Genomic DNA, 114,773 nt, shown 5'->3' with positions numbered 1-114,773 from the left:
TCCGGGATGCTGTCCGGCCTGCGCAGCGCCCACATGCGGGGCGGCATCAGCGTGGAGAAGGAACGCAAGGAACAGCAGCAGAAGCAGCAGGCCGAGGGGCAGGGCGACAAGTGACCACCGTCGACACGCGAGGCGACTCGCAGACCTTCAACTGGCTCATCGCCAACTTCGTCCGCAACACGGACGGGGTGCGCGACGCCGTCGCCGTCTCCTCCGACGGACTGCTCATCGCCGTGTCGGACGGCCTCGGGCGGACCGAGGCCGACCATCTGTCCGCGATCGTGTCCGGCCTGTCCAGCCTCGCGCGCAGCGCGTCGAAGCGGTACAGCTTCGACGGAGTGAAGCTCATCATGATCGAGATGGGGCGCGGCTTCCTGCTCGTCTCGGCGATCCGCGACGGCAGCTGCCTGGGGGTGCTCGCCGACAGCAGCGGTGAACTCGGGCTCGTGGGCTACGAGATGGCCGTACTCGCCGAGCGCGCCGGCGATCTGCTCACACCGGCGCTCATCGCCGATCTGCGACAGGCGCTGCCGCGATGAGTGGGGCCGCGTCGCAGGAGGGGAACGTCTCGGACGGTCAGTTCGTACGGCCCTTCATCATCACCGGGGGGCGGGCGCTGCCCGCACAGGCCGATCTGCGCCTGGAGACCCTTGTCGTCGCGGTCGGCGGAGACGCGGGCGGCCCGGCGCCGGCCTTCGAACACCAGCGGATCGTCGCGCTGTGCCAGGAACCCCTCACCGTCGCGCAGGTCGCCGAGGGGATCGGGGTGCCGCTCGGGGTCGCCAAGGTGCTCGTCGCCGACCTCGTCGTCGGTGGCCTGCTGTCGTGTTCGCAACCCGCGGAGCTGCCGCTCCACACGCTCGAAAGGATCAGGGACCATGTCAGGGCGCTCTGAACGCATCGCCCCGCTGGCCGTGAAGATCGTGGTCAGCGGAGGGCTCGGCGTCGGCAAGACGACGTTCATCGGAGCGATCTCGGAGATCGAGCCGCTCGACACGGAGGCGGCGATCACCCAGGTGTCGGTGGGGGTCGACTCGCTGGACGGGGTGGAGGGCAAGACGACCACGACCGTCGCGCTCGACTTCGGGCGGATCACGCTCGACCCGACGCTCGCGCTGTACCTGTTCGGCACGCCCGGACAGGACCGGTTCTCGTTCCTCTGGGACGACCTCGTGGAGGGCGCCATCGGAACGGTCGTGCTCGTCGACACGCGGCGCATCGAGGAGTGCTTTCCCGCGCTCGACTACTTCGAGGCGCAGGGTGCGGCCTTCGTCCTCGCCGTGAACCGGTTCGAGGGCGCCGAGCGGTTCGAAGTCGCCGAGATCCGGGAGGCGCTGGGGATCGGGGACGGGGTGCCGGTCATCGAGTGCGACGCGCGGGCACGCGGCTCGGTGCGCGATGTCCTCGGCGCCCTGATGGACCAGGTCATCGGGGTGCGGATGGGGGCGGGGCGGGGGGCGGGGCGGACCCCGGCGCTCTCCCGCTGACCCGGGGTGCCCTCGACCCCGCCTCCTCCTCCGGGCGGGGTCGAGGGAGATCCTCCTAGGGGCTGTCTTCAAAGTAGCGGCGCGGGATGATGGGTCTTGTGAGTCGCCGCTATGAACTGACCGATGGGGAATGGGAGTTGTTACGCCCGTTCCTACCGGCGGCATCGTTCGGTCGCCCGCGGGCGGACGACCGGACGATGTTGAACGGGATCGTATGGAAGATCCGTGCGGGCGCCGCCTGGCGGGATGTGCCAGCCCGGTACGGGCCGTGGCAGTCGTTGTACACACGTTTCCGCAGGTGGGCCCTGGACGGCACGTTCACCCGCATGCTTGCCGCGGTCCAGGCCGACCGCGACGCGAACGCGGACGTGGACTGGCTGGTGGCCGTCGACTCCACTGTGGTCCGTGCCCATCAACACGCGGCCGGCGCGAAAAGGGGGGCCGGTCGAGGGACGAACCGGCAGATCACGCCCTCGGCCGATCCCGAGGTGGACTGACCACCAAGATCCATCTTGCCTGTGACGGCCGCGGCCGCCCGCTCTCGTTCACTCTCACTGGCGGTAACCGCAATGACTGCACCCAGTTCGAACAGGTCATGGCGGGTATTCGCGTCGCTCGACTCGGCCCCGGTCGCCCCCGCACTCGCCCCGACCGGGTGGTCGCGGACAAGGGCTACTCGTCCCGGGCCATCCGCACCCATCTGCGCCGACGCGGCATCAAGGCCACCATTCCCGAACGGGTCGACCAACTCGCCGGGCGAGCACGACGCCGTGAACGGCGATGCGGCTTCGACAAGGCTGCCTACCGGCGCCGCAACGTCGTCGAGCGCTGCTTCAACCGCCTCAAGCAATGGCGCGGCATCGCCACCCGATACGACAAGACCGCGACCTCCTTCGAAGCCGCGGTCACCCTCGCATCAACGCTCCTCTGGCTCCGCCCACTTTGAAGACACGCCCTAGGTGTATTGATCACGAGCGTTGTTGACACTGGCGGGTCTTGATCATGGCGAAGACCTCCGGTGTGGTGGAGCTGTCTAGGACTGCACCACACGGAGGTCTTCGTGTCCCACCGTAATGCCCGGCTGACCGTGCACGGCAGGCGCCTGCTGGTCGAACGTGTCGCGTCCGGCCGTCCCGTCGCCCATGTCGCCGCCGAGATGGGCATCTCGCGGGCGACCGCCCATAAATGGCTCCGGCGGTGGCGAGCCGAGGGCGGGGCGGGCCTGGCCGACCGCTCCAGCAGGCCTTTGACGACACCGCATCGGACCCCGGCGAGTATCGAGGCCGACGTCTGCCGGCTGCGGACCGACCGCAAGCTCGGGCCGGCCCGGATCGGCCCGATCCTGGGACTGCCCGCCTCGACCGTGCACCGCGTTCTGACCCGCCACCGGCTGAACCGGCTGTCCTGGATCGACCGGCCGACCGGCACCGTGATCCGCCGTTACGAACGCGACCGGCCCGGCGAACTGATCCACATCGACGTGAAGAAACTCGGCCGGATTCCCGACGGCGGCGGCCACAAGGCCCTGGGCCGCCAGGCCGGCCGCGTCACCCGCAACAACATGGGTTACGACTACATCCACTCGGCCGTCGACGACCACTCCCGCCTCGCCTACAGCGAGATCCACCCGGACGAGAAGGCCGCGACCTGCGCGGCCTTCCTCACCCGCGCGGCCGCGTTCTTCGCCGAGATGGGCATCACCCGCATCGAACGCGTGCTGACGGACAACGCCTGGGCCTACCGCAAGGGCCTGGCCTGGAAGAACGTCCTGGCCGAACTCGGCGCGAGTGGCAAGCTCACCCGCGCCTACCGGCCCCAGACCAACGGCAAGGTCGAACGCTTCAACCGCACCCTGCTCGAGGAATGGGCCTACCTGCGGCTCTACACCTCAAACGACGAACGCACCGCGGCCCTGGCAGACTTCCTGCACACCTACAACCACCACCGCAGCCACACCGCACTCGGCGGCCAGCCACCCATCACCCGCGTCAACAACCCTGCGGGTCAATACACCTAGGGCCTGTCTGACAATTCCCCTCTGCCCCGCGACACCTGGCACGCGCTCTCGCCGCACCGTGCACCAGGCCAAGTACGTCCAGTACGAGGCCGTGCACCCGGCACGCCGAGAGCACGCACCAGACGCCGCGAGGCCGCCCTTCGGGCGACGACGGGAGTTGTCAGACAGGCCTTAGTCCTTGATCTCCGGCGGGGAGATCTCCGAGCGGTCGATCGCCGAAGCGCCCGTGCCCCACTTGGCCAGGATCTTGGCGTACGTGCCGTCGGCGATCAGCTTGTTCACCGCCGACCGGAACGCGGGAGCGTAGGGCGTGCCCTTCTTGAAGGCGAAGCCGACGTCCAGGCGGTGGAACTCGTTGAGGAACTTCAGGCCCTCCTGGTGCGCGACGGCGTACCGGAGGCCGTTGATCGTGCTCATCACCACGTCGGAGCGGCCCTGCTGCAAGGACGACCAGATCGCGCTCGGCTCGGCGTACGTCTTCACGTCGTAGGCCTTCTCGCCCGCCTGTGCGCAGACCTTCTTGTTCTCCTCCAGCGTCGCCTCGAACGTGGTGCCCGCGCCCGTCGCCACGTTCAGGCCGCACAGCTGCTTCAGGTCCGTGACCTTCTTCAGGTCGCTGTCCTTGCGGACGGCGAAGCCCTGGCCGTCGTTGATGTACGTGACGAAGTCGATCGTCCTGCGGCGCTCGTCCGTGACACCGAAATTGCCCGTGCCCAGGTCGTACTTGCCGCTGTCCAGCGCCGGCAGGATCGCCTCGAAGCTCGCGACCTCCTGGTCCAGTTCGAGACCGAGCACCTTGGCGACCGCGTTCGCGAAGTCGATGTCCTGGCCGACGACCGTCTTCCCGTCCGGCAGGTACACGGAGCCCGGCGGATTGCCGCCGACGCTCACGGCGATCTTGAGGGTGCCGCTCTTGCGGACGTCGGCGGGCAGCAGCTTCACCGAGGCGGGGTCCTCGGTGACGGCCGACACCACGTCCTTCGTGGGGATCTTGTCGTTGCGAGCGGCGGCGGGTGCCGCGTCGTTCGTCGCGGCGTCACCGGAGCCGCACGCGGTCAGGCCCAGCGTGGCGACGGTGATCAGCGCGAACGTGGACGTCAGGGTGGTGGGGCGCATGGCGTGGAGTTCTGCCCTTCAGGGAACACATGCATGGCTACGCGAGGGGAGGGGAGGTGGAGCGGCGCGGCAGGGTGAAGGCGCGGGCGGGTACACGCCGACGACAGGCGCGTACACGGATCGCGAGGAAAGAGGGATCGCCGAAAGAGGCGAAGAAAAAAAGCAGAGGAGAAAAAGAGAGTGACGCGCTCAGAGGCGTCGGAAGGGCATCAACAAGACGCGGACCACACTCGACCGAAGTCGATGTGGGAGCGTGTGACCAGCCACTGCTGCGGATGCATGGGCACAAGTGGAACAGGCATCCGGTTCTCCGTCAACTCGCCTGAGACGCACGGCTCATAGTGTGGACAGCCTTGACAGCAGGCGTGAGGAGCCCCTTACTCTCGGTGCGGCACCGCTGCTGAGGGGCTCGGTGCCAAGACGCAGGTGTGAAGGCAAGACCGTGCTGGATGTCCAGCACCACGGAGCCTTCCCATGTCCTCAGCATCCTCGGTGTCCTCCGCGGCCTCGACAGCCTCGGCGACCTCTGTGTCGTCGGCGTCGTCGGTGTCCTCGGAGGCGCTCACCAAGATTCCGCCCGCCGCCGACGCGGCCGGCCTGCCCCGGATCGTCCCGCGCCGCCGCGTCGGCCAGTGGATCACCGCCGGTGTCCTGCTGGTCCTGCTCGGTCTCGTCGTCGACTCCGTCCTGCGCAACGACGCGTTCCAGTGGGACGTCGTCGCGGAGTACTTCACGACGACGTCCGTGCTGCGCGGGCTCGGCCTCACCCTGTGGCTGACCGCGCTCGTCATGGCCCTCGGCTTCGCCCTCGGCACCCTGCTCGCCGTCATGCGGCTGTCCGCCAACCCTGTACTCCGCTCGGTGAGTTGGGGGTACGTGTGGCTGTTCCGCTCGATGCCGATCCTGGTGCAGCTGCTGTTCTGGTTCAACATCGGCGCCCTCTACCCGCAGCTGTTCGGCGTGAAGACCGTCGACCTGTTCGGGCCCGTCACCGTCGCCATCATCGGACTGACCCTGCACGAGGCCGCGTACGCCGCCGAGGTCGTGCGCGGCGGCATCCTCTCCGTCGACCGCGGCCAGATCGAGGCCGCTCAGGCGCTCGGCCTCAGCCGCTACCGGCGCTGGCGCAGGATCGTGCTGCCGCAGGCCATGCGCTCCATCGTGCCGCCGGCCGGGAACATGCTCATCGGCACCCTCAAGGGCACCTCCATCGTCAGCGTCATCGCCGTGCAGGACCTGCTGTACTCCGTGCAGCTCGTCTACCACCGCACGTACCAGGTCATCCCGCTGCTGCTCGTCGCCACGCTCTGGTACGTCGTCGTCACCTCGCTGCTCAGCGTCGGACAGCACTACATCGAGCGGCACTACGCGCGCGGGACGCAGCGATGAGCACCGAACTGCCCGCGCGGCAGTCACTCGTCATCGTCGGAGCCGGGCCGCGGGGGACCGGCATCCTGGAACGCATCGCCGCCAACTCCCGGGACACCGAGGAGACGTTGGCGCTCGACGTGCATCTCGTCGACCCGTACGCGCCCGGCGGCGGACGCATCTGGCGGCAGGAGCAGTCGCCGCTGCTGTGGATGAACTCCGAGGCCCAGGACGTCACCATGTTCACCGACGACACCGTGCAGGTGTCCGGGCCCGTCCTGCCGGGACCCGCGCTGCACGAGTGGGCCGGGATCGGCGGACGCGTCTTCGCCGACCGGCGCCGCCAGGGCGGATATCTGCGCTGGGTGTACGAGAAGGCCGTCGCGGACCTGCCCGCCGGGGTCGTCGTGCACCACCACGCGCGGCGCGCGGTCCGGGTGAGCGGACCGCGCGGCGGCATCCAGCAGGTGTGGCTGGAGGGCAGGGCGCGACCGCTGAACGCCGATGCCGTCGTCCTCACCCAGGGCCACCTCGACGCCGAACTCGACGACGAACAGCGCGAGTTGAGCGCGTACGCCGCCCGGCACCGGCTTGTGCACCTGCCGCCGGACTTCACCGCGGACTCCGACCTGTCCGCCCTCGCGCCCGGCCAGGACGTCCTCGTCCGCGGCTTCGGGCTCGCCTTCGTCGACCTGATGGTGCTGCTCACGGAAGGACGCGGGGGCCGCTACGAAGGCGACCGGTACATCCCGTCGGGGCGCGAGCCCGTCCTGTACGTGGGGTCGCGGCGCGGCGTGCCGTACCACTCCAAGCTCGGCTACGACTGGGACGCCGACGCGGGGGAGCGACCCCCGCTGCCCCGCTTCCTGGGACCGGCCGAGATCGACGAGCTCCTCGCCCGGGACGGCGGCTTCGACTTCCGGCGCGACGTGTGGCCGCTCATCGACAAGGAGCTGGGCTACGCGCACTACCACCGCCTGTTCACCGCGCACCCCGAGCGCACCGCCGTCGCCTGGGGGGACTTCGAGGAGAAGTACGCCGCCGCCGCGCCGCTCAGCGCGGAGCTCCAGGCGCTCGTCGCCTCCGCCGTGCCCGATCCGGCCGACCGGCTCGACCTCGCCGCCCTCGACCACCCGCTCGACGGCGTACGGCTCTCCTCGTCCGAGGAGTTGCAGGACGCGCTGCGCGGCTACGTCACCGCCGACCTCGAACGCCGTCACGACCCGGAGCACAGCCCCGACCTGGCCGTCTTCCTCGGCCTGCTCTCCGTGTACGGGCAGCTCGTACGGCTCGGCGACGTCGGCACCTGGTGGCACGGCTTCTTCAGCTACCTGGCCTCCGGGCCGCCCGGACCCCGGCTGCGCCAACTGCTCGCGCTCTCCCGCGCCGGAGTGGTCCGCTTCGTCGGCGCCGACATGCGGGTCCGCGCCGAGGGCGGCGTGTTCCGCGCGACCAGCGCCACCGTGCCCGGCACGGTGATCGAGGCCCGCGCACTCGTCGAGGCCCGGCTGCCGCAGCCCACGCTCGCCCGCACCCGGGACCGGCTCCTTCGCACCCTCCACGCGGAGGGCGCCGTCTCCACTCCCGCCGGACTGCTGGCCGTCGACCCCGACGACGGACGGGTCCTGTACCGCGACGGCGGCGCCCATCCGCGCCGGTTCGCCCTCGGACCGCACACCAACGCGCGGGGCGCCGGCGCGTTCACCCGGCCCCGCACGAACAGCCCGTCGTTCCGGCAGAACGACGCCACCGCGCGCGCCGTCCTCGGGCTCCTGCGCGACCTGTCCTGTCGCGCCACCGCCGCCTGAACGCGCGCACCTCTCCTCTCTTTTCCGCCGCCCTTCCCCTTTCTGCTCTCCTCCTGAGGACCGCCATGTCTCTGACCGCCGACCCACCCCTCGGCAAGACCGCCGAGTCGCCGCCCGCCGAGGACTACGCACGGCTGAAGGTCGTCCCCGTACGCCACCCCTGGCGCTGGGTCGCCATCGCCGCGACCGCCGTCCTGCTCGCCCAGTTCGCCCACGGCCTCGTCACCAACCCGGGCTGGGAATGGCAGGTGTTCGGCGAGTTCTTCACCGCCGACGTCATCCTCAAGGCCGTCTGGACCACCCTCCAACTCACCTTCTACGGAACGGCGCTGGGCTTCGCCCTCGGCATCGTCCTCGCCTTCATGCGGCTGTCGCGGAGCCGGTTCCTCACGACGGTGGCGTTCGGCTACATCTGGGCGTTCCGGTCCATCCCGCTGATCGTGCAGCTGCTGTTCTGGTTCAACCTGGCCTACCTGTACAAGGAGTTGCAGTTCGGCATCCCCTTCGGGCCCGGCTTCTTCTCCTTCGACACGATGGGGCTCGTCGGCGCGATGAGCGCGGCCGTCCTCGGACTCGCCCTGCACCAGGCCGCGTACGCCGCCGAGATCGTGCGCGGCGGTGTACTCGCCGTCGACAGCGGCCAGTTGGAGGCCGCGGCCGCCCTCGGCATCCCGCGCCTGCGGCAGATCCGGCGGATCGTGCTGCCCCAGGCGATGCGCTCGATCCTGCCGAACGCCGCCAACGAGGTCATCTCCCTCTTCAAGGGCACCTCGATCGTCTCCGTCATGGCGATCGGCGAACTCTTCTACCAGGTGCAGGTCATCTACGGCCGCAACGGCCGCGTGGTGCCCCTGCTCATGGTCGCCACCGCCTGGTACGTCCTGCTGACCAGCGCACTCTCCGTGGTCCAGTACTACGTGGAGCGCCACTTCTCGAAAGGTGCCACCCGATGAGCGCCCCCGCTCCCACCCCCGCACCCGCCCCGGCCATGGTCGACATCAGGTCCGTGCACAAGAGCTTCGGCGCGGTCGAGGTGCTGCGCGGCATCGACCTCGAAGTACGCACCGGCGAGGTGACCGTCGTACTCGGCCCGTCCGGCTCCGGCAAGTCCACCCTGCTGCGCACCATCAACCACCTGGAGAAGGTCGACAGCGGCTGGATCAGCGTCGACGGATCGCTCGTCGGCTACCGGCGCTCCGGGGACAAGCTGTACGAGCTGCGCGAGCGCGAGGTACTGAAACAGCGCACCCACATCGGCTTCGTCTTCCAGAACTTCAACCTGTTCCCGCACCTCACGGTCCTGGAGAACATCATCGAGGCGCCGCTGTCCGCGCTCAAGCGGCCGCGTGCGCAGGCCGTCGAGACCGCGCGCGCACTCCTCGACCGGGTCGGGCTCGGCGACCGCGCCGACGCCTACCCCAAGCAGCTGTCGGGCGGCCAGCAGCAGCGCGTCGCCATCGCCCGCGCGCTCGCCCTGGAACCCAAGCTGCTCCTGTTCGACGAGCCGACGTCCGCGCTCGACCCGGAACTCGTCGGTGAGGTCCTCGACGTCATCAAGGACCTCGCCCACCAGGGCACCACGATGATCGTCGTCACGCACGAGATCGGCTTCGCCCGTGAGGTCGCCGACACCGTCGTCTTCATGGACGAGGGCCGCATCGTCGAGCAGGGCGCCCCCGGCGACGTACTCGACGCCCCGCGCGAGGAACGCACGAAGGCCTTCCTGTCGAAGGTCCTCTGACCCCGTAGCCCGCATTTTTCTCTGCCCACGCACCGAGCCATTCAGGAGTACGCCCATGCTGTCCCGCCGCACCCTCACCGCCTCCGTCGCCGCCCTCGCCCTGGCTCCGCTGCTCACCGCCTGCGGAGGTGACAGCGACGCGGCCACCACCACGACCCGGACCAAGAAGGTCGGCAACATCAACATCGGGCCCGACCAGAACCGCGTCCGCGGCAAGAAGGTCGACGAGATCGCCGCGCTGCTGCCGGCGGCCGTCCGTGAGCGCGGCACGCTGCGCCTCGGCGGCAGCGCCGACGCCTCGCCACCGCTCGGCTTCTTCGCCACCGACGACAAGACCCGGATCGGCTCCGAGATCGACATCGCGACCCTCGTCGCCGACACCCTCGGCCTCAAGATCCAGCAGGAGCTGGTGAGTTGGGAGAACCTGTTCGTCGGCCTGGACAGCGGGAAGTTCGACGCCGTCTTCTCCAACGTGACGGTGACCGAGGAGCGCAAGGAGAAGTACGACTTCGCGACGTACCGGCTCGACAACATCGCCTTCGAGGCGAAGAAGGGGTCGAGCTGGCAGGTCAAGGGGCCCAAGGACGTCGCGGGCAAGACCGTCGCCGTCTCCTCCGGCACCAACCAGGAGAAGATCCTCGTCGACTGGAGCAAGCAGGCCGAGAAGGCCGGCCTGAAGCCCGTCACCATCAAGTACTTCCAGAAGGACACGGACTACTACCTCGCCCTCCAGTCGGGGCGCATCGACGGCTACCTGGGCCCGAGTCCCGCCGTCGCCTACCACGTGGCGTCCGCCGGGCAGTCGCGGATCGCCGGCACCATCTCCGGCGGCGGCGACCTGGTCCAGGGCAAGATCGCGGCCACCACGAAGAAGGGCAGCGGGCTCGTCGACGCGTACGCCGCCGCGCTGAACCACGTGATCGAGGACGGGTCGTACGCGAAGGTCCTCAAGCGGTGGGGCCTGTCCGGCGAGGCCGTGCCGAAGTCCGAGATCAACCCCAAGGGCCTGCCCAAGCCGTAAGGGGCCGTCCGCGCATCCTCCGGGGGTTCAACTCCCCGTGCCCACCGAAAGGTTCACCACCATGACCAGCCATTCCGGCCGGGGTCTGCTGCATCTGGCCGCGGCCGTCGACCTCGCCGGCACCCACACCGCCGAGCCCTATCTGCGGCTCGTCCGGCTCGCCGAGCACGGCGCCCTGGACTTCGTCACGCTGCACGACACGTTCGGCGCGGCCGGGCTCGACAGCCTCGCCGTGTTCTCCCGGCTCGCCCCGCGGACGTCCCGGATCGGGCTCGTGCCGACCGTCACCACCACCCACACGGAGCCCTTCCACGTCCAGGCCGCCGTCGCCACTCTCGACTGGGTCAGCCGCGGGCGGGCGGGCTGGCGCCCCGACGTCTCCCTCACCGACGAGGAGTCGGCGCTCGTCGGGCGCAGGCAGCAGGTGCCCCCGCCCGCCGACCTGTGGCGCGAGGCCGGTGAAGTCGCCGATGTCGCGCGGAAGCTGTGGGACAGCTGGGAGGACGACGCCGAGATCAGGGACGTCGCCACCGGCCGGTTCATCGACCGCGAGAAGCTGCACTACGTCGACTTCGAGGGCCGCGACTTCTCCGTGCGCGGGCCCTCCATCGTGCCGCGCCCGCCGCAGGGCAACCCCGTCACCGTCGTCGACGCCACCCGCCCGTACGCGTACGACGTCGCCGCCCGGTACGCCGACGTCGCGCTCGTCGGCGTCAGCGATCCCGATCAACTGGCGGCGGTCCGCACCGGGTTGCGGCGGCGCGCCGCCGAGCACGGTCGCGACCCCGACGCCCTGCGCGTCCTCGCCGCCCTGCGGATCGACCTCCGCGACGGCGAGAGCGCCGCCCGGCCCGGACACGGCGGCGGCCCGCTGCCCACCGAGGAAGGACCGCTGTACCGCGGCGGGCCCGTCGACCTCGCCGACCTCGTCACCGACTGGTACCGCTCCGGTGCCGTCGACGGCTTCCACCTGACGCCCGTCGACCCGCGCCACGACCTGGAGCGTCTGGTCAACGGCACGGTGCCGCTGCTCCAGCACCGCGCCCTGTTCCGCACGTTCTATCCGGGCAGCACCCTCAGGGAGCACCTGGGGCTCGCCCGGCCCGTCAGCCAGTACGCGACCGCGGGGGACCCCCGATGACCTCAACAGGCCATGCAGGCAAGCAGATTCATCTCGCCGCCCATTTCCCGGGCGTCAACAACACCACCGTGTGGGCCGACCCCCGCTCGAAGTCGCAGATCGACTTCTCCTCCTTCGAGCACCTCGCCCGCACCGCCGAGCGCGGCCTCTTCGACTTCTTCTTCCTCGCCGAGGGGCTGCGCCTGCGCGAGCACAAGGGGCGCGTGCACGACCTCGACGTCGTCGGCAGGCCCGAGTCGATTACCGTCCTGAACGCGCTCGCGGCCGTCACGGACCGGCTCGGGCTCGCCGCCACCGTCAACGCGACGTTCAACGAGCCGTACGAGATCGCCCGCCGCTTCGCCTCCCTCGACCATCTCAGCGGCGGTCGCGCCGCGTGGAACGTGGTGACGTCCTCCGACGCGTTCACCGGCGAGAACTTCCGGCGCGGCGGCTATCTCGACCGCGCCGACCGCTACACCCGCGCCGCCGAGTTCGTCGCGACGGCACGCGAGGTGTGGGACGCGGGGAGCGAGCGTCCCTTCAGCCACCACGGCCGGCACTTCTCGATCGAGGGCGACGCCGGGGTGCCGCGCCCGCCGCAGGGCCACCCCGTCGTCATCCAGGCCGGCGACTCCGCCGAGGGCCGCGAGTTCGCCGCGTCCGCCGCCGACGTCATCTTCACCCGGCACGGCACCCTGGAGGCCGGACGCGAGTTCTACGCCGATGTGAAGGCGCGGCTCGCGGCGTACGGCCGTACACCCGACGACCTCAAGATCATGCCGGGTGTGACGTTCGTGCTCGGCGACTCCGCCGCCGAGGCGCAGGAGAAGGCCGCCGAGATCCGCCGTCAGCAGGTCTCGCCGCAGAACGCGCTGCTCACCCTGGAGCAGGTGTGGGGCGTCGACCTGTCCTCGTACGACCCGGACGGGCCGCTGCCCGACATCGACCCGGTGGTCGGATCCGGCCTGTCCCAGGGGCGCACGCACCGCGGTGACGTGCTCGAAGTCGCCGAGAAATGGCGGGAGTTGTCCCGCGCCAAGGGTCTGTCCATCCGGCAGACCGTCATCGAGACGACCAGCAGGCAGTCGTTCATCGGGACGCCGGAGACGGTGGCGGCCGAGCTCGACGCGTTCGTTCAGGGCGGCGCCGCCGACGGGTTCATCCTCGTACCGCATCTGACGCCCGGCGGCCTCGACGAGTTCGTCGACCGGGTCGTGCCGCTGCTCCAGGAGCGCGGCGTGTTCCGCACGGAATACACGGGCACCACCTTGCGCTCCCATCTGGGACTGCGGACCCCCGCACCCGCGCACTTCGAAGGGACCCTCACCGCATGAGCGACGCCGCCGATCTCTGGAAGCAGTGGCACGAGGAGCGGACCGCGGCCGTCGCCGCCCCGCACGGCGTGCTCTCGCTCGTGGGCACCCACTGGCTCGACGACTATCCGGACGGACAACTTCCGGCCATCCCCGGGACCTGGACGGTGGCCGCCGACGGTGACGCGGTCGTGCACACCCTGGACGGGCGGGAGACGCGGCTCGGCGCCGACGCCACCCTGCCGCTCCAGGAGCGCCGTCTCGTCGTCATCGTGCGCGAAGGGCTGTGGGCCGTACGGGACTTCGACCCGTCCGCACCCGCGCGCACGGCCTTCGCGGGCATCGACGCCACCCCGTACGACCCGCGCTGGTCCGTCGAGGGCCGCTTCACGCCGTACGACACCGGGCGCGAGATCCGCGTCGAGAACGCCGACGGCAAGGAGCGCGGACTCGGCCTCGCCGGAGAGCTGACCTTTCCCCTCGACGGGCAGGAGCACACGCTCCAGGTGGCCCGGCTCGGCGACGGCCGGCTCTGGGCCGTCTTCGCCGACGCCACCAGCGGCGCGGGCAGCTACCGGTTCCGCTTCCTGTACCCCGAGGCACCCGACGCCGACGGCCGCACCACCGTCGACCTCAACCGCGCGGTCCTGCCGAACTGCGCCTTCGCCGACCACTTCATCTGCCCCTTCCCGCCCGCGGGCAACACCCTTTCCGCGCACGTCGAGGCGGGGGAGCGGAACCTGACGGTGCCCCCGTCCGTCTGACGGACAGAGCCCAGCCCCGACGGCCGGGAGACGCGTACGAGACGTACGGGTGACGCCGTCGGGGCATGCCGTCGTGGATGCGGAGATACGGCGGAAGTCTGAAAGGCGCCCTTGTGCCGGGTAGTTGAGAGCCCGAATACTCCCGAGCAGCGCTTGTCAGGAGCACGGCGTGTCCGGAATCCGGAACACCGCTGTCGTCCTGGCTGCGCCTCACGGGCCCCGACCCCACGCGGGCCCCCGACTTCCCTACGGGAGGAACGACCAGTGAGGATCAAGCGCACCACCCCCCGCAGCGGTATAGCGAGACGGACCCGGCTGATCGCCGCGGGTTCCGGTTTCCTTGCCGCGGCAGCGTTCGCCGTACCCACCGCCCACGCCGCCGACGCGCCCCAGACGTTCAGCGCCGCCGAACTCACGCAGACCAGTGACGCGGTGCGCGGCGCCGACATCGCCGGTACCGCGTGGACCGTCGACGCGAAGACCAAGCAGGTCGTCGTCACCGTCGACAGCACGGTCTCGCAGGCCGAGATCAACCAGATCAGGAAGGAAGCCGGCGACAACGCGGGCGCCCTCAAGATCGAGCGCACGGCGGGCACCTTCAAGAAGCTGATCTCCGGCGGCGACGCCATCTATGCGAGTAGCTGGCGCTGCTCGCTCGGCTTCAACGTCCAGGACAACAGCGGGAACTACTACTTCCTGACCGCTGGTCACTGCACCGACGGCGCGGGCACCTGGTGGTCGAACTCGGCGCACTCGACGACGCTCGGCTCCACCGCGGGCTCCAGCTTCCCGGGCAACGACTACGGCCTGGTCCGCTACACGAACAGTTCCGTGACCAAGTCCGGCACCGTCGGCAGCCAGGACATCACCAGCGCGGCCACGCCTTCCGTGGGCACGACCGTGTACCGGCGCGGCTCCACCACCGGCACGCACAGCGGCCGGGTCACGGCCCTCAACGCCACGGTCAACTACGGGGGCGGCGACATCGTCTCCGGTCTCATCCAGACCACCGTGTGCGCGGAGCCCGGCGACTCGGGCGGTCCGCTGTACGGCGGCACGAAGGCGTACGGTCTCACCTCCGGCGGCAGCGGCAACTGCTCCTCCGGCGGCACGACCTTCTTCCAGCCGGTGACCGAGGCGCTCAGCGCGTACGGGGTGCACGTCTACTGACCCCCGGTCCGTCCGTCGTGGTACGTCGGTGAAACGCAGCCAGCAGTAGGGGCCCCCGTCCGGTGAACGCACCGGGCGGGGGCCCTCCCCTTGAGGGAGGGGCGGGGTTACCGTCGAAGCGCACGCCTGATGCGCCCACTTCGGACCCTGGGGGGCCGTGAGATGGTCGAGGAACTGGTGACGGCGGGAGTGGCCGTCGTGTGTGCCGGTGCGGTGTACGGGATGGCGGCGGCACGGGTCGTCAAACAGTACGAGCGCGGGGTGGTGTTCCGGCTCGGCCGGCTCAAATCGTCGGTGCGCGGGCCCGGGTTCACCATGATCGTGCCGTTCGTGGACCGGCTCCGTAAGGTCAACATGCAGATCGTGACGATGCCGGTGCCCGCGCAGGACGGCATCACGCGGGACAACGTCACGGTCCGGGTGGACGCCGTCATCTACTTCAAGGTGGTCGACGCGGCCGAGGCCGTGGTGCAGGTGGAGGACTACCGGTTCGCCGTCTCGCAGATGGCGCAGACCTCGCTGCGCTCGATCATCGGCAAGAGCGAGCTCGACGACCTGCTGTCGAACCGCGAGAAGCTCAACCAGGGCCTGGAGCTGATGATCGACAGCCCGGCCGTCGGGTGGGGCGTGCAGATCGACCGGGTCGAGATCAAGGACGTGTCGCTGCCGGAGACCATGAAGCGGTCGATGGCCCGGCAGGCCGAGGCCTACCGGGAGCGGCGGGCCCGGGTCATCAACGCCGACGCGGAGCTCCAGGCCTCGAAGAAGCTCGCGGAGGCGGCGCAGCAGATGGAGGACACCCCGGCCGCGCTGCAACTCCGCCTCCTCCAGACCGTGGTGGCGGTCGCCGCCGAGAAGAACTCGACGCTGGTCCTGCCGTTCCCGGTGGAACTGCTGCGGTTCCTGGAACGGGCCACTCCGGGCGAGGCGGGGCGTGCCCCGCAGGCCGCCGCCCCTGAGCTGTCGGAGCGGGACAAGGAGAGCGGAACCGCGCCATAGGGCATCGGTTTCAGGACAGGACTAGTCCTCACCCCCCGCTGTCCGGCCTGTGCACTGGGTGTTTGCAAAGGGGATCGACGTGCGGTGCGAGGGGCGCGCGCAGCGGGTCTGAGGCGTACGGGAGTTGGCGTACGCGCGTCCTGAAGTCGACCTTGTGTGCCCCCTGTGACGGTCGGGATAGTGGGCGCGTCAGCCTCACGGAACCGGCCCACCCCCACATCGGGTCCGTTCCTCACCCCCCACAGGAGGACGTGAGTTGAAGCACCGACGCATACCCAAGCGGCGCGCCGCCGCGGCCGGAGCGGGAATCGCCGCTCTGATCGCCGCGGGTATCACCTTCCAGACTGCGAACGCCAGCACCGACACCCCGGACGTGGAGCTGAGGACGCTCTCCGCGGCCACGGCCGGAAACCTCGCCTCGACGCTGCACAAGGACCTCGGCGCGGACGCGGCGGGCAGCTATTACGACGCCTCGGCGAAGCACCTCGTCGTCAACGTGCTGAACGAGGACGCGGCACAGGCCGTCGAGGCGGCCGGCGCCAAGGCCAGAGTCGTCCAGAACTCCCTCGCCGCGCTCAAGAGCGCCCGGACGACGCTGAAGAGCGACGCCACCATCCCCGGTACGTCCTGGGCCACCGACCCCGCCACCAACAAGGTGGTCGTCACCGCCGACCGCACGGTCGAGGGCGCCGCCTGGGCCAAGCTGAACCGGGTCGTCGACGGGCTCGGCGGGAAGGCCGAACTCAAGCGCAGCCAGGGCGAGTTCAAGCCTCTGGTCGCGGGCGGCGACGCCATCACCGGGGGCGGCGGCCGCTGTTCCCTCGGCTTCAACGTGGTCAAGGACGGCCAGCCGTACTTCATCACGGCGGGCCACTGCACCGAGGCGATCTCCACCTGGTCCGACTCCAGCGGCCAGGAGATCGGCACCAACGAGCAGTCCAGCTTCCCGGACAACGACTTCGGGCTCGTGAAGTACACCGCGGAGGTCGACCACCCGAGCGAGGTCAACCTCTACAACGGCTCCGCGCAGGCGATCACCCAGGCCGGTGACGCGACCGTCGGGATGAAGGTCACGCGCTCCGGCTCCACGACCCAGGTCCACGACGGCACGGTGACCGGACTGGACGCCACCGTGAACTACGGCAACGGCGACATCGTCAACGGCCTCATCCAGACCGACGTGTGCGCCGAGCCCGGTGACAGCGGCGGTTCGCTCTTCTCCGGCGACACGGCGATCGGTCTCACCTCGGGCGGCAGCGGCGACTGCACGTCCGGCGGGGAGACGTTCTTCCAGCCGGTGACGGAAGCACTGTCGGCCACAGGGGCGCAGATCGGCTGATCCGCACCTTTATGTCCCGCCCCGGAATAGTGGGGCGGGACATGTGCGCGAAATTCTTGTGAAAAGTTTCACAAGCGCGCAAGGGGCTAAGGGCCTTCCCTGTTCTCGCAGGTGAGAGGTTGTCTCTAGGTCTTCCCTTGAGCTCCTTAGGGACCTTCGGCCCTCGGGCCGGGGTCTTTCTCCGCCCCCTGGTTGGAGCGTAAAGGTGTGGAATTGAGGCATCACGAAATGGCCGTAGAAAAGGGAGCCTGCCATGGATGCCGAGGGCACGGTCGAGGGACTGGTCGCGGGGGCGCTGACGGCGCTTTCCGCATTCGAGACGTACGACCAGGAGCAGGTCGACCACATCGTCAAGAAGGCCTCGCTCGCGGCCCTCAGCCACCACGGTGACCTGGCGAAGGCCGCCGTCGAGGAGACCGGGCGCGGTCTCTTCGAGGACAAGGCGGTCAAGAACCTCTTCGCGTCCGAGCACGTCGTGAACTCGATGCGCGGCCTGAAGACGGCCGGCGTCATCTCCCGCGACGAGATCAACGGCATCACCGAGATCGCCGAGCCGGTCGGTGTCATCTGCGCGATGACCCCCGTCACCAACCCCACCTCGACGACCGTCTTCAAGGCGCTGATCGCCCTGAAGACCCGTAACCCGATCGTCTTCGCCTTCCACCCCAGCGCCCAGAAGTGCTCCGCCGAGGCCGCCCGTATCGTGCGCGACGCCGCGATCGAGGCCGGTGCCCCGGAGAACTGCGTGCAGTGGATCGAGGAGCCGTCCATGGAGGCGACCGGCCTCCTCATGAACCACCCCGGCGTCTCCACCATCCTCGCCACCGGCGGCAACGCCATGGTCAAGGCCGCCTACTCGTGCGGCAAGCCCGCCCTCGGCGTCGGCGCGGGAAACGTCCCCGCGTACGTCGCGAAGGACGCCAAGCTGGGCCGCGCCGTCCACGACATCGTCCTGTCCAAGGCCTTCGACAACGGCATGATCTGCGCCTCCGAGCAGGCCGTCATCTTCGACCAGGAGGTCTACGAGGACGGGATCGCCGAGATGCAGCGGCTCGGCGCGCACGTCGTGACCGCCGCCGAGAAGACCAAGCTGGAGGAGTTCGTCTTCGGGACCACGGCGTACGGCAAGGACTGCGCGGGCGCGAAGCTGAACGCGTCCGTCGTCGGCAAGCCGGCCACCTGGATCGCCGAGCAGGCCGGGTTCGAGGTTCCGGCCGACACCTCGATCCTCGTCGCCGAGTGCGCCGAGGTGGGCCCCGGCGAGCCGCTCACCCGCGAGAAGCTGTCGCCGGTCCTCGCCGCCCTCACGGCGCGCGACACCGAGCACGGGCTCGAACTCGCCGCGCGGATGGTCGAGTTCAACGGCCTCGGGCACTCCGCCGCCATCCACACCGAGTCGGAGGAGCTGGCCGAGGAGTTCGGGCGCCGGGTCAAGGCGGTCCGCGTCATCGTGAACTCGCCCTCCACCTTCGGCGGCATCGGCGACGTCTACAACTCCTTCCTGCCCTCGCTGACCCTGGGCTGCGGCAGCTACGGCCACAACTCCGTCTCCAACAACGTCTCGGCCGTCAACCTCGTCAACGTCAAGCGGATCGGGCGGCGCAACACCAACATGCAGTGGTACAAGATCCCGCCGAAGATCTACTTCGAGCGCAACGCCGTCAAGTACCTGGGCGAGATGGACGGCGTCGGCCGCGTCACCCTCGTGACCGACCGGACGATGAGCGACATCGGCTTCGTCCAGCGGATCACCGACATCCTCCACGCGCGGCCCGAGCCGGTCACCGTGCAGGTCATCGACAACGTCGAGCCGAACCCGGAGCTGGCCACCGTGCAGGCGGGCGCCGCGGCGATGCGCGACTTCCGGCCCGACACGATCGTCGCGCTCGGCGGCGGCTCGCCGATGGACGCCGCGAAGATCATGTGGCTGATGTACGAGCACCCGGAGATCGAGTTCGCGGACACGAAGGAGAAGTTCTTCGACATCCGCAAGCGCGCGTACAAGTTCCCGCAGCTGGGGGAGAAGGCGAAGCTCGTCGCGATCCCGACCACGTCCGGTACGGGCTCGGAGGTCACCCCCTTCGCGGTCATCTCGGACCCGGCCGCCGCCCAGAAGTACCCCCTCGCCGACTACGCGCTCACCCCGAACGTCGCGATCATCGACCCGATGCTGCCGATGAACCTGCCGCCGACCGTGACGGCGGACTCCGGCTTCGACGCGCTGACCCACGCCACCGAGGCGTACGTCTCCGTCTACGCGAACGACTTCACCGACGGCCAGTGCCTCCAGGCCATCAAGCTCATCTTCGAGAACCTGGAAGCCTGTGTGACGGAGGGCGCCAAGGCCCCCGAGGCGCGCGAGAAGATGCACAACGCGTCGACGATCGCGGGCATGGCCTTCGCCAACGCCTTCCTGGGCCTCGTCCACGCGATGGCGCACACCCTCGGCAACACCTTCCACGTCGCCCACGGCCGCACGAACGCCCTGCTCCTGCCGCACGTCATCCGGCACAACGGCACCGTCTCGTACAAGGCGACCCCGTGGCCGAAGGCCGAGACGTACCGCGCGCCGGAGCGGCTCCAGGAGATCGCGAAGATGCTCGGGCTGCCCGCCGCGACCCCGGAGGAGGGCGTGGAGTCGTACGCCAGGGCCGTGGAGGAGCTGCGCGACCGCTGCGGGATCCCGGCCTCGTTCCAGGCGGAGGGCGTCGATGAGGCGGCCTTCATGGAGGCCCTGCCGCAGCAGGCCATGAACGCCTACGCCGACCAGTGCGCGCCCGCCAACCCGCGGATGCCGATGATCGACGACATGAAGCGGCTGATGCGGCAGGCGTACTACGGCGACCGCGCCGCCTGAGTCCGCCCGGCAGACCCCCGCGCCCCGTCACCCCTGTCCCGCCGGACAGGGGTGACGGGGCGCGGGCGACTGGGCGTGATCAGGTCTCCGACGGCTCCGGCGGGGCCAGGAAGCGGCCCATCGGGAGGACCGTGCGGCCCCAGGTCGACGCCATCACCTGGCCGGCGAGCAGATACAGGGCGCCGGCCGTCGCGCCGAGGCCGAACCAGCCCGCGACCCGGTTCCAGCCGACCACGCCCGTGAACCCGTGGCACGTCATCGCGACGAACACGACGAGGACGCAGCTGAAGGTGAGCAGCAGGACCAGGTGGATGCGCCAGCTGGCCAGCCACAGGACGAAGACCACGAACACCCAGGGCAGCGTGAACAGGCCCATCGCGTCGCCGCGGACCGACGGGTCGAGGCCGGGGAGCACCCACTGGAGCATCAGCGCCTTCGCCATCCAGAACAGACCGAAGCCGCCGAAGACCGTGGCGTGCCAGGTGTCGCCGCGCTGCGTCTGGAAGAGGCCCGCGAGGAGCTGGGCGAGGCCACCGATGAGGAAGCCGACCGTGGGGACGTCGGCGGCCGCCAGTTTCTCCGGGAAGACGCCCGCGTCGATACCGGTGGCGATCATGGTGACGACGATGAAGCCGGTCAGTCCCAGCGGCCCGAGCTGGGCCTGGGCGGTCGGTTCCATGCGCTTGACGGAGACGGCCTGCGCGGCCGGGCCCGACCGGTGCGGGAGGTTCATGCCGCGGCGCTCCGCTTCTTCTCCCGTACCCCGGAGACCAGCAGGGTCACCACGACACCGACCACCGCCCACGCGGAGAGGACGAGCAGGGACCGCGTCATGTCGTTGCCCTGGAAGTAGGCGATGGAGCGGGCCGCCCAGGTGCCGGCGCCCGGCGGCAGCCAGGGGCCGATCGCCTGCCAGAACGGGGGCAGCATCGGGAGCGGGAACGCGCCGCCCGCGCTCGGGTTGCCCGCGACGACGATCAGCAGGACCGCGATGCCGATGCCGACGATGCCGGTGAGCTCCTCCAGGGCCAGCGTGATCGCGCCGACCGCGAACGTGACCAGCGCGCCGAGCCCCGCGAGGCCCCAGAACGAACCGGGCAGCGCGCCCAGGATGGAGTCGCCGATGATGAGCGAGCCGCCGATGCCGCCCGCGATCGAGACCAGCGCCATCGTGCCGAGCCGGATCGCCGCGCGCTGCGGGCTCGCGGGCTTGGACCCGGCGCTGATCGACATGATCGAGGCGCACAGATAGCCGCCGACGCACCAGCCGACGACCAGGTAGAAGGACGAGAGGCCGTCGAAGTCCTGGGGCGAGGCCGGGGCCACGTCGACGGTTTTCACCGTGCGCTGCTGCGCCCCGTCGACCTCGGTGGCCAGGGTGTGCAGCGCCTCCGCGAGGACGGTGCCGCCGCCGGAGGCGACGAGCAGGGTGTCCGAGGTGCCCCGCGGGTCGAGGACCAGGGCGCCGTCGATCTTCCGGTCCAGGATCTGCTGCCGCGCCGTCCTCTCGTCGGCGACCGTCCTCGGGTCCACCGGCGAGCCCGGCAGCTTCTCCAGTTGTTGCACCGTCTGCTGCGCCACGGCGGCCGCCGGCGCGACGACACCGAACGGCACGTCCTTCGGTTTCGGGTTGTGCAGCGCGCCCACGTACGAGGCGATGAAGAGCAACTGGAGGGCGAGGACGCCGATGACCAGCAGCGCGGCTCTCGGAGTGACGGCATTCCTGAACTCATCGGCGAACTTCATGTCCCCACGGTCCGGCGGAGCCCCTGTTCGTGCAGGTGGGGTGGCCCGAACGGGTGCCCTTCGCACGGTGTCGTACATGCGTTCGAAACTTGGTCTATGGTGGTGGTGGGGGAGGTGAGATCCGATTGGCTCGAGGTGTGCTGGAGGTGCGTGTGCCGGGCTTCACGCATCTGCACACCGTGTCCGGGTTCTCCGTGCGCTACGGCGCCACCCACCCGGAGCGGCTGGCCGAGCGCGCCGCCGTGCGGGGCATGGACGCCCTCGCGCTCACCGACCGGGACACCGTCGCCGGTGCCGTGCGGTTCGCCAAGGCGTGCGCCAGGCACGGGGTGCGGCCGCTGTTCGGCACCGAGCTCGCGGTCGGGACCCCGTCCGGGGCGACCGGCGACGGCCGCCCGTGCGCGGCGGCGCCTTCATCGACGAGTCGACACCCCGGGTGACCTTCCTCGCCCGGGACGGCGCCCGCGGCTGGGCCGAGCTGTGCCGCATGATCACCGCCGCGCACGCCGGCGGGGCGCAGGACGTACGGCTGCCGTGGGAGGAGAACCACGGCGAAGGGCTGACCGTGCTGCTCGGACCCGCCTCCGACGTGGGCCGCGCGCTCGCGGCCGGACGCCCCGACAAGGCCGCCAAGCTGCTCGCGCCCTGGCGCGAGATCTACGGCGACGCCCTGCGCCTCGAAGCCGTCCACCACGGGCGCACGGGCACGGGACACGGCTCGCTGCGGCTCGCCGCCCGTACCGTCGGCTTCGCCGCCGAGCAGGGCGTGCGTCCCGTCCTGAGCAACGACGTCCGGTACGCCGACGGGGGCGCGGGCCCCGTCGCCGACGTCCTGGACGCCGCGCGCCGCCTCGTGCCCGTCGACCCGACCAAGGAACTCGACAGCGGGGAGCGGTGGTTGAAGGACGCCGCCACCATGCTGCGCGAGGCCGAGAAGGTCGTGGAGGCCGCCGGGTTCCGCCGCGAGACCGCGTACCGGCTGCTGGAGCAGACGCAGGCGACCGCCGCCGAGTGCCTCGTCGACCCCGAGGACGACCTCGGCATCGGCTCCGTGCGCTTCCCCGAACCCCGTCTCGTCGGCGCCGACCGCCGCACCGCGCAGCGCGTCCTCGCCTCCCGCGCGGCGGCCGGCATGGTCCGCCGCGGCCACGGCGGTGAGCGCGCGTACTGGGAGCGGCTCCACCGCGAACTGGACATCATCGGCCACTACGACTTCGCCTCCTACTTCCTGACGGTCGCTCAGGTCGTCGACGACGTGAAGGGGATGGGCATCCGCGTCGCCGCCCGCGGCTCGGGTGCGGGATCACTCGTCAACTACCTGCTCGGCATCGCGGCCGCCGACCCCGTCGAGCACGGCCTGCTCATGGAGCGCTTCCTGTCCAAGCGCCGCTCCGTCCTGCCCGACATCGACATCGACGTCGAGTCCGCGCGCCGGCTGGAGGTCTACCGCGCGATCCTCGACCGCTTCGGCGCCGAACGCGTCGCCACCGTCGCGATGCCGGAGACGTACCGGGTGCGCCATGCGATACGGGACGTCGGCGCGGCCCTGTCCATGGACCCCGCCGACATCGACCGCATCGCCAAGGCGTTCCCGCACATCCGCGCCCGTGACGCCCGCTCGGCGATGGAGGAACTGCCCGAACTGCGCGCCATCGCCCAGGAGTTCGCGGACAAGAGCCGGCTGTGGGAGCTCGTCGAGGCGCTCGACGCGCTGCCCCGCGGGGTCGCCATGCACCCGTGCGGCGTGCTGCTCTCCGACGCCTCGCTGCTCGCCCGCACCCCCGTCGTCCCGACCAGCGGCGAGGGCTTTCCCATGTCCCAGTTCGACAAGGAGGACGTGGAGGACCTCGGGCTGCTCAAGCTGGACGTGCTCGGAGTGCGGATGCAGTCGGCGATGGCGCACGCGGTCACCGAGATCGCGCGGACGACCGGCGCGTCCCTCGACCTCGACGACCCGGCCCAGGTGCCGCAGGGCGACCCGGCGACGTACCGGCTCATCAAGTCCGCCGAGACGCTGGGCTGCTTCCAGATCGAGTCGCCGGGCCAGCGCGACCTGGTCGGGCGGCTGCAACCCGCGACCTTCCACGACCTGGTCGTCGACATCTCGCTGTTCCGGCCGGGGCCGGTCGCCGCCGACATGGTCCGGCCGTTCATCGAGGCGCGGCACGGCCGCGCGCCGATCCGCTACCCGCACCCCGACCTCGCGGACGCGCTCAAGGAGACGTACGGCGTCGTCGTCTTCCACGAGCAGATCATCAAGATCGTCGACATCATGACGGGCTGCGGGCGCGACGAGGCCGACCGGGTGCGCCGAGGCCTGTCCGACCCCCAGGAGCAGGGCCGTATCCGGTTCTGGTTCGCCCAGCACGCGGCCGCGCGCGGCTACGACGCCGACACCATCGGACGGACCTGGGAGATCGTCGAGGCGTTCGGCAGCTACGGCTTCTGCAAGGCGCACGCCGTGGCCTTCGCCGTGCCCACCTACCAGTCGGCCTGGCTGAAGGCGCACCATCCGGCGGCGTTCTACGCGGGGCTGCTCACGCACGACCCCGGGATGTACCCGAAGCGGCTGCTCCTGGCGGACGCGCGGCGGCGGGGGGTGCCGGTGCTCCCACTGGACGTGAACCGGTCCGCGGTCGCCCATCGGATCGAACTGGTGTCCGATGCGACTGGTGCGGGCCCGGCCGTGTGGGGTGTGCGGCTCGCGCTCTCCGACGTGTACGGGATCAGCGAGGCGGAGGCCGCGCGGATCGAGGCCGGACAGCCGTACGCCTCCCTGCTCGACTTCTGGCAGCGGGCCCGGCCCAGCCGCCCGCTCGCGACCCGGCTCGCGCAGGTCGGCGGGCTCGACGCGTTCGGCGCCAACCGGCGTGATCTGCAACTGCACCTGACGGAGCTTCAGCGGTCGGGGCGCGGGACGGGGGCTCCGGCGGCGAGCAACTGCCGCTGGCCGGCGGGCGGAGCACGGCCCCGGCCGGGCTGCCCGACCTCGGCGACGCGGAGCGGCTCAGCGCCGAACTCGGCGTGCTCGGCATGGACGCCTCCCGCCATCTCATGGGCGACCACGAGGAGTTCCTGCGCGAGCTCGGCGTCGTCTCCGCACGACGGCTGCGGGACGCCGAGCACGGGCGGACGGTCCTGGTGGCCGGGGCGAAGGCGGCCACGCAGACCCCGCCGATCCGGTCGGGCAAGCGGGTCGTCTTCACGACCCTGGACGACGGTACGGGCCTCGTGGACCTCGCGTTCTTCGACGAGGCGCACGCGGCGTGCGCGCACACCGTCTTCCACTCGTGGCTGCTGCTCGTCCGGGGCGAGGTCCAGCGGCGCGGACCGCGCAGCCTCAGCGTCGTGGGCAAGGCCGCCTGGAACCTGGCCGAGCTGGTGGAGGTCCACCGGGAGCAGGGGCTCGACGAAGTGGCACGGCGACTGGCCGAGCCCGCACCGGAGGACTCCGGCGCGAGCACGGACAACGGGCGCCGGATCACGCTGCCCACCGGGTACGAGATGAACCCGTGGGCCGACCTCAGGCCCGCCGGCGACGGAGTGCCGGGCGGGCGAAGGAAATTGTGGCACCAGAGTCCAGGAAGTGCGGGGTGAGCGCGATGGAACCGGACATCACGAGGGACACGAGGGGAGCGGACGTGTTGTGCGTACGCTTTCTGCTGGAGCCCGCCCGGGAGGCCGAGCTGCCCCGGCTCCTGGAACTGCTCGGCGAGTTCAGCCCCGTCGTCGAGGCGCTGCCGCCCGACACCGCCCTGGTCGAACTGCGCGGCGCCGTACGGTACTTCGGATGGGACGCGCGCAAGATCGCCTCGGTCGTCCGGGTGCGGGCCGTCGCCCTGTACGGGGTCGAGTGCGTCATCGGCGCCGGGCCCGGACCGATGATCGCGCGGATGGCAGCGCGCCGCGCCCGGACCGGGGTGACCGAAGTGGTCGACGACGTACGGGAGTTCCTCGACGGTCAGCCCGTCGCCGCCCTGCCCGGGGTGGGCGCCGCGACCGCCCGCACCCTGTGCGAGTACGGGCTCGACACGGTCGGCCGGGTGGCCGCCGCGCCCCTGTCCACCCTGCAACGGCTGACCACGGCACGGGCCGGGAGGGAGCTGCACGAGAAGGCCCGCGGCGTGGACCGCGCACGGGTCGTGCCGAACGGCGCCGCGCGGTCCGTCGCCGCCGAACGCGCCTTCGTGCGCGATGAGTTGGATCCCTACCGGCATCGGCGCGCCCTGCTCGCCGTGGCCGACGAACTGGGCGCCCGGATGCGGGACGAAGGGCAGGTGTGCCGCTCGCTGAGCCTCACCGTGCGCTACGCCGACCGGTCGTCGACCGTACGCAGCCGGGTGCTCGCGGAGCCCACCGCGCACTCCGCCGCGCTGGCTTCGGCGGTGTACCGGATGTACGAGGCGCTGGGGTTGCAGCGGGCCCGTGTGCGGGGGGTCTCGCTGCGGGCGGAAGGGCTCGGAACCGCCGAAGCGGCGGCTCGGCAGCTGACCTTCGACCCGGTGGACGAGCGGGGGCGGGTGCTGGAGGCCGTGGCCGACCGGGCCCGCGCGCGGTTCGGGGCCGGAGCGATCGTGCCGGGGGCGCTGGCGGCGTAGCGGCCGCGCGCCGCCACCGGTCGGGAGGGCTCAGGCGTTCGCCCACGGCGGGGTGATGCGGGTGCCGTCCGCCAGTTCGGCCTGGAGGCCCACCGACGTCGTGACCCACATCGTCGCCCGCTCGGCTGTCGGGTTCTCGACCGAGAGGGTCGAGCCCGCGTTCACGATCGCCGTGTCACCCGCCGTGAGGGTGTGCGTCTCGCCGTCGAGCGTGAGGCGCAGCGAGCCGGTCAGCAGGTGGAGTATCTCCTCGCGGGTCACCGTGTGGGCCGGGGCCCGGGTGCCGGCCGGCACCTCGCCCCGCCAGGCCGCCAGTTCCTTGCTGCCGGTGCGGGGAGCGGCGTACGAGACGAAGCGGGTGCCGTGCAGGTCGTGGACGAGTGCTTCGGATGCGCGGACTACGGGCATGGGAGCTCCTTCGAGGCCGGAGAATCGCGAATATGGTCAAGCGGCTTGTCTATATGGTCAGGCTGCTTGACCACCTCGTCAAGGGTGTTTCAATGTCCGCGTGCAGAACTCCGATGCCATGGCCCTGTCCGCCGCCCTGCTCGCCGCCGCCGGCGAGCTGACGCAACGCATCCACGAAGGCGTGCTGGCCAGGGGGTTCGAGGGGGTGCGGCCCGCTCACGGCTTCGCCTTCTCGCGGATCTCCTTCGGTGGCGCCACCGCGACGGATCTCGCCGCGCACCTCGGCGTGACCAAGCAGGCCGCGAGTCAGCTCGTCGACGAGCTGGTGCGCAAGGGGTACGTCGAGCGGCAGCCGCATCCGAGCGACGCGCGGGCCCGGCTCGTCGTGCTGACCGAGCGCGGATGGGCCTGCACCCGGGCCGCCGAGGAGGCCGCGGCGGACGCCGTGCGGCCCTGGGTCGAGCGGATCGGGGAGCGCGAGGCCCGCGAACTGGGCGAGCGACTGCTGGCCCTCGCGCCCAACGGGCCGCTGCGGCCCACCTGGTGACATCCCGTCAGTCCGGCCCGGCGCAACCGCGCCCGGAAATTTTTACTGACGCGTAACTTCACGTCTCTACTACTCGCGCGTAACTTCTCCTGGGCACAGCACGTCACGGCACACTCCTGCAACTCCCTTGAGCCGCAAGGAGATACACGATGCTGCCCAGAAACAAGCCGTCCGGAAGCAGAGGGCCGTCCGGAAGCAGATGGCAGCGGGGGCTGCGCGCCGCGGCCGTCGCCGCCACGCTCCTCACCGCCACCGCACTGCCGGCCACCACCGCCCACGCGCAGACCGCGGCCACCAGCAGCGGCTGGAACGACTACTCCTGCAAGCCGTCCGCCGCCCACCCGCGGCCCGTCGTCCTGGTCCACGGCACCTTCGGCAACTCCGTCGACAACTGGCTCGTCCTCGCGCCCTACCTGGTGAAGCGCGGCTACTGCGTCTTCTCGCTGGACTACGGGCAACTGCCCGGCGTCCCCCTCTTCAACGGGCTCGGACCCATCGCACGCTCCGCCGAACAGCTCGACGCCTTCGTCGGCAAGGTGCGGGGCGCCACCGGCGCCGCCAAGGTCGACCTCGTCGGACACTCGCAGGGCGGCATGATGCCGCGCTACTACCTCAAGTTCCTCGGCGGCGCCGCCGAGGTGAACGCCCTCGTCGGCATCGCACCCGACAACCACGGCACCACCCTGAGCGGGCTCACCAAACTGCTGCCCTACTTCCCGGGCGTCGGCGACCTGCTCACCCTCGCCACACCGTCGCTCGCCGACCAGGTCGCCGGGTCCGACTTCATCACCAAGCTGAACGCCGGCGGGGACACCGTGCCGGGCGTCCACTACACCGTCATCGCCACCAAGTACGACGAGGTCGTCACCCCGTACCGCACCCAGTTCCTCGACGGACCCGACGTGCGCAACGTCGTGGTGCAGGACCTGTGCCCCGTCGACCTCTCGGAGCACGTGACGGTCGGGACCGTGGACCTCGTCGCCTACCACGAGGTGGCGAACGCCCTCGATCCCGCGCACGCCACCCGGACCGACTGCTTCAACTGATCCGCACGCGACGGGCGGGCCGGGTCAGCGGCCGCGCCGCCCGCCCGTCATCGCACGGCGGCGCACCGAGGCGAACAGACCCGCCGCGCCGATCGCCAGGGCGGCCGCGCCGCCGACCGCGATGTACGGGGTCGTGGAGTCGCCGCCGGTCTCCGCGAGATTCTCCGAACCACCCTGCGCGGCGGGGGAGTTGTCGTCCTCCGCGACCGGACTCGGGTCGGCGCTCGCGTCGGCCCCCGCGGTCTCGTCGCCGCTCATGTCCATACCGCTGTGGTCGACCGTCGACTTGTCGGCGTCCTCGGCGATCTGCTCGTCGGACGGCGCCGACGGGGACGCGGCCGCCGTGGACCCGGCAGACGCCGCGCTGTCGCCGTACGTCACGTCCGAGCAGGAGTAGAACGCCTCCGTGCTGTCCGAGCGCTGCCAGATCCCGTAGATCAACTGGCGGCCCGTGCGGTCCGGGAGCGTGCCGGAGAACGTGTAGTAGCCGCCCTCCGCCACCGGGTCCGTCTTCGTCGCGACGGGGTGCTTCAGGTCGAGGTCGGACCAGGCCAGGGGCTTCGACGGGTCGTAGCCCTGCTTCGTCAGGTAGAGGTTGAAGGTGCCCTTGTGCGGGGCGGTCACCTTGTACGAGAACGTGTACGAGCCCGCCGAGACCTTCGTCGCGGGCCAGTCGTCGCGGGCCAGGTCCATGCCCTTGAACTCGTCGGAGTTCGCCGAGCAGAGCTTGCCGTCGGGGATGTTCTCCTGGTGCTTGCCTGCCGCCTCGCCGTCGCGGATGCCGTTCCAGTCGTACAGGGCCTGTGAGCCGCCCGCGGCGACCGCCGCCTTGCACGCCGCCGACGTGGGGTTCTCGGCGCCCTCGGCGTAGCAGGCGGCGACCCGGCTGACCGGGTCGCCGAGCGTGCCGTGCGCCGCGGCGGGCGTCGCGGACAGGGCGGTCAGGGCGAGCGGGGCGACGCCGGTCGCGGCGAGGGCGGCGAGCTTGCGGCTGCGGCGTGCGGGCATGGAAGTACTCCTTGATCGAGGGCACAGGGGTGGGGGGAAGCCTGCGTCCGCAGCGGCGAACGGGCCCCGGTGACAAGGAAGTTAGCCCGCGAGAACGCCCGGCACGGCCCCCGCGGGCGCCCTGAGTCGATCTTTATGGCGCACTTAAGGCCGGGCTCAGACTCTGATCAGAGAGCCCCTCCCGCACCCCTCGGCGGCGACTGTCCGCCGTGAAGTGCCGCTGGTACGTCAGCCCGCCGTCGGTGTCGAGCGACGGACCGACCACGACAAGCGGGTCACGGGAGCGACCGCTGCCGGGAACGCCCGCAGGCGCGTCCTCGGGTGCGTCCGGGGTCGGGTGCGCGGGCCGGTGGTGCGGGGGGAGGGGGAGTGTCGTAGAAAGGCGGCATGAACAGCGAGTCAGTGGGGGACGAGGTCCGCCTGGCGGTCGCCGGCGACGTGCCGGCCGTCAAGGCCGTCACCGATGCGGCGTACCGGCACTACATCGACCGCATAGGGGTCGTGCCACAACCCATGGAGGCCGACCACGCCGCGAACGTGGCGGCGGGTCTGGTGTACGTCACCGAAGACGGGGGGCACGGGGGGCACGGGGAGCACGCGGAGGACGAGGGGCGCGAGGGTGGGGCGGCGGTGGTCGGCCTGGTCGTCGTCGAGGCGCGGCCCGACCATCTCTTCCTCGACAGCATCGCGGTGCGTCCCGACGCCCATGGGCGAGGGGTGGGCCGCCGCCTGCTCGGCTTCGTCGACGAGCACGCGCGCGCCCTGGGGCTGCCGGAGGTCCGGCTCTACACCAACGCGTTGATGTGGGAGAACCAGAAGATCTATCCGCGGTACGGATACGAGGTCGTGGAACGCCGGGTCGACGGGCCCTACGACCGCGTCCACTACCGCAAGCGACTGGGTCTGGACAGCATGTGAGCGGCCCTCCTACTCGTCCGGCCACCACGTCTTGCGCACGTCCTTGCGCACTTCGGGACGTTCGCGCCCGCGCTCGGCCGCTTCGTCCTGCAAGTCCCGCAGCCGCCGCGTGATGGCGCTCGCTCCGGTCCGCTTGTGCGTGGTCACTCGGCGCATGGTGCCTCCTGTACCTACACGGGTTCCAACGTGGTGCCGTTGTAGACCTGTTCCCGGAGCGTCGCTCATCGAAGCGCAATTGTCAGTGGCGGTTGTCACGATGGGGGAATGAGGCACGAGGAAGGAGCACGAGACGAGGCCGGAAACAGAGCGGCCGACCGGGGCGCGGCGGCCGCGGCACCTGCGGCATATGACGCGCCGTTCCTTCTCGACGACGCCGCGTCACCGCCGTCGCCGTGCGGAAAGTCGCTGAGCGCGCCTACAGCGTGAGCAGCGCCGCGAACCCGCCCCGGCGCGCCAGGAGTTCGAGCTCGTCCAGGGCCCGCGTCGCCGCCAGCGCGGCGGCCGGGTCGCGGTCGGCGAGCCCGCTCTCGGCGAACTCGTCCTCGTCCAGGCGGATCACCCGCGATCCGTCCGCGGACACCCACAGATCGAGATCGAGGTCCTCGGAGCGGAGGTGACCGTCGGTGTCGCGGACCACCGGGCGCGTGATGTCGCAGTACCAGCCCTTCAGCGTGCCGTCGCCCGCCCGCACCTCCTTGATCGCGTACCAGCGGTCGCGCCAGTAGTGCTCGGTGAACACGTCACCGGGCTCGAAGCGGACGAAGCCGAAGTCGCGTACGCCCGCGCCCGCCCACTCGGCGCGCACCGCGACGTGCGTGCCGTCGTCGTGCAGCGGCCGCGCCGGGTAACCGATCTTCGTGCGGCCCGCCTTGACCAGGCGGACCTGTACGAGGTCAGGAGTCGAGGGTGCGGACATGGCGGACCTCCGTCGCGTCGAGCGTGTAACCGAACCATTCGTTGATCGCGAGCATCGGCGCGTTGTCCGCGTCGTTGCCCGTGTACGCCACCGAGACACCGGCCGCGCGGGCCCGGTGCAGCGAGTCGTTCTTGGCGAGCTTGGCCAGGCCACGGCCCCGGAAGGCGCGCGCCGTCCCGGTCATGCCCGACCAGTAGCGGCCGTCGCCGTCCGTCTGCGCGAGGGAGAACGCGGCGGGGACGCCGTCGACCACCGCGACCGACGTCAGGCCCTGGTCGAGGAGCGGGTTCCGCCAGGTGTCCGTCAACCACTGCTCGTAGTCCCGGAGTTCGGCGACGATGTCGCTCGGCTCGTCCGCCACCGTCTGCGCGAACACGGCGAACAGCGGGCGCGGATCGGCCGCGAAGTCCGCCGCCGTGCGCAACGCGACACCGGACGGCGGGGCGGGCATCGGAGGCAGCGCGTCCGCCGTCAGCTCCAGGCGCAGGAAGTGGGCGCTGCGGCTGCGCCGGTAGCCGCGGGCCGCCGCCCACGCCAGGTTCCGCGGGCCGTCCAGGGCCCAGCAGAACACCTCCGTCGCACCGTGCTGGGCGAGGTGCGCCTCGGCGGTGCGGAGCAGGAGCGTGCCGCCGCCCCGGCCGACGTGGTCCGGGTGCACGTACACGTTCGCGTAGCCCTGGCCGGGCCGCGGGCTGTCGTACGCGATACCGACCTGCGCCGTGCCGATGACGGTGCCCGCGTCGTCCACGGCCACCAACGGGCGGTAGTGGGCGTCGGGATGGGCCCGCGCCGCGTCGTACGCGACGGACGCCGGCGTCGCGAGCATCGCCGGGAGGCAGGCGCGGCGCACCCGGGCGAATCCTTCGGCGTCCGCCGGGTCGGTGGGGCTCAGGGTGCGGACGATCACGGTCATGTCGCCGCACGCTACGCGCCGTCCGCGCCCGGGTGCCTCTCATTTTCCGGTGCTGCGGGACAATCGTCCGCGTGACCTTGAAGATCCGCATTGCAGACAGTGCCGACAGTGCCGCGCCGTACGAGCAGGTGCGGGCGCAGATCTCCGAGCAGGCCCGCTCGGGGGCGCTCCCGGTCGGCTACAAGTTGCCCACGGTGCGCGGCCTCGCGGAGCAGCTGGGGCTGGCCGCGAACACGGTGGCCAAGGCGTACCGGGCGCTGGAGGCGGACGGGGTGATCGAGACGCGGGGGCGCAACGGCACGCTCATCGCGTCCGCTCGGGACGCGGCGTCCCGGGAGGCGTCCGCGGCGGCTCAGGCGTTCGCCGAGCGGGTGCGACGGCTCGGGCTGTCGGAGGAGGCGGCGATGGACGCGGTCCGCGACGCGGTGCGGGCCGCGTACGCGTAGACCTCACGCCGCCGCGGGTGCGGGTCCGGTCGTGGCCGGTCGCGTGGTTCCCCGCCCCTTCGAGGCAGGCCGCGCGCGGCGCATGCCTCCAGAGGCGCGGGGAGCAGCGTGACCGGCCCCCACCGGACCCGCACCCGCCCCCGATGCCGACAGCCCGCTACAGATACAACCCCGCGTCCGCCGACCCCCGCTGATCCGGCACCGCCGTCGGAGACACCCCGCGGCGCAGGGCGTACAGCTCCGCCAGCGTCGCTCCCTCGCGGCTCACGGCCTCCTCGCGGCCGGCGACCTCCTCGCCGAGCCAGTCCACCGACTCGCGGTGCGTCAGCGGGCCCACCTCGATCCGGGCGAGGCAGCGGCCGGGGCGGACCACGGCCGGGTGGAGGCGTTCCAGGTCCTCGTTGGTCGTCACGCCCACCAGAACGTTCCGGCCCTGGCCGAGCAGACCGTCGGTCAGATTGAGCAGCCGCGAGAGCGCCTGACCCGCCGTGTGCTTGGCCTCCCCGCGGATCAGCTCGTCGCAGTCCTCCAGGAGCAGCAGTCGCCAGCGGCCCTTGGCCGAGCCGTCGTCCTCGCCGATCGCGATGTCCATCAGGTAGCCGACGTCGGAGAAGAGGCGCTCCGGGTCGAGGACGCAGTCGACCTGGCACCAGTCCCGCCACGAGCGGGCCAGCGTGCGCAGCGCGGAGGTCTTTCCGGTGCCGGGCGGGCCGTGCAGCAGCAGGAGGCGGCCCGCGATGTCGTCGGGCCGCGTCTTCATCAGGTGGTCCATGGCGTCGGCCACCGGCGCCGTGTAGTTGGGCCGCACCTCCTCCCACGTACCGGCCGAGATCTGCCGGGTCGTCCGGTGCGGGCCGCGCCGCGGCGACACGTACCAGAAGCCCATCGTCACGTTGTCCGGCTGGGGTTCCGGCTCGTCGGTCGCGCCGTCCGTCGCCGACGTGAGGATCCGCTCGGCCAGCTCGGCCGTGGTCGCCGTGACCGTGACGTCCGCGCCCCGGTTCCAGCGGGAGATCAGCACCGTCCACCCCTCGCCCTCGGCGAGCGTCGCGCTGCGGTCGTCGTCGCGCGCGGAGCGCAGGATGCGGGCGTCCGGCGGCAGCAGGGTGGCGGCGGAGCGGACCCGGTCGATGGTGACGGCGTGCGAGTGCGGCTGCTCGCCCGTGGCGAAGCGGCCGAGGAACAGCGCGTCGACGACATCGGAGGGCGAGTCGCTGTCGTCGACGCCCAGCCGGATCGGCAGCGCGTCGAATGGGTTCGCAGACATGCCGCCATGATCCGGCACGACGCCCCCGCCCGCACGGGATTTCCGGAGCGCGTCACGCCCGTATCACGCGACGCGTCAGGTCACGCGGCTCGTTACGAGCCTGTGGCAACGGAGCCTGTCCCTCCGCCAACTGGCCTGGTTAACCTTGTCCTTGATGGGACGTCATGGGTGGGATTCGGGGGCACGGCGATGGCGGCTCATCGCCCTGCTCGGCGTGGGGATGGCCGTACTGGCCCTGGTGCTGACCGTGATCAGCACGCTTCCGAACGACAAGGCGAGAACCGCCGGTACGACGCCGGACGGCGACAAGGTGCACGGCACACCCGCCGAGCCCCCCAAGAAGCTGGGGCCGCAGGTGGGTTGGGGGTTCACGCACACCCAGTACTCCGCCGACGAGGGCGCGTCCGCCGCCGTCGAGCGCGCGGAACAGCTCATCGGCAAGCGGCCGATGCCGCAGATCCAGCACGTCATGGGCTGGGGGTCGAGCAACCCCGAACCGGTCAAGGGGCGTTACCAGTTCGACGAGATGGACCGCCGGATCGACTTCATCCGCAAGTCGGGCGGCACCCCGGTCGTCACGCTGTGCTGCGCGCCCGACTGGATGAAGGGCGGCAAGGCCGGCGTCGGCAACACGGACTGGAGTCAGCCGAGCCTGGAGAAGGCCCCGGACCCCGAGCACTTCCAGGACTACGCGAACCTCGCCGCGACGGTCGCCAAGCGGTACCCGTACGTACGGCACTTCATCGTCTGGAACGAGTTCAAGGGGTTCTGGAACGACGCCGAGGGCCGCTGGGACTACGAGGGCTACACGCGGCTCTACAACCTCGTCTACAAGGCCCTGAAGAAGGTCGACAAGGACATCATGGTCGGCGGCCCCTACCTGGTGATGGACAGCCTCGACCCGAAGCAGACCGACGGCACGTCCGACACGGTCAAGGGCCCGTGGGGGCGCATGGACCAGCGGATCCTCGACGCCTTCACCTACTGGAACAAGAACAAGGCGGGCGCCGACTTCGTCGTCGTGGACGGCTCCAGCTACACGAACGACGACGAGATGCTGCCGGACGAGTTCAAGGCGACCGACAAGTTCACGGCCGTCGGCAGGTGGATCGAGCGGCAGACCGGCGATCTGCCCCTGTGGTGGTCCGAGTACTACGTCGAGCCCGCCGACAGCGACGACGAGCGCGACGGCTGGAGCGAGCCGCACCGCGTCGCCGTCCAGGCCTCCGGGATGATCGCGATGGCGAAGGGCGGCGCCACGTCCGGGTTCTACTGGAACCCCGAGGACGAGAAGGGCACCTCGTGCGCCGGGTGCCTGTGGCGGCCCACGGACGCCGCGTCGGGCGGCGGGGCGCTGCCGATGTACGACCTGGTGTCGCGGTTCAACGAGGAGTTCGGGCCCGGCACGCAGTTCGAGACGGTCGCCGTGGCGACGGACGACGTGCCGAACGTCCGGGTGATCGCCGACGACAAGGCCGTCCTCGTGGTCAACACGCTCAACCGGCCCATCAGCGCGAAGATCGACGGCAAGCGGTTCCAGATGCAGGGCTACGAGGTGAAGTGGCTCAAGCGGTGACGGGGCGCCCCCGACCGGGGGCGCCCCACGGGGCCGCACCGATTCCGCCGCCGCCCCGCGCCCGCTGCTGAGCGCCCATCGTGATGAACCGCTACTGCAGACCCATCGTGATGAACCGCTGGATGAGCGACGCGAGGACCACCGCGAGCAGCGGCAGCGAGAACCAGAACGTGCTCTGCAACCAGCGCAGTTGGCGCACGCTGGGCCGCGTCGCCACCCGCACCACCTCGCGGGCCGTGAGCAGCACGATCAGCGCGAGCGCGGCGAGCGCGCCCACCACCGACCACGGCGTCCAGGTGACCTGCGGACCGATCGGGCCCGGGTCCGCCTGCGCCACCTTGCCGGACGGCTCCTTGCGCAGCTGGTACATGGTCACGTCCTCGTTGACGTAGACCTTCTTCAGCTCCTGGCGCGCGTCGAGGTTCTGGACGAGCCGCGTCTCCCACGTCCTGGAGTAGCCGACGTCCATCTCCAGATAGACGACCTGACTCTTGTTGATCATCAGGTACGAGTTCGGGCCCGCGTCCTTGAGCGCCTTGACGAGGCTGCCGACCAGGACCGGGTCGGCCGGCGCGAGCGTCGGCACGTACTGGACCTTCTCCATGTCGCGGGCGCCCCACGGCATCGCCGGCGTCACGTTGTCGACCGTGTCGTTGCTCATCCACAGCAGGCGCACCGTCGGCTTGTCGTGGGCGTACACGTACTCCATCGCGGCGACCTCGCCGGGCCGGATCCGCTCGAACGGCTCGTTGCCCCAGCGGGCCACCAGGAAGCCGCCCATGAGCAGCAGCCCCGCCATGAGCGCGGCCAGCGGGGCCAGGCTGATGCGGTCCTTGTCGCGCTCCTTCGCGGTGACACCGGTCCGCGGGAACAGCGCGAGCCCGGCCAGCAGGGCGGCGCCCGGCAGGGCGAACATGAAGACCCGCAGCGCCATCTCGCCGCCGTACGACTGCATGCCGAAGCCGAGGAACGGGACGAAGGTCAGGACGATCAGGGACCGCTCGCGGTACTTCCAGTCGCGGCGGCGCCACCAGCCCCAGCAGGCGAACGCCATCACACCGCCGGCCAGCAGCACGCGGACGTAGAGGACGAGCTTGTGGGTCGAACTGCCGTCCTGGATACGGCCGGAGACCGACGACGAGACGTTGCCGCCGACACCGCCGACACCGCCGAACAGATCGTTGAAATGGCCCGACCAGTACGGCTCGGCGAGGAAGCCCAGCCAGACGGCGACGAGGACACCGAACAGGAGCGGCAGGCCGCGCAGTTCGGAGCGGCCGACCAGGACGAGGACGGCGAGGACGCCCAGCATCACGAACGGGGTCAGCTGGTGCGCCGGGACCGTCGCCGCGAACAGGGCGATCAGGACCACGAGGAGCACCGCGCGCTGCCGGCGGTCCGTCGGCTCGACCTCCGCCTCGCCGGGGCGCCGCGTGGTCCACAGCACGCGCGGCGCCCGGAACCAGACCAGCAGGATCGCCACGAAGACGAGATAGAGCAGGTACGTGAAGCCCTGCGGCGAGAAGTAGTCCTGACCCACCCAGCCGCTGAGGACGAAGATCCACAGCCCGGTCCACTTGGCCTTCCAGCTCGCCCGCACCGAGCGCAGCAGCAGGAACATCGGTGCCAGGTAGAGGAGTTGGATGGCCAGCGGCCACCAGCGGATGACCTCGCGGAGGTCGCTGACCCCGCAGGCCTTCGCGAGGAACGTGGCCGCCGCGAAGAAGCCCGGCCAGCTCCAGCGGGCGTCCAGGTCGGGGACCGCGGAGCCCGTACGGTCGATGTAGTCCATGAAGCCCAGGTGCTGCCAGGCCGTGGCGAACCGGGGCTCCGTCTCGATGACGGCGGGCAGCGCGTGCAGCGACACGACCGTGGCGAGCAGGGTGAGCAACAGCAGCCGTTTGTGCGGGCGTTCGAGCCACAGCAGGGACGCGAAGACGCCGATCAGCAGGGCCGCGCCGAACAGGGTCATCGGCGGCAGGACCGAGATCAGGCCGAGGCCCCCCATGTCCTCCAGATCGGTGTCGCTCATCCCGAGGACGGGTCCCCAGTACAGGCCGAGGGCCGCGACGAGCAGCAGGGCGAGGACGACGACGGTCGGGGTCAGACGGCCCCGCTCCCGCGGTGCGGACGCGAGGTCCGCGTCGCTCAGGGGGAGCGGTGGTTCGTGCTCGCGCACCGCGGCGGCGGCGCGCCAGGCGACCCCGGACGGGTGCGGCTCGTGCTCCTGGTCCGGCTCAGGGTCCGGTTCGAGCTCCGGCTCCGGTTCGAGCTCCGGCTCCGGTTCGAGCTCCGGCTCCGGTACGGGCGTCTCGACGGCGGAGTCGGATTCCTCCGCGGCGGCGGCCGGGCCCGGCGACAGATCGACCGTGTCGCGCGCGCCGGGCACTCCGGAGCCGCCCTCCGCGTGCCCGTCGCTCGACGCCTGCGAGGCCGAGGCGGACGCGGACGCGGCGGCGTCCGGGGCATCGGGATCCGGCTCGGGCGGCGCCGAGCGCTGTCCCGGCAGCGGCGATTTCAGCGCCCACGTCGGCAGGTGCTCACCGCGCGGCGGCGTCACAGGACCGAGCCGCATGTCGGGCCTCCGCTCCTGGTGGTCCAGATTGAGCTGCACCGCGAGATGCAGCGTGTCGGAATCCATCGCGTCGCGCAGCGCCCACTTCGGGCCCTGCTTCTCCCGCGCACCCGCCGACACCTTCGGCGTGCCCAGATCGGCCAGGTCGCCGTCGGGGGCGGCGCCGTCCACGGCCGGCGACGGGGGAGAGGTGCGCACCACGCGCCACAGCTTCGGCGCGGCGATCGCCACGATCACCGCGAGGGAGGAGATCTCGGCGACGCCCGCGCCCGTCAGCCCCATCCGGGGCAGCAGGAGCAGCGTCAGACCGAGCACCAGGACGCACAACAGGCCCTGGAGCCAAGCGAGTCCGGACGTCCGGCTCTGCGCGCGCAGCACCGCGAAGTACGTCTCCATGACCACGCGCAGCGCCGCCCCGACCGCGAACCAGCGCAGCAGCGGCGTCGCCGCGTCCGCGTAGTCCTGCCCGAAGACGTGCAGCACGTACGGCGCGAGGAGGAAGAGGAGGCCACAGATCGGGATCATGATGCGGGCCATCCGGCGCAGCGCCGCACGGGTGTTGGCCGCGAGCTGTGCCGGGTCGTGCGAGCCCTCGACGGTCAGGGAGGCGCCCATGTTGATCGCCAGCAGATTGACCGTGCCGCCGATCGTGGTGGTGATGTAGAAGTACGCGTTGTCGGAGGAACTGACCTGCGAGGCGATGATCACCGGCACGAGGTAGACGACGGCCAGCGAGAACAGCGAGCCCGTGTAGTCGCCCGCCAGGAAGCGGCCCATCTCGCGCAGCGTCGGCGGATCCGCCTTGCCGTCCGTGGTCGCGATGTGCCGCGGCACGAGGCGGCGGAACACGAGCCAGCCCAGCGGCAGCACCGAGAACGCGATCGCCACGACCCACGACACGAACACGCCGGTCGTCGCGAGCGCCGTCGCGAAGGCGACCAGGAGCCCCAGCTTGACCAGCGAGAACACGGTGTTGCCGACCGGCACCCACAGCGCGCTGCGCAGCCCGGTCAGGACACCGTCCTGGAGCGTGAGCAGCGACCAGGCCACGACGGCCGCGATGAACCCGAGCCCGTTCAGCGGCCCGTGCAGGAACCGGTACGAGGGCCCCCACACGTCGAGCGTGAGGAGGAAGACCAGCGCGGCGCACGCGACCGCGACCGAACTCCCCGCGTAGGTGCGGAAGATGAAGCGCCCGGTGGCGCGCCCGGCGATCGGGATGAAGCGGGCCAGGGCCCCGGTGAGCGTCACGGCGGTGAGTCCCGCGAGGAACTTCATCGCCGCGATCGCCGCCGAGCCCTGCCCGACCGCGTCCGCCGTGTAGTAGTGCGCGGCGGCCAGCCAGAAGCCGACGCCGAGGACACCGGAGATGCCGGTGTTCAGCATCAGCGCGTAGGCGTTACGGAACAGCTGATTCCGACCCCCGGACCCCATGCCGTCTTCGCTGCCCTTCCTGCCGCGGCCCATGCCGGGCAGCCTGAGTCTGCGGCGGGGCGGCGCTGTCGCCTGCCCGGTCGCGGCGTCGGTCGGTGCGGCCTGGGGAGTGGTGGTCGTGTCAGACACGGGTACGGATTGCCTTCCGGCGGGCCTGTCGGGCTCTGCGGACCACGGCGTACCCCTTGGTCAGGGCACGTTCCCTGGCGAAATGACGGCCGATCGCGCGGCCCTCGACCAGCCGCTCGAACTCGGCGATGCCGGTCGAGCGGCGCACGGTGACGCGCCGCAGGGCGTACGGGCCCTGGCGGCGGCGGGCGAGGTCGTTGCCGACGGCGAGCGACTGGGCGAACCCGGCCGCGCGCACCGCCCGCCGCACCCGCCGGTCGGAGTGACCGTACGGGTAGGCGAAGGAGACGGGCTGCCCGCCCAGCTCCGCGGCGACGATCTCCCGGCAGTGCAACAGCTCGAACTCCAGCTCCTTGTCGCCGAGTTGGTCGAGCTGCGGATGCGTGTGCGTGTGACCCCCGATCTCGACGCCGTGCGCGGCGAGCGCCCGCACCTGCGTCCAGTCGAGCATCGTGTCGAGCCCGCCCCCGGTGTCGTACGGGCCGCGCAGCCACCCCGTCGAGACGAACACGGTGGCGGGGAAGCCCTGCGCGGTGAGGGCCGGCAGGGCGTACCGGTGCACGCCCTCGTAGCCGTCGTCGAAGGTGATCAGGACGGGCCGGTCGGGCAGCACCCGGCCGCCGCCGCGCCAGATCCCGGCGAGGTCGGCGGTGGTCAGCGGGGTGTACCCCCGTGCGCCGAGCAGCTCCATCTGCTCGGCGAACTGCCCCGGGGCCACGGACAGCCGGCGGGTCGCCTCGCTCGGCTCGTGGGCGACCGAGTGGTACATCAGGATGGGGACCGGCACCCCGTCGGACGTCCCCTGCCGCGCGCTCATGCCGCCGCCCCCGTCTCCCCCTCGCTCCGGTCGATCTCCACCACGGAGAACGTCGCGGAGCCCCCGCTCCGCGCCCGGAAACTCCCGAGAACGTACCCACCCGCCGCCGCCGTCACTCCGGCCACGATGGCCCCGGCCCGTCCCGCGCCGCCCGGCCTGCCGCGCACGAAGTCCCGCAGGCCCCGCGCCACACCGGCGGGCAGGACCCGGCTGGTGTAGGCGCGCTCGCTCTCAAGTCCCTTGTCCGCACCGACACTGCGGGCGACCAGCGCCTTGGAGAGCCCTTCCGCGTACGTCCGCGTACGGAAGTAGGCGAACCGCTCGCGTCCGGCCGGCACCCGGTGGTGGATGACCGCCCGGTCGTCGATGAGCAGCACCGCGTCCGGTCTGGCGCGGCTCAGGCGGATGCACAGCTCCGTCTCCTCGCAGCCCAGCGGGCGCTTGTCGCCGTCCCGGCCGATCCCGGTCGCGAAGCCGCCCGCGGCGTCGAAGGCGGTCCGCCGGAACGAGGCGTTGCCCCCGAGGACGTTGCGCACCTTCACCTTGCCGGGCGGCAGTCCCTTGTACGTGCAGCCCACCACCCAGTCGAACTCCTCGGGGAACCAGACGGGCCGGCGCCCCGACGCCCAGATCGGCTCGGTGCGCCCGCCGACCGCCATCACCTGGGGGTCGGCGTAGGCGGCGGCGAAATGCCGCAGCCAGTCCCGCTCCGCGACAGCGTCGTCGTCGAGGAACGCGATCACCTCGCCGCGCGAGGCCGCGATCCCCGTGTTCCGCCCGGCGGACAGCCCGCGCGGCCCGGCGTTGGCGAGCACCAGGACGTCCGACGCCTCCGTGAACTCCGCGGAGAGCCGCCCGAGGAGCACCGGGTTGTGGTCGACGACGAGCAGTGTCTCCAGGGCCGGGTACGACTGCGCGCGTACGGAGGAGACGGCGTCGAGGATGTCCTGCCACCGGTCCTCGGTGTACACGCAGATGACGACGGAGACACCCACCTCGGAGCCCGCCCCCGCGAGCCCTTCGGGCGATCGGGGAGCGGGGCCCGGAGCGGCGCCCCGGAACCCCTGCCCATGACGATCCGTCAAGACTTGTCCCCCCGCACCAGGTTGAGCCGGGCCGGAGCGGAGCGGCGGCGCGCGCGCCGGTTCGAGCGCTCGGCGAGGATCACCCTGAGCACCCGCAGCCCGTCCCGCACGGCGCGCAGATTGCTCGCCCCGTGGATGCGCAGGTACTCGTGGCTCGGGATCTCCTGGACCTTCAGGCCCGCCTTGACGACCCGGATGTTCATCAGGGTCTCCACCTCGAACCCGGTGCAGTCGAGGTCGATCTCGTCGAGGCAGTGCCGCCAGAACGCGTTGTACCCGTAGCACAGGTCCGTGTAGCGGGCGCCGAACTTGGCGTTGACGACCGAGCACAGCGCCCAGTTGCCGAGTTTGCGGATCGGGGTCATGTCGTCCGTTCCGCCGCCGTTCGCGAAGCGCGAGCCCTTGGCGAAATCGGCCCCGGAGACGAGCGCCGACACATAACTGACGATCTCCTGGCCGTCGGCCGAACCGTCCGCGTCGACCATCACGATGATGTCGCCCGAGCACGCCTCGAATCCGGTGATCAGGGCATCCCCCTTGCCCTTTCCGTGCTGCGGCACGACCACCACTTCGGGCCACAGTTCGCGGGCCACTTCGACGGTGTCGTCGGTGGAATTCCCGTCGACGAGAACGACTTCGTGGATCCATTCCGGCAGCGTCTTGAAGACGTACGGAAGATTCTCCGCCTCGTTCATGGCGGGAATGACCACGCTCACCCGTGGCGCAATGGCGAGGTGCGTGGAGATCGCCCGGTACTGGCCGGGTATTCGCGCCGGCGTCGTCCCGTCATCGGGAAACACCGGGCGCACAACGGAGCTGCTCATGAGTCTGGTCCCTCTCGTCCGGTGGACCGCCCGCCCCCGGGCGGTCCGGCTGGATATCCGGTTCGAAAGGGGGGTTCTCACTTACGGACATGACGGAATGGATCTCCGTACAGGCCGGGTGAGCTGGCAATACACACCGGTTGGTTGGACCGGCCGCGCGGAACGCGACTCGGCGACCCATGACAAAGAAATGAGCGGCTCACCGAGCACGGCACCCCCCTACCGCGCCCCGCCTCGATCCGTCGCGATCTTGAGCCCTCCCCTAGATCGCATTGCGTGATGGACCGATGCGGGTGGATGTACGACGGTATTGATGATTGTGACTGTATGGCAAGACCTGGAACGAGGCCTCACGTTTTTGTTGTTTTGGGCTTTACCTGAACTGGTGCCCCTCTAGCGGATTTTGCCCATCCGTTTACCGAATCGGATCGCCCACTGAAGAAGGAAGGCGAGGGCGCTGAGCGCCCCCACGGCGATGACCCCGCCGTTCACCGACCAGCGGTGGGTGGCGAGCATGCCCTGGGCCACCAGCATCACCACGGCGACCGCGCCGGCGGCCGAGGTGAGGAGGCGGGCCCATGGGTCGAGGCCGCGCAGGGCCGCGGCGAACGCGGCACCGGGCGCGGCGAGCAGGAAGAAGAGCGCGAGTGGTCCGCGCAGCGGAGAGCCGGCACCCGAGAGCGCGAGGGCGAGACCCGCCGCCCCCGCGACGACGCCCGCCCCCGCGAGCAGGTACCACACGTCTCTGCCGGACGGTGCGTCCGCCGGGCCGTCTCCCGGACCGCCGGATGACGACGGCTTGATGCCTATGGTCTGCATTGGCGACTTTGCCCCCCGACGCGCCGGATGCCGGGCTTCAATGTCGCGCAGTGGCGGGGGCGGCGTCAAGATGCGGCGGGTATGGGCGGGGATCTGTGGTAACTGCCGTTCGCTCCAGCTGAGTTGATGGATGATCAGCTTCCGCCTCAATGTCCCCTCGCGACATCGGCCGTACCTCCGCGCCGCGCTCTCTACGGGCGTAGATCACAAGAGATGAGGGTATGTCAGTTCTGACATGCACCTGCAATGAACCTCGGGCGAATGTCGGGCTCCGGTACTTCCCGGTAACTCTGTGGCGTGCTACCACAGTTGTGGCAGAGATCCTGCTAAGGGAGGTTCCATGAGACGTTTCCGACTTGCGGCATACGTGACCTCGTTCCTCTTCGCGGCGACAGCGGCCCTCACCGGGGCAGGCGCCGCGCAGGCAGCGGACAACACCCCCTCGACCTTGGCGGCCACCGGCTATGTGGCCCTCGGCGACTCGTACTCCTCCGGGGTCGGCGCCGGTAGCTACGACAGCGCCAGCGGCGACTGCAAGCGCTCCACGAAGGCGTACCCGGCCTTGTGGGCGGCGGCCCACTCACCCTCAAGCTTCCATTTCACCGCGTGCTCGGGTGCTCGTACGGGTGATGTCCTCTCCGGTCAGCTCGGCCCGCTCGGCGCGGGAACCGGGCTGGTGTCCCTCAGCGTCGGAGGCAATGACGCGGGCTTCGCCGACGTCATGACGACCTGTGTCCTCTACTCCGAGTCCACGTGCGTGTCCCGCGTCAACGAGGCTCGCGCGTACGTCACTTCGACCCTGCCCGGCAAGCTCGACCAGGTGTACTCGGCGATCAGCGCGAAGGCTCCGGCCGCCCATGTGGTGGTCCTCGGCTACCCCCGCTTCTACAAGATCGGCGGGTCCTGCATCGCGGGACTCTCCGACACCGAGCGCTCCGCCATCAACAGCGCCGCGGACCTGCTCAACTCCACCACCGCCAAGCGCGCCGCCGACCACGGCTTCACCTTCGGCGACGTGACGACCACGTTCACCGGCCACGAGATCTGCTCCGGCTCGTCCTGGCTGCACAGCGTCAACTGGACCAACATCGGCGAGTCGTACCACCCGACCGCCGCCGGACAGTCGGGCGGCTACCTGCCCGTCTTCACGTCCGCCGCCTGATCAGCGCCTCAGTACGTCGGTGAACCGGTGGTGGCCCCCGTCGTCGGGGTCACCACCTCGCACGTGACCGCATAGGCCACGTAGTTCGAGGTGACGGCGACCGGGCTGCGGACCTCGACCGCGATCTCGTTGTGCAGCGTCCCGCCCTCGTCGTACGCCGTCTGCGTGGTGTTGACCGTACGGCTCTTCGCGTCACCCGAGCCGAAGCTCAGCGTCTTCCACCCCGGGTCCGACGGCTCCCCGCTCCGCGTCACCCACCGGTACTCGACCTTGACCGGAGTGCGCCCCACGGTGATCGTCGCCGCGAACGCGGGGGCCTCGGCCGCGGGCGGCGGACACGCCCCCGAGTAACTGCCGCGCACCGCCCGCACGCTCACCCGCACGGACTGGGCGGGCGTGGTGGTGTGCCCGCCGCTGTTGCCGCCGTTCCCGTTCCCGTTCCCGTTGCCGGAACCGCCGCTCCCGCTGGTGCCGTTCCCGTCGGTGCCGCCCGTGCTGTTCCCGCCGTCACCGGATCCCGAGCCGCCGCCCGACGAACCCGCTCCGCCCCCGTTGTTCGCACTGCCGCCGCTGGAGCCGCCGTTGCCGCCACCGGAGGAGCCACCGCCGTCGTCCCGGTTGAGCAGCGCGTACGTGAGACCGCCGATGGCCAGGAGCAGGGCGACGATCCCCGCCATCAGCGCGAGCGAGGCGCGGCGGGCCTGACGCTCGCCGGTGTCGGCGGGGACGGTCGTCGCGGTCGACGCGGGACCGGCGCCGAACGCCGCGCCGGACAGCGGCGGCGTGGGCGTGGCCGGCTGCTGCGACGTCATCGTCGGCAGCGCGGCGAGCGGGGCGCCCCGCACCGGCTCCCCGCGCAACGTGCCGCCCGCGCCCACGATCCGCAGATCGCGCTCGGCGTCCGCCGCGGACGTGCGCTCGGCCGGATCCTTGCGCAGCAGCCCCTCGATGATCGGGGTCAGCGGGCCCGCCCGGCGCGGCGGCGGCAACTCCTCGTCCACGACCGCGCGCAGCGTGCTCAGCGGGGTGTCCTGCCGGAACGGCGAGTGCCCCTCCACGGCCGCGTACAGCAGCACCCCGAGCGACCACAGGTCCGACTCGGGGCCGGGCCTGCGTCCCAACGCCCGCTCCGGGGCGAGGAATTCGGGCGATCCGATGACCTCGCCGGTCATCGTGAGCGCCTGCGTGCCCTCCACCATCGCGATGCCGAAGTCGGTCAGGACGACCCGGCCCTCGTTCGACAGGAGGACGTTCCCCGGCTTCACGTCGCGGTGCAGCACTCCTGCCTCGTGCGCCGCACGCAGCGCCGCGAGGACCTCGGCGCCGATGTGCGCGGCACGCTGCGGCGACAGGGGTCCCTCGGCGTCGAGCTGGTCCGCGAGCGAGATGCCGCGGATCAACTCCATGACCACCCAGGGGCGTTGTTCGTCGGTGGCCACGTCGTACAGCGTGATCACGTTCCGGTGCGCGATACGGGCCGCGGCCCACGCCTCGCGTTCGAGCCGCGCGTACATCCGCTCCACATCGGCCGTCATGAGCCCGGCCGGGGCCCGAACCTCCTTCACGGCGACCTCGCGGCCGAGCACCTCGTCGCGCGCCCGCCACACGGTGCCCATGCCGCCCTCGCCGAGCGGATCGAGCAGCCGGTACCGGCCCGCGACCAACCGCTCACTGCCCGGCCCTGTGCTCACGGTGCCCCCAAGCCCCGATGTCCTACGAGACAAGTCAGAACAAAAGACAAGTCAGAACAAAAGTAGCTCAACCGAGCGCCGTTGCGGCCCCCTTGACCACCAATCCGCACCCCAGGGCGAGGACGACACAGGCCGAACCGAACGGCACCGTGCGGCTCACGCCCCGGCGCAGCAGCGCCCCGAACCGGCCCCCCTCCCGCCGCGGGCGTTCGGCGAGCGCCCGCGCGATCCGTCCGCCGACCCGCACCACGGCGAGCCCGACGGCGGTGAGGGTGAGGGCGAGCCCGGCCCCGTAGCCCACGACGAGCAGCAGTCCGAACCACGCCTTGCCGAGCGCGGCGGCGCCGACGAGCACGACGACGGCGGAAGGGCTCGGGACGAGCCCGCCGGCGAATCCCAGGAAGAGGGTGCCGCGCAGGCTCGTGAGGGGTGGGTGGTGAGGGTGACGGCCCCCGTGGGAGTGTCCGTGCTCGTGCTCGTGTCCGTGACTGTGCTCGTGTCCGTGACTGCGCTCGCGCCCGTGGTCGTGCGTGTGTGCGTGGTGGCGGCGCTGCCACGCCTTGCGTACGAGCACCACGCCGGCGCCCGTCACCAGGACGCCGCTGGCCACGCCGAGCCAGGCCACCACCGACGGCGCCGCCGCCGACCCCGCGACGACCAGGGCGCCGAGGGCGATCACGCCCAGGGTGTGCGTCACCGTCACCGACGCGGCCAGCGGCATGACGTCCCGCATCCGGGCCCCGCCGCGCGCGGCCGCCGTCGCCGCCATCAGCGTCTTCCCATGGCCGGGGGCCAGGGCGTGCAGGGCGCCGAGCAGCAAGGACGTGGCCAGGGCGAGCGCGGCGAACCCCGGCGTGAGGTGGTGCCGCCCCACGAGCCCGGTCAGCGCGCCGGTCCACCGGTCGGCGCCGCGCGGCAGGATCCCGGCGGCGGGCGACGGCGTGCGTTCCGTGGCGCCGAGCGCCGGTCCGCCGGGGGCGACGCGCAGGGAGGCGGTCGTCGTGTCCGGCGGTGAGCCGAGGAGAGGGCGCGGGTAACGGGTGAGCCGCTCGGAGACGGAGGCGCGGGGCACGTCGCTGCGGGTCAGCGTGGTGCGATCGCCCTGCGCGGTGACCTCGTGCCAGCCGGGCCCCTGCCGGGCGGGGCTGTGGAACGCCACGGCGGTCACGTCGGCGCCCCGGGGAGCGGGACGCCGAACGCGCACTCCAGGCGCAGCGTGTGCAGCCCCGCCTGGCCCGGCCGCCGCTCCGCGTGGCTGCGGCCGGGGGTGACGCCGACGCGGGTCCCGTCGACGTCGACCTGTGTCCCACGAGCCGCGGCACGACACCGCTCCGCGGCCCACCGCGCCGCCCCCGCACGCGCGACGGCCGGTTCGGCCTGCGTCGCGGGGATCTCGGCGAGGTCCTCGACGTGCGTGATCCGCAGCCGCCCCGGACCGGCGACGAGACCGTCGTACGTGTTGGTGGTGAAGTTGCCGAGGGGTGCGCGGACGCGGCACCGGTGGGCAGGGCGAGCGCGGCCGCGACGCCGAGCAGCAGCACGACGCCCCGGCGCGCGAGACGGGCCGGGTACCTCATGACGCCTCCCGCAGCAGCGCACGCGCCGCGGCCGCCCCCGTGGGCGAGAACCCCGGGTTCAGGCGGAGCGCGCGGCCCAGCCACTCCCGCCGCTCCGCGCCCCGCGCGACGACCCCCGGTGGTAGAAGAAGGACGCGTCGGGGAACCCCGTGCGCGTCGCGAACCGCGCGTAGCGCAGCGCCTGGGCGTCGCGGCCGTTCACGTGCAGCGCCCACGCCAGCGCGTCCGCCGTGTGCACGGTGTGCCGCCGCCCCCACTCGGCCCGCGCCGCCCGCAGCGCCGCCGCCCGGTCCCCGTGGTCCGCCGCGGCCAGCGCGGTGTCGAGGTCCACGTCGACCCCGTTGGCGCGGGCCAGCCGGGTCCACGCCGCGACCAGGCCGTACTGCTCACGGGCCGCCTTCGACTCGCCCCGGGCGTCGTACAGTTCGCCGAGCGCGACCAGCGGACCCGGCAGCGGATACCGCGCCACCACGTCCCGCAGATCCCGGACGGCTCCCGCCAGATCGCCCTTCCCGGCCCGCGCCCGCCCCCGGCACTCCAGGGCCGCCACGGACCCCGCGTCCGCGCGCAGCGCCCGCCCGCACCACTTCATCGCGCCCTTGACGTCGCCCTGGCGCCACGCCAGTTGACCGAGTGCCGTCGTCACGTACGCGACGTCGCCGGACGCCGACGATCCCGCCAGCGCCTGTTCGAGGACGCGGCGGGCGCCCGTGACGTCGCCGCGCAGTTCACGTACGTACGAGAACCGCGTGAAGACCGGTACGCCGGGGCGCCGGGCGTCCGCCTCGTCGGCGGCGCGGGCGGCGTCGGCGTACCGGCCGAGCTCGACGAGCGCGTCGATCCGTACGGCGAGGGCGCGCTCGCCGTACGGGTTCACGGCGAGCGCGCGGCGGGCGTCACGCAGCGCACCCCGGAAGTCGTGCCGTGCGGCGGCGAGCGCGGCGCGTCCGGCGAGAGCCGCGTCGTTGCCGTCGGGGCGCAGCTTCAACGAGCGGTCGAGGGCCCGCTGCGCCTCGGCGTACCGGGACGGGTCGCCGAGCGTGCGGGCCTGTTCCACGTACGCGGTGCCGAGCGTCGCCCAGGCCGTGAAGTCCTTCGGCTGGGAGCGGAGACGGGACTGGAGGGCGCGCACGCCCCGGTCGAGGCCGGCGCTGCCCAGCCCTGGCCCCGGCGGCGGTGCGGCGGGCGCGACGGCGGCCGGCGCGGGATCGGGGCCACCGCCCCCGCTCCCGCCGGTCACGACCGCACCCCCGGTGAGGGCGAGCGCCAGCGCGCAGGCGGCGACGGCGGTCCGTCCTGAGAAGCGCGGAGCCATGAGCGGTGCCTTTCTGTGAGCGGAACGTGGTGCGCGGAACGGGGAGGGTGAAGGCGCGGTCCGCCGGGGACCTCAAGCGGACCGCGCCGTCCGAGGGAGGGGTCAGCCGACCCCGCGACGGGTCACAGGACCCCACGGCGCCGGCCGCGCGACCGCCACCACGCCAGGCCGAGCCCGACGAGCAGCACTCCGGCGAAACCGGCCGATGCCGACGCGACCAGCACCGTGTCGGTCGCGTCACCGGACCCGGTCGCGTCCGAACTGCCGCTCAGCGCACCTCCGTTGAGCGCGCTCCGCGCCGCGCTGTCGCCGCCGCCCTGCTTCTTGGCGAGCGGGCCGCGCGAGCCCGCCGTGGGCAGCGCCACGTACGGGAAGGTGTCGCCGAACTTCTGGTCGTTCGCGTTCACCGCGTCACCCAGGTCGTTCTTGTTGCCCAGGAGTTCACCCTCGACGGCCTGCAACTCGATGTCGACGACGTCGTCCGTGAGCCGGCGCCCGTTGGGGAACCCGGCGTTGTCCCCGTCGAGGACACCCAGCCGCTTCGGTGAACTCGTCGGCTTGACCGACGTGTTGAGACGCAGCATCTCCGCGGGCCGTACGTTCGGCGGCTTCGTCAGACCCTTCACACCGGTCAGGAACACCGACACCAGGTCGCCCCGGGGCTCCTTCGGCGCGGGCAGTTTGTAGATCGCCTCCAGGAGCTTCGGCAGCTCCGGCTCGGTGACGTACGGCAGGAAGTCCGCGTCGTTCCACGGGTGCGAGGCGTTGAACCTGTCCTTGTCCTTCCGCGGCACCACCACCTCGTTGACCAGCGGTGAACCCAGCCGCGATACCTGTGTCCAGCCGCCCTTGGCGTTCTTGCGCTGGGTCGTGGACCAGATGCCGACGATCGGCTGCTCCGCCGACTGCCGGATCGTCGACGTCGGCACCTGGAGCGCCAGGGTGTTCACGTTGTAACCGGCCAGCGTGTCCCGGCCGACCTCCGACAGATCGCCGCCGTAGAGCAGGTCGAAGACGCGCAGATCGAGGAAGAACGGATCGTCGGCCTGACCGGCGAACGCCGTCCCCCCGCCCGCCAGGGGATGTATCGCCTGGTCGCGCAGCTTCTTGTAGTCGGGCATCGACGCCTTGCCCACGTTCGACGGCGCGACCGGAACCTGGTGCGCGATCTTCGTGGTGGACACCACCTTCTGGTGGTCCAGCTTCAGCAGGTCGATGTCGTAGGTCTGCGTCACGTTCAGGTCCGGGTCGTCGAGGCTGCTCACCGGGCCCGTGTTGTAGAGGAACGTGTCGCCGTTCTTGGTGTGCGTGTCGAAGGTCCAGCGGTACAGCAGGTCGCCCTGCCCGTCGCCGTCGCTGTCGATGTGCACGTCGTGCTGCGAGTCCTCGGCGAACGGGAAGAAGTTCGGCCCGCCCGCCGGCTCCTCGAACGGGATCCAGTTCGCGACGATCGTCGTCGTGTCCGGCTTGTCGGGGCTGACGAACGCGTACACGTCCGTGTTGTCGTGCTGCGGATCCCCCGAGATGAGCGGCGCCTCCCGGTGGCTGGAGGCCCGGGCCTGCCCGGGTTGCAGCGCGGTCGCTCCGGCGGCTGCGAGCCCCCCTGCGGCCAGCGCGCCACTGATGAGCGCGGCCAGGGAGCGAACTCCCCGGCGGTTCCTGGCAGTTGCTGTCATCGCGTCCGTCCCTCTGTCCGTCGGTGCCCGCACCGCGCGAGCCTCTTGCCCCTGCTTTCGGGGCACGGGGCCCGGCGGATTGGTCCGGGATTCCGGGACATCCGCGCGCGACCCATCCGCGCGCACCCCTGTCTCCGAATGACCTCCCGCAGCACAATGAGCGGGCCGAGAACGGGAGACCGGATGGAAGTCGTGGACAGCGCCGACGTACTGCTCACCCGGGTGGGGCGCGGTGACCAGCGGGCCTTCGAGGAGCTGTACGGGCAGGTGTCGGGCCCGGTGTACGGGCTGGTGCGCCGCGTGCTGCGGGACCCCGCGCAGTCCGAGGAGGTGACCCAGGAGGTGCTTCTCGAACTGTGGCGCACCGCGGCTCGCTACGACCCGGCCCGCGGCGGCGCCCTCTCCTGGGTCCTCACGCTCGCCCACCGCAGGGCCGTCGACCGGGTGCGCAGCGTGCGGGCCGCGGGGAGCGGGAACAGCGCGCCGCCCGGCGGGCCGACCCGCCGGCCTTCGACCAGGTCGCCGAGGAGGTCGAGAGCGGGCTCGAACGGGACTGGGTGCGCCGCTGCCTGGGCCGCCTCACCGACCTCCAGCGCCAGGCCGTCACCCTCGCCTACTACGACGGCTACACCTACCGCGAGGTCGCCCGCCGCCTGTCCGTGCCGCTCGGCACCGTCAAGACCCGGATGCGCGACGGCCTGCTGCGGCTGCGGTCCTGTCTGGACGGGGCCTCCGCGTGAGCCGCTTCCCGTGGTCGGCGGGCACCGTCCACTCGCTCGCGGTCGCGTACGCCCTCGACGCCCTCGGGCCGCGCGAACACGCACGATTCGAACGGCACTTGGCCCGCTGCGAACGCTGTGCCGCCGAGGTCCGCGCCCACTCCGTCGACACCCTGCGGCTCGCCCGCGCGGCCTCGGTGCCCGCGCCGCCCGGCCTGCGCGAGCGCGTTCTGAGCGCCGTCCGCACGCTGGAACAGGAGCCGAACGCGCCGCTCCGCGAACCGCCGCGGCCCGCGCCCGCGCGCCGCCGCCCCCTGCTCGTGCCGCTCGCCGCGGGCGCCGCCGTGCTCGCGCTCGTCGCCGCCGCCCTGCTCGGCGTGGAGCTGACCCGCACTCAGGACCGGCTGGCCGCACAGAAGTCCGAGGCACGTGAGATCGCCCACGTTCTCGCCGCCCCGGACGCGCGCGTGACGCATGACGAGGGCATGTCCGTCGTCGCCTCGCCCACGCTGCGCAGCGCCGTGATCACCGTCAAGGATCTTTCCGCCCCGCCGCGCGGAAGCGACCATCAACTCTGGGTGATCTCCGAGGCGAGGCCGCCGCGCTCGCTCGGCGTGCTGCCCGATGGGGGGCCCGACACGCCGATCCTGGCCTCCGGCTTGACGTCCCACGTTTCTTCACTCGCTGTGACGACCGAACCTGACGGCGGCTCGAAGCGGCCCACAACTGCCCCAGTTGTCCAACTCGCCCTGGAATCAGTCGGATTCGGAGAGTAACCGTCGAGACGGCGTCAACCTCCTTATGAGGGAGGTGAATCCTGTGACCGGGATACACGAGTGTCACGCGGGGGCGATAGGGTTAACCTGCCCGGGCCGGGTGCCCTCGTATGGGTGGGGAGTGACATGGAACAGATAACAGTGCGCAGCAGGCCTCGAGTGCCTGCGATCACCTGCGGGAGCAGCGCGACAAGCTCGCGCCTCGACCGCCATCTCTCGGTGCTCGGCGGTCCTGCCGTCCCGCAGCGCGAGGTGGCCGAGGCGACGACGCTGATGCGTGAGCTCACCGCGCGTGACACCGCGCACGAGCGCGGCGGAAGCCGTGCACGGATGCGACGGGTCTCGCTCTTCGCACCACTGCGGCGCCTGCGCCGCTCGTTGTTCGGCGGCCACTAACCCGGCCGCCCGTCCAGCAGGGCCGAGGCCCGTATCCGATCTCCGCGCCGTCCGGCGTACCGCTGCGCATTTCCGCGACCGTCATCCCCACGGCATGCGGCGGACGTCACGGCAGGAGAGTCGGGTGCGGGCCTTTGTCATGCCCGCACACCGCGCCCGCGCCCGCGCCCGTAACAGCCTTGTCATGCACGGATGTTGACGGAGCAACCTTCAGGGGCCACTGTGCAATTGATCTCCCCCACCCTCGAACCAGGCTTCGCCAGGCTCGGGCGGGAGGTGCCCCTATGGCCGATACAGCTACACCAACCTCACCCCCGGAGGTGCGCGTGTGTGACCTGCACGACCAGCACGAGCACAACGAAGCCCTGATCGCCTCGGGCCCCCGGCTCAGCAGACGCCGGATCATGCAACTGCTCGGCGCGGCCGGCGTGACCGCGGCCGCCATGACGGCGGAGGCCGACCCGGCGATGGCCGCGGCCGACGACGCCGTGGACACCGACCCCGCCGCCTACCGAGCCCCCGAGGGCCTCGCGGAGGACAGCCCCGCCAAGTCCTCGGCCCTCGACTGGATCGGCTCCAACGCCTCCCGGATCACCGGCCTGAACGCCGAGATCTGGGAGCACGCCGAACTGTCCCTGCGCGAGTGGAACTCCTCGCTCGCCGAGGCCGGCTTCCTCGAACGGGCCGGATTCGACGTCCAGTTCGGCACGGCCGGCTTCCCGACCGCGTTCACCGCGACCTTCACGTACGGCAAGGGCGGCCCGGTCCTCGGCTTCAGCGGCGAGTACGACGCCCTGCCCGGCCTGTCGCAGAGCAAGGGCGTCGGACACCACGATCCGCGCGAGTACGTCCACGACCCGTTCGCCCCGAGCTACGGGCCGGGCCACGGCTGCGGTCACAGCGCACTCGGCACCGCCGCGGCGGCAGCGGCCGCCGCCGTCGCCCAGGCAGCCAAGAAGCACAAGCTCCCCGTCACCGTGAAGTTCTTCGGCTCGACCGCCGAGGAGACCCTGATCGGCAAGACGTACGCGGTCAGCAAGGGCGTGTACGAGGGCCTGGACGCCTTCCTCGACTGGCACCCCTCCACGGCCAACGCCACCGGCTGGGGCACGACCACGGCCATGACCGCCGTGACCTTCACCTTCCTCGGCGTCGCGGGCCACGGCGGCACCCCGCTCGGCAACAAGTCGGCGCTCGACGCCGCCGTGATGATGGCGACCATGTCGGAGTTCCTGCGCGAGGAGAACCTCGCGCCGTCCGGCCGCCTGCACTGGGTCATCAACAACGGCGGCGACATACCGAATGTCACTCCGGAGATCGCGGAGATCAGTTACTACGTACGCGAAGGCAGCCCGGCCCGCGTCCAGGTCCTGCTCGACAAGGTGATCGCCGTCTCCGAGGCCGCCGCCAAGGCCTCGCAGACCAAGGTGCAGCACCGGATCACCTCCGCCTGCTGGAACCAGCTGCCCTCCAAGTCCTTCGCGGAGCTGCTCCACGAGAACATGCGGCAGATCGGCCCGCCGCGGTTCAGTGACGAGGCGCACACCCTGGCGAAGCAGCTCCAGGAGTCGCTCGGCCTGCCGCAGCAGGGCATGCACGCCAAGGTCGCCGACCTCACCCCGCCCAACCCGGCCTTCCTGGGCGGCGGTTCGACCGATGTCGCCGACATCAGCTGGAACGTGCCGACCGTGTCGATGGGCGCGGCGCTCGCCCCGATCGGCACCAAGATGCACACCTGGTCCACCGCCTCCTGCGCGGCGGCCGCACCCGGCCAGGCGGCGGTCGTGGCCGCCGCGAAGTACCTGGCGGCGACGGCGGTCGACCTGATCACGCAGCCCGCTCGCCTGAAGGCGGTCAAGGACGAGTTCAAGGAGCGCACGAAGGGCGTGCGGTGGAAGACGGCCCTGCCGGACGGCTATGAGCCGCCGATGTACGAGCCGCCGGCCTGGTTCCTGAAGAAGACCGGCCAGAAGTGGCCGCCGAGCAACATCACCTGGCCACCGAAGAGGGTCGTCTCCCAGGAGAAGTTCTCGTCCCTGGGCCCGGAGCTGTCCCCGCAGGTCTAGGCAGGTCCAGGCAGGTCCAGGCAGGTCGAGCCGTCGGCGTCCCGCTCGCCGTCAGCCGCGCGTGCAGCGGCGGACGGCGAGCGGGACACACACCGCGAGCAGCACCGCGCACCAGGTCAGCGAACCGGCCACCGGGTGCGTCACCGGCCAGGCGGAGCCGTGCGGCACCGCCGCGTTGCCGCACAGGTCGCGCAGGGCCGTGCTCACGGCGCTGATCGGGTTCCACTCGGCCAGGGTGCGGGCCACGGCGGGCATGCCGTCGGTCGGGATGTACGCGTTCGACAGGAGCGGCAACATGAAGGTGACGCCCGCCAGTTGACTGGCCGCCTCCTCGCTGCGCGACAGCAGCCCGAGCAGGATCCCGACCCACGTCGCCGTGAACCGGAAGAGCAGCAGCAGCCCGAACGCGGCCACGGCCCCCGCCGCCCCGCCCTCGATCCGCCACCCCATCGCGAGCCCGACGAGCACCAGCGGCACCATGCCCACCGTCGTCGTCACGAGATCGGCGACGGCCTGCCCGAGCGGGACCGCCGACCGGCTCATCGGCAGCGTACGGAAGCGGTCCATCACACCGCGGTGCGCGTCCTGCGCGGCGGTGAACATGCCCGTCATGATGCCGTTGGCCGCGGTCGCCACCAGCATCCCGGGCACCAGGAACGCCCGGTACTCGGCTCCCGGCATCGCGAGCGCGCCGCCGAAGACGTAGCCGAAGAACAGCAGGAAGACGATCGGCATCGTCTGCGTCATGATCAGGATCGCCGGGGCGTGCCGCAGCCGCTGGAGGTGACGGCCGAGGACGGCGCCGCCGTCGTACAGGATCGCGCTCACGCGGCGACCTCCTTCGTGGTCCGGGCCGCGGTCAGCCGCAGGAACACCTCGTCGAGGGTCGGCGGGCGCAGACTCGCGTCCATCAACGGGACGCCGCACGCGTCGAGTTCGCGGACGACACGGGGGAGCGTGACGGCCGGATCGAGGACGACCGCGCCGACCGTGCGCCGCTCGGGGGACAGCACCGGCCGTGAGCCGGTGAGTTGGTCGAGGACGACGGCGGCGGCGTGCAGCCCCGGCTCGCCCGCCTCCTCGGTGACGACGACCTCCGCGTAGCTGCCGAGCCGGCCCTTGAGTTCGGCGGGGGTGCCCGCGTGGGCGGCGCGGCCGCCGTCGATCAGCACGATCTCGTCGGCCAGCCGGTCGGCCTCGTCGAGGTACTGCGTGGTCAGGAGCACCGTGGTGCCCTCGTGGGCCAGCTCGCGCACCGCGTCCCAGATCTCGTTCCTGCTGTGCGGGTCGAGGCCGGTCGTCGGCTCGTCGAGGAAGAGCACGGCGGGCCGGGTGAGCAGGCTCGCGGCGAGGTCGAGGCGGCGCCGCATGCCGCCGGAGTAGGTGCGCGCGGTGCGGTCGGCGGCCTCGACCAGGCCGAACCGCTCCAGGAGTTCCTCGGCCCTGCCGCGCGGCGCCCGCAGCAGCCGCCCGAACAGACGCAGGTTCTCGCGGCCGGTGAGGTCGCCGTCGACCGAGGCGTACTGACCGGTGACGCCGATGCGGCGGCGCACGCCGCCGGGGTCCCGCGCGAGGTCGTGCCCCGCCACCCGCGCCGTCCCGGCGTCCGGGCGCAGCAGCGTTGTCAGCACCCGTACGGCCGTCGTCTTGCCCGCTCCGTTCGGCCCGAGCAGGCCGCACACCGAGCCCTCCCGTACGGCCAGATCGAGGCCGCGCAGCGCGTGCACGGCGTTGGCACCCGAACCGAATCGCTTCTCCAGACCTTCACTAAGTACAGCGTACGTAGAAGTCATGGCGACACCGTAGCGCACTACGTACGGTGTACGTAACTAGGATGGTGCGCGAGGTGATGATCCATGGCGGGCCGAGCGGCCGAACCCGAAGTGATCTGGGCGCGCCCCGAGCGCGCCGGGAGGGGCCCCAGGCCGGCCCACAGCCGGGCCGACATCGCGGCGGCGGCCGTCCGCGTGGCCGACGCCGAGGGCATCGAGGCGGTGTCCATGCGCAAGATGGCGGCCGAGCTCGGCATGGGCACGATGTCGCTCTACAACTACGTCCCGCGCAAGGAGGACCTGTACGAGCTGATGGTCGACGCCGTCAGCGGCGAGTACGTCTACCGGGACCCGAGCGGCGACTGGCGCGCGGACGTCCTGGGACTCGCCCGGCAGGCACGGGCGTTGATGCACCGGCACCCGTGGCTGCCCCGCCTCATGTCACCGGTCTACGGCTTCAGCCCCAACGCGCTGCGGTACCTGGAGCACTGCATGGCCTGCCTGGACCCGCTGGAACTCCCGTACGGCACCAAGATGGAGCTGATCGCGGCCGTGACCAGTGTGGTGACCACGTACGTCGCCAACGAGATCGCCACCGCCGAACGCACCCGGTCCCTGCCGTGGAGCGCCGAGCAGGAGCAGGCCGCGCGGATCGCCTACCTGGGCGCGCAGGTGGCGTCGGGCCGGTACCCGCGGCTCGCCGCGGCGTTCATGGAGGACTCGGGGCCGATCGACCTGGAGGCGGTCTTCGAGCGGGCCCTGCGACGGACCCTGGAAGGCTTCGCCGCCGGATGACGCCCGGCGGCCGCGCGGGTCAGAGGATCGCGAACTGCCCGCCCGGACCCTCCTCCTGGTGGTCGAGCACGGAGGCGGGCCGGCGCGCGCCGGCCGGTACGGGCAGGATGCGCGCGCGCCGCAGCGCGTCCTGCGTGAGCCGATCGCCGAGGGCGTCCCGCAGCCCGTCCAGGAGCGGCCGCAGTTCGGCGAGGAGCGCGAGCACCGTCACGATCTCCAGGAGCTCCGACGTCCACGGCTGCGGCCAGGCGGACGGACGCACCGCCGCCAGGGTGCCCGGCTCGGCGGGAGCGGTCCTGCGCGCGAACCACTGCTCGAGGACGCGCACCCCGCTGACCTGGAAGTCCCAGGCCGCCTCCGGGACCGGCGAGATGCGGCCGTCGCCGAGGAACAGGGCCTCCTCCTTGCGGTCGTAGAGCAGCTCGGTGGGGCGGGGCGGCAGCGGGGCGCGCACGTACGGGCGGCGCCCGCCGGGCAGCTTCGGCCGCTCGCTGCCGGGGGCGCGCCGCTGCAACCACACGGCGCGGCGGCCCAGTTCGACCCCGCGCGCCCAGACGTCCGCGTCGTCGGGCAGCGGCACGCGGACGTCCTTGCCGTCGCGCACGGCCAGGGCCGTCACCCAGGCGAACAGGTCGTCGGCGGTGACCTCGTGGTCGTAGAGGCCGGACAGGTGGGTGAGCAGTCCCGGCGCCACGTTCGGCTCGACGCCGTGCGGGCGGCGGTACAGCGGGCGGATCCGGCCGGGCCGGCCCGCGGGGAGCGGCCCTCGGGCAGGACGGCGCTGGCCAGGACCACGGGGCCGCCGGCGTCCGGCACGTGGCCCTGCTCCACCAGGTACGACTGCCGCTCGTCGGCGACCCGCCACAGTTCGGGCCGGGCCGCGTCGAGCAGCCGCTGGTCCGGGATGAGCCACTGTTCGTCGAAGGGGCCGTGCAGCACGCGCACCGGCTCCGGACACGGTCCGTCGGCGTGCGCCAGCGGTTCCGTACCCGCGCGCTGACCGGGGAGTTGGGCCGCGGCGGCGTACAGCGTGCGGGTGCGCGAGGGTTCGAGCAGGGCCTCGCGCTCGCCCGTCTCCGCGCGGACGAACGCGGCCCAACGGGCCTTGAGCGAGGCGGGATCGGGTGCCACGGGCCAGCCGCGGCCGAGCCGCAGCGGGGCGACGGACCACGGCATGAGGTCCGCGAGCAGCGGAGCGTCGGTGTCGGGCGTCACCAGGGCATCGTACTCAGTGCGCTTCCAGCGTCACCGTGAACGAGAAGCGGTCGCCGCGGTAGTGGATCACCGCCACGTCGAGGACCTGGCCGTCCTCGTCGTACGTGATCCCCGTGTAGTGCAGGATCGGGCTGAGCAGCGGCACGTTCAGGAGCCGGGCCGTCTCCGGGTCGGCCAGCCGCGCCTCCACCGAGTCCGTGATCCGGCTGATCCGCACCCCGACCACGTCGCGCAGCACCTTCGTCATGGGCCAGCGCGCGAGGTCGGCGACGTCGACCCGCTCACCGAGGTCGGGCCGCAGGTAGTTGCGGGCGTGGTTGGTCGGCTCGCCGGTCTTCTCGTCGCTGCGCAGCCGGTGGTACGTGGGGGCGGTCGTCGTCCCCGGGAACAGGTCGGCGTAGGCCGCGGGCAGCGGGGCGGGCCCGTGCGCGAGGACCTCGGTCGTCATGCCGGACTGCTGCGCGACGATGGCGTCCACGGAGCCGAGCAGCCGCACGGGCGTCCCGCGCCGGGCGTCCGGTTCGATGAACGTGCCGCGACGGCGGTGCCGCGTGATGAGCCCCTCGTCCTCCAGCTCCTTCAGCGCCTGCCGCATCGTGAGCACGGAGACCCCGTAGTGGGCCGCGAGCCGCTCCTCGGTGGGCAGCCGCAGCGGGTCCTGCGGGGAGCGCCCCAGTATGGAGGCGCGCAGAGACTGCGACACCTGATACCAGAGCGGCAGTTTGCGGTTCAGGACGATCGAGTCCGGGGCGAATGACGTCACGGGGCTATCCGTATCGGTCGCGGGGCGGGGATGCAATGCGGCGGGTGCGGCGCGGACGGGACGACCGCGCCGCGGCCCGCGGGACGGGCCGGACAGCCCCTAGCTCCGGAAATGCCGCTCAAGGCCCCGCCACACCTCGTCGTAGCCGCGCTGCAGGTGCTCCGCCGCCGCGGCCTGCGGAGCGAGCGTCACCGGCCAGCGCGTCTCGAACATGAAGGCGAGGCCGTCGTCCACCCGCTGCGGCTTCAGCTCCGCCGCGCTGGCCCGGTCGAACGTCTCCCGGTCGGGCCCGTGCGCCGACATCATGTTGTGCAGCGAGCCGCCGCCCGGCACGAAGCCCCCCTTTCCGGCGGTCTTCGCGTCGTACGCGCCCTCGACGAGGCCCATGTACTCGCTCATCACGTTCCGGTGGAAGTACGGCGGCCGGAACGTGTCCTCGCCCACCAGCCAGCGCGGCGCGAACACCACGAAGTCGACCCCGGCCAGGCCCGGGGTGTCGGACGGCGACGTGAGGACCGTGAAGATCGACGGGTCGGGGTGGTCGTACGAGATCGTCCCGATGACGTTGAAACGCCGCAGGTCGTACACGTACGGGACGTGGTTGCCGTGCCAGGCGACGACGTCGAGCGGCGAGTGGTCGTAGGTCGCGGTCCAGAGGTTGCCGCAGAACTTGTTGACGACCTCGACCGGGCGGTCGTCGTCCTCGTAGGAGGCGACGGGAGCCCTGAAGTCCCGTGCGTTCGCCAGGCCGTTCGCGCCGATCGGACCGAGGTCGGGCAGCTGGAACGGGGCGCCGTAGTTCTCGCACACGTACCCGCGGGCGCTCTCGTCGAGGAGCTCCACCCGGAAGCGGACGCCGCGCGGGATCAGCGCGACTTCGCCGGGGCCCGCCGCGAGCAGCCCGAACTCGGTGCGCAGCAGCAGGCCGCCGTGCTCGGGGACGATCAGCAGTTCGCCGTCGGCGTCGCTGAACACCCGGTCCCTCATGGGGGAGTTGGCGTGGTACAGGTGCACGGCCATGCCGGAGCGCTGTGTCGCGTCCCCGTTCCCCCCGAGGGTCCACAGGCCCGCCAGCCAGTCCGTGCCGGGCGCCGGATCCGGCAGCGGGTCCCAGCGCAACCGGTTGGGGTCGGGGACCGACTCGGTGAAGGGGGCCGTGCGGATCGCGCCGTTGTCGACGCGCGTGAACCGCGGGTGCGCGGCCGACGGGCGGATCCGGTACAGCCACGAGCGGCGGTTGTGCGCGCGGGGCTCGGTGAACGCCGAGCCGCTGAGCTGTTCCGCGTAGAGGCCGAGCGGGGCGCGCTGCGGCGAGTTGCGCCCCTCGGGCAGGGCGCCGGGCACCGCCTCCGAGGCGTGCTCGTTCCCGAACCCCGACAGATAGGCGAGCCCCTCCGCCGTCTTGTGTGCGTCCCCGCTCATCGTCGCTCCCTCGTCCATGATTCCTATGGACAACCGTAGGATTCGACCGGACCCCGCGCAAGAGGGCCGGGGAACCCCGAGGGGCTCCCTCCTGAGTCCTCCTCCCCGAGGCGGATCCGGGAACGTGAGCGTTCCTCTACTGTCGCGTCCATGTCGAGGTCGCCACGGGTCCGAACAGCCGCCGCCCTTCTGGCGGGCCTCGTCGGGTGCGGTGACGACGACGGCGGTCCGCGCCGGGTCGGCACCGTCCTCGACCGCACCGACGACGAGGGCCGGCACTTCCGGCAGGTCCCGGAGAAGGACGCCCCGGAGGCCGGCATCGTCGTCCAGCCCGACGCCGACCCGAGCGCCGGCTGGGACATCCGGATCCGCCTGCGCCACTTCCGCCTCAGCCCGCCCGGCACCGGGTCCCGCGCCGTCCACGGCCGCGGCTACGCCCAGCTCTACCTCGACGGCCGCCGCCTGGCCCTGCTGCGCACCCTCGACCACCGGCTGCCCGGCTCCCGCGTCGGCCGCGGCACCCACCACGTCACCGTGCGCCTGTACGCCGACGACCACACCGTCTGGGCGGTCGACGGCGAACCCGTCGAGGCGACCGCCGACCTCACCGCCTCGGGGGCCGAGACCGCCTCACCCGCCCCCGACATGGACGCGCCGTAGGGTGACCCGCATGCCGCACCCGACGTCCCTGCGCCGCGCCCCCGTCCAGCAGCGCAGCGCCGAGCGCCTGACCCGGATCCTCGACGCCTGCGCCGGGCTCCTCGACGAGAGCGGCTACGACGAGCTGAGCACCCGCGCCGTGGCGAGCCGCGCCGACGTCCCCATCGGCTCCGTCTACCGCTTCTTCGGCAACAAGCGCGCCATGGTCGACGCCCTCGCCCAGCGCAACCTGGAGCGCTACGCGGAACGCGTCACCGCACGCCTCGCCGCGATCGGGGCGGACGACTGGCGCGCCGCGATGGACGCCGTCCTCGACGAGTACCTCGCCATGAAGCGCACCGCACCCGGCTTCTCCCTCGTCGACTTCGGCACCCAGATCCCCGTCGGCGACCCGGACGCCGACCCCAACCGCCGCGTCGCCGACACCCTCACGGACCTCCTCGCCCCGCACCTCGGCCGCACCCCCGACGCCGCCCTGCGCCGCACGTTCCTCGTCGCCGTCGAAGCGGCGGACACCCTGGTCCGGCTCGCGTTCCGGCTCGACGCGGCGGGGGACGCGGCGATCATCGGGGAGACCCGGGAGCTGTTGCGGGCCTATCTGGCGCGCGTGTTGGACTGAAACGGCATGAACGGCGCCCGGACGGACGGCCGTTGATACATTGGCCACGCCGGGCCACGGCCCGTCACAACCTGTGAACCGGACGGCGGGGGACGTCATGGTGCGAGCGGTGGGCGTGCACGGGATCGGCCAACAGTACGCGGGCGAGCGGCAGTTGCACGCGACGTGGTACCCGGCGCTCGCCGACGGCCTGACCCGCGCGGGCGCCCCGGACCTCGCCGAGGGCGACCTCCACTGCGCCTTCTACGGCGACCTGTTCCGCGCCCCGGGCCGCACCCTCGCCGTACAGGACCCGCCGCTCGACGCCTCGGACGTCGCCGAGGGACTGGAGAGCGACCTGCTGCTCGCGCTGTGGGCGGAGGCGGCCCGCACCGACGACGCGGTCCTCGCGCCCGACGCCCGCACCCTCGCCCGCACCCCGCGCACCGTCCAGCGCGCCCTCAACGCCCTCAGCCGCTCCCGGTTCTTCGCCGGTGTCGCCCTGCGCGCCCTCGTCGCCGACCTCAAACAGGTCCGCGCCTACCTCACCGACCCCGCCGTCCACGCCGCCGTGCAGCAGCGCCTCGCCGACCGGATCACGCCCGACACCCGGATCCTCGTCGCCCACTCCCTGGGCACGGTCGTCGCCTACGAAGCGCTGTGCGCCCACCCCGAATGGCCGGTGCGCACCCTCGTCACCCTCGGCTCCCCGCTCGGCATCCACGGCCTCGTCTTCGAGCGGCTGCGCGTCCCCGGCGGCAGACCGGGGGACTGGCCGGGCTCCGTCGAGCGGTGGACCAACATCGCCGACGAAGGTGACGTCGTAGCGCTGACCAAGGACCTGCGCCCCCTGTTCGGCGACCGCGTCGAGAGCCGACTCGTACGCAACGGGGCGCGGGCGCACGACGCCACCAGATACCTGAACACGCCCCAGGCGGGGCGGGCGGTGGACGATGGACGGCAGAGCGGCTGACGGCCGCAGGTACGTGCTGAGCGCGGCCGTCACCCAGGTGGCGGCCCACCCCGACGCGGCCCGCCCCGAACTCGCCGAGGACGTCCGCCGCATCGAGCGGCTCTTCCTCGGCGAACTGGACCACACCCGCGGCGCCGACCTCGGCCTCGACCCCAGCCGCGAGCAACTCACCAAAGCGCTGCGGGCGTTCGCCACCGCGCCCGAGCGACGCCCCGACGACCACGTCGTCCTCTACCTCGCCGCGCACGGCGTCACCGCCGAGGACAGCGGGCGGCACTACCTCCTGCTCTCCGACAGCGACGCCCGCGACCCGCACGGCACCGCCCTGCCCACCGAGGAACTCGTCGCGCTCCTGTGGGAGGGCACCTCCATCGAGCGGCTCCTCGTCCTCGTCGACTGCTGCTACGCCGAGGCGGGCACCGACACCGCCCTGCGCTCCGCGCTGAAAGCACGGCAGTTCAGAGAACCCGTCACCGAGCACGGCCCCACCGGCCTCGTCCTCGTCGCCTCCTCGCGGCGCAAGGAGGAGTCGTACGTCGGTGCCCTGTCCGCCGCGTTCGACCGGGCCGTGCGCCGCCAGGCCACCGCCGGGCACGCGCCCGCCCACATCAGCGTCGAACACGTCATGGCCGCCATCGCCGCCGACCCCGAGGTGCCGCCCGCCCAGCGCCCCGTCTGGTCCCTCTCGCACGCCACCGGCGGCATCCCCGCGTTCCTGCCGAACCCGCGCCACGTTCCCGAGGCCACCGGCCGCAAGCTCGACGAGATCGACCGGATCATCGCCCTCGGCTGCCGCGAACGCCTCGCCCGCGAAAGAGAGTTGACCGACTTCTTCCTGCCCAGGGCGCGCGGCACCGATGTCCCCACCGACGAGGTGTGGGACTTCACCGGACGCCACACCGCGCTCACCGACCTCACCGGCTGGCTCGCTCCCGCCCGCGCCGCGGACCGGCTCTGCGTCGTCACCGGTGACCCGGGCTCGGGCAAGTCCTCACTGCTCGGCATGGTCGCCGTGCTCACCGACCCGGACCGCGGTGCCGCCGTCCCGCGCGCCGGACTGCCGTCCGTGCTGCCCGGCCCCGGCACCGTGCACGTCGCGGTCAACGCGAGCCACAAGTCGACCCGGCAGCTCCTCGACGCGTTCGCCGCCGCCGCGGGCAGCGCCGCCGAGTCGCTCGGCGCGCTCACCGCGCACCTCCAGACCCGCACCTCGCCCCTCGTCGTCCTCGTCGACGGCCTCGACGAGACCCTCGCCCCGCACGAGGTCGTCGACGAACTGATCACCCCGCTCACCGACCCCGAACGCCAGCTCCCGCTCAGGCTGCTGGTGGGCGCACGGCCGCACATCGCCCGCCGACTGTCCGCCGACGCCACCGTGATGGACCTCGACGACGAGCGGTACGGCGACCCGCCCGCGGTCCGCGCCTACGCCCGCACCCTCCTGACCGCGCCCGGCTCCCCGCTCCTGACCGCACCACCCGCCGTCGTCGACGCCGTGGCCGAGGCCATCGCCGCCGCGGCCGGGCGCTCCTTCCTCGTCGCCCGCATCACCGCCCGCACCACCGCCCGCGAACCCCGGCTGCCGCACCCCGGCGACCCCGGCTGGCACACCTGGTGCGAGCGGCTGCCGCGACTGCCCGGTGAGGCCATGGAGCGCGACCTCGACCAGCGCCTCGGCCCGCTCGCCGACCGGGCCCGCGACCTGCTGCGCCCCCTCGCCTACGCACAGGGCGCCGGACTGCCGTGGGCCGGTGTGTGGCCCCGGCTGGCGACGGCGATCAGCGGCCGCCGCTACGGCGACGAGGACATCGTCTGGCTGCGCCAGGCCGCGGGCTCGTACGTCGTCGAAGGCGTCGAGGACGGCGGCTCCGTGTACCGGATCTACCACCGGGCCCTCATCGAGTACCTCCGCGAGAGCCGGGACGCCGAGCGGGTGCAGCGCACGGTGACCGAGGCCCTGCGCGACCTCGACCACCCGTACGTACGGCACTACCTGGCGCTGCACGCGGGCGAGGGCGGGGTGCTCGACCCGCTGGTGCGGGACGCCGCGTTCGTGCTCGCCGCCGACGCCGGCCAACTCCTCGCTGCCCTGCCGCGGTTGCGTACCGCCGAAGGCCGCAGAGCCGGGCGTGCCGTCAGGGACGTCGAGGCGGTGCTGCGCGGCAGGACGCCGGGCCCCGGCGACCAGGACGTCCGCGCCCGGCTGCGGCTCGCCGCGGTCTGCCGCACCGCGACCCGGCTCGCCGACTCCTGCGACACGGCGGGCGAGGAGCCCCTGCCGTGGCGGGCCCGGTGGGCGGCGTGGACCCCTACGGGGGCTCGCGCGGCTACGGGGGCTTGGGGTCCGGGGCCCAGGAGGGGGTCGTGGTGCCCGGTACGCGCGGCCAGGCCTGGTTCCTGGAGAAGCGGCCGTGGCGCGGGACGGCCGCCGCCTGGGACCTGGACACGGGGGAGCGCGTCGAACTCCCCGCACAGCGCGGGGCGCTGGACCGGGACACCTGGTCGACCGAGCCCGAACTGCCGGGCTGGGCCGCCGCGCTGTCGCACTACTCGCGCTACTGGTACCGCGGCGGCCGGGACATCCGGATGAACTGGCGGGTGCTGCACGCCTGGCACATCCCCACCGGCCGGTACCTGTGCTGGAAACTGCCGCTGCACGAGGAGGCCGACGCGGGACACGACCGCACCGGAATGCGCTGGCCGGACCAGGTCGTGGTGCGGGGGGACGCCGCCATGCTGGACGCCGCCACCTTGCGCTTCGCCGACGGCACGCTGCTCGGCTACTCCCTGGGGAACGGGAACACGGCTCCCCGGCTGTCCCGGCGGTCCCGGCGCGCCCTGGACGACTACGACCGGGACATCCAGCGGGAACTCGACACCCAGCGTTCGTCGGAGTGCGTGATGTGGCAGCGCGGGGACCGCGACGCGCCACGCGTCACCGTGATCGCCGCCGCGCCCGCGTTCGGGACGGTGTGCGGCTTCGCCGACGGGGGCCTGGGACGCGCGGAGCCGGACCAGCCGACCGGCCATGCCACCCGCGTCGGCCTCCTCGGCCTCGTCACCGGACACGCCTCCGGCCGTCTCGCCGTCACCGCGAGCCTCGGCGACGACACCGTACGGCTCACCTCCCTCTCCACCGGGAAGCCGGTCCGCACCCTCCTCGCCGGTGAGGCCCCCGTCTCCCTCGCCGTGCACCGCGCCGGCCGGCAGTGGATCGTCGCCGTCGCCACCGCAGAGGGCCGACTGCACCGGATCGACCTCGACAGCGGCCGGCCCATCGGGCTGCCTCTGCGCATCGACCGCAGCCCGGGTGTGCGCGTCGCGGCCTTCGATCTCGGCACGCTGCCCTGCGTCTCGGTGCAGGGCGACCTGTACGGGCTCCAGCTGTACGACCTCGTCACCGGCGACCGGGTCGGCGGCCAGAGCAGGTACCACGAGGCGGCGGCCGTCTGCACGGTCGACGGCACCGTGTGCGTCGGCGGCAGCGACGGCATCGTACGGATCTGGCCCACTCCGCGCGCCGCCGACTCCACGCAGGTCACCGGGCACCAGGGCGCCCGGATCCTGGCGGTGGGCCCGGTGCGACGTCCCGACGGGCGCCGGGCCCTGGTCAGCGTCGGCGAGGACCACGCGGTGCGCTGCTGGGACGCGGCGGACTCGCGGGAGATCTGGCGGCGCGACGTCCCCCGCCCCTGGCCCTGGCAGGTGCCGCTGCTGTCCTGCGCCGCGGTGGGGCGACTGACCGGGCAACGCGACGCGGTCGTGACCGGCGAGCACGGCGGCCGGGTCCGCGTCCTCGTCCTGGACCGCGGACTGCCCGTCGCGGAACAGGAGTTCACCGTCACCGGCATCGTCACGGCCGTCACCACCGGTCGGGTCAGGGGCCGTGACGTCGTGGCCGTCGCGACCGCCACCGGCCGGATCGCCTGCTGGGACGTGACCCATGGGCGGATGTACGCGCTGGGTCCCGCACCCGCAGACCCCGCCTGGGCGACGGCGCTCGGTCTCGGACCGGACACCGGGCAGCTCTTCGTCGGCTTCGACGACGGCCGCGTACAGGAGTGGACGCTGCCCACGTTCCGGCCCGTCGGAGCACCCCGGCCCGTGCATCACGGTGCGGTCCAGGCCGTCCGCTTCCTCGCCGGGCAGGCCGTCAGCGGCGGCAACGACCACCGGCTCGTCGCCCTGGACGGCAGCTGGGAGCGCCGGCTGCCCGAGGCCGTGGCCTCGTTGGGCGACGCCGACGACGGGCTGCTGTGCGGCACCGGGGCGGGTGAGGTGTGGCGGCTGACCCGTACCGGCGCGGAGCTGGAACTCACCGAGGCCCTCGACACGGTGTCGTCGGTGACGACCGCCGCCTGGTCCGTACGGGACTTCGGCGCGGACGTCGTCGTCGGCGCCACGAACGGGCTCGTCCAGGTGCGCGCGGGAGCCGACGGCGCACTGCGGCACCGGCTGCGGCCCCTGACGGACGGCCCCGTCGACTCGGTGGTCGCCCTCGACTGGCCGGTGCCGGGCAGACGACCGCGCCCACTCGTCCTGGCCCGGTGCGGCTCCGGTGTCCTGGAGTACTGGGACCTGGCGGAGCGGCCCGCACCGCGCGAGAGCGGCCGACCGCTGCGCACGCCGGTGCCGCACTGCGGCCGCGAGGGCGAACCCGTCTGGCTGCGGACGCTGCCCGAACAGGAGCCGGGCGCCGGGCAGTCGGCGCACTCGCTCACCGTGTGGAACGCGCGGGGCCGCGCACGGCTCGCGGTGCACGACGTGGCACGCGGCCCCGTCTTCGACGAGCCCTGCTTCGACCCGGGCACCGACCCCGACTTCTACCCGGCGGACATCCTGCGGTGCGGGGACCGCACCCTCTACGCGGTGCCGACCCGGCGACGCGGCCTCTTCGTGCTCGACGGAGCGACCGGGGCCAGGGTGCGGGTGCTGACGGGCGGGGTGCGGGCGGTGGCCGCCGTGCCGGGCGCCGCGGGGGCCGAACTCCTGCTCGTCGGCGTCGAGGAGACCCTCCTCCTGCCGCTCGCCCCGCTGGTCGAGGCCCTCGACCGGTCGGCCGCGGGGGGCGTCCGGCCGTGGAAACGGGCGGCGAGCGAGGAACCACAGCCCGTCCACCGGCACCGCGCCGTGCTCCCCGGGGTCCGGCACGCGACGGTCCTGGCCGGCGCGGACCGGTACGCCGTCGCCCTCGGACGCACCCTCGTCGTGGCCGGGAGCAGGGACGGCCGGGTCCGCACGACCGTCGACCTGCCCTCCGTCTGCACCGCCCTCGCCGCGGGCCCCACCGGTGAGCTCGCCGTGGGCACCCGTAACGGTGTCGTGCTCTTCGACCGCCTGTGACCTGGAGTTTTGCTCTTATTGCTCACGTGTCAACATCTTGTTAACGCGATCCGACGGGCCCTAACGTCTCGCTGACCGCCACCCCCGGGCGGCAGTTCGATGGCGAACGAACGTTAGGGACCCCCTCCATGTTGACCCTCCTCGGTTTCACCATGATCGCGACCTTCCTGGTCCTGATCATGATGAAGAAGGTGTCGCCCATCGCGGCGCTCGTGCTCATCCCCGCACTGTTCTGCGTCCTGGTGGGCAAGGGCGCCCACCTCGGTGACTACGTCATCGCGGGCATCGGCGACCTCGCGCCCACCGCCGCGATGCTGATGTTCGCGATCGTCTACTTCGGCGTGATGATCGACGTCGGCCTGTTCGACCCGATCGTGCGCGGCATCCTGAAGTTCGCGAAGGCCGACCCGGTCCGCATCGTCGTCGGCACCGCCGTGCTTGCCGCGATCGTCTCCCTGGACGGCGACGGCTCCACCACCTTCATGATCACCGTCTCGGCGATGTACCCGCTGTACAAGCGCCTGAAGATGAGCCTCGTCGTCATGACCGGGGTCGCCGCGACCGCCAACGGCGTCATGAACACGCTGCCCTGGGGCGGCCCCACCGCCCGCGCGGCCACCGCGCTCAAGCTCGACGCCAGTGACATCTTCGTGCCGATGATCCCGGCCCTCGCGGTCGGACTCGTCTTCGTCTTCGCGCTCGCCTACGTCCTCGGCCGCCGCGAGCGCACCCGCCTCGGCCACCTGTCGATCGACGAGGTCACCGAGGAGGCCACCGAGACGGCCGACGAGAAGGTCCTGGTCGGCGCCGGCAACGGCGCGCGCAAGGGCACCGGCGGCGGCGACCACGCAGGCTCCGCGAACGCCGCCGCGAGCGCACCCTCGTACGAGAACGAGGACGGCGAGACCTTCACCGGACTCGACCCGCGCCGCGCCACCCTGCGCCCCAAGCTGTACTGGTTCAACGCACTGCTCACCGTCGTGCTCCTGACCGCCATGATCATGGAGCTGCTGCCGATCCCGGTCCTCTTCATGCTCGGCGCCGCGCTCGCCCTCACCGTCAACTTCCCGCACATGCCCGACCAGCGGGCCCGGATCGGCGCGCACGCCGAGAACGTCCTCAACGTCGCGGGCATGGTCTTCGCCGCCGCCGTCTTCACCGGCGTCCTCCAGGGCACCGGCATGGTCGACCACATGGCGAAGTGGGTGGTGGGCGGCATCCCCGACTGGATGGGCCCGCACATGGCCCTGGTCACCGGCGTCCTGTCCATCCCGTTCACGTACTTCATGTCCAACGACGGCTTCTACTTCGGCATCCTGCCGGTCCTCTCCGAGGCGGGCGCCGCGCACGGCGTCTCCTCCCTGGAGATCGCCCGCGCCTCCCTCGTCGGCCAGCCGCTGCACATGTCGAGCCCGCTCGTCCCGGCCGTGTACGTCCTCGTCGGCATGGCCAAGGTCGAGTTCGGCGACCACACCCGGTTCACCGTGAAATGGGCGGCGCTGACCGCGCTGGTCGTGCTCGGTGCGGGCCTGCTGTTCGGAATCGTGTGACCGACCGAATGAGCCGCACCTGGCTTCTGCGCCTCGTCATCGCCTTCAGCTTCGCGCAGGGGGCGGTGTCGATGGCGCGGCCCGCCGTCTCGTACCGGGCGCTCGCGCTCGGCGCGGACGAGCGGGCCGTCGGTGTGATCGCGGGCGTCTACGCGCTGCTGCCACTGTTCGCCGCGGTTCCGCTGGGGCGGCGGACCGATCACGGGCGATGCGCGCCCCTGCTGCCGCTCGGGGTCGTGCTCATCTCCGGCGGCTGCGCCCTGAGCGGCCTCGCCGACTCCCTCGTGTGGATGGCCGCGTGGAGCGGCGTGATGGGCCTCGGCCACCTCTGCTTCGTCATCGGCGCCCAGTCGATCGTGGCCCGGCAGTCCGCGCCCGACGAACAGGACCGCAACTTCGGCCACTTCACGATCGGTGCCTCGCTCGGCCAGCTCGTCGGCCCCATCGCCGCGGGTGCGGTGATCGGCGGCCCCGACATGGCGGGCACCAGCGCCCTCGCGCTGCTCGTCTCGGCGGCCGTGTCCGCGGTCTCCCTCACCTCGCTCTGGCGCATCGAGTCCCGCTCCACGGCGGCGGGTCCGCGCGCGGCGGCGCCGTCGGCACGGGTCCCCGTCCACCGCATCCTGCGCACCCGCGGCGTCCCCGGCGGCATCTTCATCAGCCTCGCCGTGCTGTCCGCCACGGACATCCTCACGGCGTACCTGCCGGTCGTCGGCGAACACCGCGGCATCGCCCCGTCCGTCGTCGGCATCCTGCTGAGCCTGCGCGCGGGCGCCACGATCGCCTGCCGCCTCGTGATGACCCCGCTCATCAACTGGCTCGGCCGCGCCCTCCTGATCACGACGACCTGCCTGCTGGCGGCGGTGCTCTGCGCGGGCATCGCGCTGCCCGTACCCGTCTGGGCGTTGGGCGTGATGCTGGTGCTGCTCGGCTTCTGCCTGGGGGTGGGCCAGCCGCTGTCGATGACGACGGTCGTGCAGGCGGCGCCGCCGGACGCCCGCTCCACGGCCCTGGCCCTGCGCCTCACCGGCAACCGCCTCGGCCAGGTGGCGGCGCCCGCGTCGGCGGGTCTGATCGCGGGCGTGGCGGGGACGGCGGCGCCGTTCGTGATGCTGGGCGGTCTGCTCCTGGCGGCAGCGGGCCTCGGCGCCCGAGCCGGCCGCACGCCCCGGCCGGTCGAACGCGAGGGGCACAAGAGGCACGAGAGGTCTACGGGGCATGAGAGGCCAACGGGGCACGAGAGGTCTCAGGGGCATGGGGAGCCTGTGAGGCCGGAGTGATCAGAGTGATCTAGGGGATCTGGGGGATCTGAGGGTCTTGACGGACCTGACGGTCCCGATGGACCTGACGGTCCCGGCGGACCTGACGGTCCCGGCGGACCTGATGGACCCGGCGGACCTGACGGTCCCGGCGGACCTGACGGTCCCGGCGGACCTGACGGTCCCGGCGGACCCGGCGGTCCCGGCGGACCCGACGGTCTCGGTGGGGCCGATGGACCTGATGGTCCCGACAGTCTCGGAGTCTCGGTGGGGCCGACGGCCCCGACGGCCCCGACGGTCTCGACGGCCCCGAGGGTCTCGACGGTCGAGACGGCCCCGATCGACCCGACGGTCTAGACGGCCCCCATGGCCCCGCCCGAGTCCTCCGGGATCAGCCCCCGCGCAGCCCCCGCCGCAACTCCGCGACCCGCCGCAGCCCCGCAGGATAGGGCAGCGCGGTCGCCACCCGTTCCGCCTCCGCGAGCGCGGCCTCCGCCTCGGGCCCCTCCGAAGCCGCCGCCAGGACGACCCGCGCCTCCACTTCCGCGAGCCGCTCACCCGTACCCCGCGTCCGTGCCACCTCCGCGGCGGCGCCCCGCAGGGCCGCCTCGCGGTCGCCGGCCAGCAGGTCCGCCCAGGCCTGGAGCGTGGGCGCCACCGCGTCGCCGAGCGCGTCCCGCACCTCCGCGGGGCGGCCCGCGTGCAGGGCGAGTTCGGCGCGGGCCGTGCGGACCTCGAAGCGGGCCTGCCGGTCGTCGTGCGCGGCGGCGGCCCGCTCCGCGCGGTCGAGCAGGGAGGTCAGGTCCGCCGCGGGGCCGTCCCGCAGCAGGACCCGCGCCAGCGCGGCCAGCGCGTACGGCAGGCACCACGCGCTGTCCGGCTCGGAGCCCGCCACCGCCGCCTCGGCGAACTCCCGCGCCTGCTCGAACTCCTCCAGGAGCAGATGGAGTTCGGCCAGGTTGGCCCGCTCGAACGCGGCGGCCGTGGGGTCACCGGACTGTTCGGCGAGGGCCAGGGCGCGCCGCCCGGAGCCGACGGCCTCGCGCAGCCGGCCGCCGCGCCGCGCGTTCTCCCGCAGCGTCGACAGGACGCCGCCGAGCAGCGTCGGGTCCCCGTACGCCTCGGCCGGGGCGAGGGCTCGGTCGGCCGCTTCCCTGGCCTCGCCGAACCGGCCCGCGAGCCCGAGGTTGCCCGCCTGCTGGGCGTACGCGCGCGCCACCAGGCCGTGCCCCGCCGCACCGGCGACCCGCCGCGCCGCGTCGAGCGCGGCGCGGGCGGCCGCGCTGCCCGCGTCGTACCGGCCGCGCACGAAGTCGGTGACCGCGCGGGCGAGATGGTGGGTGGCGGTCGGCTCGGGCGCGGTCCGCGCGGTGGGCGGGTGGTCGCGCAGCACGGCGAGGGCGGCTTCCGGGGAGCGCGTCTTGACGAGCGTCTCGGCGAGCTGCGCCGCCGCGAGCACGGTGTCGTCGTGATCGCCGCGCCGCTGGAACTCGGCCAGCGCCGCGCGGAGCGCCTGCGCCGCCTGCCCGAAGTGGCCCATCCGGCGCAGGACCTGGGCGTGCGCGAGCCGGGCGCGCGCCGCGTCCACGTCGAGCCGGGCGACCAGGTCGCGGTAGTAGCGGTCGGCGGTGTCGTTGGCGTAGAGGGCGGCGGCGCGTTCGGCGGCCCGGCGCAGATACTCGGCGGCCCGCGGGTCGTCGGCGCGCGCGAAGTGCGAGGCGAGCGCGTCCACGGCGTCGGGGCGGCGGCGCAGCACGGCCTGCGCGAACGCGGCGTGCAGCTGCCTGCGGCGTACGGCGGTGAGCTGGTCGTAGCAGGTGAGGCGGACCAGCGGATGCCGGAAGGCGAGCCCGGACTCGGGGCGTCCGTCGACGACGACCTGCCGTTCCTCCACGAGTGAGGCGCCGATGGCCCGTTCCAGGGCGTCGGCGGCCGAGGCTCCGTCGAGGGCGGGCCGCAGCCCGTGCGCGGCGACGTCGAGCAGCTCGGACAGGGCGGCCTCGCTGCCGGCGGCGGACAGCGCCTCGACGACCCGCCGCGTGTCCGGATCGAGCCGCCCGAGCCGCTCGGCCACCAACTCCCGTACGCCGTCGGGGGCGTCGCCCTCGGCCGGGGTGCGGGCCAGCTCCACGGCGAACAGCGGATTGCCGAGGGACAGCTCCCACACCCGGTCCCCGGCGCCGCCGACGTCCCGGGCGACGGCGAGGCACGCCTCCCGGTCCAGCCGCGCCAACTCCTCCCGCACGGCGAGCCGGTGCCGGACCAGTGAGGTCAGGCCCGCGCGGCGCGGATCGCCGTCGGGGAGTTCCTCCTCGCGCCATGTCACGAGGAACCGCAGCGGGGCCCCCGTGGCCGCGGTCCGTCGCGCCAGATGGCTGAGCAGTTGGAAGGAGCCCGTGTCGGCCGCGTGCAGATCGTCCAGGACCACCAGCACGGGCTGGACGGACGCCAGTTCGCCGAGCAGCGCGGCCGTGGCGCGGAACAGCCGGTCCCGCTCCTCCTCCGGGCTGCGCCCGCCGCCTCCGCCGGAGCGCCCCAACGACGGCAGGAACGCGGCCAGTTCGGGATGCTCGGCACCGACCCTGGCCCGCTCGCCCGCGTCCCGTTCGGCCAGCCAGCCGTCGAGGGCCTCCGCGAACGCCCCGTACGGTGTGTGTCCCTCGGCGTCGTGCCCGCCGCCCCACAGCACGGCCGCCCCTGACCCGGCCGCCTGCCGCGCGGCCTCGCCGACCAGGCGCGTCTTGCCGATGCCCGCCTCGCCCGCGAGCAGCCTGACCGGGGGCCCGTCCGTCGCGAGCAGCCGGCGCAGAACGTTGTCACGGCCACGGAGCGGGGACGCCACGGGGGCCCGCAGCGGTGCGGGAAGCGAGGGCGCCGAGGGGAGCGGAGCGGGTTCCGCCGCGAGCGCCGCCCGGTGCAGTTCCTCCGTGTCGGGACTCGGCCGCACGCCCAGCTCGGCGTCCAGCGCCTCCCGGCACACGTGGTACTGCCGCACCGCGCGCCGCCGCAGCCCCTGGCGTATGTACGCGTCGATGAGGATCTGGTGGGCGGCCTCCTCGGCGGGGCTGGCCGTCAGGATCTGCTCGGCCACGGCCACGGCCTCCTGCGCCGCGCCACGCTCCAGGTGGGCGACGGCGAGCCCGAGCAGCAGTTCCTCACGCAGCCCGGCGAGCCGGTCGCGGCGCGGCTGCGCCCAGGTCGCGTACCGGTCCTCGGGGAGCAGTTCCCCGGCGAACTCGTTCAGGGCGGCGGCGAGGCGGTCCGGGTCACCGGAGGCCAGCGCGTCGGTCGCCGCGGCCTCCGCCTGGTCGGCGTCGATCCACACCGTCGCCGGATCGAGCCGCAGCATCGCCCCGTCGGATATCAGGTAGGACGACGCGGCGCGCGGCGCGAGTTCGGGTTCCAGGGCGCGGCGCGCGGCGTGCAGGGCGACGCGCAGCGAGCCGGTCGCCGACTGCTGGTCGGCGTCCGGCCAGCAGATGTCCATGGCCTGCTCGCGGTGGAGCTGGTGGTCCGGCACCACGGCGAGCAGCTTCACCAGGGTCCGGGCGCTCGGCCGTGTCCAACGTCCGGCGGGCGCGGGCCCATTGTCACGTGTCGCCGCGAAACCGCCGAAAAGGTGCAGGCGCAGCAGGGGAGTGGCTGAAATCGTGCGGTGTGGCTGCTGCTCGTTCATGAGGGCGCAACTCTAACCGAGCATGCTGAGAACCCCCTGGGCCAGGCCCAGGGGGTTCTCAGGTTCTCCAGTTCTCGGGTGACCTACCGCAGGGGCGGAGTCAGGAGAGCTTGTACGTCGACATCTGGTGGATGCCGTCGTCGACGGAGAGAAGGCCGCCGCCCAGCTGCTCGGCCATCCGGTGGATGCCGAAGTGGTCGTAGGCGAGCGAGATCATCTCGTCGGTGCCGTCGCCGTCGAGGTCGGCGGCGATGTAGTTGTGGCCGCCCATGAGCGAGGCGCTGCCGATGGAGGACTGGAACACGTTGCCATTGTTCAGCTGCGAGATGTCGTACGCGGCCAGGCCGGCCTCGGTGCTGCCGGCGAACAGTTTGCGGCCGCCCGGGCCGTTGACGATCTCGGCGTTGCGCAGCGGCGCGATCACCGAGGCGTACGTGTCCTCCTTGCCCTCGCCCGCGTAGCCCTTCATCGTGCCGAAGCTGAGCTGGTACAGCTCGTTGCTCTGGTCGTCGGTGAAGTAGTTGCCGTGCGACCAGGGGCTGCCGCTGATGGCCTGACGGATCAGCTCACCGGTGCGTCCGTCCCGGATCTCGGTCACGACCCTCGGGGAGGCGGTGTCGAGGTCACCGGCCGTCGTCGGGTCGGCCTTGATGATCCAGGTGTAGACGACCGCGTGGCCGTCCGCGTACGGGATCTTCGGCGAGGCGAAGACGCCGTTGACCAGGACCGCGCCGTGCAGCTTGCCGTCGGCCGCGCGCTCCGGGGCCTTCGGGTCGGCGGTCCACTGCACGGCGCCCTTGCCGTTCAGGGCGACCCCGTTGACGACGGCGTCGGACTTGTTGATCGCGCCGAGGCCGGAGTACTGCGTGTACACCTGCCCGTCGGAGACCACCGTGTCGGAGAAGACCACGTCACCGGCGGTGGCCGGCGCGGCGTACGACCACAGCTGGGAGCCGCTCGCGTCGTACACGCGCAGCGCGTCGGTCGGGACGAGGATCTCGGCCTTGCCGTCGTCGTTCACGTCGGCGACGGTGACCGAGCGGACGTAGGCGCCCCTGCCGTCGATCGTCGAGAGGACCTTGCCAGTCTTCCCGTCGAGGACGGCGGTGGCGTTGTCCGCGGCCACGGCGACGTCCTTGGTGCCGTCACCGTTCACGTCACCGGTCGCGATGTTGTGCACCTCGCCGGGGACGGTGGCCTTCCACAGTAGCTTCGGTTCGCCGCTGACCAGCGACGTGCCGGAGTACGCCCACACGCCGTGCGAGGAGCCGCCGACGACGACGTCCTTCTTGCCGTCGCCGTCGAAGTCGGCGGCCTTGCCGGTGTACAGGTCGCCCTGCATCGGCGTCAGGCTCTTCTGTCCCCCGTTGCCCAGGCTGTACTCGCGGATGTTCTGTTCCTGGTCGACGGTGCGGACGTAGTCGGAGCCGCCGGAGGAGAACACCTGCTGGTAGAACGGCGAGGAGCCGTAGCCGTCCTGGCGCCACTTGACCTTGCCACCGCTGGTGAACGCGGTCAGCGAGCCGTAGCGCACACCTCCGATGTTGCGCGCGTCGCCCATGTCGGTGTCGTCCTGGCCCGCCGCGTAGAGCAGACCGCCCTTGGTGACCAGGCTCCAGGTGTTGGCGCCGTTGCCGCTGTTCTCGGCGGAACGCTTGGTGGTGTACGTCCACTTGGCCGTCGAGCCGTCCGAGCCGTCCAAGACCCGGATCGTGCTGGAGGTGACAACGTACCCCGCGGAGTATGCGGACTCGCTGACCGCGATCTCGTTGCCGCCGCCGGACGCCGCGTCACCGACCGTGAGGGCGGTGGGCAGGACGTTGACGCGGCTGTCGAGCTCGGTGCGCTTGCCGTCGGCCAGGTCGTACGCGGCGATCTCGTATTGCACCGCGTCGGAGGTGTCCGCCTGCTCCAGGGCGACGACCCGGCTCCGGGACGCGTCCAGACGCAGCTGGCGGCCGTAGAAGGCGCTGTCCGTCTGCCACGTGACGGTGCCGTCGGCCGTGTCGAGGACGAGGGTGCGGCCGCGCGCGGCGTTCGTGGCGGACTTGCGCAGGTTCCAGACCGCGGCGACCTTGCCGCTGCCGGCGGACTCCAGGGCGCCCCAGCTGGCCTGGGCCGTACCGGCGTCGTAGGTCCACGTCGACGAGGGGGTCAGCTTGCCGTCGGCGGAGGAGAAGCGGATACCTGTGAGGGTGGCCGTCTCCGTCGCGGGCGCGTTCGAGTTCAGGCGCGGCGCGTTGGCGATGAGCAGCGTGCCGTCGACGACCTTGACGTTGGTGGCGTACGAGTACAGCTTAGACCAGACCGTCTTGCCCGTCCTGCCGTCGAGGACCGTCACGAAGGTGCCGGTGGACAGCGAGGAGCCGGGCGAGGTGAACGGCCGCGGCGTCGGCGACATGCCGACCTGCGCGGAGAAGACGATGTCCTTCGTTCCGTCACCGGTCAGGTCGGCGGTGTCGTAACCCTGGTCGGAGTAGGGCGAGGACGGGCTGACCGCGTTGTAGCCCATCACGATGCGCGCCGGGTACGGCTCGGTTCGCCAGACCTGCAGCGGCTTGACCTGCCAGTCCGTGTAGTACGAGGCGTTGGTGCGCGCCCAGGCGGTGGAGCCGTCGGCCTTGTGCAGCTGGATGTTGCCCAGGCTGTGCACGGTGAAGTAGCTGCCGTCGGAACCGGCCGGGACGGTCGCGGCAAGGCCGCGCACGGTCTCCATCTTGGACTTGTTGGTGAAGGAGACCGGCGTGTTCGCGGCGGTGGTGGCCTCGGTGGAGGAGGCCGCGCCGGAGCCGTCGGATTCGTCGGAGTCGTCGGCCTTGGCCGCGAACTGGTCCCCGTACACGTCGACGTTCACGTTGTCGGCGAGGGTCTTGGCCGCGTCGCTGCTCAGCGTCGTCGCTTCGGTCGAGAAGTCGTCGGCCAGCGCGTGCGGCGCCGCCGTCAGCGTCAGGCCCGCCGCGACCAGGGCGGAGGCGAGCGTCAGGGCCCGCCGCGAGGTGGTGGCTCTCATGATCACTTGGCTCCCTGCGCGATGCGGATCGCCGAACCGGCGCTCAGCACGGCCTGGTTGTACGAGTACTGGAGGGCGTCGCTGCCGGCCTGGTTCTCGATGCCGACCGTGGCCGAGGACCCCTTGCCCGCGACGGACTGGTACTGGAAGGTGATCGCGCCGGTGGCCTCGTCGAAGACGGCCTCGAAGGTGGCGCGGTCCGTGGTCCCGCTGAACAGGACGTTGTTCCAGACGACGGCGAACTTACGGCTGCCGGCGGTGCCGGTGGTGGCCGTCTGCACGCTGGACTTCTTGTCGAGGGCCAGGTCGTCCCAGAGCGGGGTGACGATGCCGTTCGGCTCGGTCGCGCTCGGCAGCGCCTCGTTGGCGTAGTCGCCGATGCGCGGCGAGAGGAAGTTGATCAGACCGTCGGTGGTGACCGCGGCGCTGGAGTACTTCACCCCGTACAGGGAGACCGGGAAGGGCAGCGAGATGGTCTTGGCGTCCTCGTCACCACTCAGGGCGACCTTGCTGGAGCCGGAGATCCAGGAGTAGGAGGCCGGGGCGCAGCTGTTGCCCGAGGCGTCGGTGCGGGCCGGGAGCCGGACAGTGCGGTTCTCGTCGCCGTCGACGGTCAGCGAACCGGTGGAGGTGCCGTTGCACAGAATCGGCTCGGCGGGCTTCACGTGCAGCGAGTACGTGCCCTCGGCGACCTTCGGCAGCGTGAACGTGCCGTCGGAGCCGGAGGTGACCGCCTGCAGCGGGGTGCCGTTGAGCTCGATGGTCGCCCCGGCGAGAGCCTTGCCGGTGACGTCGAGGACGGTGCCGGTGACGGCGTGCGACGGGGCGGCGCTCAGCGCGACGTCCTGGGTGAGCGGCGAGCCGGTGGTCAGCTCCACGCCCGAGAGGGTCTTCGGCTGGTAGCCGTAGCCCGTCAGCGTGAAGTCGTACGTGCCCGGGGGCAGCGTCAGACGGTAGGAGCCGTCGGTGCCGGTGGTGGCCGTACGGGTGCCGGTGGTGGCGTTCGAGGCCGTGACGGTGATGTTGTTCAGGGCCTTGCCGGTGTCCTTGTCCGTCACGGTGCCGGACACGTGCACGGCGGTGTGCGGGGCGGCGTCGACGGACGCGAGGATGTCGAGCTTGCCCTCGCCCCAGACGTTGTTCATGCCGGCGGTGCCGCCGCAGTGCGTGTCGTCGACGTCGCGGGCGCCCTCGTTCAGGAGCCGGCGGGTCTCGTCGATCTTGCCGACCAGCTCGGGGGCGGCCGACCACAGCAGCGCCACCGAGCCGGCGACGTGCGGCGTCGCCATCGACGTACCGTCGATGGTGTTGTAGGAGTCGGTCGGCCACGCCGAGGTGATGTCCTCGCCCGGCGCCGAGATGTTCGGCTTGGCCGAGCCGTCCACGGGGGAGGGCCCGAAGCCGGAGAAGTTCGCGATCGCGTCGGCGTTGTTGTACGCGCCGACGCCGTACGACGTGTCCTGCGCGCCGGGCGCGCGAGTGGTGGAGCAGGTCTTGCCGTCACCGTTGTTGCCGGCCGCGAACGCCTCGAAGATGCCCGCGGCGTTCCACGCCTGGACGATGTCCTGGTAGAACGTCGTGACGCCGCCACCCCACGAGTTGTTGACGATGTTCGGGGCGAGGTCCGGCCGCGGATTCTGACCGTTGTGGTCCGTCGGCGCCAGGATCCACTGACCGGCGGCGAGCGTGTCCTCGTCGAGGCACTCGCCCTTCGGTCCCGCGCATGCCTTGGCGGCCATCCACTTCGCCTTCGGCGCGACACCGATGCCGTTCTTGCCGACCATCGTGCCCATCGTGTGGGTGCCGTGGCCGTTGTCGTCGCACGGTGTGCTGGTGGTGGCGCAGGTGTCGGTCGCGTCGTAGAAGTTGTAGTCGTTCGTGAACGTGCCGTCGCCGTTGTTGCCGCGGTAGTTGGCGACAAGGTCCGGGTGGTCGTACTGCGCACCCGAGTCGACGCTGGCGACGACGACGCCCTCGCCGCGGTCCTGGTACTTGTCCCAGACCTGGTCGGCCTTGATGTCGGAGATGCCCCAGTCAGGGGTGGCGTCGCTGACGGCGTCGCCGGTGGCGGTCGTCCGCGCGTTCGTGACCTTGGTGTCGGACGTCTCGATGTCGTCGAGCCGGTACGTCTGCGACTTGACGAGCTCCTTGACGTCCGAGCGCTTCGCGAGCTGCTCGACGAGGTCCTTGTCGCCGGTGATCTGGACGGCGTTGGCGATCCAGTAGTCCTTGTGCCCGACCTTCTCCTTGTCGAGGAAGGCGGCGAGCGACTTCTGGCTGTCCTCGGCGGTCGTCTTCAGCGCCTGGTACGCGGCCTTCGCGGCCTTCGCGTGCGAGGACTGCTTCTTGGCGGTCGTCAGGTCGGCCTGGTCCTTGAGGACGACGAAGAACTTCGCTTCGCCACCCTTGGCGACGGCGCTGCTCAGCGCCGAGTCGATCTTCGCGGTGTCGGCCGTGGACGAGGCGTCGGCGGCGACGGCCGGCATCACGCCGGTCACCAGAGCGGTCGCGGTGAACGCGGCCGCCGCCCAAGAGGCGGATCTCCGCCGGGGCGGTCGGGGCAGGTGCATCGGGGGGCACTCCTCCGGGAACGGTACGGGGGAGTTCGCACGCTAGAAAGCCGCCGTTACTGAGGAATTACTGGCAGCGTGACAGGGGTCTCCAACGGGTCCCTGGCGCCCGAAAACTAACACCGCTAGTTTGGGGCGCAGGACGACCGGCAGGCAGTACCTCAGTACGGAGGAGACACATGAAGGCGCACGACGGGATGTACATCGGCGGAGAGTGGCGGGCCGCCGCGACCAGCGAGACGATCGCCGTCGTCAACCCGGTCGACGAGCAGGTCATCGGCCATGTCCCCGCGGGCAACGCCGAGGACGTCGACGCCGCGGTGCGCGCCGCCCGCGCCGCGTTCCCTGGCTGGGCCGCGACGCCGCCCGCCGAGCGCGCCGCCCGGATCGCCGCCCTGCGCGACGTGCTCGTGGCCCGCAAGGACGAGATCGCCGAGACGGTCACCGCGGAGCTGGGTGCGCCTCTGCCGTTCTCGCAGGCGGTGCACGCCGGCGTACCGATCCTGGTGGCGGGCTCGTACGCCGAACTCGCCGCCACGTACGCCTTCGAGGAGAAGGTCGGCAACTCCACCGTCTACTCCGAGCCGGTCGGCGTCGTCGGCGCCATCACGCCCTGGAACTACCCGCTCCACCAGATCGTCGCCAAGGTCGCCCCGGCGCTCGCCGCGGGGTGCACGGTCGTCCTCAAGCCGGCCGAGGACACCCCGCTGACCGCCCAGCTGTTCGCCGAGGCCGTCGAGGAGGCGGGCATCCCCGCCGGTGTGTTCAACCTCGTCACCGGCATCGGCGCGGTCGCGGGCCAGGCCCTGGCCGAGCACGCCGACGTCGACCTCGTCTCCTTCACCGGGTCCACCGCGGTCGGCCGGCAGATCGGCGCGACGGCGGGCGCCGCGGTCAAGCGCGTCGCCCTGGAGCTGGGCGGCAAGTCCGCGAACGTGATCCTGCCCTCCGCCGACCTCGCGAAGGCGGTGAGCGTCGGCGTCGCCAACGTCATGGGCAACTCCGGCCAGACGTGCAGCGCCTGGACCCGCATGCTCGTGCACACGGACCAGTACGACGAGGCCGTCGAGCTGGCGAAGGCCGCCGCCGCCAAGTACGGCGACCGCATCGGCCCGCTCGTCAACGCCAAGCAGCAGGCACGCGTGCGCGGCTACATCGAGAAGGGCACGGAGCAGGGCGCGCGGCTCGTCGCGGGCGGCACCGGAACCCCGCACGAGAAGGGCTACTTCGTCGCCCCGACCGTCTTCGCCGACGTCACCCCCGAGATGGCGATCGCCCAGGAGGAGATCTTCGGCCCCGTCGTCTCACTCATCCGTTACGAGGACGAGGACGACGCCCTGCGCATCGCCAACGGCACCGTGTACGGGCTCGCGGGCGCCGTGTGGGCGGCCGACGAGGCCGAGGCCGTCGCGTTCGCGCGCCGCATGGACACCGGCCAGGTCGACATCAACGGCGGCCGCTTCAACCCCCTCGCCCCGTTCGGCGGCTACAAGCAGTCGGGCGTCGGCCGCGAGCTCGGCGCACACGGCCTGAGCGAGTACCTCCAGACCAAGTCCCTCCAGTTCTAAGGGAGTTCACGATCACCATGGTCCGCGCCGCTGTCTGCACCGCCGTCGGTTCCCCGCTGGAGATCACCGACATCGACCTGCCCGAGCCCGGCCCTGGGCAGGTCCGCGTCAAGCTCGCCGCCGCCGGGGTCTGCCACTCCGACCTGTCCCTGACCAACGGCACCATGCGCGTGCCGCTCCCGGCCGTCCTCGGCCACGAGGGCGCGGGCACCGTGGTCTCCGTCGGCGAGGGCGTCACCCACGTCGCGCCCGGCGACGGCGTGGTCCTCAACTGGGCGCCGTCGTGCGGCAGTTGCCACGCCTGCTCGCTGGGTGAGGTGTGGCTGTGCGCGAACGCGCTGGCCGGTTCGGCGAACGTGTACGCGAAGAGGGCATCCGACGGCTCCGACCTCCACCCGGGGCTGAACGTCGCCGCGTTCGCCGAGGAGACGGTCGTCGCCGCGAACACGGTCCTGCCGGTCCCGGACGGCGTCCCGCTCACCGACGCCGCCCTGCTCGGCTGCGCCGTCCTCACTGGCTACGGGGCGATCCGTCACTCGGCGCGCGTCCGCGAGGGCGAGACGGTCGCGGTGTACGGCGTCGGCGGTGTCGGCCTCGCCACGATCCAGGCGGCGCGCATCGCGGGTGCCTCGAAGATCATCGCGGTCGACGTGTCGCCCGAGAAGGAGGAACTGGCCCGCCAGGCAGGCGCGACGGACTATGTCGTCGCCTCCGACAACACGGCCCGCGAGATCCGCGCCCTCACCGGCAAGCAGGGCGTCGACGTGGCCGTCGAGTGCGTGGGCCGCGCTGTGACGATCCGTACGGCCTGGGAGTCCACGCGCCGCGGCGGCCGCACCACGGTCGTCGGCATCGGCGGCAAGGACCAGCAGGTCACCTTCAACGCCCTGGAACTCTTCCACTGGGGCCGCACCCTGTCCGGCTGTGTCTACGGCAACTCCAACCCGGCCGAGGACCTGCCGGTCCTGGCCGAACACGTCCGCGCGGGCCGCCTGGACCTGAGCGCGCTGGTCACGGAGCACATCTCGCTCGACGGGATCCCGGCCGCGTTCGACAACATGGTCGCGGGCAAGGGCGGGCGGGCGCTGGTGGTGTTCTAGGCGCCGCGGCGGCCCGCCTCCGTGGGGCGGGCCGCCGGTGCCGGACCGGTCAGATCAGGCAGGAGGCGCCTGCGGCCAGCACGGTCAGTTTGTTCACGGAGTGCGTCACTTCGATGGACTTGCCCGGAGGCAGGCTGAAGTCGTACTCGGCGTCGACGCAGTACGTCACGGTCGTGTCGTTCGACATGCTGGTGACCGTGGTGGGAGCGTCAAAGGCGAAATCCTGCCCCTCCACGACGCCCATCGTCTCCGGCAAGTACTCGTCGACCACGGTCATGCACACGTAACCGTCGGCGTGACAGGCAAGGGAGTCGGTGCCGACGGCGCTCGCCGCATCCGTACCGAACGCGGCCATGGCGGTCATGGTGGCGCCGCACAGGACGGCGCGCATGACGTTGGGTCGCAACATGAATGATCTCCTGCGTAGTTGGGCACGGCTTGTGGCCGCGCGGACCGAACCTCGCTGCGCCGCACGGGTGTTGACCTTGTCCGACGAGCAACGCAGAAGCTAGGCGCGGGCAGTTACTGAGGCGTTACTGATGCCGTGCGCAAAGGGCTCGGGCGCGCCGATGAGTTCTCGTGTTGCGGGCGGTCTTACCCAGGAGAAGCCTGAAACAGGAACACCGGGAACCGGAGGCACACCACTATGACCAGCACCGTGCAGAAGATCCGCCCCTGTCTGTGGTTCGACGGCAAGGCGGAGGAGGCCGTGACGTTCTACCGGTCGCTCTTCCCCGACTCGGAGGTCCTGGAGGTGCAGCGCTGGGGCAAGGAGGGGCCGGGCGAGCCCGGGTCGGTCCTCACCATGACGTTCCGGCTCGCGGGCACCGAGTACATGGCGCTCAACGGCGGCCCCCAGTTCACCTTCAACGAGGCCGTCTCCTTCAGCGTCGACTGCGCCGACCAGGCCGAGGTCGACCACCTGTGGGAGCGCCTGACCGCCGACGGCGGGGAGCCGGGCCCCTGCGGCTGGCTGAAGGACCGGTTCGGCCTGTCCTGGCAGATCGTCCCGCGCCGCCTGCCCGAACTCCTGGCGGACCCGGACGCGGAGCGGGCGAGCCGGGTGATGGCGGCGATGATGAAGATGCACAAGATCGAGGTCGCGGAACTGGAAGAGGCAGCAGCCTCCGCTTGAAGCCGCTCCAAGCTTGAAGCCGCTCCAACCTTCAAGCCGCTCCGCCATCTCGAGCTGCTCCAACCTCCAAGCTGCTCCGCCATCTCAAGCCGCTCCGACATCTTGAGCCGCTCCAGCATTTCAAGCCCCTCCGGCGATTGAGGAGCGGGGTCCGGGGCAGAGCCCCGAGACGGCCACGGCAGGCGGCGTCGCACCTTCGGCGCCGCCCGCGGCGACCCCTCATCACGGCACCCGCACCCCCAGCTCCGCCCCCAGAACCCCCGCCCCGACCCCCGTCACCCGAACCGCCCGTTCCGACCCGATCCGCTCCACCCAGCCGGAGTCGAACGCGTGGCGGCACAGGACCGCCCCGGCCACCCCCGCCAGGTGATGGCGCCGCTCCGTCCAGTCCAGACAGCCCCGGACCAGCGGCCGCCGCCCGCCGGACGCGGGATCCAGCGGCGCCCCGAGCGCGCGGAACCACGCCAGCCCCGCGTCGGTCAGCGAGAACCCCGTCTCGACGCGCAGCAGCCCCCGCTCCGCCATCCCGTCGGCCACCGCGATCCCGAGCCGCCCCGCCAGATGGTCGTAGCAGGTCCGCCCGCGCGCCATGGCGTCCCGTGCCGACGACGCCCGCAGCGTGCGCGGGCGCTCCCCGCCGCCGGGCACGGCGTATCCGGCGAGGCTCTCGACGAGCTGTGCGACCTGCGCGTCCGCGAGCCGCACATAGCGGTGCCTGCCCTGTCGCTCCTGTGCGAGCAGCCCGCCCGCGACCAGCTTGCCGAGGTGCTCGCTCGCGGTGGACGGGGCCACGCCCGCGTGCCGCGCCAGCTCACCCGCCGTCCAGGCCCGCCCGTCGAGCAGCGCGAGCAGACACGCGGCCCGGGTCTCGTCGGCGATCAGTGAGGCGAGCGCGGCGAGCCGCGGGGCGCCGGGTTCCTGGGAAGCAGCCATGCCTCAAGGATGCGCCCGGCACAGTTCGGCACACACCGAAAGGTGACCGCGAGGATCAGCGCACGGCTCAGTGCGAGGCCGCCGCGGGCAGTTGCGCGAACTGCACCGCGAGCCCGTCGAGCAGCGCGGCGAGCCCCGTCTCGAAGGCCCGCTCGTCCACGGCGTCCTGCCGCTCGGCGAGCAGATGCGCCTGCCCGAGGTGCGGATAGTCCGCGGGGTCGTACGCCGTCTCGTCGTCCACGAACCCGCCCGCGAACGACCCGATCGCGGACCCCATCACGAAGTACCGCATCAGCGCGCCGATCGAGGTCGCCTGCGCGGGCGGCCACCCCGCGTCGACCATCGCCCCGAACACCGCGTCCGCGAGCCGCAGACCGGCCGGACGGCGGCCCGGCCCGCGCGCGAGCACCGGCACGATGTTCGGGTGCTCGCGCAGCGCCGCCCGGTAGGAGACGGCCCAGTCGTGCAGCGCGGTCCGCCAGTCCCGCCCGGCGCCGTCCGCGGGCGCGTCGAACATCGACAGGTCGACCTGCGCGCTCACCGAGTCCGCGACCGCCTCCAGGATCTGGTCCTTGGTGCGGAAGTGGTTGTAGAGGGAGGGCCCGCTGACCCCGAGCTCGGCCGCGAGCCGCCGCGTCGAGAGCGCCGCGAGGCCCTCCGCGTCGACGAGGGCGCGCGCCGCGTCGACGATGCGGTCGGTGCTCAGGAGGGGCTTGCGCGGTCGGGCCATGCGGCACATAGTAGGGCTGTCAGCCAAAAACTAGCAGTGCTAATTTAAAGGCACCTGCCGCGCAAGTCTGGGGAGTCGTCCATGAATCTGGAGCTGAGCGAGGAGCAGACGGCCGTCCGTCAGCTCGCCAAGGACTTCGTGGACCGCGAGATCGCGCCGAACGTGGTGGCGTGGGACCGCGCCGAGGAAGTCGACCGCTCCCTCGTCAAGAAGCTCGCCGAGGTCGGCTTCCTCGGCCTGACCATCGACGAGGAGTACGGCGGCTCCGGCGGTGACCACCTCGCGTACTGCCTGGTCACGGAGGAGCTGGGCCGCGGCGACTCGTCCGTGCGCGGCATCGTCTCCGTATCCCTCGGGCTGGTCACCAAGACGATCCAGTCGTACGGGACCGAGGAGCAGAAGCGGCGGTGGCTGCCCGCCCTGACGTCCGGCGACGCCCTCGGCTGCTTCGGCCTGACCGAGCCCGGCACCGGCTCCGACGCGGGCAATCTGACGACCAGGGCGGTCCGTGACGGCGACGACTACGTCATCAACGGCTCCAAGATGTTCATCACCAACGGCACCTGGGCCGACGTCGTCCTCCTCTTCGCCCGCTCCACGGACGCCCCCGGGCACAAGGGTGTCTCCGCCTTCCTGGTCCCCACCGACACCCCCGGCCTGACCCGCCGCACCATCCACGGCAAGCTCGGCCTGCGCGGCCAGGCCACCGCCGAACTCTTCCTGGAGGACGTGCGCGTGCCCGCCTCCGCGATGCTCGGCCAGGAGGGCAAGGGCTTCTCGATCGCGATGTCCGCGCTCGCCAAGGGCCGGATGTCCGTCGCGGCCGGCTGTGTCGGCATCGCCCAGGCCGCGCTCGACGCCGCGGTCGGCTACGCGGGCGAGCGCGAGCAGTTCGGCAAGTCCATCGCCTCGTACCAGCTCGTCCAGGAGCTGATCAGTGACATCGCCCTGGATGTGGACGCCGCGCGCCTGCTGACCTGGCGCGTCGCCGACCTCATCGACCGCGGCGAGGACTTCGCCACCGCCGCCTCGAAGGCGAAGCTGTTCGCGTCGGAGGCCGCCGTGCGCTGCGCCAACAACGCCCTCCAGGTCTTCGGCGGCTACGGCTACATCGACGAGTACCCCGTCGGCAAGCTGCTGCGCGACGCCCGCGTCATGACGCTGTACGAGGGCACGAGCCAGATCCAGAAGCTCATCATCGGCCGCGCGCTGACCGGCGTATCGGCGTTCTGAGCGCTTCTGAGTACGTACCTAGGTAGCGGAGCGGATGTGACTGCGGCCACATCCGCTCCATGCTGTCCGGCATGAGTGAGACACCGGTCAAGCAGCAGAACACCACGGCCTTCTACGGACAGGCCCTCGCGTCCTTCGTCGTCGCTCTCGCCGCGACGGCGATCGGCATCTACAGCCTCGACGTCAGCGGCTGGATCCGGGCCTTCCTGGCGATCGCCGTCCTCTACCTCACGACCTCCGCCTTCACCCTGGCCAAGGTCATCCGCGACCGCCAGGAGGCCGGCCAGATCGTGAGCCGGGTGGACCAGGCCCGGCTGGAGAAGATCCTCGCGGAGCACGACCCCTTCAAGCCGGTGGTCTAGTCCGGCCGGAGAACGCTCTAAGCGCTCGCTCACCCCGGAGGGTATGGTGTGGGGCCAGCCCCACGTGAGGATGTGAGCGCAGCGATGTCGCAGGATGAGCGGGTCGAGGACCTCCAGGTCACGGACGAGATGCCGTGGGCCGAGGTCAACCCCGACGCGGCCCGGCGCCTGCTGGTCGCCGCGGTCGAGGCGTTCGCCGAGCGCGGCTATCACGCCACCACGACGCGCGACATCGCGAGCCGGGCCGGGATGAGCCCGGCCGCGCTCTACATCCACTACAAGACCAAGGAGGAGCTCCTCCTCCGGATCAGCCGCATCGGCCACGAGAAGGCGCTGCGGATCCTGCGCCACGCGGTCGAGGCCGAGGGCACGGCGGCGGACCGCCTCACGGAGGCCGTCCGCTGCTTCGTCCGCTGGCACGCGGGGCACCACACGACCGCGCGCGTCGTCCAGTACGAGCTGGAGTCGCTCGGCGAGGACCACCGGCCGGTCATCATGGACCTGCGCCGGCAGAGCGACGCCGCGGTCCGCGAGATCATCGATGACGGGGTGAAGGCGGGGGAGTTCGACGTCCCGGACGAGCCCGGCACCACCGTCGCGATCCTCTCCCTGTGCATCGACGTGGCCCGCTGGTTCAACCCGCAGGGCCGCCGGACGCCCGACGAGGTCGGCGCGTTCTACGCCGACCTCGTCCTCAGGATGGTGGGAGCGCGCGCTCCCCGGTAGGGCTACAGGTAGTACCGCGACACCGACTCGGCGACGCACACCGGCTTGTCGCCGCCGTCACGCTCCACGGTGAACGCGACGGAGAGCTGGACGCCGCCCGGCACGTCGTCCACGGACGTGATCGTCGCGGTGGCGCGCAGCCGCGAGCCGACCGGTACCGGGGCGGGGAAGCGCACCTTGTTCGTGCCGTAGTTGACGCCCATCTTCACGCCCTCGACGGAGAGCAGCTGCGGGCCGAACAGGGGCAGCAGGGACAGCGTCAGGTAGCCGTGGGCGATGGTCGTGCCGAACGGGCCCTCCTTCGCGCGCTCCGGGTCGACGTGGATCCACTGGTGGTCGCCGGTGGCCTCGGCGAACCGGTCGACCCGCTCCTGCTCGATCTCGACCCAGTCGCTGTAGCCGAGCTGCTCGCCCACGGCGCCCTTCAGCTCGTCGACGTCCTTGAAAACCCGCGGCTCCGCCATGGTGAGTAGCCTTCCGTGTCCGTTGTCTAAGCGCTTGCTCAGTCCTCGGAGCATGCTAACAACGCACCCGCCCGGCGACTAGGCTCGGCCGGGTGCCTCAGATTCCGGAGAAGATCCACGAGCTCACCGTCGGCCAGGTGGCGGCGCGCAGCGGAGCCGCCGTGTCCGCCCTGCACTTCTACGAGTCCAAGGGTCTGATCACCAGCCGCCGCACCTCCGGCAACCAGCGCCGCTACCACCGCGACACCCTGCGCCGCGTCGCGTTCATCCGCGCCGCGCAGCGCGTCGGCATCCCGCTCGCGACGATCCGCGACGCGCTGGCCCGGCTCCCCGAGGAGCGCACCCCGACCCGCGAGGACTGGGCGCACCTCTCGGCCGCATGGCAGTCCGAACTCGACGAGCGGATCCGGCAGTTGAACCGGCTGCGCGACCACCTCACCGACTGCATCGGCTGCGGCTGCCTCTCCCTGGAGAACTGCGTGCTCTCCAACCCGGACGACGTCTTCGGCGAACGCCTCACCGGATCACGGCTGTTGGCGGAGCGCAGGGACGGCACGGCGTCGTGAGCGCCCGTCCCGCACGCGCGGGTCACGCACCCGGGGCCGCTCCGTACCGGGCCAGGGCCGCCGTCACCAACTGAGCGTTCCCGTCCGCCCGATCGCCGTCCGGCAGCAGCAGGGTGTCCTCCAGGCCGACCCGTGTCGCGAGACCGAGGCGGGCCGCGAGGTCCAGCACCGGCCAGGTCCCGCCGTCCATGCCGTGCAGCAGGACCGGTCTGCCGTGTGCGGTGCCGATCGAGCCCAGGAGCGTCAGGGCCGTGGCCTCGGCCGACTCCGGGGCCGTGTCCATGACTTCGGCCAGCACACGCAGCACCCGGGGCGCCAGCGGCGACGCGGCGAACCGGTCGGGACCGTCCGTGCCGGACCACAGGCCCGCCTCGACGCCGACACCGCGATCGAGCAGCGCCGCCGCGACGGCCTCCGCGCCCTCCTCGTGCCAGTTCACCGACGCGTGGTCCGGCAGCACCGTCCACGACCGGATGCGCGCCACCCGCGCCGCCGGATCCGGCTCGGCCCACGCGCCCGTCGTCACCCCCACCGGGACCGCCGCCCGCGCCCGGACCGCCTCCAGCGTCGCCGCAACCGAACGGGGCGACAACGTGTCTTGTCCACAAGGGGACTTGGGGTGAACATGCACATCCGACGCACCGGCCGCCACCGCCGCCGCGACGGCATCGGCCAGCGCGCCGGGGGAGAGCGGCACGACCGCGCCGTCGGCCGCGCCCCGAGCGCCGTTCGGACACACCTGCACGAAGACCATGTACGCGATGGTGCCACCCGGCACCGACAACGGCAGCAGCACGGGGGAGCCGCTCAAATGCCACTCGCGATCACCTCACTGAAGTACGAGGCCGCCCGCTCGGGTGCCCAGGCCATCAGGTACGACAGCGACGGCTACCACCTCGTGCGGTTCCCGTACGCGGCCGCCGAGGAGTCGTACGACCCGTGGAAGATGCACGACCCGGCCGGCGGCGGCGGTGCGTCCAAGTACCCCGACGCCCGCTCCGGTCTGATCTGGCCCAGCCACCACGGCTGGGGCACCCTGTCCGCGCTGGTCTTCTGGAAGGCCGACAGCCGGGCCACCGAGTACCGCGCCCGCTTCGTGCGCGACCCGCTCGACCTCTCCACGGGCTACGACTCGACCGCGACCACGGACACCGCGGCCACCGGCGGCGCCCAGTACCGCGCCTACACCTGGCAGATGTTCGTGCACCCGGGCACCCCGGTCGGCCTGAAGATCGCGGCCCGCTCCGGTGACACGAAGCTCGCCGTGCCGATCATGCTGGCCGAGTTCAAGCTCTCCATCGAGACGGACGTGATCAGGCCCTGAAGGGGCGTGAGACTCCTTGACACTCCCTCGATGAGGCTCCACGAGGGTAAACGAGGGATGATGAGGTATGTTGAGGGAGTGAATCAGCAGTACTACTCCCTCGACCAGGTCGCCGATCTGCTCGGCCTGCACGTGCGCACGGTCCGCGGCTACGTCCGCGACGGCCGCCTCAAGGCCGCCCAGGTCGGCCGCCGGTACCGCGTCACGCGCGAGGACCTCGCCGCCTTCACCGGCACGCCGGACGCTCCCGGCGCGAGCGGCGGCCCGCACGCCGAGGTGTCCGTCATCGTCCAGGTCGACGGAGTGGACCCGCAGGCCGCGATGCGGCTCGCCAACACGGTCGTCGCCACCGCGAACAGCACCAGTGGCGGGCGCGCCGGCGGCCCGTTGCGCGTCGAGAGCGTCTACGACGAGCACCGCGCCGTGCTGAAGATCATCGTGCTCGGCGGGCTCGCCGAGGCCGCCGAACTCCTGAGAATCGTCGACACGCTCGTGAAGGACACCCGATGACCGGCACCGAACCCGAACCCACCGTCGAGCTCAAGGAGTTGGCGGGCGTGCCCGTCCTGTTCTGCTCGTCCCACGGGCCGAAACTGGACAGCGAGCGGGCCGCGCTCGACCTCATCGGCGACGCCGGATATCAGGGCGCCGCCTGGGTCGCCGTCCCCGCCGAGCGCTGCGGCGAGGAGTTCTTCCGGCTGCGCACCCGCGTCGCCGGGGACGTCGCGCAGAAGTTCGTCAACTACCGTATGGGTCTTGCCGTTCTCGGCGACATCACCGCCGAGACCGCCGCCGGCACGGCACTGCGCGACTTCGTACGGGAGAGCAACCGCGGCCGCGCGCTGTGGTTCCTGGCGGACGCCGCCGCGCTGGAGGCGCGCCTCGTAGAGTCGGGGGCGTGACAGCACACGACGCGCCCGACCCGCACCTGCCCCTGCTCACCGGCGCACAGGCCGACCGCCTGCGCGGCCTCGTCACCGACCACCTGCACAGCCGCACGGGCACCCGCCCCACGGTCGTCGGCGACACGGCGGAGGCCGACGGCCGCCGCCACCCGCTGACGAACCTGGCGCAGTCGTGCGCCGCCGCACCCGAGGAGCACTGGCCCGAACTGGTCGACGCGCACTTCGACAGCCTGGCCGAGGCATCCCAAGGAGGCGAGAGCGCCGAGGAGTTGCTCGCGCGCACCTGCCTGCGCCTGGTCGCTCCGGGCACCCTGTCGGCCGCCGACGCGGCGGCCGGGTTCGGCTACCTGCGCGGCGTCGCCGACGGCCTCCACCTCGCCCTCGCGCTGGACGCCCCCACCTCCGTACGGCTGTTGACCGACGAGGACGTGGCGCGGGCCGGGGCCGACGAGCTGTGGGCCGCCGCGCGGCGCAACCTGGTCCGCGCGCCCATGCGCTCCGAGGAGGTCAGGCTCGACGGGCACCCCGTGCTGTACTCCGTGTACGGCGACTCCCCGTTCGTGTCCAGCAAGGCACTCGTGCTGCCGGAGGTGGTCGCCGAGGTCACCGGCCGCCGCATGCCGGAGGCCGGCGCGCTCGTCGTCGTCCCCACCCGGCACCTGCTCGCGTTCCACCCGATCGTCGACGGCAGCGCGGCCGACGCCGTCAACGACCTGGCCACGTACGCCTTCCGCGCCCACCAGGACGGCCCGGGATCGCTCTCGCCGCGCGTGTACTGGTGGCACGGGGGGCGCCTCACCTCACTCACCGCCGTCGACCACGAGGCCCGCGCCTTCGCGCAGGAGCCGCCGGCCGCGCTCGTCGACATCCTGAAGGCGCTGCGCGGCCTCGACCGGGCCGGGCGCCTCGCCTCGACGACCACCGCCGCCAGGGGCATCGAGGAACTCACCGACGCCACCGCCGAGTTGATCAGCGGACTGGACGACCGGCCCGAGGACCTGCCGGACGCCTTCGCGTCGGCCGTCGCCCTCAGTCACGCGCACGCCGCCGCCGACCCCCGCGCCGACCGGGTGGAGACATGGGACGCGTGGGTCGCCGCGCTCCAGCTCGGCACCGCCCTGTTCACACAGACCAAAGCGGTCGACGTCCCGCTGGAAGAGCGGCGGTTGACCGTCCCCGCCGCCGGACCCGAGGTCCACGGCGACGCCCGCGCCTGGCTCGACGCCTTCTACCTCACCCTGGTGACCCGCGAGCGGGACCGCACGCAGCGCCTGTGCGAGGTGCCGCTCGACGCGCTGCGCGGGGACGGTCCCGTCGACGACTACGTGCTCCACTGGGTCGACGTCCTCCAGAGCTACTGGAACAGCAGCGCACTGGACGACATCGTGGCGAAACTGGTCACCACGATGGAGACCTCGCACCCGGACACCGTGACGCTCGCGCCGAAGGACTTCCTGAACTCCGTCGACTACCAGCCCGTCGCACTCTTTCACCGGATGCTCACCGGGGACCACGAGGCGTTCGCCGACGTCCTCACGGAAGCCCTGGCGCAGCACGGGAGTTACTGGGGCGACTCGGCGGCGCCGCGCGCCCATGTGGCCCTCGGGCCGCTCGCCCTGGCCTGCCTGGCGTACGACATGGAGTTCCCGGTCCGCACCGACCAGCCGTATCTGCCGGCGTACCTGCTCAACCGGCAGCGCCTGGAGCACATCCCGGGGTGACGCCCTGAATCCGGGGGTGCGCCGGTGATCGGCCGCACCCCCGTCGCGCTATACCGAGACCAGATCCCGCGCGCGCCTGGCGTCCGCCAGGGCCGCGGGGGTGAGGACGGGCCGCGGCACGACGATGCCGCAGTGGGTGCAGACGGGGCCCGACGACGGTTCGTGCGCCAGGTCGTGCTTCCAGACGAGACCGCTGTCCGCGCACACCGGGCAGCACGCGCCCGGTTCGCGCTCCAGGGCCGCGATGAGCCGCCGCAGCACTTCGGCCAGCGACTCGGTGGGGTGCACCGACGGGTCGTCGCACCAGGCGACACCGAAGCCGCCCCAGGTCAGCCGGTGCCAGTCGTCCACCGTGCCCGGGCGGCGCAGCCCGTCGTGCTTCTCCTTGCGCCTGCGCTCCGCGAAGGCGACTTCGTACGCGAGCCAGACGGCCCGCGCCTCTTCGAGCTCCTCCAGCGCCGCCACCAGGCGGGCCGGGTCGGGTGAGCGGTCCTCGGGTCCGAACCCCGCCCGGGAGCAGAGATGGTCCCAGGTCGCCCGATGACCGTAGGGGGCAAACCTCTCCAGGCACTTGCGCAGCGAGTACCGCCGCAGTGCCAGATCGCTCAGTGGATCGCGCACCTGTCTTGCCAGACTCCGGAATCCAGCCATCGCCCTGCACCTCCGTCACACGTACGTCGGCGTCGCCGCAGCCATGAAGCGACGTTGCCGAGTAGACGTATCGACACGCGATTCGGATCCCTCAGAAGGCCGGTCGGTCCCATCCGATTTCCGATGGGGGTCATTACCGGACTCTTCTGAGGCCGGGGAGTCCCTGAGTGTTCCCTGTGGTGATTCCGAAAACGTGACGCATGTTCATCTTCTGTCGTTCGATAACCGCCGGTAACCTCCGGCTCACCATCGTCGGGAGGACCAGGCATGCGACGACGCATCCCACGAACCACCCTGCACAGGAGACTTACGGCCACGGCGGCCCTGTTGCTCACCGCCGGACTGCTTTCTCCGCTGTCGACGGCCACGGCCGCCGACGATCCCGTACCCGTACCCGTGTCCGACCACTGCGAGGGGCAGTGCGCGGACATCCTGCCGCCCGGTGCGAACGGCAGCGCCACCCTCGCCGAGATCCTCGGCAACAAGCTGTTCGGTACCCAGCCCGCACACGCCGACGACCAGCTCGGTCCCTACGACGCGCTGTCGTCCGGGTATCCCTCACTCACGGACGACACACTCACGAAATTCTTCAACGACTCCTCCTTCGGCGTCCCCGACGATGCGGTGGGCTCCGTCACCCGCCCCCGCGACGATGTGACGATCACCCGTGACAAGAAGAACGGCGTACCCCACATCAAAGGTTCCACGCGCTACGGAACCGAGTTCGGCGCCGGCTACGCCGCAGGTCAGGACCGCCTCTGGCTGATCGACCTGTTCCGGCACATCGGCCGCGGCGAGCTGACGTCCTTCGCCGGCGGCGCCCTCGCGAACCAGGGACTCGAGCAGGAGTTCTGGCCGCAGGCCCCGTACACCGAGGAGGATCTCCAGAAGCAGGTCGACTACATCAGGACGTCCGGCGGGGCCCGCGGCAAGCAGGCCATGGAGGACGCGCAGGCCTACATCGACGGCCTCAACGCCTACCGCGTGAAGTCCAAGAACGGCCGCTACTTCCCGGGCGAGTACGTCCTCACCGGCAAGATCGACGCGATCACGAACGTGGGCGAGATCCAGCCGTTCAAGGTGACCGACATGATCGCCCTCGCATCGGTGGTGGGCGGACTCTTCGGCAACGGCGGCGGGGGAGAGGTCGACGCGGCCCTCTCGCTCCTCGCGTCCCAGGAGAAGTACGGCGTCGAGAAGGGCACCCAGGTCTGGGAGTCGTTCCGCGGCCGCGACGACCCCGAGGCCGTCACCACCGTCCACGACGGCACGAGCTTCCCCTACGGCACCAAGCCGAAGGACGCGCGCGGCCGGGCGCTGCCCGACCGGGGATCGGTCGAGCGCGAACCCCTCGTGTACGACCGCACCGGCTCCGCGGTCACCGGGAAGAAGGCCCCGGTCGAGGCGCCGTCGCGGCTCAAGCCGCTCCAGGGCATGTACGACGACGGGGTGCTCCCCTCCGACCTCTTCACGGACACGGCCTCCAAGAAGGGCATGTCGAACGCCCTCCTCGTCTCCGGCGCGCACACCGCGTCCGGCCACCCGGTCGCCGTGTTCGGCCCGCAGACCGGCTACTTCGCGCCCCAGCTCCTGATGATGCAGGAGCTGCAAGGGCCCGGCATCAGCGCGCGCGGCGTCTCCTTCGCCGGCGTCGGCATGTACATCCAGCTGGGCCGCGGCCAGGACTACGCCTGGTCGGCGACCTCGGCGGGGCAGGACATCACCGACACGTACGCGGTCCAGCTGTGCGAGCCCGGCGGCGGAGCCCCGACGAAGCGGTCCACGTCGTACCTGTACCGAGGCACCTGCACTCCCATGGAGAAGATGGAGCGGACGAACGCGTGGAAGCCCACCGTCGCCGACTCCACGGCCGCGGGCTCCTACCGGATGCAGGTCTTCCGCACGAAGTACGGCATCGTCACCCACCGCGCCACGGTCGACGGCGAACCGGTCGCGTACACGGCGCTGCGCTCCACGTACCGGCACGAGGCCGACTCCATCATCGGCTTCCAGATGCTGAACGACCCGTCGTACGTCACGGACGCCTCGTCGTTCAAGAAGGCGGCACAGCACATCAGCTACGCCTTCAACTGGTTCTACGCCGACTCGCGCGACATCGCGTACTACAACAGCGGCTCCAACCCGGTACGGGCGACGGACGTCGACATGTCGCTGCCGGTCAAGGGCGAACAGGCCTATGAGTGGCGGGACTTCGATCCGGCCGACAACACGGCGGCCTACACGCCCGCGGCCGAGCACCCGAACTCCACGAACCAGGACTACTACATCTCCTGGAACAACAAACAGGCCAAGGGCTTCACCGCGGCCAACTTCAGCCTGGGCGCGGTCCATCGCGGCAACCTCCTCGACGACCGCGTCAAGAAGCTCACGGCCGAGGGCGGGGTCACCCGGGCCTCGCTCACCCAGGCCATGGAGGAAGCGGCGGTGACGGACCTGCGCGGCGAGCAGGTGCTCCCGGAGATCCTCAAGGTCATCCGCAGCAAGCCCGTCGACGACCCGCAACTCGCCAAGGCGGTCGAGCAGCTGGAGGCCTGGCGCAAGGCCGGGGCGCAGCGCAACCAGACGTCGGCCGGGTCGAAGACCTACGCGCACCCGGACGCCGTACGCATCATGGACGCCTGGTGGCCGCTGCTCGTGAAAGCCGAGTTCGAGCCGGGACTCGGGACCGGCCTGTACACGGCGCTCACCGGTCAGCTGAGCGTCGACGAGGCGCCGTCCGCCGGGCACGGCCCGACCGGCTCGCACGCCGGGTCGGCGTTCCAGTACGGCTGGTGGGGCTACGTCGACAAGGATCTGCGGGCGGTGCTCGGACAGCCGGTCCGCGGTGAGCTCGGGGCACGGTACTGCGGTGCGGGCGACCTCTCCGCGTGCCGCGACACGCTGCTCGCCTCGCTGACCGAAGCCGTCGCGAAGCCGGCCACGGAGGTCTACCCCGGGGACGACACCTGCAAGGCGGGCGACCAGTGGTGCGCGGACACCATCGTCCACCGGGCGCTCGGCGGGATCACCCACCGGTCGATGCAGTGGCAGAACCGGCCGACGTATCAGCAGGTGGTGGAGTTCCCCAGCCACCGGTAGCGCACCAGGGCGGGGCGGGCCGTCCCTACGGGGTCACCCGTCCCGCTCCGAGCACGATCCGGGCCAGTTCCTCGTGGCAGATGTCGCTGTGGGCCCCCGACGGCGGGGGCCCGTGGCGGACCACGGACGCCGCGTCGACGCTCACGCACCCCGCGTGCGGCACCCCGTCCCGCAGCACGCCGGCCAGGGTGGAGCGGACCGAGCCCGGTACGTCCTGGATGCCGTCGAAGCCCAGGGCGCCCCAGCGGACGCCGAGGTCGAGGGCGCCCGCGTCGTCACCGGCCAGCCGGGACGCCAGCGGGTACATCGTGCCGAGCGCGGTGTCGAAGCGCGAATAGCACGCCACCAACGGGCCCTGGATTCGCCGCTGTCGCCCCTTGAGCGCGCCGCGCTCGGCGAACGCGTAGTGCGAGAAGGCTCCCTGGAGGAGTGTCACGGACCGCACGTTGCGGGCGGTGTCCGGCAGACCGGCGAGGGCGAACGACACGAGGCGCGCGCCGAAGCTGTGCCCCACCAGGTGCACGCGCACGTCCGGCGCCTCGGCCGCGAGACGGCCGAGGACCGGGCCGAGGCCCTTCTGGCCCACCCTGCCCGCACGCCTCTTCATCGCGAAGTACGTCGCCTGGCGCAGGAGTTCGTGGCCGCCCTTCCAGGCCCGGGACAGGCCGCCGGGCAGCCGCAGCGCCGCGGCGTCCGCCGTCGCCTCCAGCGCGTCGGCGAACCGGAGGCAGATGTCGCGGGTGTTCTCCTGGAGCATCGCGGGCGCCGTGTTCGCCGACTCCTCCTCGGTCGTGTCCGCGCCGAAGGCGACCGCCCGGATGCCGACGAGCTGCCGTACGAGACCCCCGAACTCGTCGAACGCCTCGCGCCGCTCCGGCTGTTGCTCCAGGAGCTTCGCCAGATGGTCGACGACCGTCGCGCTGTGGGGGAACGTCGCGCCGAGCGCGTGCCGGGTGCCCTGGTCGAGCGTCGTGCGCGGCGTCACCGGCCGCGCCGCCACCGCGGACGGGTCGAAGTCCGGGATGTGTTCGTCCGTGAACCGCATCGACGGCCACAGCACCCCCACGTACCCGAGGTGGGCGTCCGGTGCCAGCGAGGGGAACGGCGCGAAGAAGAGGTCGTAGAGGCGGGTCGCCATCGACCGGTCGTTGTTCCAGCCGTGCGCGAACACGACCAGGTCCCGCACGCCGCGCTCGCGCACCTCGCGCAGCAGCCGGTCGCGGCGACCGGACTCGGGATCCCCGTCGGCGTCGAGCATCAGCTCCCAGTAGGGACGTACCCGGACTTCCGGTGCCGCGGCCATGGCCAACCCCCGTGGTAGGCGTCGAGCGTGTGCCGCATCGTCCCGCCGTGCCCGGGGGTTGGCCATACGCCCGGAGGGCCCAAATGGCGCGCGGCTCAGCCCAGTTCGCGCTCCCGCGTCTCCGGCAGCGCCAGCACGCACAGCAGCGACACGACCGCCATCGCGCTCACGTACCAGCCCACCGACGACGACCCGAACGCGCTCTGGAGTCGCGTCGCCACCAGCGGCGCCACCGCGCCGCCCAGCACACCGCCCAGGTTGTACGCGAACGAGGCCCCGGAGTAGCGCACGCGCACCCCGAACAGCTCCGGCAGGTACGCGCCCATCGGGCCGTACACCACGCCCATGCAGAACAGGGCGCCGCCGAGCGCGAGCGCGATGAGCGCGGGCTGCTCGGTGTCCATCAGCGGGAACAGGGCCAGACCCCAGACGACCGCGAGGCCGGAGCCCACGAGGACCATCCGGCGGCGGCCGCCGGCGTCCGAGCGGGTGGCCGCGAGCCAGGTGCCGGCCGCCAGGAACAGACAGGCGACGAGCGACACCGCGAGCATCGTCGAGCGTGGCACGCCCAGCGTCTTCGTCCCGTAGGCGAGGCAGTACGTGGTGGCCGTGTAGAAGAGGCCATAGGCGACGATCATGCCGCCCGCGCCGAGCAGGATCTCCTTGGGGTGGCGCTTGAACACCTCCAACGCCGGTGCCTTGCTGGCCTCCTGATCCTCCATCACCTTGGCGAAGACCGGTGTCTCGCTGATCTTCAGGCGGACGAACAGACCGACCGCGACCAGCAGGAAGGACAGCAGGAACGGGATGCGCCAGCCCCACGCCTGGAAGGCGTCGTCCGACAGCGACTCCGAGAGCAGCCAGAAGATGCCGGTCGCCGCGAAGAAGCCGACGGACGGGCCGAGTTGGGGGAACGCCGCGAACATGCCGCGCTTGCCGCGCGGCGCGTGCTCGACCGCGAGCAGTGCCGCGCCGCCCCACTCGCCGCCGAGCCCGACGCCCTGAAGGAAACGCAGCAGCACCAGCAGGATCGGCGCCCACACCCCCCACGTGTCGTAGCCGGGCAGCAGTCCGACGCACGCCGTCGACAGGCCCATCAGGAGCAGCGACGCCACCAGCACCGACTTGCGGCCGATCCGGTCGCCGAAGTGGCCGAAGACCAGCGAGCCGATCGGGCGGGCCGCGAACGCGACGGCGTACGTCGAGAACGAGGCGAGAGTGGCGTTGAGGGACGAGAGGTTCGGGAAGAACGCGGCGTTCAGGACGAGGGCCGCGGCCGTTCCGTAGACGTAGAAGTCGTAGAACTCGATGGCGGTCCCGATGAAACTCGCCACGGCCACGCGGCGCAGGCTCTCCGGCTGGTCCGGCCGAGCCCGCGCCGCGCCGGCGGAGGCGTCTTCCCTGGTTGAGTCGTCTTTGAGCACGAGCCGACTCTGATTGTCCGTGTACTGTCCAGTCAATATTCTGGGACGAGCGTCCCGGATATCGAGACACGGATCGATGTGGATGGATGCGGGTCGGTACGGGTCGGTGCGGCTCGGTACGGATCCACGCGCATCGAGAGGAATCCAGCCCGGCCGCCGGTGTCTCGCGCCTACTTGTACGTGAGGTACCGGCGCCGCACGTCCCTGAACGCGGCCAGCTCCGCCTGCCAGCCCGCCACGACCTCGTCCGTCGACGCGCCCGCGTCGATCATCGTCCGCACCTGCGTCGACCCGGTGAGCTTGTCGATCCAGTTGTCCGAACGCCAGGCGAAGCCGCTCCAGGCCGACTTGGCGGTCACCAGCAGGGCGATGCCGGTGCGGACCGGGTCGAAGGCGTCGCGGTCGTCGACGTGGATCTGGACCCCGCCGACCGTCTTGCCCTGGAACTTGGAGAACGTCGGCGCGAAGTACGCCTCCCTGAAGTGCACACCGGTCAGGGCGAGTTCATTGGCCTTCGCCGCCCAGCGCGCGTCGATGCCCTCGGCGCCGAGGAGTTCGAAGGGGCGGGTCGTGCCGCGCCCCTCGGAGAGGTTCGTGCCCTCGAAGAGACAGGTCCCCGAGTACACCAACGCGGTGTCCGGGGTGGGCATGTTGGGGCTCGGCGGCACCCACGGCAGCGCCGACACGTCGTAGAAGTCGCGCCGCTTCCAGCCCGTCATCGTGACCGTGGCCAGCTCGACCGGGTGCGTGAGGTACTCGCCGTTGAAGAGGCGGGCCAGCTCCGTGACCGTCATGCCGTGCGCCTGGGAGATCTCCCTGCGTCCGACGAAGGTCGCGAACTCCTTGTGCAGGACGGGACCGTAGGCGTTGCGGCCCGTCACCGGGTTCGGCCGGTCGAGGACCACGAACTTCTTGCCCGCGAGCTGCGCCGCCTCCATGCAGTCGTACAGCGTCCAGATGTACGTGTAGAAGCGGGCGCCCACGTCCTGGATGTCGAAGACGATCGTGTCCACGCCGGACGCCGTGAAGATGTCGGCGAGCGGCTGCCCGCTCTTCAAGTACGTGTCGTAGACGGGCAGTCCGGTCGCCGGATCGTCGTAGCGGCCCTCCGAACCGCCCGCCTGCGCCGTGCCGCGGAACCCGTGCTCGGGCCCGAACACGGCCTTCAGGTCGACGCGTTCGTCGCCGTGCATCACGTCCACGATGTGCCGGACGTCGCGGGTGACGCCGGTCGGGTTGGTGACGACGCCGACCTTCTGGCCGTCGAGCAGCGCGTACCCGTCGGCCGCGAGCCGCTCGAACCCGGTCCGCAGGGGCCGCCCCTCGGGGGCGGAGGCCGCGGCCGCGGAGCCCCCCGAGCTCAGTGCGCCCACGACACCCGCCCCCGCGCTCGCCGCGAGCAGGACCCGTCTCGACACGCTCATGCAGATACCTCCGTGATCACCGGAACTGGCATGGTCATGCACGCTAGCGCCCCCGCCCGCGTCGCGGAACGAACCCGGCGGTGATCGCCTCCCGGAACCTCTTCCCCGGCGACATACCGACTGGTTAGTCTGCTGAGGCAGCCGGAGCCGTTGCGGCGAGGTCGGGGCCGAGCCGAAACCGGGCAGAGCCGAAGCCGAAGCCGAAATCGTGTCGAAGGAGACCGATGGTGGAGAGTGTGCAGGGGCAGTCAGTCGTCGTCACGGGCGCCGGGGGCGGCATCGGAGCCGCCATCGCCCGCAGATTCGCGGCCGCCGGAGCCCGCGTCGTCGTCAACGACCTGGACGCCGACAAGGCGAAGGCCGTCGCCGACGAGCTCGGCGCCACGGCCGTCCCCGGTGACGCCTCCGCGATCATCGAGGAGGCCCGGGACGCCCTCGGCGGCACCGTCGACGTCTACTGCGCCAACGCCGGCCTCGCCTCCGGCGGCACCGAGGCCGCCGACGAGCAGGTGTGGGCCGCGGCCTGGGACGTGAACGTGATGGCGCACGTCCGCGCCGCGCACGCGCTGATCCCCGGCTGGCTGGAGCGCGGCAGCGGCCGCTTCGTCTCCACCGTCTCGGCCGCGGGCCTGCTCACCATGGTCGGCGCCGCCCCGTACAGCGTCACCAAGCACGGCGCGTACGCCTTCGCCGAGTGGCTCTCGCTCACGTACCGGCACCGCGGGATCAAGGTCCACGCCATCTGTCCGCAGGGCGTGCGCACCGACATGCTGACCGCGGCGGGCTCCGCCGGTGACCTGGTGCTCGCGCCGACCGCGATCGACCCCGAGGACGTCGCCGAGGCCCTCTTCGCGGGGATCGCCGAGGACCGCTTCCTGATCCTGCCGCACCCCGAGGTCGCCGGGTACTACGCGGCCCGCGCCGCCCAGCCCGACCGCTGGCTGTCGAACATGAACCACATCCAGCAGAAGTGGGAGGCGGCCCGGTGAGCGACACCACCCAGGAATCGATCTACGCGGCCCGGCCCTGGCTCGGCGTCCTCAACGACGCGCAGAAGGCCCCGGTGGACCCCGCGCCCACCGTCGTCCACGCCTTCGCCGACGCGGTGCGCCGCGCCCCCGACCGCACCGCCCTCGCGTACTTCGACGGCCGCCTGACCTACGCGGAGGTCGACGCCCTCTCCGACTCCGTGGCCGGTCACCTCGCCGCTCGCGGCCTGGAGCGCGGCGACCGCGTCGCGATCATGCTGCAGAACTCGCCGCACTTCGTGCTCGCCCTGCTCGGCGCGTTCAAGGCCGGCGCCGTCGTCGTCCCCGTGAACCCGATGTACAAGTCGGGTGAGGTCGGGCACGTCCTGCACGACGCCGAGGTGACCGCGCTGGTCTGCTCCGACCGGGCCTGGGAGGCGTACCTGCGCGAGACGGCCGCCGACTCACCCGTACGGATCGTGCTCACCGCCTGCGAACTCGACCTCCAGACGCGCGGCGACGAGCGGGTCCTGAACTTCGCGCGGGTCACCCCAGAGGCCACCGACGCCGACGACCTCGTGCGCGTGGCCCGCGCGGGCCACAAGACCCCCGACGACCGGGAGCCCGCCGCCGCCGACATCGCGCTCATCAGCTACACCTCCGGCACGAGCGGCACCCCGAAGGGCGCCACCAACCTGCACGGCAACATCACGTACAACGCGGAACGCCAGCGCACCGGCCTCGGCCTGCCCGAAGGCGCCACCTACTTCGCGCTCGCGCCGCTCTTCCACATCACCGGCATGGTCTGCGAACTCGTCGCCTCCTTCGCCAACGCGGGCACGCTCGCCCTCGCCTACCGCTTCGAGCCGGGCGTCGTCCTGGACGCGTTCGCCGAGCACCGGCCCGCCTACACGGTCGGCCCGTCCACCGCGTTCATGGCCCTCGCCGCCCAGCCGCAGGCGACCCGCGAGCACTTCGCGTCGTTCTCGTCGATCTCCTCCGGCGGCGCCCCGGTGCCGCCCGCGCTGGTCGAGAAGTTCCGCGACGCGTTCGGCCCGTACATCCACAACGGCTACGGACTCACCGAGTGCACCGCGCCCTGCGCGTCCGTGCCGCCGGGGGTCGAGGCGCCCGTCGACCCGGTCTCGGGCACCCTCGCGGTCGGTGTCCCCGGCCCCGACTCGGTCGTCCGCATCGTCGACGACCTCGGCGACGACGTGCCCTTCGGCGAACAGGGCGAGATCGCGGTCCGCGGCCCGCAGGTCGTGCCCGGCTACTGGCGCCGCCCCGACGCCACCGCCGAGGCCTTCCCCGACGGCGAGCTGCGCACCGGCGACATCGGCTTCATGGACGCGAACGGCTGGCTGTACGTCGTCGACCGCAAGAAGGACATGATCAACGCGTCCGGCTTCAAGGTGTGGCCGCGTGAGGTCGAGGACGTCCTCTACACGCACCCCGCGGTCCGCGAGGCGGCCGTCGTCGGCATCCCGGACGCGTACCGCGGCGAGAGCGTCAAGGCGTACGTGAGCCTGCGCCCCGGCGCCGACGCGAGCCCCGAGGAACTGTCCGCGTACTGCAAGGAACGCCTGGCCGCGTACAAGTACCCCCGTGAGGTGGAGGTCCTGCGCGAGCTGCCCAAGACGGCGAGTGGGAAGATCCTCCGGCGGGAACTGCGTTCCCCGGCACAGGCATAGACGCATCGGAAAGGCAGGTGGCGGCAGTGGCCAGGACCACGACGGACGGCGACGGCACGCCCGTCCCGCAACGACTCCTCGCGGCCGCCACCCGGCTGTTCGCCGAGCAGGGCTACGACCGCACGTCGGTGCAGGAGATCGTGGAGGCGGCCGGCGTCACCAAGGGCGCGCTCTACCACTACTTCGGCTCGAAGGACGACCTCCTGCACGAGGTGTACGCGCGCGTGCTGCGGCTCCAGCAGGAGCGGCTCGACGCGTTCGCCGACGGGTCCGAGCCGATCGAGCAGCGGCTGCGCGGGGCGGCGGCGGACGTCGTCGTCACCACGATCGAGAACCTCGACGACGCGTCGATCTTCTTCCGCTCCATGCACCACCTCAGCCCGGAGAAGAACAAGCAGGTACGGGCCGAGCGGCGCCGCTACCACGAGCGGTTCCGGGCCCTGATCGAAGAGGGCCAGAAGGCGGGCGTCTTCTCCACCGAGACCCCGGCCGACCTGGTGGTCGACTACCACTTCGGCTCGGTCCACCACCTGTCGACCTGGTACCGCCCGGACGGGCCGCTCACCCCTCAGCAGCTCGCCGACCAGCTGGCGGACCTGCTGCTGCGGGCGCTGCGTCCGTGAATCTGCGCAGCAGCGCCCCGGCCGCCGGATTGCGCGGCCGGGGCGCCCGCCCCGCGAGGACGACGGCCCGGCCCGGCTCGGGCTGCCGGATGGTCACGCACGGCAGCCCCGCCGCCTCACCGATCCGCCGGGGCACGATCGCGACGCCGATCCCGGCCCGTACGAGATCCACGAGCAGCCCGATCTGTGTCACGTCACAGGTGATGCGCCGCTCCAGGCCGCAGTGCGCGGCGAGCCTGCGGACCGCCGTCTCCAGTCCCGTACCGGCCTTGAAGTCGACGAACGGCTCGTCCGCGAGATCGCTCATGAGGGTCCGCCCCGCCCGCGCCAGCGGATGCCCCGGCGCGGTCACCAGGACGAGCTCCTCCCGCCAGGTCCCGAACACGGCCAGCCCGTCCGGGAGTTGACGGGCATCCGGCGCGAGGAACGCCAGATCGAGCTCGCCGGCCCGCAGCCCCTCGATCAGCTCCTCCACGGGACTCTCGCGCACGGACACCTGGATGCCGGGCAACTCCTGGTGGAACGCGGCGAGTTCGGCCGCGAGGTCCACGCAGGTCAGGGTCTGGATGGTGCCGATCGCCACCCGTCCCGTACCGAGCCCGGTCACCCGGGCCACGGACTCCTTCGCGGCGGCGGCCCCGGCCAGCAACTGCCGCGCCTGCGGCAGCAGCGCCCGACCGGCCTCCGTGAGCACGACCCGGCGGCCCGTCCGGTCGAACAGCTCCGCGCCCAGTTCGCGCTCCAGGTTCCGGACCGACGTACTGAGCGCGGACTGCACGATGAGCTCGGTGCGGGCCGCGGCCGTGAAACCGCCCTCGTCGACGACCGCCACGAAGTGGCGCAGCTGGCGTATCTCCACCCATCGATTCTATCGATGGGTCCGAGCGAAACGATCTGTTGGACCGGGCGCCCGAGGCGGCGGGAGGCTGGCGGCCATGGACCACGTACCCGTCCTCTGGACCGCCGCGTACGCCCCGCACCACCCGCGCCTGCTGCGGGCGGCGTCCCGCGGACTCCTGCGTCTGCGCTGCTTCCTGCGCAGGCTCGCCCTGGCCGATCACACCATCGGCGGAGGGTACTAGCGGGGGCCGCGGGTGCCGACCGGTGACCTCTAGAGGTACGTCTTCAGCTCCCGCCGGGCCAGCGACCGCTGGTGCACCTCGTCCGGGCCGTCGGCCAGGCGGAGCGTGCGCGCCCCGGCCCACAGCTCGGCCAGGGGGAAGTCCTGCGAGACGCCGCCCGCGCCGTGCAGTTGCACGGCCTTGTCGATGATGTCGACGACCGTGCGCGGGGTCGCGATCTTGATGGACTGGATCTCCGTGTGGGCGCCGCGGTTGCCCACGGTATCCATCAGCCAGGCCGTCTTGAGGACCAGCAGACGCAACTGCTCGACGGCGACCCGGGCGTCGGCGATCCACTCCTGCACGACACCCTGCTGGGCCAGCGGCTTGCCGAACGCGGTACGGGCCACGGCCCGCTTGCACATCAGCTCGATCGCCCGCTCGGCCATGCCGATCAGGCGCATGCAGTGGTGGATCCGGCCGGGGCCGAGCCGGGCCTGGGCGATACCGAAGCCGCCGCCCTCCTCGCCGACCAGGTTCGACACCGGGACGCGCGCGTGGTCGAAGACGACCTCGGCGTGGCCGCCGTGCCAGTGATCCTCGAAGCCGTACACCGTCATCGCCCGGCGCACCTCGACCCCCGGGGTGTCGCGCGGCACCAGGACCATGGACTGCTGGCGGCGGATGTCCGCACCGTCCGGATCGGTCTTGCCCATCACGATGAAGATCTTGCAGTCCGGGTTCATGGCACCCGAGATGTAGAACTTGCGGCCCGTGATGACGTAGTCGTCGCCGTCGCGCTCGATGTGCGTCGTGATGTTGGTGGCGTCGGAGGAGGCGACCTCCGGCTCGGTCATCGCGAACGCCGAACGGATCTCCCCGGCGAGCAGCGGCTCCAGCCACTGCTTGCGCTGCGCCTCGGTGCCGAACTGCGCGAGCACCTCCATGTTCCCGGTGTCCGGGGCGCCGCAGTTGACGGCCGTGGGCGCCAACTGCGGGCTGCGGCCGGTGATCTCGGCCAGCGGCGCGTACTGGAGGTTGGTGAGCCCGGCTCCGTGCTCGGCGTCCGGCAGGAACAGGTTCCACAGGCCCTGCTTGCGGGCCTCGGCCTTCAGCTCCGCCACCACGGCCGGGGTCTCCCACGGCGAGCCGAGCGCCGCGCGCTGCTCGGCGGCGACGGCCTCCGCCGGGTACACATGCGTGTCCATGAAGGTGAGCAGCCGCTCCCGCAACTCCTCCGTACGCGCGTCGAATGCGAAGTCCATGATGGGGATCAGCCTTCCTGAAGACCCTGAAGGGTGGTGAGACCGTGCTCGATGAAGACGGGGACCAGCTCGCCGATCCGGTCGAATCCGGCGCCGACCGTCTGACCGAGCGTGTACCGGTAGTGGATGCCCTCGAGGATCACCGCGAGCTTGAACCAGGCGAACGCCGTGTACCAGGCGATCGCGGACACGTCGCGCCCCGAGCGCGCGGCGTACCGCTCGACCAGCTCGGCGGGGGACGGATGCCCGGGGGCCGTGGCGGTCGTGGAGATGGGGGAGTCCGGCAGTTCGAGCGGCGCGCTGTACATCACCAGCAGGCCCACGTCCGTGAGCGGATCGCCGAGCGTCGACATCTCCCAGTCGAGGATCGCCTTGATGCGGTCGGCGCCGTCGGGATCCTGCCGTACGAGGACGTTGTCGAGGCGGTAGTCGCCGTGCACGATCGTCGGCGCGGGGGAGTCCGGGAGGGTACGGGCGAGCGACGCCTGCAACTCGTCGATCCCCTTGAGGTCGCGGTTGCGGGACGCGTCGAGCTGCTTGCCCCAGCGCCTCAACTGCCGCTCCAGGAAGCCCTCGGGGCGCCCGAAGTCGCCGAGCCCGACCGCCGCCGGGTCGACCGCGTGCAGATCGACGAGCGTGTCCACGAGCCCGAGCACGGCGGCCCGGGTCCGCTCGGCGCCGAGCGGCGCGAGCTCCTCGGCGGTCCGGTACGGCGTCCCGTCCACGAACTCCATGACGTAGAACGGCGCGCCCAGCACGCTGTCGTCCTCGCACAGCAGCAGCGGCTCGGGCACCGGCACCTTCGTCGGGTGCAGCGCGGCGATCACCCGGTGCTCGCGCTTCATGTCGTGCGCGGTCGCCAGGACGTGGCCGAGCGGCGGCCGCCGCACCACCCACTTCGTGGTCCCGTCGGTCACCCCGTAGGTGAGGTTCGACCGCCCGCCCTCGATGAGCCGCCCGGACAGCGGGCCGCCGACCAGACCGGGCCGCTCACGGTCGAGGTGCGTGCGCAGCTGATCGAGGTCGAGGCCTGGGGGGTGACTCATCGCGGTCCTCCGGGGGCGAGTGGCAGGGTGCCACTCATCATGCCGACCAGTCGGTATGTCGTCCAGTGGATGGGCGAAACGTGATCGTCATTACGTGCCTACGGTGCCCGGTCGCCGGGACGAGCGAAAGGGCCCGGCAGCGAGTGCCGGGCCCTGTGCGCGTATCTCCACGGGATCAGTGGTCGTCCCAGTGTCCGTCGTGCTCCGCGTGCCGGTGGCCGTCGTGGACGTAGTCGACGTGATCGCCGTGCGGGACCGCCTGGTGCCCGCAGTCGGCGCCGTGCCGGTGCGCGTGCTCCGCGTGCGTGACGTGGCCGCCGGGCTCGCACTCGTCCCAGTGTCCGTCGTGCTCGGCGTGCAGGTGCCCGTCGTGCGCGTAGTCGACGTGGTCCCCGTGGCGCACCGCCGGGTGCCCGCAGGACGGGCCGTGGGTGTGCTCGTGGACGGGGTGCTCCTGGTGGAGGGTGGTCATGGTGCTCACCTTCGGTGACGGCCGTGGCTGACCGCGTCAGGCTAGCCCGGAATGTCCGGAAGGCCGCGCTCTGGCGCCCGCGTGACTCTTTGTCGGATCGTCACACCACGAGCGCCGCCGCGAACACCGCCATCGCGACCACGCACAGCGCCGCCGTCGTCGCCCCGCGCCGGGACATCGGCGGCGGCTCGGACTCGTTCAGGGCCAGGCCCGTGATCCGGCGGTGGGCGACCGCGAGGAACCCGAGCCAGACCAGCATCACCAGCGCCGACGCGACGACCCCGAGCGTCCGTCCGCCGGAGCTCTGGAGCGCGGCCTTCACGGCGAGCACGGCCGCGACGGTGCACGACAGCGTCGTACGGCGCCACGCGAGCCGCGTCCGCGCCGGCTGGAGCCCCGGGTCGCGCACCGCCCCGCTCACGGCTAGCCCTCCCAGCCGACGAGCACCACGAGGACCATGGCGATGGCCACCAGGGCGACCACCAGGCTCAGCAGCGCCGGGAACCGGGACACCGGCAGGTCCTCGCCGCGCCGCATCGCCCGCTCGCAGCGCACCCAGTGGCTCACGGCCCGCAACGAGCACAGCACACCAGCGGCGAGCAGCGCGAGGGCGAGCCCGACCCGCCAGCCCCAGCGCAGATCGGGCAGGAACTGGTCCACGGCGAACCCGCCGCCGATCAGCGCGAGCGCCGTGCGCACCCACGCCAGGAAGGTGCGCTCGTTGGCCAGCGAGAAGCGGTAGTCGGGCGTGTCACCCTCGTCCCTGATCCGCTCGGGCGCGAACCAGAGCCGGACGGTGCGTGCGAATTCGATCACCCGCAGGACATTACCCGCGCACTACCCGTGCTTCTTCCAGCGCTCGTACGCCGCGAGACCGTCCGGCGTCCACTCCCACTCGCCGATCCTGCGCTCCAGCTCGTCCCGGCTCAGGAACGCGTGCCAGTCGATCTCCTCGGCCTGCGGGTGCACCGGGGTGTCGACCGTCACCTCGTACACGTACGACCACCAGGACCCGCCGCCGTCGTCCTCGTACAGGAACTTGAACAGGGGCCTCGGCCGCGGCAGTCCGGTGACGCCGAGCTCCTCCTCGGCCTCGCGCAGGGCCGCCTCGTCGTACGACTCGCCCGCGCCGACGACCCCGCCGACGAACATGTCGTACATCCCGGGGAAGGCGAGCTTGGTCGTCGTCCGGCGGTGCACGAAGACCCGGCCCTGCGGATCGGTGGCCAGGATGAACGCGCACCGGTGCCGCAGGCCCTTCGCGTAGACCTCACCGCGAGGGACCTGGCCGATGACGCGGTCCTGCTCGTCGACGATGTCGAGGATCTCTTCGGCGGGATTCACGGGAGTCATGGGGGCGAGGCTACGCGCCGCGTACGACACGACCGGCGTCCGCCGGACCGGTGGCGCGGCCCGGGGATCAGACGCCGGCCCCCGCGCGATCCCGGTCCCGCGCGACAGCGCCCGGCATCGCCGGGTGCAGCCCGAGGAGCACCACGCCCACCACGATCCCGGCGAGCCCCGCCGCCTCCCAGGCCAGGGCCCCGGTGTCCGTGCGCAGCCGGTCGCCCAGGAAGCCCACGCCGCAGGCGATCCCGGCGAGCGGCTGCGCCGCCGTCAGCGCGGGCAGCGACATCCGCAGCGGCGCCGTCTCGAACGCGCTCTGCACGAGGACGAGCCCGGTCACCCCGAGGGCGACGACCGCGTACGGCTGCCAGCCGGTGAGAAGTTCCGTCAGGCCGCCCGCGCCGAACCGCTGCCCGCTCACCCGGGTCAGCGCGTCCTGCACCCCGTACAGCAGGCCCGCCGCCACGGCGAGCAGGACCGGGCCCGCGCTGAGCCGGGACCGCTTGGCGAGCGCCGCGAGGAACAGGGCCCCGCCGACCATCACGCCCACGATCAGCCAGTGCCGCAGCGGGTCGGCGACCGCGCTGCCGCCGTGCGGCCGGCCCGCGACGATGAACGCCGTGACGCCGCCCGCGAGCAGCAGCAGCCCGGCCCAGCCCTGGCGGCCGAGGGGCTGTCTCGTCCGGTGGCGGGAGAGGGCGAGCGCGAAGAGCAGGTTCGTGGCGAGGAGCGGTTCCACCAGGGTGACCTCGCCGTGGGCGAGCGCGACGGCGCCGAGGACCATGCCGCACACCATCAGGCCGATGCCGGCCAGCCAGCCGGGCACCCGCACCAGGTCGACCAGGAGCCGCGGGGAGAGGAAGTCGCCGAGCGGCGCCCGCCGGGCCGCGTTCTGCTGGAGGACGAACCCCGCGCCCAGGCAGCAGGCGGCGCTCACGGCGAGGACGAGAACGAGAACCGACACGCTGCGCACCTCGGACGGCTGCTGGATCGGGCAGGGGTGGTGGTATGGGGCTGACGATAGCGCCCCGGGCCGCCTACCGCTCCACGAGCGCCCCGCACGAGTGGTCCGACACGTGACCGCGACTTACTCGTGTCGCTCGGACAACGCCGCTGCTCAAGAGTGGGGTTGACGAGCGGGACGGGCGAACTCGGTTGCGATCGGCACCAGTTGGTGAATCCCGTCACCCGGCGGCCCTTGACGTGGAGCCCTCCGTACCGCTTTGCTGTGCGTGATCATTCGCCCGGCCGCGCAGCGTCGCGCCGTCGGAGCCGTCATGCTCCGCCCCACCTGCTTGCGTACCCCCCACCGAGATCTGAACAGTCGTAGAGGAACCGCCGCGGTGACCCCACCCCCGCCTCCCCTCGGGCGCTCCCGCAAGAAGAAGGCCGCGCACTCCGCGGGCACCGGCGATCCCGCACTCGACGACCCCGCGCTCGTCGCCGCCCGCACCGCGCTCGCGCAGGGCCGCTGGACCGAGACCCGGACCCTGCTCGCCGCCACCGGGGACGACTGGGACCGGCGCGGGCACCGGATGACGGTCCTCGCGCAGGAACCCACGGTGACCGCCTGGGTGCGCGACTGGCACCTCGCCGAACCCGAGTCGACCGACGCGCCCGTGCTGCTCGCCTGCGCCGCCGTGTACCGCGCCATCGCCGGCAAGGAGCGCCCCGACACGGCCCGCGACGCCTGCCTCGACGCGGCGTCCCTGGTGCCGGACGACCCCACGCCCTGGCTCGGACTGCTGATCCTGGAGCGGGAGTTGGGCCGCGAGGAGGACGTCGTACGGCTCTTCGACGAGGTCCGCCACCGCCACCCCGGGCACCATCACGCGCACCACCTGATGATCGCCAGGCTCGCCGAGCGGCGCCCCGAGGCCGGTCAGGACCCGTTGCACGAGGTGTACGACTTCGCGGCCTGGGCGGCCGAACAGGCGCCGCCCGCATCGCCGTTGGCGGTCCTGCCGGTCGTCGCCCACGCCGAGCGCTACCGCGTCCTCGCGACGGCGGGCAGCGAACCCGATGATCCGAAGGCCTCCGGGCACTGGACCGGGCGGCGGGCCCGGCTGGTCATGAAGGCCGCCTTCGACTGGTGGCTGGAGTGGGGCGACCCGCACGAGCGGGCCGGCGTCACGCACCCGCGCGGCCGCATCGACCTCAACTTCCTCGCCCACGCCAAGTACTGCGAGGGCCGTCCCGCCGAGGCGGCCGCCCTGTTCCACCGCATCGGCCGCCATGTCACCCCGGCCCCCTGGTCGTATCCGGACCGGGACCCGGACGAAGCGTTCCGCGCCGCGCGCAGTGCCGCGCTCGGCTCGGCGTGACCACTTCAGTGAGCACCCACGGGAAGGGACAACCCCGCGATGACGACGGGTAGTTCGAGCGCGACCGGCAGAGCAGTCGGTGACGAGCCGGGCATCAGCACGTATCTGGGCGAGGAGAGCGCGCTGCGCGCCGGACGGCTCGGCACGGCGGGGCTGCTCCTGTCCGTGCTCGCCGCGACCGGGCCGCTGATGGTCGTCGCGGGCGTGATGCCGACGACGTACGCGGTGATGGGTGTCGTCGGCCAGCCCCTGCTCTTCCTCATCCTCGGCGTCGTCCTCGCCCTCTTCAGCGTGGGCTACGCGGAGATGAGCCGGCACGTGCACAACGCGGGCGCGTTCTACGCGTACATATCCCGCGGGCTCGGCCCGACCGCCGGCGCCGCCGCGGCCCTGGTCGCGCTCGTCGCGTACAGCGTCCTCCAGGTCGGCATCTACGGCATGTTCGGCTTCGAGGTCGCCTCTCTCGCGCAGCAGTACCTCGACATCGAACTCGCCTGGTGGATACCGGCGTTGCTGGCCGTCGTCGCGGTCGGCGTGCTCGGTCTGCTGAAGATCGACGTGAACGCGAAGGTCCTCGGCGTGCTGCTCCTGATCGAGGTGGCCGTCGTGGTCGTCTTCGACATCGCGGCGATCGGCGACCCGGGCCCCCAGGGCCTGTCCCTGCACGCCTTCGACCCGGGCACGCTGTCCGGCGTCGGCCTCGGCACGGCCCTGTGCTTCTGCATCGCCGGGTTCACCGGCTTCGAGCAGGCGCCGGTCTACGCCGAGGAGACCAGCCGCCCGCACATCCTGGTGCCCCGCGTCATGTTCCTGGCGGTCGGCGGCGTCGCCGTCTTCTTCGCCATCAGCTCCTGGGCGCTGACCGTCGCCACCGGGCCCGCCTCGATCGTGGGCGCGGCACAGAAGCAGTCGGCCGGCCTGCTGTTCGGGCTGACGGAGGACCGGCTCGGCGGCACGTTCACCGACATCGTCCACGTCCTGTTCGTCACCGGGATGTTCGCGGCGCTGCTCTCCTTCCACAACGTCGTCGCGCGGTACGCGTTCGCGATGGGCCGCGAGGGGCTGCTGCCGGCGCGGTTCGGCCGCACCCACTCGGGCACCGGGGCGCCGGGCACGGGCTCCGTCCTCCAGTCGGTCGTCTCCCTGGTGGTCGTCGCCGGGTTCGCGATCGCCGACGACGGTGTCGCCGGGGACCCGACGACACCGGTCCTGCACCTGTTCACGTGGGGCGGCAACGTGGGCGCGCTCGGCGTCATCCTCCTGATGGCCACGGCGTCCCTCGCCGTCATCGTCTTCTTCGTGAAGCGCGGCGCGGCGGGCGCGCAGCTGTGGCGCATCGTCTGCTCCGGCCTCGCGGGCCTCGCCCTGCTGGTCATCGCCGGATACACCGTCAAGGACTTCGACGTCCTGGCCGGCTCGGGCCCCGACTCCGCCCTGAACTGGATCCTCCCGGGCATCATCGCCGTCGCCGCGCTCGTCGGCGTCGCGTACAGCGTCGTGCTCCGCGGCCGCAACCCGCAGGCGCACGCCCGGATCGGCCTCGGCAACGAGGCGTTCCAGCTGGAGAAGAAGGCGAGCTGACGCACCCGCGAAGCCGCGGTGGGGCCGCACGGCCGGGCCCAGGAGATGACGAATTGCTGACGGAGGCCGGCGGACGCTGGCCTCCGTCCTCCGTGAGTGCTCGAATCGAGGCGTGACCCCGCACCCCGCACCCCGGCCCGACCGGGAACCCGGCGCGCCCGTGGGCCGCCGGGTGATCCTCGGCATGCTGGGCGCGGCCGCGCTCGGCGCGGCCGCCGCCCCGCGCTCCAGGACGCCTTCGAAGGCGTCGCCCAGAAGGACCCCACCGGCCTCACCGACCTGCTCCCCAACGGCGGCGGCTTCCGCTACTACTCCGTCGCCGCCTCCGTCCCGCACACGTCCGCGCGGGACTACCGCCTCACCGTCGACGGCCTGGTCGAGCGCCCCGCCTCCTACACGCTCGCCGCCCTGCGCGCGCTGCCCCAGACCCGCCTCGTCCGCGACGTCCAGTGCGTCACCGGCTGGCGCGTCCCCGGAACGCCCTTCGAAGGCGTACGGCTCTCGCGGATCCTGGATGCCGCGGGAGTGCGACCGACCGCCAGGGCCGTACGGCTGACCTGCTGCGACGGCACGTACAGCGAGAGCCTCACCCTGCGACAGGCCCGTCGCGCGGACGTGTTGGTCGCGCTGCGGATGCGGGACGAGGATCTCGCGCACAGCCACGGCGGCCCGGTGCGGCTGTACGTGGCGCCCATGTACTTCTACAAGTCGGCCAAGTGGCTCTCCGGGATCGAGGTCACCGACCGTGTCAGGCCCGGCTACTGGGAGGAGCGGGGATACGACGTCGACGCCTGGGTCGGCCGGTCGAACGGGCGGGGCGATGAACCCACGAGTTGAACGGTTCACCCGCGCCGAGCGCTGGGTCCATTTCACGACCGCCGCGCTCATGGGCGTCTGCGTCGCCACCGCCGCCTGCCTGTACCTGCCCCAGCTCGCCGAACTCGTCGGCCGCCGCGACCTCGTCGTCCGGCTCCACGAGTGGGCGGGACTGCTGCTGCCCGCGCCGTTCCTGCTGGGCCTCGCCTCCCGCGCCTTCCGCACCGACCTGCACCGCCTCAACCGCTTCGGGCCCCGCGACACGGCGTGGCTGCGCGCGACGCTGCGACGGCGTCCGGGGCGCACCGCGGGCAAGTTCAACGCCGGGCAGAAACTGTGGGCCGCGTGGCTCGCGGGCGCCGTCCTCGTCATGCTCGGCACCGGCCTGCTGATGTGGTTCACGCATCTCGCCCCGCTGGCCTGGCGCACCGGCAGCACCTTCGTGCACGACTGGCTGTCGCTCGCGCTCGGCATCGTGATCGCCGGCCATATCGGCATGGCGGCCGGCGACCCCGAGGCCCGCGCGGGCATGCGCACCGGATTCGTCCGGCGCGACTGGGCCGAGCGCGAGCACGGCGAATGGCTTCAGTGACGTAGGAGCGCAGACGGCCCGCACGTCACCAGGCGAACGCCTCCGGCGACGGTCCCGGTCCGGGGAAGATCTCGTCCAGGGCCGTCAACAGGCTCTCGGGCAGCTCCAGTTCGAGCGCCCGCAGCGCCGAGTCCAGC

95 protein-coding genes and 6 pseudogenes (2 of these 101 only partly in view) are annotated in these 114,773 nt (G+C 72.0%); 57 read left to right on the top strand and 44 right to left on the bottom strand.

The genetic code is table 11. From position 1 onward, the window contains the following. From V2W30_RS08475 to V2W30_RS08450, 6 genes and pseudogenes are all read left to right on the top strand, one after another. A protein-coding gene (locus V2W30_RS08475) for a sensor histidine kinase (RefSeq protein WP_338694951.1) crosses the window boundary here: on the top strand, positions 1-114 show its end. 2,136 nt of this gene lie to the left of the window's left edge; only the last 114 of its 2,250 coding nucleotides appear in the window; its start codon lies beyond the left edge, outside the window; the stop codon is at positions 112-114. Then, on the top strand, positions 111-539 hold the full coding sequence (locus V2W30_RS08470) for a roadblock/LC7 domain-containing protein (RefSeq protein ID WP_338694949.1): 429 nt from the start codon (positions 111-113) through the stop codon (positions 537-539). Before V2W30_RS08475 ends, V2W30_RS08470 begins: the two co-directional genes overlap by 4 nt. After that, positions 536-895 (top strand): DUF742 domain-containing protein, encoded by a 360-nt coding sequence (locus V2W30_RS08465; RefSeq protein WP_338694947.1) that lies wholly within the window; start codon positions 536-538, stop codon positions 893-895. Before V2W30_RS08470 ends, V2W30_RS08465 begins: the two co-directional genes overlap by 4 nt. Further along, on the top strand, positions 879-1,487 hold the full coding sequence (locus tag V2W30_RS08460) for a GTP-binding protein (RefSeq protein WP_338694945.1): 609 nt from the start codon (positions 879-881) through the stop codon (positions 1,485-1,487). Before V2W30_RS08465 ends, V2W30_RS08460 begins: the two co-directional genes overlap by 17 nt. An 89-nt stretch (positions 1,488-1,576) precedes the next feature. Next, positions 1,577-2,433: pseudogene (locus V2W30_RS08455) on the top strand (IS5 family transposase). Positions 2,434-2,547: 114 nt separating this feature from the next. After that, positions 2,548-3,504 carry an IS481 family transposase gene (locus V2W30_RS08450; RefSeq protein ID WP_338694943.1) on the top strand — a complete coding sequence of 319 codons (957 nt, stop codon included), beginning with the start codon at positions 2,548-2,550 and terminating at the stop codon, positions 3,502-3,504. 171 nt (positions 3,505-3,675) lie between these two features. On the opposite strand, the gene V2W30_RS08445 is transcribed toward V2W30_RS08450, so the two are convergent. Further along, a complete protein-coding gene (locus tag V2W30_RS08445) occupies positions 3,676-4,620 on the bottom strand; it encodes an ABC transporter substrate-binding protein (RefSeq protein WP_338694940.1) in 945 nt (314 codons plus the stop codon). Positions 4,621-5,166: 546 nt separating this feature from the next. Between V2W30_RS08445 and V2W30_RS08440 the strand changes: the two genes are divergently transcribed. From V2W30_RS08440 to adhE, 12 genes are all read left to right on the top strand, one after another. Next, positions 5,167-6,009, top strand: coding sequence for an amino acid ABC transporter permease (locus tag V2W30_RS08440; RefSeq protein WP_338703533.1), 843 nt, complete (start codon positions 5,167-5,169; stop codon positions 6,007-6,009). Then, positions 6,006-7,796 (top strand): FAD/NAD(P)-binding protein, encoded by a 1,791-nt coding sequence (locus tag V2W30_RS08435; protein WP_338694938.1) that lies wholly within the window; start codon positions 6,006-6,008, stop codon positions 7,794-7,796. The genes V2W30_RS08440 and V2W30_RS08435 overlap by 4 nt, the downstream gene beginning before the upstream one ends. Before the next feature lie 65 nt (positions 7,797-7,861). Further along, entirely contained in the window at positions 7,862-8,749 is an 888-nt protein-coding gene (locus V2W30_RS08430; protein WP_338694937.1) for an amino acid ABC transporter permease, read from the top strand. Then, positions 8,746-9,537: an amino acid ABC transporter ATP-binding protein gene (locus tag V2W30_RS08425; protein WP_338694935.1), complete on the top strand. Its 792-nt coding sequence runs from the start codon at positions 8,746-8,748 to the stop codon at positions 9,535-9,537. Before V2W30_RS08430 ends, V2W30_RS08425 begins: the two co-directional genes overlap by 4 nt. A gap of 55 nt (positions 9,538-9,592) precedes the next feature. Further along, a complete protein-coding gene (locus tag V2W30_RS08420; RefSeq protein ID WP_338694933.1) occupies positions 9,593-10,558 on the top strand; it encodes an ABC transporter substrate-binding protein in 966 nt (321 codons plus the stop codon). Between the two features lie 61 nt (positions 10,559-10,619). After that, complete coding sequence (locus tag V2W30_RS08415) at positions 10,620-11,699, top strand: LLM class flavin-dependent oxidoreductase (RefSeq protein ID WP_338694931.1); 1,080 nt, start codon at positions 10,620-10,622, stop codon at positions 11,697-11,699. Further along, a complete protein-coding gene (locus V2W30_RS08410; protein ID WP_338694930.1) occupies positions 11,696-13,015 on the top strand; it encodes an LLM class flavin-dependent oxidoreductase in 1,320 nt (439 codons plus the stop codon). Before V2W30_RS08415 ends, V2W30_RS08410 begins: the two co-directional genes overlap by 4 nt. Further along, complete coding sequence (locus tag V2W30_RS08405; protein ID WP_338694929.1) at positions 13,012-13,758, top strand: DUF1684 domain-containing protein; 747 nt, start codon at positions 13,012-13,014, stop codon at positions 13,756-13,758. Before V2W30_RS08410 ends, V2W30_RS08405 begins: the two co-directional genes overlap by 4 nt. Positions 13,759-14,022: 264 nt before the next feature. Continuing rightward, positions 14,023-14,928 (top strand): S1 family peptidase, encoded by a 906-nt coding sequence (locus V2W30_RS08400; RefSeq protein WP_338694928.1) that lies wholly within the window; start codon positions 14,023-14,025, stop codon positions 14,926-14,928. Positions 14,929-15,090: 162 nt separating this feature from the next. Continuing rightward, positions 15,091-15,927: a slipin family protein gene (locus tag V2W30_RS08395; RefSeq protein ID WP_338694927.1), complete on the top strand. Its 837-nt coding sequence runs from the start codon at positions 15,091-15,093 to the stop codon at positions 15,925-15,927. A 256-nt stretch (positions 15,928-16,183) separates the two neighbouring features. Beyond that, positions 16,184-17,266: a S1 family peptidase gene (locus V2W30_RS08390; RefSeq protein WP_338694926.1), complete on the top strand. Its 1,083-nt coding sequence runs from the start codon at positions 16,184-16,186 to the stop codon at positions 17,264-17,266. Between the two features lie 253 nt (positions 17,267-17,519). Continuing rightward, positions 17,520-20,123, top strand: a complete 2,604-nt coding sequence (gene adhE, locus V2W30_RS08385; RefSeq protein WP_338694925.1) for a bifunctional acetaldehyde-CoA/alcohol dehydrogenase — start codon at positions 17,520-17,522, stop codon at positions 20,121-20,123. Positions 20,124-20,202: 79 nt separating this feature from the next. Here adhE and V2W30_RS08380 read toward each other — a convergent pair whose 3' ends face one another. Next, a complete protein-coding gene (locus V2W30_RS08380; protein WP_338694923.1) occupies positions 20,203-20,856 on the bottom strand; it encodes an acetate uptake transporter in 654 nt (217 codons plus the stop codon). Then, complete coding sequence (locus V2W30_RS08375; protein WP_338694922.1) at positions 20,853-21,869, bottom strand: DUF3533 domain-containing protein; 1,017 nt, start codon at positions 21,867-21,869, stop codon at positions 20,853-20,855. Before V2W30_RS08375 ends, V2W30_RS08380 begins: the two co-directional genes overlap by 4 nt. Positions 21,870-22,021: 152 nt before the next feature. On the opposite strand from V2W30_RS08375, the pseudogene V2W30_RS08370 reads away from it, so the two are divergent. Next, positions 22,022-25,466, top strand: a pseudogene (locus V2W30_RS08370) (DNA polymerase III subunit alpha). A gap of 5 nt (positions 25,467-25,471) precedes the next feature. After that, entirely contained in the window at positions 25,472-26,467 is a 996-nt protein-coding gene (locus tag V2W30_RS08365) for a DNA polymerase Y family protein (protein ID WP_338703532.1), read from the top strand. A gap of 30 nt (positions 26,468-26,497) precedes the next feature. On the opposite strand, the gene V2W30_RS08360 is transcribed toward V2W30_RS08365, so the two are convergent. Beyond that, a complete protein-coding gene (locus tag V2W30_RS08360) occupies positions 26,498-26,875 on the bottom strand; it encodes a cupin domain-containing protein (protein ID WP_338694921.1) in 378 nt (125 codons plus the stop codon). Between the two features lie 100 nt (positions 26,876-26,975). Here V2W30_RS08360 and V2W30_RS08355 point away from each other — a divergent pair, with 100 nt between their 5' ends. After that, entirely contained in the window at positions 26,976-27,422 is a 447-nt protein-coding gene (locus V2W30_RS08355) for a MarR family winged helix-turn-helix transcriptional regulator (protein WP_338694920.1), read from the top strand. Positions 27,423-27,571: 149 nt separating this feature from the next. Continuing rightward, positions 27,572-28,468: an esterase/lipase family protein gene (locus V2W30_RS08350; RefSeq protein ID WP_338694917.1), complete on the top strand. Its 897-nt coding sequence runs from the start codon at positions 27,572-27,574 to the stop codon at positions 28,466-28,468. 24 nt (positions 28,469-28,492) lie between these two features. On the opposite strand, the gene V2W30_RS08345 is transcribed toward V2W30_RS08350, so the two are convergent. Next, positions 28,493-29,476 carry a lytic polysaccharide monooxygenase gene (locus V2W30_RS08345; protein WP_338694915.1) on the bottom strand — a complete coding sequence of 328 codons (984 nt, stop codon included), beginning with the start codon at positions 29,474-29,476 and terminating at the stop codon, positions 28,493-28,495. Positions 29,477-29,863: 387 nt separating this feature from the next. Here V2W30_RS08345 and V2W30_RS08340 point away from each other — a divergent pair, with 387 nt between their 5' ends. Next, a complete protein-coding gene (locus V2W30_RS08340; protein ID WP_338694913.1) occupies positions 29,864-30,394 on the top strand; it encodes a GNAT family N-acetyltransferase in 531 nt (176 codons plus the stop codon). Between the two features lie 9 nt (positions 30,395-30,403). Here V2W30_RS08340 and V2W30_RS08335 read toward each other — a convergent pair whose 3' ends face one another. The 3 genes from V2W30_RS08335 to V2W30_RS08325 form a co-directional block, all read right to left on the bottom strand. Beyond that, positions 30,404-30,550: a hypothetical protein gene (locus tag V2W30_RS08335; protein WP_338694912.1), complete on the bottom strand. Its 147-nt coding sequence runs from the start codon at positions 30,548-30,550 to the stop codon at positions 30,404-30,406. Positions 30,551-30,809: 259 nt separating this feature from the next. Continuing rightward, entirely contained in the window at positions 30,810-31,310 is a 501-nt protein-coding gene (locus tag V2W30_RS08330) for a DUF402 domain-containing protein (RefSeq protein WP_338694910.1), read from the bottom strand. Further along, entirely contained in the window at positions 31,288-32,223 is a 936-nt protein-coding gene (locus V2W30_RS08325) for a GNAT family N-acetyltransferase (protein WP_338694908.1), read from the bottom strand. The genes V2W30_RS08330 and V2W30_RS08325 overlap by 23 nt, the downstream gene beginning before the upstream one ends. Before the next feature lie 71 nt (positions 32,224-32,294). On the opposite strand from V2W30_RS08325, the gene V2W30_RS08320 reads away from it, so the two are divergent. Beyond that, positions 32,295-32,669 carry a GntR family transcriptional regulator gene (locus V2W30_RS08320; protein ID WP_338694907.1) on the top strand — a complete coding sequence of 125 codons (375 nt, stop codon included), beginning with the start codon at positions 32,295-32,297 and terminating at the stop codon, positions 32,667-32,669. 157 nt (positions 32,670-32,826) lie between these two features. Here the strand turns inward: V2W30_RS08320 and V2W30_RS08315 are convergent, their stop codons facing one another. Beyond that, positions 32,827-33,936 (bottom strand): DUF5925 domain-containing protein, encoded by a 1,110-nt coding sequence (locus V2W30_RS08315; protein WP_338694905.1) that lies wholly within the window; start codon positions 33,934-33,936, stop codon positions 32,827-32,829. Between the two features lie 154 nt (positions 33,937-34,090). Between V2W30_RS08315 and V2W30_RS08310 the strand changes: the two genes are divergently transcribed. Further along, positions 34,091-35,512, top strand: a complete 1,422-nt coding sequence (locus tag V2W30_RS08310; protein WP_338694903.1) for a GH39 family glycosyl hydrolase — start codon at positions 34,091-34,093, stop codon at positions 35,510-35,512. A gap of 91 nt (positions 35,513-35,603) precedes the next feature. Here V2W30_RS08310 and V2W30_RS08305 read toward each other — a convergent pair whose 3' ends face one another. From V2W30_RS08305 to V2W30_RS08285, 5 genes are all read right to left on the bottom strand, one after another. Continuing rightward, positions 35,604-39,650, bottom strand: coding sequence for a lipopolysaccharide biosynthesis protein (locus V2W30_RS08305; protein ID WP_425244506.1), 4,047 nt, complete (start codon positions 39,648-39,650; stop codon positions 35,604-35,606). Beyond that, entirely contained in the window at positions 39,643-40,467 is an 825-nt protein-coding gene (locus V2W30_RS08300) for a polysaccharide deacetylase family protein (protein ID WP_338694902.1), read from the bottom strand. Before V2W30_RS08300 ends, V2W30_RS08305 begins: the two co-directional genes overlap by 8 nt. After that, on the bottom strand, positions 40,464-41,462 hold the full coding sequence (locus V2W30_RS08295; protein WP_338703530.1) for a glycosyltransferase family 2 protein: 999 nt from the start codon (positions 41,460-41,462) through the stop codon (positions 40,464-40,466). Before V2W30_RS08295 ends, V2W30_RS08300 begins: the two co-directional genes overlap by 4 nt. Before the next feature lie 86 nt (positions 41,463-41,548). Continuing rightward, the gene (locus tag V2W30_RS08290) at positions 41,549-42,376 is read right to left on the bottom strand and encodes a glycosyltransferase family 2 protein (RefSeq protein WP_338694900.1); all 828 of its coding nucleotides are present in this window, start codon (positions 42,374-42,376) and stop codon (positions 41,549-41,551) included. A 393-nt stretch (positions 42,377-42,769) separates the two neighbouring features. Beyond that, the gene (locus tag V2W30_RS08285) at positions 42,770-43,195 is read right to left on the bottom strand and encodes a hypothetical protein (protein ID WP_338694899.1); all 426 of its coding nucleotides are present in this window, start codon (positions 43,193-43,195) and stop codon (positions 42,770-42,772) included. Positions 43,196-43,535: 340 nt separating this feature from the next. On the opposite strand from V2W30_RS08285, the gene V2W30_RS08280 reads away from it, so the two are divergent. Then, the gene (locus tag V2W30_RS08280; RefSeq protein ID WP_338694898.1) at positions 43,536-44,357 is read left to right on the top strand and encodes an SGNH/GDSL hydrolase family protein; all 822 of its coding nucleotides are present in this window, start codon (positions 43,536-43,538) and stop codon (positions 44,355-44,357) included. Positions 44,358-44,365: 8 nt separating this feature from the next. On the opposite strand, the gene V2W30_RS08275 is transcribed toward V2W30_RS08280, so the two are convergent. From V2W30_RS08275 to V2W30_RS08260, 4 genes and pseudogenes are all read right to left on the bottom strand, one after another. Then, entirely contained in the window at positions 44,366-46,048 is a 1,683-nt protein-coding gene (locus tag V2W30_RS08275; RefSeq protein ID WP_338694895.1) for a serine/threonine-protein kinase, read from the bottom strand. A gap of 67 nt (positions 46,049-46,115) precedes the next feature. After that, a pseudogene (locus V2W30_RS08270) lies at positions 46,116-47,625 on the bottom strand (nickel transporter). A gap of 58 nt (positions 47,626-47,683) precedes the next feature. Continuing rightward, positions 47,684-48,940: a tetratricopeptide repeat protein gene (locus V2W30_RS08265; RefSeq protein WP_338694893.1), complete on the bottom strand. Its 1,257-nt coding sequence runs from the start codon at positions 48,938-48,940 to the stop codon at positions 47,684-47,686. Positions 48,941-49,062: 122 nt separating this feature from the next. Next, a complete protein-coding gene (locus V2W30_RS08260) occupies positions 49,063-50,616 on the bottom strand; it encodes a DUF4331 domain-containing protein (RefSeq protein WP_338694891.1) in 1,554 nt (517 codons plus the stop codon). 183 nt (positions 50,617-50,799) lie between these two features. Between V2W30_RS08260 and V2W30_RS08255 the strand changes: the two are divergent. The 4 genes and pseudogenes from V2W30_RS08255 to V2W30_RS08240 all read left to right on the top strand — a co-directional run bounded on the left by V2W30_RS08255 (position 50,800) and on the right by V2W30_RS08240 (position 54,573). Beyond that, positions 50,800-51,356 (top strand): annotated as a pseudogene (locus tag V2W30_RS08255) (sigma-70 family RNA polymerase sigma factor). Next, on the top strand, positions 51,353-52,111 hold the full coding sequence (locus V2W30_RS08250) for an anti-sigma factor (RefSeq protein WP_338694889.1): 759 nt from the start codon (positions 51,353-51,355) through the stop codon (positions 52,109-52,111). Before V2W30_RS08255 ends, V2W30_RS08250 begins: the two are co-directional and overlap by 4 nt. A gap of 126 nt (positions 52,112-52,237) precedes the next feature. Then, on the top strand, positions 52,238-52,507 hold the full coding sequence (locus V2W30_RS08245; RefSeq protein WP_338694887.1) for a hypothetical protein: 270 nt from the start codon (positions 52,238-52,240) through the stop codon (positions 52,505-52,507). A 326-nt stretch (positions 52,508-52,833) separates the two neighbouring features. After that, complete coding sequence (locus V2W30_RS08240) at positions 52,834-54,573, top strand: amidohydrolase (RefSeq protein WP_338694885.1); 1,740 nt, start codon at positions 52,834-52,836, stop codon at positions 54,571-54,573. Positions 54,574-54,624: 51 nt separating this feature from the next. Here V2W30_RS08240 and V2W30_RS08235 read toward each other — a convergent pair whose 3' ends face one another. Together V2W30_RS08235 and V2W30_RS08230 are read right to left on the bottom strand one after the other, a co-directional pair. Continuing rightward, positions 54,625-55,401 (bottom strand): ABC transporter permease, encoded by a 777-nt coding sequence (locus tag V2W30_RS08235; protein ID WP_338694884.1) that lies wholly within the window; start codon positions 55,399-55,401, stop codon positions 54,625-54,627. Then, positions 55,398-56,366 carry an ATP-binding cassette domain-containing protein gene (locus tag V2W30_RS08230; RefSeq protein ID WP_338694883.1) on the bottom strand — a complete coding sequence of 323 codons (969 nt, stop codon included), beginning with the start codon at positions 56,364-56,366 and terminating at the stop codon, positions 55,398-55,400. Before V2W30_RS08230 ends, V2W30_RS08235 begins: the two co-directional genes overlap by 4 nt. Before the next feature lie 63 nt (positions 56,367-56,429). On the opposite strand from V2W30_RS08230, the gene V2W30_RS08225 reads away from it, so the two are divergent. After that, on the top strand, positions 56,430-57,140 hold the full coding sequence (locus V2W30_RS08225; protein WP_338694882.1) for a TetR/AcrR family transcriptional regulator C-terminal domain-containing protein: 711 nt from the start codon (positions 56,430-56,432) through the stop codon (positions 57,138-57,140). Positions 57,141-57,159: 19 nt separating this feature from the next. Here V2W30_RS08225 and V2W30_RS08220 read toward each other — a convergent pair. From V2W30_RS08220 to hmgA, 3 genes and pseudogenes are all read right to left on the bottom strand, one after another. Further along, positions 57,160-58,316: pseudogene (locus V2W30_RS08220) on the bottom strand (type ISP restriction/modification enzyme). A gap of 52 nt (positions 58,317-58,368) precedes the next feature. Then, the gene (locus V2W30_RS08215; protein WP_338694880.1) at positions 58,369-59,118 is read right to left on the bottom strand and encodes a GntR family transcriptional regulator; all 750 of its coding nucleotides are present in this window, start codon (positions 59,116-59,118) and stop codon (positions 58,369-58,371) included. A gap of 99 nt (positions 59,119-59,217) precedes the next feature. After that, positions 59,218-60,540 (bottom strand): homogentisate 1,2-dioxygenase, encoded by a 1,323-nt coding sequence (gene hmgA / locus V2W30_RS08210; RefSeq protein WP_338694878.1) that lies wholly within the window; start codon positions 60,538-60,540, stop codon positions 59,218-59,220. Positions 60,541-60,690: 150 nt separating this feature from the next. Between hmgA and V2W30_RS08205 the strand changes: the two genes are divergently transcribed. The 6 genes from V2W30_RS08205 (at position 60,691) to V2W30_RS08180 (ending at position 70,944) form a co-directional block, all read left to right on the top strand. Next, complete coding sequence (locus V2W30_RS08205; protein WP_338694877.1) at positions 60,691-61,200, top strand: hypothetical protein; 510 nt, start codon at positions 60,691-60,693, stop codon at positions 61,198-61,200. A gap of 10 nt (positions 61,201-61,210) precedes the next feature. Beyond that, positions 61,211-61,819: a TetR family transcriptional regulator gene (locus V2W30_RS08200; RefSeq protein ID WP_425244505.1), complete on the top strand. Its 609-nt coding sequence runs from the start codon at positions 61,211-61,213 to the stop codon at positions 61,817-61,819. 97 nt (positions 61,820-61,916) lie between these two features. After that, on the top strand, positions 61,917-62,771 hold the full coding sequence (locus V2W30_RS08195) for a hypothetical protein (RefSeq protein WP_338694875.1): 855 nt from the start codon (positions 61,917-61,919) through the stop codon (positions 62,769-62,771). Continuing rightward, entirely contained in the window at positions 62,752-65,361 is a 2,610-nt protein-coding gene (locus V2W30_RS08190) for an AAA family ATPase (protein WP_338694874.1), read from the top strand. The genes V2W30_RS08195 and V2W30_RS08190 overlap by 20 nt, the downstream gene beginning before the upstream one ends. Positions 65,362-68,242: 2,881 nt before the next feature. After that, complete coding sequence (locus tag V2W30_RS08185) at positions 68,243-69,664, top strand: CitMHS family transporter (protein WP_338694872.1); 1,422 nt, start codon at positions 68,243-68,245, stop codon at positions 69,662-69,664. Positions 69,665-69,672: 8 nt separating this feature from the next. Next, the gene (locus V2W30_RS08180; protein WP_338703529.1) at positions 69,673-70,944 is read left to right on the top strand and encodes an MFS transporter; all 1,272 of its coding nucleotides are present in this window, start codon (positions 69,673-69,675) and stop codon (positions 70,942-70,944) included. A 370-nt stretch (positions 70,945-71,314) separates the two neighbouring features. Here the strand turns inward: V2W30_RS08180 and V2W30_RS08175 are convergent, their stop codons facing one another. The 3 genes from V2W30_RS08175 to V2W30_RS08165 form a co-directional block, all read right to left on the bottom strand. Continuing rightward, positions 71,315-74,461: an ATP-binding protein gene (locus tag V2W30_RS08175; RefSeq protein ID WP_338694870.1), complete on the bottom strand. Its 3,147-nt coding sequence runs from the start codon at positions 74,459-74,461 to the stop codon at positions 71,315-71,317. A gap of 238 nt (positions 74,462-74,699) precedes the next feature. Next, entirely contained in the window at positions 74,700-77,609 is a 2,910-nt protein-coding gene (locus V2W30_RS08170; RefSeq protein WP_338694868.1) for a VCBS repeat-containing protein, read from the bottom strand. A gap of 2 nt (positions 77,610-77,611) precedes the next feature. Next, on the bottom strand, positions 77,612-80,179 hold the full coding sequence (locus V2W30_RS08165) for a S8 family serine peptidase (protein WP_338694866.1): 2,568 nt from the start codon (positions 80,177-80,179) through the stop codon (positions 77,612-77,614). A 179-nt stretch (positions 80,180-80,358) separates the two neighbouring features. Here V2W30_RS08165 and V2W30_RS08160 point away from each other — a divergent pair, with 179 nt between their 5' ends. Both V2W30_RS08160 and V2W30_RS08155 read left to right on the top strand, forming a co-directional pair. Continuing rightward, positions 80,359-81,747, top strand: a complete 1,389-nt coding sequence (locus tag V2W30_RS08160) for an aldehyde dehydrogenase family protein (RefSeq protein WP_338694864.1) — start codon at positions 80,359-80,361, stop codon at positions 81,745-81,747. 17 nt (positions 81,748-81,764) lie between these two features. Then, a complete protein-coding gene (locus V2W30_RS08155) occupies positions 81,765-82,847 on the top strand; it encodes a Zn-dependent alcohol dehydrogenase (RefSeq protein ID WP_338694862.1) in 1,083 nt (360 codons plus the stop codon). 49 nt (positions 82,848-82,896) lie between these two features. On the opposite strand, the gene V2W30_RS08150 is transcribed toward V2W30_RS08155, so the two are convergent. Further along, positions 82,897-83,256 (bottom strand): hypothetical protein, encoded by a 360-nt coding sequence (locus tag V2W30_RS08150; RefSeq protein ID WP_338694860.1) that lies wholly within the window; start codon positions 83,254-83,256, stop codon positions 82,897-82,899. A 249-nt stretch (positions 83,257-83,505) separates the two neighbouring features. Here V2W30_RS08150 and V2W30_RS08145 point away from each other — a divergent pair, with 249 nt between their 5' ends. Continuing rightward, positions 83,506-83,982, top strand: a complete 477-nt coding sequence (locus V2W30_RS08145) for a VOC family protein (RefSeq protein ID WP_338703528.1) — start codon at positions 83,506-83,508, stop codon at positions 83,980-83,982. A 222-nt stretch (positions 83,983-84,204) separates the two neighbouring features. Here V2W30_RS08145 and V2W30_RS08140 read toward each other — a convergent pair whose 3' ends face one another. Continuing rightward, a complete protein-coding gene (locus tag V2W30_RS08140) occupies positions 84,205-84,915 on the bottom strand; it encodes a winged helix-turn-helix domain-containing protein (RefSeq protein WP_338694858.1) in 711 nt (236 codons plus the stop codon). 67 nt (positions 84,916-84,982) lie between these two features. Next, entirely contained in the window at positions 84,983-85,645 is a 663-nt protein-coding gene (locus V2W30_RS08135; protein WP_338694856.1) for a TetR/AcrR family transcriptional regulator, read from the bottom strand. An 81-nt stretch (positions 85,646-85,726) separates the two neighbouring features. On the opposite strand from V2W30_RS08135, the gene V2W30_RS08130 reads away from it, so the two are divergent. The 3 genes from V2W30_RS08130 to V2W30_RS08120 all read left to right on the top strand — a co-directional run bounded on the left by V2W30_RS08130 (position 85,727) and on the right by V2W30_RS08120 (position 87,966). Then, positions 85,727-86,878 (top strand): acyl-CoA dehydrogenase family protein, encoded by a 1,152-nt coding sequence (locus tag V2W30_RS08130; RefSeq protein ID WP_338694854.1) that lies wholly within the window; start codon positions 85,727-85,729, stop codon positions 86,876-86,878. 71 nt (positions 86,879-86,949) lie between these two features. After that, positions 86,950-87,240 (top strand): YiaA/YiaB family inner membrane protein, encoded by a 291-nt coding sequence (locus V2W30_RS08125; protein ID WP_338694852.1) that lies wholly within the window; start codon positions 86,950-86,952, stop codon positions 87,238-87,240. A gap of 84 nt (positions 87,241-87,324) precedes the next feature. After that, entirely contained in the window at positions 87,325-87,966 is a 642-nt protein-coding gene (locus V2W30_RS08120) for a TetR/AcrR family transcriptional regulator (protein WP_338694850.1), read from the top strand. Between the two features lie 2 nt (positions 87,967-87,968). Here V2W30_RS08120 and V2W30_RS08115 read toward each other — a convergent pair whose 3' ends face one another. Beyond that, complete coding sequence (locus V2W30_RS08115; RefSeq protein ID WP_338694848.1) at positions 87,969-88,430, bottom strand: MaoC family dehydratase; 462 nt, start codon at positions 88,428-88,430, stop codon at positions 87,969-87,971. Between the two features lie 92 nt (positions 88,431-88,522). Between V2W30_RS08115 and soxR the strand changes: the two genes are divergently transcribed. After that, a complete protein-coding gene (soxR, locus tag V2W30_RS08110; RefSeq protein WP_338694845.1) occupies positions 88,523-88,996 on the top strand; it encodes a redox-sensitive transcriptional activator SoxR in 474 nt (157 codons plus the stop codon). A gap of 22 nt (positions 88,997-89,018) precedes the next feature. Here the strand turns inward: soxR and V2W30_RS08105 are convergent, their stop codons facing one another. Beyond that, positions 89,019-89,750 (bottom strand): 3-keto-5-aminohexanoate cleavage protein, encoded by a 732-nt coding sequence (locus tag V2W30_RS08105; RefSeq protein WP_338703527.1) that lies wholly within the window; start codon positions 89,748-89,750, stop codon positions 89,019-89,021. A gap of 57 nt (positions 89,751-89,807) precedes the next feature. Between V2W30_RS08105 and V2W30_RS08100 the strand changes: the two genes are divergently transcribed. The 4 genes from V2W30_RS08100 to V2W30_RS08085 all read left to right on the top strand — a co-directional run bounded on the left by V2W30_RS08100 (position 89,808) and on the right by V2W30_RS08085 (position 92,946). Further along, positions 89,808-90,320 (top strand): hypothetical protein, encoded by a 513-nt coding sequence (locus V2W30_RS08100; protein WP_338694843.1) that lies wholly within the window; start codon positions 89,808-89,810, stop codon positions 90,318-90,320. 78 nt (positions 90,321-90,398) lie between these two features. Beyond that, on the top strand, positions 90,399-90,830 hold the full coding sequence (locus V2W30_RS08095) for a helix-turn-helix domain-containing protein (RefSeq protein ID WP_338694841.1): 432 nt from the start codon (positions 90,399-90,401) through the stop codon (positions 90,828-90,830). After that, on the top strand, positions 90,827-91,222 hold the full coding sequence (locus tag V2W30_RS08090; RefSeq protein ID WP_338694839.1) for a DUF4180 domain-containing protein: 396 nt from the start codon (positions 90,827-90,829) through the stop codon (positions 91,220-91,222). Before V2W30_RS08095 ends, V2W30_RS08090 begins: the two co-directional genes overlap by 4 nt. Next, positions 91,219-92,946: an immunity 49 family protein gene (locus V2W30_RS08085; protein ID WP_338694837.1), complete on the top strand. Its 1,728-nt coding sequence runs from the start codon at positions 91,219-91,221 to the stop codon at positions 92,944-92,946. The genes V2W30_RS08090 and V2W30_RS08085 overlap by 4 nt, the downstream gene beginning before the upstream one ends. A gap of 48 nt (positions 92,947-92,994) precedes the next feature. On the opposite strand, the gene V2W30_RS08080 is transcribed toward V2W30_RS08085, so the two are convergent. After that, complete coding sequence (locus V2W30_RS08080) at positions 92,995-93,597, bottom strand: hypothetical protein (protein ID WP_338694836.1); 603 nt, start codon at positions 93,595-93,597, stop codon at positions 92,995-92,997. A 267-nt stretch (positions 93,598-93,864) separates the two neighbouring features. Here V2W30_RS08080 and V2W30_RS08075 point away from each other — a divergent pair, with 267 nt between their 5' ends. Continuing rightward, a complete protein-coding gene (locus tag V2W30_RS08075; protein WP_338694834.1) occupies positions 93,865-96,696 on the top strand; it encodes a penicillin acylase family protein in 2,832 nt (943 codons plus the stop codon). A gap of 25 nt (positions 96,697-96,721) precedes the next feature. On the opposite strand, the gene V2W30_RS08070 is transcribed toward V2W30_RS08075, so the two are convergent. From V2W30_RS08070 to V2W30_RS08060, 3 genes are all read right to left on the bottom strand, one after another. Beyond that, positions 96,722-97,999, bottom strand: coding sequence for a serine-threonine protein kinase (locus V2W30_RS08070; RefSeq protein WP_338694832.1), 1,278 nt, complete (start codon positions 97,997-97,999; stop codon positions 96,722-96,724). A 95-nt stretch (positions 98,000-98,094) separates the two neighbouring features. Continuing rightward, complete coding sequence (locus V2W30_RS08065; protein WP_425244504.1) at positions 98,095-99,423, bottom strand: MFS transporter; 1,329 nt, start codon at positions 99,421-99,423, stop codon at positions 98,095-98,097. 170 nt (positions 99,424-99,593) lie between these two features. After that, positions 99,594-100,847 carry a DUF1343 domain-containing protein gene (locus tag V2W30_RS08060; RefSeq protein ID WP_338694830.1) on the bottom strand — a complete coding sequence of 418 codons (1,254 nt, stop codon included), beginning with the start codon at positions 100,845-100,847 and terminating at the stop codon, positions 99,594-99,596. A gap of 224 nt (positions 100,848-101,071) precedes the next feature. On the opposite strand from V2W30_RS08060, the gene V2W30_RS08055 reads away from it, so the two are divergent. The 3 genes from V2W30_RS08055 to V2W30_RS08045 are packed head-to-tail and all read left to right on the top strand — an operon-like array spanning position 101,072 to position 104,132. Beyond that, positions 101,072-101,836, top strand: coding sequence for an SDR family oxidoreductase (locus V2W30_RS08055; RefSeq protein WP_338694828.1), 765 nt, complete (start codon positions 101,072-101,074; stop codon positions 101,834-101,836). Further along, positions 101,818-103,509 (top strand): class I adenylate-forming enzyme family protein, encoded by a 1,692-nt coding sequence (locus V2W30_RS08050; protein WP_425244503.1) that lies wholly within the window; start codon positions 101,818-101,820, stop codon positions 103,507-103,509. The genes V2W30_RS08055 and V2W30_RS08050 overlap by 19 nt, the downstream gene beginning before the upstream one ends. 17 nt (positions 103,510-103,526) lie before the next feature. After that, positions 103,527-104,132: a TetR/AcrR family transcriptional regulator gene (locus V2W30_RS08045; RefSeq protein ID WP_338694824.1), complete on the top strand. Its 606-nt coding sequence runs from the start codon at positions 103,527-103,529 to the stop codon at positions 104,130-104,132. Here V2W30_RS08045 and V2W30_RS08040 read toward each other — a convergent pair. Further along, on the bottom strand, positions 104,071-104,991 hold the full coding sequence (locus V2W30_RS08040; RefSeq protein WP_338694823.1) for a LysR family transcriptional regulator: 921 nt from the start codon (positions 104,989-104,991) through the stop codon (positions 104,071-104,073). The two genes, V2W30_RS08045 and V2W30_RS08040, sit on opposite strands and share 62 nt — an antisense overlap. A gap of 76 nt (positions 104,992-105,067) precedes the next feature. On the opposite strand from V2W30_RS08040, the gene V2W30_RS08035 reads away from it, so the two are divergent. Beyond that, positions 105,068-105,214, top strand: coding sequence for a hypothetical protein (locus V2W30_RS08035; protein ID WP_338694822.1), 147 nt, complete (start codon positions 105,068-105,070; stop codon positions 105,212-105,214). Between the two features lie 29 nt (positions 105,215-105,243). Here the strand turns inward: V2W30_RS08035 and V2W30_RS08030 are convergent, their stop codons facing one another. From V2W30_RS08030 to V2W30_RS08000, 7 genes are all read right to left on the bottom strand, one after another. Beyond that, complete coding sequence (locus tag V2W30_RS08030; RefSeq protein ID WP_338694819.1) at positions 105,244-106,458, bottom strand: acyl-CoA dehydrogenase family protein; 1,215 nt, start codon at positions 106,456-106,458, stop codon at positions 105,244-105,246. Positions 106,459-106,466: 8 nt separating this feature from the next. Further along, positions 106,467-107,504 (bottom strand): phosphotransferase family protein, encoded by a 1,038-nt coding sequence (locus V2W30_RS08025; protein ID WP_338694817.1) that lies wholly within the window; start codon positions 107,502-107,504, stop codon positions 106,467-106,469. A gap of 175 nt (positions 107,505-107,679) precedes the next feature. Then, the gene (locus V2W30_RS08020) at positions 107,680-107,976 is read right to left on the bottom strand and encodes a hypothetical protein (protein ID WP_338694815.1); all 297 of its coding nucleotides are present in this window, start codon (positions 107,974-107,976) and stop codon (positions 107,680-107,682) included. Between the two features lie 100 nt (positions 107,977-108,076). Beyond that, positions 108,077-108,397, bottom strand: a complete 321-nt coding sequence (locus V2W30_RS08015) for a DUF202 domain-containing protein (RefSeq protein ID WP_338694813.1) — start codon at positions 108,395-108,397, stop codon at positions 108,077-108,079. A 2-nt stretch (positions 108,398-108,399) separates the two neighbouring features. Continuing rightward, positions 108,400-108,792 carry a YidH family protein gene (locus V2W30_RS08010; protein WP_338694811.1) on the bottom strand — a complete coding sequence of 131 codons (393 nt, stop codon included), beginning with the start codon at positions 108,790-108,792 and terminating at the stop codon, positions 108,400-108,402. A gap of 21 nt (positions 108,793-108,813) precedes the next feature. Beyond that, positions 108,814-109,320 (bottom strand): NUDIX hydrolase, encoded by a 507-nt coding sequence (locus V2W30_RS08005; protein ID WP_338703525.1) that lies wholly within the window; start codon positions 109,318-109,320, stop codon positions 108,814-108,816. A 76-nt stretch (positions 109,321-109,396) separates the two neighbouring features. Further along, the gene (locus V2W30_RS08000) at positions 109,397-110,287 is read right to left on the bottom strand and encodes a DMT family transporter (protein WP_338694810.1); all 891 of its coding nucleotides are present in this window, start codon (positions 110,285-110,287) and stop codon (positions 109,397-109,399) included. Between the two features lie 379 nt (positions 110,288-110,666). Here V2W30_RS08000 and V2W30_RS07995 point away from each other — a divergent pair, with 379 nt between their 5' ends. From V2W30_RS07995 to V2W30_RS07980, 4 genes and pseudogenes are all read left to right on the top strand, one after another. After that, a complete protein-coding gene (locus V2W30_RS07995; protein WP_338694809.1) occupies positions 110,667-111,647 on the top strand; it encodes a hypothetical protein in 981 nt (326 codons plus the stop codon). 39 nt (positions 111,648-111,686) lie between these two features. Beyond that, entirely contained in the window at positions 111,687-113,228 is a 1,542-nt protein-coding gene (locus tag V2W30_RS07990) for an APC family permease (RefSeq protein WP_338694807.1), read from the top strand. A 184-nt stretch (positions 113,229-113,412) separates the two neighbouring features. Beyond that, positions 113,413-114,065 (top strand): annotated as a pseudogene (locus tag V2W30_RS07985) (molybdopterin-dependent oxidoreductase). Next, positions 114,049-114,636 (top strand): cytochrome b/b6 domain-containing protein, encoded by a 588-nt coding sequence (locus V2W30_RS07980; RefSeq protein ID WP_338694805.1) that lies wholly within the window; start codon positions 114,049-114,051, stop codon positions 114,634-114,636. Before V2W30_RS07985 ends, V2W30_RS07980 begins: the two are co-directional and overlap by 17 nt. Positions 114,637-114,661: 25 nt before the next feature. Here the strand turns inward: V2W30_RS07980 and V2W30_RS07975 are convergent, their stop codons facing one another. Continuing rightward, positions 114,662-114,773: the 3' portion of an aldo/keto reductase gene (locus tag V2W30_RS07975; RefSeq protein ID WP_338694803.1), read on the bottom strand. Its footprint extends 896 nt past the window's final position; 112 of the gene's 1,008 nt are visible here — the last part of the coding sequence; the start codon falls outside the window, past its right edge — the gene reads right to left on this strand; it ends in the stop codon at positions 114,662-114,664.

The organism is Streptomyces sp. Q6 (assembly GCF_036967205.1).
Lineage (GTDB): Bacteria > Actinomycetota > Actinomycetes > Streptomycetales > Streptomycetaceae > Streptomyces > Streptomyces citrinus.
This window is presented reverse-complemented; position numbering and strand designations above follow the sequence as displayed.

Excerpts from the sequence above, each read along its gene's own strand:
- V2W30_RS08465 (WP_338694947.1), top strand. The coding sequence starts at position 536 with ATGAGTGGGGCCGCGTCGCAGGAGGGGAACGTCTCGGACGGTCAGTTC.
- V2W30_RS08460 (WP_338694945.1), top strand. The coding sequence starts at position 879 with ATGTCAGGGCGCTCTGAACGCATCGCCCCGCTGGCCGTGAAGATCGTG.
- V2W30_RS08445 (WP_338694940.1), bottom strand. The coding sequence starts at position 4,620 with ATGCGCCCCACCACCCTGACGTCCACGTTCGCGCTGATCACCGTCGCC.
- V2W30_RS08435 (WP_338694938.1), top strand. The coding sequence starts at position 6,006 with ATGAGCACCGAACTGCCCGCGCGGCAGTCACTCGTCATCGTCGGAGCC.
- V2W30_RS08430 (WP_338694937.1), top strand. The coding sequence starts at position 7,862 with ATGTCTCTGACCGCCGACCCACCCCTCGGCAAGACCGCCGAGTCGCCG.
- V2W30_RS08425 (WP_338694935.1), top strand. The coding sequence starts at position 8,746 with ATGAGCGCCCCCGCTCCCACCCCCGCACCCGCCCCGGCCATGGTCGAC.
- V2W30_RS08420 (WP_338694933.1), top strand. The coding sequence starts at position 9,593 with ATGCTGTCCCGCCGCACCCTCACCGCCTCCGTCGCCGCCCTCGCCCTG.
- V2W30_RS08415 (WP_338694931.1), top strand. The coding sequence starts at position 10,620 with ATGACCAGCCATTCCGGCCGGGGTCTGCTGCATCTGGCCGCGGCCGTC.
- V2W30_RS08410 (WP_338694930.1), top strand. The coding sequence starts at position 11,696 with ATGACCTCAACAGGCCATGCAGGCAAGCAGATTCATCTCGCCGCCCAT.
- V2W30_RS08405 (WP_338694929.1), top strand. The coding sequence starts at position 13,012 with ATGAGCGACGCCGCCGATCTCTGGAAGCAGTGGCACGAGGAGCGGACC.
- V2W30_RS08395 (WP_338694927.1), top strand. The coding sequence starts at position 15,091 with ATGGTCGAGGAACTGGTGACGGCGGGAGTGGCCGTCGTGTGTGCCGGT.
- adhE (WP_338694925.1), top strand. The coding sequence starts at position 17,520 with ATGGATGCCGAGGGCACGGTCGAGGGACTGGTCGCGGGGGCGCTGACG.
- V2W30_RS08380 (WP_338694923.1), bottom strand. The coding sequence starts at position 20,856 with ATGAACCTCCCGCACCGGTCGGGCCCGGCCGCGCAGGCCGTCTCCGTC.
- V2W30_RS08375 (WP_338694922.1), bottom strand. The coding sequence starts at position 21,869 with ATGAAGTTCGCCGATGAGTTCAGGAATGCCGTCACTCCGAGAGCCGCG.
- V2W30_RS08365 (WP_338703532.1), top strand. The coding sequence starts at position 25,472 with ATGGAACCGGACATCACGAGGGACACGAGGGGAGCGGACGTGTTGTGC.
- V2W30_RS08360 (WP_338694921.1), bottom strand. The coding sequence starts at position 26,875 with ATGCCCGTAGTCCGCGCATCCGAAGCACTCGTCCACGACCTGCACGGC.
- V2W30_RS08350 (WP_338694917.1), top strand. The coding sequence starts at position 27,572 with ATGCTGCCCAGAAACAAGCCGTCCGGAAGCAGAGGGCCGTCCGGAAGC.
- V2W30_RS08345 (WP_338694915.1), bottom strand. The coding sequence starts at position 29,476 with ATGCCCGCACGCCGCAGCCGCAAGCTCGCCGCCCTCGCCGCGACCGGC.
- V2W30_RS08340 (WP_338694913.1), top strand. The coding sequence starts at position 29,864 with ATGAACAGCGAGTCAGTGGGGGACGAGGTCCGCCTGGCGGTCGCCGGC.
- V2W30_RS08335 (WP_338694912.1), bottom strand. The coding sequence starts at position 30,550 with ATGCGCCGAGTGACCACGCACAAGCGGACCGGAGCGAGCGCCATCACG.
- V2W30_RS08330 (WP_338694910.1), bottom strand. The coding sequence starts at position 31,310 with ATGTCCGCACCCTCGACTCCTGACCTCGTACAGGTCCGCCTGGTCAAG.
- V2W30_RS08325 (WP_338694908.1), bottom strand. The coding sequence starts at position 32,223 with ATGACCGTGATCGTCCGCACCCTGAGCCCCACCGACCCGGCGGACGCC.
- V2W30_RS08315 (WP_338694905.1), bottom strand. The coding sequence starts at position 33,936 with ATGTCTGCGAACCCATTCGACGCGCTGCCGATCCGGCTGGGCGTCGAC.
- V2W30_RS08310 (WP_338694903.1), top strand. The coding sequence starts at position 34,091 with ATGGGACGTCATGGGTGGGATTCGGGGGCACGGCGATGGCGGCTCATC.
- V2W30_RS08300 (WP_338694902.1), bottom strand. The coding sequence starts at position 40,467 with ATGAGCGCGCGGCAGGGGACGTCCGACGGGGTGCCGGTCCCCATCCTG.
- V2W30_RS08290 (WP_338694900.1), bottom strand. The coding sequence starts at position 42,376 with ATGAGCAGCTCCGTTGTGCGCCCGGTGTTTCCCGATGACGGGACGACG.
- V2W30_RS08285 (WP_338694899.1), bottom strand. The coding sequence starts at position 43,195 with ATGCAGACCATAGGCATCAAGCCGTCGTCATCCGGCGGTCCGGGAGAC.
- V2W30_RS08280 (WP_338694898.1), top strand. The coding sequence starts at position 43,536 with ATGAGACGTTTCCGACTTGCGGCATACGTGACCTCGTTCCTCTTCGCG.
- V2W30_RS08265 (WP_338694893.1), bottom strand. The coding sequence starts at position 48,940 with ATGGCTCCGCGCTTCTCAGGACGGACCGCCGTCGCCGCCTGCGCGCTG.
- V2W30_RS08260 (WP_338694891.1), bottom strand. The coding sequence starts at position 50,616 with ATGACAGCAACTGCCAGGAACCGCCGGGGAGTTCGCTCCCTGGCCGCG.
- V2W30_RS08245 (WP_338694887.1), top strand. The coding sequence starts at position 52,238 with ATGGAACAGATAACAGTGCGCAGCAGGCCTCGAGTGCCTGCGATCACC.
- V2W30_RS08230 (WP_338694883.1), bottom strand. The coding sequence starts at position 56,366 with ATGACTTCTACGTACGCTGTACTTAGTGAAGGTCTGGAGAAGCGATTC.
- V2W30_RS08225 (WP_338694882.1), top strand. The coding sequence starts at position 56,430 with ATGGCGGGCCGAGCGGCCGAACCCGAAGTGATCTGGGCGCGCCCCGAG.
- hmgA (WP_338694878.1), bottom strand. The coding sequence starts at position 60,540 with ATGAGCGGGGACGCACACAAGACGGCGGAGGGGCTCGCCTATCTGTCG.
- V2W30_RS08205 (WP_338694877.1), top strand. The coding sequence starts at position 60,691 with ATGTCGAGGTCGCCACGGGTCCGAACAGCCGCCGCCCTTCTGGCGGGC.
- V2W30_RS08200 (WP_425244505.1), top strand. The coding sequence starts at position 61,211 with ATGCCGCACCCGACGTCCCTGCGCCGCGCCCCCGTCCAGCAGCGCAGC.
- V2W30_RS08195 (WP_338694875.1), top strand. The coding sequence starts at position 61,917 with ATGGTGCGAGCGGTGGGCGTGCACGGGATCGGCCAACAGTACGCGGGC.
- V2W30_RS08190 (WP_338694874.1), top strand. The coding sequence starts at position 62,752 with ATGGACGGCAGAGCGGCTGACGGCCGCAGGTACGTGCTGAGCGCGGCC.
- V2W30_RS08185 (WP_338694872.1), top strand. The coding sequence starts at position 68,243 with ATGTTGACCCTCCTCGGTTTCACCATGATCGCGACCTTCCTGGTCCTG.
- V2W30_RS08180 (WP_338703529.1), top strand. The coding sequence starts at position 69,673 with ATGAGCCGCACCTGGCTTCTGCGCCTCGTCATCGCCTTCAGCTTCGCG.
- V2W30_RS08170 (WP_338694868.1), bottom strand. The coding sequence starts at position 77,609 with ATGAGAGCCACCACCTCGCGGCGGGCCCTGACGCTCGCCTCCGCCCTG.
- V2W30_RS08165 (WP_338694866.1), bottom strand. The coding sequence starts at position 80,179 with ATGCACCTGCCCCGACCGCCCCGGCGGAGATCCGCCTCTTGGGCGGCG.
- V2W30_RS08160 (WP_338694864.1), top strand. The coding sequence starts at position 80,359 with ATGAAGGCGCACGACGGGATGTACATCGGCGGAGAGTGGCGGGCCGCC.
- V2W30_RS08155 (WP_338694862.1), top strand. The coding sequence starts at position 81,765 with ATGGTCCGCGCCGCTGTCTGCACCGCCGTCGGTTCCCCGCTGGAGATC.
- V2W30_RS08150 (WP_338694860.1), bottom strand. The coding sequence starts at position 83,256 with ATGTTGCGACCCAACGTCATGCGCGCCGTCCTGTGCGGCGCCACCATG.
- V2W30_RS08140 (WP_338694858.1), bottom strand. The coding sequence starts at position 84,915 with ATGGCTGCTTCCCAGGAACCCGGCGCCCCGCGGCTCGCCGCGCTCGCC.
- V2W30_RS08135 (WP_338694856.1), bottom strand. The coding sequence starts at position 85,645 with ATGGCCCGACCGCGCAAGCCCCTCCTGAGCACCGACCGCATCGTCGAC.
- V2W30_RS08130 (WP_338694854.1), top strand. The coding sequence starts at position 85,727 with ATGAATCTGGAGCTGAGCGAGGAGCAGACGGCCGTCCGTCAGCTCGCC.
- V2W30_RS08125 (WP_338694852.1), top strand. The coding sequence starts at position 86,950 with ATGAGTGAGACACCGGTCAAGCAGCAGAACACCACGGCCTTCTACGGA.
- V2W30_RS08120 (WP_338694850.1), top strand. The coding sequence starts at position 87,325 with ATGTCGCAGGATGAGCGGGTCGAGGACCTCCAGGTCACGGACGAGATG.
- V2W30_RS08115 (WP_338694848.1), bottom strand. The coding sequence starts at position 88,430 with ATGGCGGAGCCGCGGGTTTTCAAGGACGTCGACGAGCTGAAGGGCGCC.
- V2W30_RS08105 (WP_338703527.1), bottom strand. The coding sequence starts at position 89,750 with ATGGTCTTCGTGCAGGTGTGTCCGAACGGCGCTCGGGGCGCGGCCGAC.
- V2W30_RS08100 (WP_338694843.1), top strand. The coding sequence starts at position 89,808 with ATGCCACTCGCGATCACCTCACTGAAGTACGAGGCCGCCCGCTCGGGT.
- V2W30_RS08090 (WP_338694839.1), top strand. The coding sequence starts at position 90,827 with ATGACCGGCACCGAACCCGAACCCACCGTCGAGCTCAAGGAGTTGGCG.
- V2W30_RS08080 (WP_338694836.1), bottom strand. The coding sequence starts at position 93,597 with ATGGCTGGATTCCGGAGTCTGGCAAGACAGGTGCGCGATCCACTGAGC.
- V2W30_RS08075 (WP_338694834.1), top strand. The coding sequence starts at position 93,865 with ATGCGACGACGCATCCCACGAACCACCCTGCACAGGAGACTTACGGCC.
- V2W30_RS08070 (WP_338694832.1), bottom strand. The coding sequence starts at position 97,999 with ATGGCCGCGGCACCGGAAGTCCGGGTACGTCCCTACTGGGAGCTGATG.
- V2W30_RS08060 (WP_338694830.1), bottom strand. The coding sequence starts at position 100,847 with ATGAGCGTGTCGAGACGGGTCCTGCTCGCGGCGAGCGCGGGGGCGGGT.
- V2W30_RS08055 (WP_338694828.1), top strand. The coding sequence starts at position 101,072 with ATGGTGGAGAGTGTGCAGGGGCAGTCAGTCGTCGTCACGGGCGCCGGG.
- V2W30_RS08035 (WP_338694822.1), top strand. The coding sequence starts at position 105,068 with ATGGACCACGTACCCGTCCTCTGGACCGCCGCGTACGCCCCGCACCAC.
- V2W30_RS08030 (WP_338694819.1), bottom strand. The coding sequence starts at position 106,458 with ATGGACTTCGCATTCGACGCGCGTACGGAGGAGTTGCGGGAGCGGCTG.
- V2W30_RS08025 (WP_338694817.1), bottom strand. The coding sequence starts at position 107,504 with ATGAGTCACCCCCCAGGCCTCGACCTCGATCAGCTGCGCACGCACCTC.
- V2W30_RS08020 (WP_338694815.1), bottom strand. The coding sequence starts at position 107,976 with ATGACCACCCTCCACCAGGAGCACCCCGTCCACGAGCACACCCACGGC.
- V2W30_RS07990 (WP_338694807.1), top strand. The coding sequence starts at position 111,687 with ATGACGACGGGTAGTTCGAGCGCGACCGGCAGAGCAGTCGGTGACGAG.
- V2W30_RS07980 (WP_338694805.1), top strand. The coding sequence starts at position 114,049 with ATGAACCCACGAGTTGAACGGTTCACCCGCGCCGAGCGCTGGGTCCAT.